We start from the raw sequence: 113,506 nt of genomic DNA on the forward strand, positions 1-113,506 counted from the left end.
GTGGACCGGCTCATTGGCGTGAACGGACGCGGCCGGATCAAGGGTGGCAATCAGGTAGATGGCGATAAACATGCCCACCACCTGCTTGATGGCACCGAATATCACCCAGCCGGGCCCGGCCAGGATCACAGCCCTCCACCAGGCGCCCTTGTTCTCGGCAGTTTTGGGCGGCATGAACCGCAGGTAGTCGATCTGCTCGGCAATCTGCGCCATCAGGGAGAGACAGACGCCGGCGGCCAGCATCACCGAGGCGAGGTTGGGACCCCCGGCACCGGACTCACCGGTGTAGGCAAAAAAGCCGTCGATGCTCTCTGGATGTGAAACCAGCAGGTATCCCACCGGCACCACCATGAGGAGCAGCCACAACGGAGTGGTCCACACCTGCAGCTTGGCGAGAGTGTTCATGCCGTAAATGACCAGCGGAATGATGATCAGCGTGGATGCGGCATACCCCAGCCACTGCGGAATGCCCAGGCCGAGCTCCAGGCCCTGGGCCATAATGGAGCCTTCCAGTGCGAAGAAGATGAACGTGAACGTCGCGAAGATGACGTTGGTGACCACTGATCCGTAGTAGCCAAACCCGGATCCGCGCGTAATCAGGTCCAGGTCTATGTTGTACCGCGCGGCGTAGTACGCAAGCGGGAAGCCCGTGGCGAAGATGATCACAGCCGCCACTACGATCCCGAAGATTGCATTGATAGTGCCGTAAGCGATGCCGATGTTTGCTCCGATGGAGAAATCGGCCAGGTACGCGATACCGCCCAGGGCACTCGTGGCCACTACGCCGGCGCTCCACTTCCGGTAAGAGCGCGGTGCGAACCTGAGGGTGTAATCCTCCAGGCTTTCCCTGGTTGCGCTCAGCGCTGCTGCGTTTCCCGCCCCCGCTTCCGCTGTGGCAGTGCCAGGCGGACCGGCAGTGCCAGTAGGACCGCTGACGACGGCGGCCCGGCCTTCCGCCGTCGGCTCAAGTAGTTGGGTACTCTCCAGGTCATTGCTCATGCTGGCCGTCACTTTCCTTGCTGAAACTGGATGTCGGAAGGTCTACTGCGACGCTAGCCAGCTGGAACGACAGATCTGTCACGGCCTTGTTTCAGTGGCGTTAAGTGTTGACAAGCGAGTGAAGCCCCTTTAACCAATTCGGGGCCGGGTGCGTTGTACCCATCCGACAAAAACTGCCGCTGACAGTCCAACTAGCGTCAAGGGGAGGTCCCACCCATCGCGACGAAGGACGATCATTGACGATTCAGGCAGAACCCCAAACGGGCTCGAACGACATCCTTGAGACAGCCCGGACCCAGGTGCTCGACCGCGGCATCGGACTCACCGAAAGCCAGGTCCTCGACATTCTCCGGCTCCCCGACCACGCGCTTCCTGCTGCCCTGCAGCTGGCACACGAGGTCCGTTTGAAGCACTGCGGCGAGGACGTAGAAGTTGAAGGAATCATCTCCATCAAGACCGGCGGCTGCCCCGAAGACTGCCACTTCTGCAGCCAGTCCGGGCTCTTCGACAGCCCGGTCCGCGGCGTCTGGCTGGACATTCCCGGGCTGGTCAAGGCCGCCAAGGAAACTGCGGCCACGGGCGCCACGGAGTTCTGCATCGTGGCCGCCGTCCGGGGACCCGACATCAAGCTGATGAACCAGATCAAGTTCGCGATCGACCGCATCAAGGAAGAAGTGGACATCAACATCGCCTGCTCGCTCGGCATGCTGACGCAGCGGCAGGTCAATCAGCTCGCCGAATGGGGAGTCCACCGCTACAACCACAACCTGGAAACTGCCCGCAGCTACTTTCCCAAGGTGGTCACAACGCACAGCTACGAGGAACGCCTTGAGACCTGCGCCATGGTGAAGGACGCCGGGATGGAACTGTGCTGTGGCGCCCTGATCGGCATGGGCGAGTCACTCGAACAGCGCGCCGAGCTGGCCGTCCAGCTCCAAGCCCTCGAACCCCATGAAGTCCCGCTGAACTTCCTCAACCCCAGGCCGGGCACGCCGTTGGAAAACCAGGGAATCATGGACGGCAAGGATGCCCTTCGAGCCATCGCTGCGTTCAGGCTGGCAATGCCCCATACTGTGCTGCGCTACGCCGGCGGCCGCGAGCTGACCCTTGGCGACCTGGGCACCCGCGAGGGGCTGCTCGGTGGCATCAATGCTGTCATCGTTGGCAACTACCTCACCACATTGGGCCGTCCGGCAACGGCCGATCTGCACCTGCTGGTGGAACTGAACATGCCAATCAGGGAACTCCAGAAGACGCTGTGAACCCGAGTGAGAGGACCACGGAACTGGACGGAACCCACTTTTGCGGGCACTGCGGAGGAAAGCCCGACGGCGCCGGAGGACCGCCGTCGGATGCTCACCAGGGCTGCGACGCCCGGCTCCAGCTCGAACCGCCGCGGTTCTGCCGGCTCTGTGGGCGGCGCCTGAAAGTCCAGGTATCACCCCTGGGCTGGTGGGCTGCCTGTTCACGGCACGGCGTTACCACTGGCTGAACCGCAGTTCCGGGGCCTAGCCTTTTTCTACGTAACGTAGAACAATGGGGGACATGATGTTCGAACACGCAGATGCAGATCCGGTACTTGAACTCGATGAGGAGCAGTCCTGGAAGCTCCTTGAGGCCACGAAGCATGGCCGTCTGGTGGTTTCCGTCGCGGGAGAGCCCGACATTTTCCCGGTCAATTACGTGACTTTGGGCCGAAAGGTCTATCTTCGGACCGCGCCCGGAAACAAATTGGCCCAACTGACCATCAACTCCACCGTGCTGTTCGAAACGGACGGCGTACTGTCCGACGAAGCGTGGTCCGTGGTGCTGCGCGGAACCGCACGCGTCCTTGACACCTCAGCCGAACTTGCGGCCGTGGAGGACCTGGGACTTAAGTCCTGGGTGCCAACGCTCAAAGACTTCTATGTGCAGATCGAACCGAACTCCGTTAGCGGCCGCCACTTCCAGCTGGGCGAACAGCCCGAGCGCTGACAGGCAGCTCCTAGACTGGAACTATGGCGGACAGGCTGACCCCCGAGCGGCGCAGCTGGAACATGTCCAGGATCAGGGGCAAGAACACCAAGCCCGAATTGCTGGTCCGCCGGCTGCTCCATGCCAAGGGATACCGGTACCGTCTGCACGGCAAAGCCGGCAAGGCCCGGCTGCCTGGCAATCCGGACCTTGTCTTTGCCGGCCGCCGCAAAGTCATCTTCGTCAACGGCTGCTTCTGGCATTTCCATGATTGCCGGGCAGGCCAGCATGCCCCGAAAGCAAACGCCACGTTCTGGGAGGCAAAGCGTACCCGGACCAGAATCCGCGACGCCGATCAGCGCCGTCGGCTGGAGGAGGCAGGCTGGGCAGTACTCACCCTCTGGGAATGCGAGTTGCGGGACGGATCCGCCCTGGAAAGCCAACTCGTGCAGTTCCTCGAAGCGGAAGGGACGGGCGCCGGAAATTGAGACAGGAAATTGAGGCAATCTTTCCCCTTTACGCCCGCCCTTATTGAGCAGTACGTCAGACGATGGAGTCCGGTGGCTACCACTTAGGTAACCACCACCCACACCCTCAAGGGAGAAGGATCTGCAGGCGGGCAGCCAATGCTTGCCGGCGGCGCCGATCCCTACTCGATGTAAAACCCGCAGCATCCCCAAAGAATGCCGCACTACTTCCCGGCAGCCGTTGCCGGGCAGGAGAACGGACCTAACCTGAAGTAGGACTAATGCCTCGACTTGCCGCTCCGTTGCCGGGGTGGAGAGCCCAGCGGAAAGGAGCATCATGACGCAGCCTGATGACTCTGTGCGGCCACTGGTGGACCAGTCCGTGCTCGACAGGCTGCTGGAGGAACTCGACCAGGATGAGGGATACTTCACGGTCTTCGTTGCCAAGTTCATGCAACTGCTCCCGCTCAGGATCGGAAAGCTGCGGCTCGCCCTCACCACCGGGGACCTGGACGGCGCCGTCGACGCAGTCCTCAGCCTGAAGACGTCCAGCCAGATGGTCGGAGCCGAGCGGCTTGCCGCCCTGGCAATGGACTTGGAAGGCGCCATTCGACACGAGTCCCAGCAGGGGGACCTAGCGGTGACATTGCCCCGGCTGGCGGCAACGTACTTGAAACAGATCGACCAGTGCAGCCGACAAACCCTGCATCGCCTCCAGGCTCAGCGCTCCTCCGGAGCCAGCCGGTAGCCCACACCGCGCACTGTCTGCAGCCAGCGGGGACGCTGGGGCGAATCCCCCAGCTTTTTGCGCAGATTTCCCATGTGGACTTCCACGGAACGTTCATCCGCTTCGCTGATGTAACTGCCGACGTCGTAATCCTCGTCGCGCAGGCGCCGCACCAGGTCCGATTTGGTCCGGACCGTTCGCCCTGCTTCCAGGAGGGCGTACAGCAGTTCAAACTCCGTCCGGGTCAGATTCAGTTCCTGGCCGTCCACCGCCACGGAACGCGACGCATAGCTAAGGGCTAGACCGTTATGGATGTAGTTTCCGCTCCCCTTGGTGGCCTTTCCGACCTCAGGAGCAGCCTCAGTGACTCCGGATTGCGGGGCGGGGTCCGGGACCAAGCGCGGCCGGCGCATCATGGCTGCCACCCGCGCCCTCAGTTCCCGGGGCCGGAAGGGCTTAGTGAGGTAATCATCAGCGCCCGATTCCAGGCCGATCAGCGTGTCCAGTTCGTCGGCCCGGGCGGTCAGCATCACGATGTAGGCATCAGAAAACTCGCGGATCTGCCGCGACACCTCGAAGCCGTCAATGTCCGGCAATCCCAGATCGAGGGTTATCACGTCGGGGTTCAGGTTCTTGGCCGCTAGAACCCCCTCGGCACCGCTGGCGGCGACAGTGACCTGAAAGCCCGCCTGGCTCAGCACGGTCCGTACCAATTCCCGGATATCCTGATCGTCCTCGATCACGAGCCCCACACGTGCTTCACTCATCGCAGCCCCCTCAGCCAGCCCTACCCGTCAGAAGTATAGCTCGCTGCCGATATCCTGCTGGTATGCCTCTCAACTATCCGGCCGCCCAGGCACCCCACCATGACTGAGCCCGCTGCCTGGGCCTCCGGCAGGCTGAGGTTCTTCCGCCGCCAGTTCCACGAATACCGGCTGACGGACAGGGTGGCGTTGAGCCAGATGCCCCTTTTCGTCACCACGGTGCTGACCGCCGTCCTCGTCGCGGCGTTCTTCCCCGAGAGCATGCGCAACCCGCTGTTTGTCGTTTTCCTTATCTCACAGCTTGCCATCATGGTGCTTTGCTATGCGGTGCCGTGGGAGCGCCTGCCGTACACCAGCTTCCTGGTGCTGCCGCTCCTGGATTTCATCTCGATCGCGCTCGGCAGGGAGGGCGGACAGGAAGGGCTGACAGGCATCAGCCTGCTCGCTGTTTTCCCGGTGATCTGGCTCTGCGCTTCCGGTTACTACCCGCGCACTGCCCTGTGGCTTTCCTTCCTTGCCCCGCTTGCAATCATTTGGGTACCACTGTTCATCCGGGGTGACGTGTCGGGGCCCAGCTTGTCGCGTTCCCTGCTGCTGCCCGTGATGATGCTGGGGATAGGCGTGTCCGTCAGTGTGCTGACCATGAGCATGACGCGGCAGCAACAAGCCCTGGAGGAAAAGGACCAGCAGCTTCTGGACAGCCTTCGCAGCAGCAAGAGGCACGAATCACTGCTGAATACGATCCTGGACACGGTCCACCTGGGCGTCCTTGCCATCGACAGCGACGGTCATGACATCCTGATGAACCGGAAGCAGCGCGCCAACCATGAACTCGCCACCCCCAAGGACGTCAACGATCCGAACGAGTCCCAGCTGCTGGTGTTCAAGGGCGATCGCACGACGCCGGTCCCGGTGGAAGAACGGCCCGTCCGCCGGGCGGTGCTGGGCGAGACCTTCACGGACTACCTCGTCTGGTTGGGTTCCGGGAATGAACAGCGAGCCATCACCACTACGGCGCGCGCCATGAAGGACCCCGACGGCGGGTTCGCCGGTTCAGTTGTCGTCTTCAGCGACGTGACGGATCTGGTGAACGCCCTCGCAGCCAAGGATGACTTCGTCTCCAACGTGTCACACGAATTCCGGACACCCCTAACCTCCATCCTGGGTTATGTGGAGATTCTGCTGGATGACGAACTCGACGGGCACCAGCGGCACGCCCTGGAGATCATCCGGCGCAACTCCGAGCGGCTGCTCACCCTGGTCTCTGATCTGCTCGCCAGCAGGAACGGGCAGCTGATCGTCACGCCCCAGGCCGTTGATGTGGCTGAACTGGTCCGCGCGAGCGTGTCGGCGGCACTGCCCAAGGCCGCGGCGTCGCGCGTGGCCCTGCAGGCTGCCACGCCTGAACGCCTGGATGCCCACGTGGACGCGGCACGCATCTCCCAGGTCCTGGACAACCTGGTCTCCAATGCCATCAAATACTCACCCGATGGCGGCAATGTGCTGGTATCCCTCGAGGAAGGGGACGGCCGCCTCACCTGCCGGGTCAGGGATACCGGTATGGGCATGAGCGCCGATGACCAGGCGGAAGTCTTCACCAAGTTCTTCCGCACCAGCAGCGTCCGCCAGACAAACATTCCCGGAGTGGGCCTGGGCCTGCCCATCAGCAAGGCCATTGTGGAGGCCCACGGCGGCACGATCGAAGTGGACAGTGCGTTAGGCCAAGGCTCCACATTTACCTTCCAGGTCCCGGTCTAGGCACAAACTCAATCTGAGCGTGCTTGGCGGAGCACGTCGCCCCAGGACTGCCCGGCGAGTTCCGCGACGGAAGCCAGGATCTCCGACGGCGGGCGGGACAGGTCCAGCGGAAACTCAACGATGTCAATGTCGGTATTAAGGATCCGCCTCAGCTTCACCTCGCCCGCGCCTGCGTAAATAAGCCAGGCGGTGGGCACCCGCAAGGCGGTACAGTGCGCCAATATCTGGTAATGGTCGGCAGTGAGGGACCCGCCCAGATCGGAAGCGGCCTTGTACTTCGTGTTGTAGACCACCACCGGGCGGCCGCCCAGCAGCTGCACGGCGTCCGGGTTCACTGAGAGACGGTCGGAATCCCGGACTGCCTCACTCAGGAGGGCGTTGTACCGCAAGCGGAGCTCACCGGGATACGCGGCCATGGCTTCCCCGAGGGCGATCCCCACAAAATCCTGGAACACCTTGGCCATGTCCACCACGAACGATGCCGTCTGCTGGCGGCCTTCCCCGGCTTCGGCGGAGGAATTGCGCAGGATCAGCTCCGCCAGGCGCAGCACGGCCTGATAGCGGACGTTCATCCGGCTGGGTGTCCACGGCGGCAGCGGAGCCCCGGCGGGAAGGCGGGTAACGGCGTCGAGCTTTCCCTTGAGCTGGCGGAGGCGGCTCAAGACCTCGGGCCGCACCCGCGGCACCTGGCCCATGCGTTCCAGCGCGGCACGAAGGATCCGGTTTTCGGCAATGTCCTCGGTGAATTCGTCATAGGACACTTCCAACGGCACCAGCATGCCGGGACGGCGGGAGATCTGGTCCGAGATGCGGATCCTCCCCTTGACGGTGCGGAGTGACTCGTCCACGTTGAGGTAGCCCTGCATTACGCCCCGGCCCAAGGCACGTTCGGCGAGTTGTGCCAACGACTCGGCCAGCGCGCTCCAGAGTTCCCGGTCTTCGACGGCCGCGACTGAATCTGGCCGGAAGCCTTGGTTGCCGGCATAGCTAAGGAGGAACAGGAGCCGGCTGAGCCCGAGCCGGTCCTTCGGCCTGACGTCCAGTTGCACGCTGGCCGTCCGGACCGAACCCACCTTGCCCACGGGCTCGATCCGGTACAGGCCCATGCCCATCGGGGACGCCTTGGCCAGGCCGCTCGTGTTCAGGAACGCGGCGCTGGCGGCGTCCAGCTTCTCCACGATTCCGCCGGACAGCTCGTCCAGGACCACATGCCGAATACCCGGCGCCGTGCTGGTCCCCTGTGGGCTACCCCGCCGCAACGCGTCCCAGCAACTGGTCCAGCCCGAAGCGCTCCTCAAGCTGTGCCCGGGTCAGCTGGCCGTGATAGTGCTCCTCCAGCAGCGGCATCAGCTCATACTTCCAGATCCGCCGCAGGCCGCCCGGTGTCTGCGCCGCCGGCTTCATGAAGTACGAGGGTCCGATCATCAGGTCCCTGTCCCATTCGTCAATGGCCGCGTTCAGCGCGTCGAGCAGCAGTGCCGGCGTCGTATCGAGTTGCCGGGCCTGCAGGAAACGCAGCAGCGAACCCTTCACCGGTTCTGTTTGCGGGTGCAGCTCGATGAAGGCGAAGCGCCGGCGGATGGCGGCATCCATCATGGCGATGGACCGGTCCGCGGTGTTCATGGTGCCGATGATGTAAAGGTTGTCCGGCAGCGTGAACGGCTCATTGGGGCTGTACTGCAGGTAGATCCGGTCATCGCGGTATTCCAGCAGGAAGTAGAGCTCGCCGAACACCTTGGCCAGGTTGGCACGGTTCATCTCGTCGATGATGAGGAAGTAGGGCTTATTTTCGTTGCCGGGCTTGGCGGCTTCCTCGGCCAGCCTGCGCAGCGGCCCGGCCACCAGCTTGAAGGACACCTGGCCTTCGTCCGTCTTGTCCGGCCGGTAACCCTCGAAGAAGTCCTCATAGGCGTACGACGGGTGGAACTGGACGAGTTTCACCCGCTCGTCGGTGCTGTCATTGGCGAGTTCGGCGGCGAGGTGCTTGGCCAGGTAGGTCTTGCCGGTTCCGGGCGGACCGTAGAGGACCAGCTGGCGGTTCTCCTCGAGCAGTTCGGCGATCTCCTGCAGCGGCTCAAGGTCCATGTGGAGGGAATCCGCGAATTCGCGGGTGAGCGTCCGGAAGCCCTCCTGGACAGGTGGGACGACGGCGGCAGAGTCGCCGGCGTCGTCGTCTTCCGGTTCCGCCTCGACCGGAAGGAGAGCCTGGAGGGCCTGGACTACCCGCGTGACGTCCACGACGATACCGGGGGTGGCAAGCTGGCGCTGGACGTGCCGCGGCAGGTCAGTAGTGGTGTGGCCTTCGTCGAACCAGCGCACCTTGCGCCGCATCCGCCGGTTGTCTTCGTTGTGTTCAGGTTCGCCCAGCACGACGCCGAGGCGGACACTGCCGGAGTGCTGGTAAAGCACAAGGTCGCCGGGCTTCATGACAGTCAGGAAGGCAAACACCGCCGTCTTGGTGTCCTCGCGCTCCACGTACCCCAGGTGTTTGTAGTCCTCATCCACGGCGTGCTGCACCAGCCCGGCAGTCACGCCGGGGTCGAGCAGGCGGAGGTGTTCGACGTCGAGGGTCACCATTTCCTCGCCCTGCCACGCCGTGAGCAGCTCGGTGTTGTCGCTGTGCGTCCGCAGCAGCCAGGCGCGACGGCCGGGATCGCCCACTTTGCGCCACTGGCTCACCAGCTGGCGCGAGTACCAGTCGATACGCTGCCCGGCCTGTTCATCGAGGTGCCGGCGGATGCGGTGGATGTCAGCCGTGATGTCCTCGTCGCTGTCACCCCTGGCCCCGCCCACCAGCGAGGCGAAGGCATCGCGGATTTCCTGGCGCTCGACGTCGGCCACCACTGGCTCGAAGTAGCTGGGCCAGGCAAGGTACTCGATGCTGCGGCGGATCGCGGGCTGGTCGCCGGGAGTGCCCGACGCGAGCTCGTGGAACTTCAGGGGGTCCTTCAGCGCGTTCGTGACGGCTGACGGGATCTGCTGGTCGACGTGCTGAACGAACCGGCACAGCCATTTGAGATGGTCCCAGATGGTCCAGTTGAATTCGGCCGTACGGTCCCGGATTACACCGTGGTCCGTCATGCCTTTGTAGAGTTCCTCGGGCAGTTCCAGCGGCGGCTCCAGCCAGGACGCTGCCTCCGCCACCCGGGCACGTTTGACCTTGAGTGACTTGACTTCGTGGGCCAGCGGCAATGACTGCAGGAAGAGCAGTTCGACGGCCAGCTGCTTAGCCGCTCGCGACGCATCCTGGAGGTTCTCCCGGAGGTTGGTCATCATCGGCGCTTTCGGGTCCGATACACCCCGATCCAGGTGCCCCAGCAGCTCGGCCGCTGCCTCTGCAGTCCATGTGAGGGTCCGGTCGTCCAACGCCGACGGTTTGCCCTGCAGCCCCGGCCCGAGCACAAACCAGGCCGCGTCTTCAATCTCCCGGGAGATACCGAGGGCGCGGGTCATGGAAGTTTTTGGGGCAAGGGTCATGGATCAAATTTACAGGCTCAAACTGGACGTCCGCTCCAAAACGGTGGATGGGCCCGGGCAGCTACCCGACTGCTTACCCTGCCTCGGCTGGCTTCTTGCGGCCAAAAACGAAGTAGCCCATTGGTCCAATGAAATTAATTAATGCAGCCAGCCGCCAGGCCGCCTTCGGCCCGTTGATGAGCTCCGCCGGACGCCGCGAAATGTCCCGCTGGGCGGCCAGCATGAGCGACACTTGCGCAATGCCGACAGCCACGACCCCCGCCCGTGCCGCCGGCGGCATTTCCTTCCAGGTCTTCTTCTTGGCCATGGTGAACGCTCCTTAGTCCAGGTTCTTAGTTTCGGGTCTGTGGCCTGCCGGTGCAAGGGCTCAACGAATGCCGGCTCACACCCGAGGCCGGCTCACACTGCGAACGGTGCGATCCGCTCCTTTTGCTCAGGGGTCAGGCGGCGCACCCTGCCGGTGGCCTCATCCACAAACGCCAGGTGGCTGCTGGCCCTGACGCAGTCCTCCCGTGTGACCGGGTCCTGTACGAGGTAATGGATGTCGAAGCTGGCGCCCTTGACGGCGCCGATCCATACCTGGACGACTGCCGGAACGTTCCGGTACTCCAGGGTCCTGACGTAGCGGATCTTGTGGTCCACCACCAGGGCGAGGGTGCCCTCCGGGACGTCGTTGAAGAGCGACACTTCGGGCTCGATGCCGGGCAGCCCGGCACCCCGGGGCGGTCCGAACGCTGCGATCCGTGCTTCTTCGAGCATGCGGACAATCTGCACGTTATTGATGTGCCCGTAGGCGTCCATGTCCCCCCAGCGCATCGGAACCAGGACCTCGATGCGCCGGTGATTTGCGCCGTCTCCCGTCCCGCCGGACGCCGAGCCCTGCCCGCTCAGCTGTGCACCGCCGTCGAATCATCCACAGTGGTTTCTTCGACGTTGGCACCGGAGAACTGGGACATGTAGAGGCGGTAGTAGGCCCCTCTAGCCGCGAGCAGCGTCTTGTGGTTGCCCTGTTCCACGATCTTGCCGTTCTCCATCACCAGGATGGTGTCGGCGTCACGGATGGTGGACAGGCGGTGGGCAATCACAAAGCTGGTGCGGTCCGTGCGAAGCGCGGCCATGGCCTTCTGCACCAGGAGTTCCGTCCGGGTGTCCACGGAACTGGTGGCCTCGTCCAGGATGAGCAGTGACGGACTGGCCACGAAGGCCCTCGCGATGGTGATGAGCTGTTTTTCACCGGCGCTGACGTTGTTGCCTTCCTCGTCGATCACGGTGTTGTAGCCGTCCGGCAGGCCGCGCACGAAGCGGTCCACAAAGGTGGCCTTGGCGGCTGCCATGACTTGTTCCTCCGTGGCGTCCAGCTTGCCGTAGCGGATGTTGTCGTAGATGGAACCGCCGAAGAGCCAGGCGTCCTGCAGTACCATGCCCACCTTGGCCCTGAGCTCGGCCCTGCTCAGGTGGGTGACGTCCACCCCGTCCACCGTGATGGATCCGGAGTTGAGCTCGTAGAAGCGCATCACCAGGTTGACCAGGGTGGTTTTGCCGGCGCCGGTGGGCCCGACGATGGCAACGGTGTGCCCGGGCTCCGCAGTGAAGGAGAGGTTCTCGATCAGGGGCTTGTCCTCGGTGTAGCTGAAGGTGACGTCCCTGAATTCCACGTGCCCGTCCGTCTTGGCCGGCAGGTGCTCCGTGGCGGTCTCGGGGTCCTGCTCATCGGCATCCAGGAACTCGAACACCCGCTCCGAGGAGGCCACACCGGACTGCAGCATGTTCGCCATGCCCGCCATCTGCCCCAACGGCTGCGTGAACTCGCGGGAGTACTGGATGAAGGCAGTGGCATCACCCAGGGACATGGAGCCCGAAGCCACGCGCAGGCCGCCGACCACGGCGATGCCCACGTAGCTGAGGTAGGAGACGAACTGCATCACCGGGAAGATGATGCCGGACACGAACTGGGCCCCGAAGCTGGCCTTGTACAGGGCTTCATTGCGCTCTTCGAACCGCTCCAGCATGTCGGCGTCACGGCCGAACACCCGGACCAGATCATGTCCCGAGAAGGATTCCTCGATCTGCCCGTTCAGCGCACCGGTGTTCTTCCACTGCGCGGCGAAAAGCTTCTGGCTGCGGGAGCCGATCATGCCTGCCGCGACACCTGACAGCGGAAGGGCTATCAGGGCGATCAGGGCGAGCTGCCACGAAACGATGAACATCATGATCACGATGCCGATGACCGACAGGACCGAACTGATCAGCTGCGCGAAGGCCTGCTGGAGGGCCTGCTGGACGTTGTCGACGTCGTTCGTCACCCGTGAGAGGACGTCGCCGCGCTGGCGGGTGTCGAAGTAGTTCAACGGCAGCCGGTTCAGTTTCTTTTCGGTGTCGTCCCGGAGCCGCCGGATCACCTTCATGACGATGCGGTTCAGGACATAGCCCTGGAGCCAGAGGAAGATGTTCGCCACGAAGTACATCAGCAGCACGATGGAGATCAGGACTGTGAGCTTCTGGAAATTGATCCCGGTGCCGGGCACCAGTTCCATCCGCGAGATCATGTCAGCAAGATTCTCCTGGCCCTGCTGACGCAGGCCGGCAACGAACTCGTCCTTGCTGGCGCCGGCCGGCAGCTGTTTGCCCACCACCCCGCCGAAGATGACATCCATTGCCTGGCCCAGGATCTTGGGGGCGATGACGTTCAGGACAACGGAGACCACCACCAGTGCCACCACGGCGTAGATGCCCAGTGCCTCGGGCTTCAGGAGACCCATCAGCCGCTTGGCAGAGGGCCAGAAGTGTTCTGCCTTTTTGGCCGGCATGCCGCCGAACATGTCGCCGTCCGCCTCCGAGGGTTTGTATTCCTCCTCGACGAAATCGTCGTCCTCCAGGATCTCGGTTGGCGTTGCTGCTGTTTCCTCAGCCGTGGTCGAGTCCTTTTTGTGGCCGCTCATGCCATTTCCTCCACGCTCAGCTGGGATTCAACAATTTCCTGGTAGGTGGGCGAGGTTTCCAGCAGCTCCTCATGGGTGCCGCGGTCCACGATCCGCCCGTTGTCCAGCACCAGGATCTGGTCCGCCTCGGTGATGGTGGAGATCCGCTGGGCCACGATGATCACTGTGGCGTCCGCGGTAATCGGCTTCAGCGCGGCCCGGAGCCGGGCATCGGTGGCCACATCCAAGGCTGAGAAGGAATCGTCGAACAGGTACACCCTGGGCTTGGTGACCAAGGCACGGGCGATGCACAGACGCTGCCGCTGGCCGCCCGAAACATTGGTTCCGCCCTGCGCAATTCGGGCGTTCAGGCCGTTCTTCTTGTCACGGACAAACTCATCGCCCTGGGCCACGTGCAGGGCATCCCACAGCTCCTGGTCCGTTGCTTCGGTCTTCCCGAAGCGCAGGTTGTGCTCAATGGTGCCGGAGAAGAGGTACGGGCGTTGCGGAACCAGGGCCACTCGCTTGGTAATTTCTGCCCGGTCCAGATTGCTGACAGGCACCCCGTCAAGGAGGACCTCGCCCTCGGCAATGTCATACAGGCGCGGCAGCAGGGAAAGCAGGGAGGTTTTGCCGGCACCCGTGGAGCCGATGATGGCCAGGGTCTCCCCCGGCCTGGCGGTGAAGCTGATGTTGCTCAGCACGGGCGATTCGGCGCCGGGGTAGGCAAAGGTCACGTTCCGGTACTCGACCACACCGGCAAGCCTGGCGGGAGCCTCAGGCTCTTCCGGATCATGGATGGAGGGTTCGACGTCGAGCACCTCACCGATCCGGTCCGCGCAGACCGAGGCACGCGGGATCATCATGGCCATGAACGTTCCCATCATGACGGCAATGAGGATCTGAAGCAGGTACTGCAGGAACGCCGTCAGGGACCCCACCTGCATGTCGCCGGAGTCAACGCGCTGCCCGCCGAACCAAAGTACGGCGGCCGTGGACAGGTGAAGGATCATCCCGATTGCCGGGAACATCAGGACGAACAGTGAGCCGATTTTCAGGGAAACGTCCGTGAGTTCCTTGTTTGCTTCGCCGAAGCGTTCGGTTTCGTAGGGCTCGCGGACAAAGGCGCGTACCACCCTGATCCCGATGATCTGCTCCCGCAGGACGGCGTTGATGCCGTCGATCTTCTTCTGCATGGAACGGAACAGCGGCATGAGCCGGACCACGATGTATCCGACCACCGCAATCAGGACCGGCACGGAGACCCACACCAGCCAGGACAGGCTGATGTCTTCCCGGAGGGCCATGATGATGCCGCCGACGCACATGATGGGCGTGGCCACCATAAAGTTCAGACCTACCAGCATCACCATCTGGACTTGCTGGACATCGTTCGTGCCGCGGGTGATCAACGTGGGCGCGCCGAAGGTGTTGACGTCCTTGGCCGAGAAACTGGTGACCTTGCGGAACACGCCCCTCCGCAGGTCCCGGCCCACAGCCATCGCTGTCTTGGAGCCGAAGTAGACGCCGGCGATGGCGGTCCCCACCTGGACGAAGGCGACCAGGAGCATCAGGATTCCGGTGCGCCAGATGAAGTCCGTGTCCCCGCGGGAGACGCCCTCATCAATGATCTGGGCGTTCAGGCTGGGTAGGTAGAGAGCAGCAATAGTGGATGCCAGTTGGAAAAGAATGACGGCCACGATGTACGGAATATACGGTTTGGAATACTGCCGTACGAGTGTGAGAAGCATGCCCACGGATCCTTAGGAAGAGAGCGCGAATTGGTGAGAATAAGTAGTAGCAGCGAGGGCTGACATTCTTAGCCTTACCACTCTACGAAATCCTTTGCCCTAGCGAAACGTCCGTGGGAAAAGATCATCCAATCGGAGTACTTTTCTCCCGCGAGTTATCCTCCCGGCGCTATCCGGGCTCCCGGGTCACCCCGTCCGCATTGCCGCCGGTAGCCAGGTAGTGGGCAGCCGCCTTCTGCAGCTTCCGCTCCTTGCCAAGTTCCTTGGCCACCGCCTTCAGCATGGATGCCACTCTGGCCTGTTCGGCTGCGATCTCCTGCTGAACCTCAGCCTGACGATGCACTGCATTCATTGCCGCGGTGAGTTGCAACTGCTGCTCAGCAAGCAGTTTCTGGGTCTCCACAATCAACGGCACCATCTGGGCGGACGCAAGTCGTGAGCCTCTGTCAGTGCTCGCCTGCCGCCTCAGCACCTCAACAAACTCCCGGTCAATATCGTCGACGTCAGCTGTCAGGCCGGGCTCCGCCGTCGGACGCCCTGCCGAAGGCGCAGCAGCACGCGCAGCAGCCTCCGATGCGTGCACTGGCTCCGACACGTCAGTTGCTCCCGCCATCACCTCCGCGTCATCGGCCCCCGGGCCATTGGCAGCCTCGGGCTGGATGTCAACGGTACGGCGGAGGGGCTTTTCCTTGATGAAGAGGACAGCAACCAGCGCGACGACGCCGATGATGGCGGAAATCAGGAAGATCTGCGCTGTGGCGTCGCCGTAGGCAGCGCGCATGATTTCACGTACGGGTTCGGGAAGGTCCACCAGGTCCAGGCTGGCCCCGGCCCCGTCGCCTTGCACCGGGATGTTGGCTGCAAGCAGGCCCTCTTTCGCCAACTGCGTGACACGTGAGCCGAGGATCGCGCCGAGGACAGACACGCCGATCGCGCCGCCTACCGAGCGGAAGAATGCGACTGATGCGCTGGCGGTGCCGATGTCCGAGGACTTGACGGTGTTCTGCACCGCCAGGACGAGGTTCTGCATGACCATCCCCAGGCCGAGCCCGAGGACTGCCGTGTAGATTCCCGTCCGCCAGAGCTCAGTCGTATGGTCAATAGTGCCGGTCAGGCCAAGTCCGGCGATCAGCAGGAACGAGCCGGAAACCAGGTACCGCTTCCATTTGCCGGTGCGGCTGATCAGCTGGCCCGAGACGACGGAACCAAGGAGGTTGCCTGCGATCATGGGCAGGGTCAGCAGTCCGGCTTCGGTGGGGCTGGCGCCCCTTGCCACCTGAAAGTACTGTCCCAGGAATGTTGACGAACCAAACATGGCGACGCCCACGGCCACCGATGCCAGGATAGCCAGGGCGGTGGTCCGTTCGGAGATGATCTTGAGCGGAATGATGGGCTGCTGCACCTTGGATTCCACCAGCACCAGGAGGGCGAGCAAAAGGACGCCACCGCCGACCATCGCGGCCGATTCCCAGGACAGCCAGTCGTAGTAGTCGGGGTTACCGGCGAAGGACACCCAGATCAGCAGGATGCTGACGCCTGATGTCAGCAGGATGGAACCAAGCCAGTCGATCCTGACCGGGCGCCTGACATGCGGAACCTTCAGGGTGATCTGGAGCAGGATGAGGGCAATGACGGCGAGCGGCACGCAGACAAAGAATGTCCAGCGCCAGCCCAACGGGCTGTCCACGATGAATCCGCCCAGCAGCGGGCCGCCGGCGGTGCCCACTGCCATCGTTGCGCCCATGTAGCCCGAGTATTTTCCGCGGTCCCGGGGCGGGATCATGGATCCGATGATGGCCTGGGCCAGGGCGGTAAGGCCGCCCATGGCTACGCCTTGGATCACCCGTGCCGCCAGCAGCAGGGGGATGGTCTCGGACAGGCCCGCCATGACGGAACCTGCCACGAACACGACGATACTGAGCTGGACCAGGAGCTTCTTGTTGAAAAGGTCCGCGAGCTTGCCCCAGATGGGAGTAGTGGCGGCGTTGGCCAGCAGAGCGGCCGTGATGACCCAGGCAAAGTCGGTCTGGGTGCCCTTGAGCTCAGACATGATGGTGGGCAGCGCGTTGGCCACGATGGTGCTGCTGAGGATAGCGGTGAAGAAGGCGGCCAGGAGCCCGGTCAGGGCTTCCATGATCTGCCGGTGGGACATCACCGGCTGCGGCTCTTCCAAGGACACCGTAGTAGGGGGCACTGGCGTGCGAGGTTCGGGTTGCGTCGGCGTTGCTTGCGTCGGCTTGGGCCGGGTGGCCGGTGGTGCGGCGTGGCTTGCCATTGATCTGCTCCTAGAAAATTTGGGTGCTCGTGGTGGATCCGGCCGCCTTTGCCCGGGCTGAAGACTTGAGTGATTCGGAGAGTTTTTCCAGGGTCCTCGCGGTGGCTTCGGCGTCTGCCTGGCTCCAGTCCTGGAGATACTCCTGCAATGTGGCGGCGCGCTGCTCTTCGATCTGCCGGAGTTTGTCTGCGCCGGGTGGCGTCAGGGCGACCAACTGGGCCCGGCCGTCGTCGGGATCCGGCCGTCTGATGACATATCCCTGGTCTTCGAGGTCCGCGATGTGGCGGCTGAGGACAGGCGCGCTCACACCAAGCCGTTCAGCCAGATGGGTTGCCCGCGACTCCCCCTCAGCCACGAACCTGAGCACGCCCTGCAGCGCAACGCCCGTGTCCTTGCCCCGCAGGTTCGCGGCGGCCACGCACTTCACCACCCGCTGCAGGTCGAAGATCCGGTGGACAAGGTCCGCTGCTGTGTCTGGCGCAACTGCCATAATTCCCTCCATTATTGCCTTAGGCAACTATACAGAAACATGGTTGCTTTGGGAAACTAACCACAGTCTCGCCGTCCGGCACTCGCCTTAAACGCGAAAGCGCGAACTGGCAGCTAATCCCCTCAAATTCGTTTTAGGAGGGTATTAACTGCCAGTTCGCGCGGGAGTAGTGGCTGCGGAAGGATTTCGCGCAGGAGTATGGTGCCCGGTTCAGGCTTCCAGGTGGGTGGGGCCGAACATCCTGAGTAGGGTTTCGACGACGACGACGTTCGGGCCGTCTGCGGCCAGACCCGCTTTCAGCGCGTCCCCGACGCCCTCGGGGCCAACTCTGGTGGCTGGGACACCAAAGGCTTCGGCGAGCTTGACGAAGTCGGGCCGTGCGAGTTCGGTGGCGGTGGCTTTGCCGAAAGCTCCAACCATGTATTCGCGCAGGATGCCGTAGCCGCCGTCGTCCACAATCAGCCAGGTGACGGGAACATTGTGCTGCTTAACCGTGGCCAGCTCGGAGATGGAGTACATGGCCGATCCGTCGCCGGAGACAGCCAGAACACGCCCGGGCCTGCCCACGGTCTCCAGCCCCACGGCGCCCCCGATGGCAGCGGGGAATCCAAAGCCCAGGCCGCCGGCGCCCTGGGCTGAATGGAACTGGCCCTCGCGGGCGTCCCAGCAGCTCCAGCCCCAGTAGGCCGCGATGGTCATGTCCCAGAAAGTCTGCATGTCCGCCGGAACAGCCTCGCGGATATCGGCCATGAATTTCAGTTCCTTGGCCAGGCCCTGGGATTCAAGCCGGGCGTGAACTTTGGCAAGGGATTCCTTCACGAGGTCCTCAGGGGAGGTGCCATGCCAGCTTGTGGCCGGCCGGCGTTCAGTGCGCAGTGCCTCGTCGAGCGCTTCATCCAGGGCGGCCAGGGCCTGACCGGCATCGGCGCGGATACCCAGGCCGGGCCTGTTTGATTCCAGCACGCGGGGCTCGGCATCGATCTGGATAATCCGGCCGCGGGGCTCGAACGTGAAGTAGTTGGAGGTGACCTCGCCCAGGGACGAGCCGATGACCACCAGGACGTCTGCGTCCTCCAATACGTCGGTCATGTACCGGTCCTCGATCCAGGACTGCAGGGACAGCTCGTGGTTCCAGGGGAACGCGCCGTTGCCTCCGGGCGTGCAGATCACCGGGGCACGGAGTTTTTCAGCGAGGGACAGCAGGGACTTTTCGGCCCTTCCCCGTCGCGTACCGCCGCCGGCGATGATCGCCGGACGTTCCGCCGTCGAGAGCCATTTCACTGCTTCACGGACGAGTTCCACTCGCGGCGGATTGTCCGCGGCCTCTGCGAGCGCGTCCTCTACAGGCGGCACCATGATGGGGTCGAGCAGGACGTTCTGCGGTATTTCCAGCCACACCGGCCCCTGCGGCGAAGAGATTGCTTCAGTCCAGGCGTCCTGGATTGCCGACGGGATGCCTGAAGCGTGCTGGATCAGCCGCTGGCTTTTGGTGACGTTTGCGGCCGAGGCTTTCTGGTCATCCAGCTGGTGCAGCATGCCCTTGCGTCGTGCACCCAGGCCCTCCAGCGGTATCTGGCTTGCCACCACCACCATGGGAACTCCGGTGGCGTAGGCTTCCTGCAGCCCGGCCAGGGAGGTCAGCGCCCCGGGACCGGTGGACAGGAACAGCACGCCCACCTCACCCGTGGCCCGCGAGTAGCCATCCGCGGCGAAGGCGCTGTTGTTCTCGATCCTGGAGGACACAAAATGCAGATTGCCGCGGCCCATGGCGTCAAAAAGCCCCAATGCGTGTTGGCCCGGGATACCGAAGACGGTTTTGGCGCCCAGCGCTTCGAGGGTCTCGACGACGAGATCCCCGCCATTCCGGAGACCGGTACCTTTTGTCGGAGCGGCCGTCCCCGGATCGAAATCAATCACTCTCAATACTCCTTGGCTCCGGTCGGGGCGGCGGCGGCGAAACCGGCCGGCCGGCGGAATTCCTGGCCAAGCGCCTGCGGGGCGTAGCCAGTGGCGGCGCCGAAGCGATCACCTTCCACGGCGCTGTCCGCCATCAACGTCACCAGTTCGTAGGCAACATGGCTCGCGGCCACGCCTGTGATTTCCGCATGGTCGTAGGCGGGGGCCACCTCGACAATATCCGCGCCGACCAGGTTCATTCCGCGGAAACCGCGGATGATCTCCAGCAGTTCCCGGCTGGTGATGCCACCGGCTTCGGGAGTGCCCGTGCCGGGGGCGTGCGCCGGGTCCAGCACATCGATGTCCACGGAAACGTACAGCGGGCGGTTGCCGATCCGGTCCCGGACCTTGGCCACCGTCTCGAGGACACCCTGGTAGTAGACGTCTGCGGAGGTGACGATGCCGAAGCCGAAGCGGTGGTCGTCGTCGAGGTCCTTCTTGCCATACAGCGGACCGCGGGTGCCGATGTGGCTGATGGCTTCCGTGTCGAGGATGCCTTCCTCCACGGCCCGGCGGAACGGGGTGCCGTGGGTGTACTCCGCTCCGAAGTAGGTGTCCCAGGTGTCCAGATGCGCATCAAAGTGCAGCATCGCGATGGGCCCGCCGGCACGCTCGGCGGCGGCACGGAGCAGAGGCAGGGCTATGGTGTGATCCCCGCCGAGAGTCACGAGCTTGCTCCCTCCGGAGGTCAGGTCCAAAGCATTCTGCTGGATGGTCTCGATGGCATCGTTGATATTGAAGGGATTGACTGCCATGTCCCCGGCGTCGGCCACCTGGACGTTTTCAAAGGGGCTGACGTCCCAGGCGGGGTTGTAGGGGCGGAGCAGTCGGCTGGCTTCGCGCACATGGTTGGCACCGAAACGGGCGCCGGGACGATATGAGACCCCGGAGTCAAAGGGGACGCCCACTACGGTGATGTCTGCCTTGGCCACCTGGTCCAGGCGCGGAAGGCGTGCATAGGTGGCGGCGCCGGCATAACGCGGGATACGGGATGAATCGATGGGGCCAAGGTTGCCGTTGGCTTCGATGCGCAGCTCTTCCAAAGGGAGGCCTCTCCTTCGAGGATGGATTCTCGGGTGTGACTGCCATCATACACCGGGTTGCCCTATGTGCATCAATTGTTTACAAGTTGTTCCTAAGAAGGCCGACTAGGAAGGCCGACGGCGGCGGGTCACCGAAAGTGGCCGCCGCCGTCGCGCTCCCGTGCTGTCCGTGCGGACCACGACTATCGCGCAGACGCTGGAATCAGGTGTAGGAAACGCTCATCAGAAGCGCCTTGAGCTGGGCGTATTCCGGAGATTGCGTCCAGGCGCTGGCAGCCTCGTCCGAGGGGAAGCCGGGAGAGTCCATGAAGACCCGGAAGATCGCCGCACCGTTGGGCAGGAGCACCTGGCCGTTGCCGCTTGCAGCGCTTCCGGTAACAAGCTCGGCGGCCGGCCGGACATCCATGGAGAAGTGGTCGTTCACGTCAACGAAACTGTCGCGGAAAAAGCCGAATGCCGGCTCCCCCTCAAAAGCTGCCAGCCCGAGAACGGGTGCGGAGTCAAAGACCGTGCGCTCCACCGGACTGGAAGCACCATCGCCGTAGAAGCCGCTGACCATAAAGGCCACATCCCTGCCGCGGTGATCGCTTAGCACCGCCTCGACGCAATCGGCGGAACTGCCGGGCAACGTCGGACCAGGCTGGGTGCGGATGGACCAATTGGCCGGGTAGGCGAAGGAAATGTGCCCGTCCGGGAAAGTGAACGTCTTCAGCGCGGGTGCCGGCGCTTTGTTCTTTTTTCCGGCGGTCTTCTCTCCGGCCGTCTTTTCTCCCCCGGCCTTTTCCGTACCCGCCCTGTCGGCACTGACCTGCGTCAACGAGGTCAAGGTGAGGGCCGGACCGGAGCCCTGGTCCGGCGTCGCGCCCGAGGTGGGGACCGGCGCGCAGGCGGCCATGGCAGAAATGAGCGCAAGCGTAAGTGCGCCCGCGGCTGCAGCTTTAGCGAATCTTTCAGGGTGCATTGTTTTCCCCAATCATGAATAAGGGTCCTCTTGGAGGGGCGGGGCGTTGTGCCCCGTCAACCTATTAGTGTCCGGAGGAGCCATATTTATTACATCGCTTGGATTAATTCTTTCCCGGCACTCTGACAGGCCTCTTGCCGGGAGGGAAGCGCGCTTACCGGCTGGCGGCAGGAACCAGAACCCAGAGAACTTCCACTGTCTTGTCCGTGGGGTTGACCCAGGTGTGGGGCTCGCGTCCGGGGAAGGTCACGGTATCGCCGCTGCTAAGGTCATACTCCTCGTTGGTGAGGATCAGCCGGATGCTGCCCTTGATCACGTGCAGTACATCCACATCGCAGTCGACTGCATATAGCTCGGATTCGCCCCGGCCATGAGGTTCAATCACCGCCTGGATGATCTGGATCCGGCGCTCGGAACGCGCCGTGAGGAGCCGCTCAACAATTCCTTCGCCGCCCAGCGAAATGCGCGGCCCGTCATCTCGCTTGGTGAGGTGGGTCTCCGGGGCGGCAAAGAGGTCCCCGATGGAAATCGACAGGACCTGGCACAGGGTAACCAGTGAGGCAACCGACGGCGAAGTCAGGTCCCGCTCAACCCGGCTCAGGAATCCCTTGGTGAGGCCGGTGGCGTCGGCAACCTGCTCGATGGTGAGTCGCTGGGACTGCCGTGCGGCACGGATCCGGGAACCGATGGCCACCGGGGCGTTGCTTGGCTCAACTGGCAGTGCCTTCATATGCGAACCTTTCATGGCCGGCAGTCCGGCCCCATCTCTGGAGCAATACTAATGGTCCGCAGCCCATGTGACCCCGCCGTGGCGAACCAGTCAATGCCGGGAGCCGGCAGGTAAGGGCACGCTTGACTGTTACCTCCGTCACAGCATACGCTCTAGGACAACAGATGTTGCCTATCAGGCAATATCTTGAGAAGCAGCAGTACCCAGCGCACTCAGGGACACTTCCCCACCCACCCCGTTAGAGCAGCGGAATACCGGTATCCCAGCAAAGCATTTCCGGATTCCAGCAAGGCTGCCGATCAGCTCCAGGAGCCCAATATGGACGCATCATTCGTCAACATCGCCATTGTGGTGGTGTACCTCCTCGCCATGCTCGCCTTTGGCTGGTGGGGCAAATCCCGTACCAAGAACAACAGTGATTTCCTGGTGGCCGGCCGGCGCCTGGGTCCATTCCTCTACACCGGCACCATGGCCGCCGTCGTCCTGGGCGGCGCCTCCACCGTGGGCGGCGTGGGCCTTGGCTACAAATTCGGCATCTCCGGTATGTGGCTGGTTGTGGCCATCGGCGCGGGGGTCCTGCTCCTGAGCCTCCTCTTCGCGGGAACCATCCAGAAACTCAAGATCTACACCGTCTCCCAGATGCTCACCCTCCGCTACGGCAGCAAGGCCACGCAGACCTCGGGCATCGTGATGCTGGCCTACACGCTGATGCTGTGCGCCACTTCCACCAGCGCCTATGCCACCATCTTTGTGGTGCTCTTCGGCTGGGACCGTTCACTGGCCATCGCCATCGGCGGCGCGATCGTCCTGGTGTACTCGACGATTGGGGGCATGTGGTCCATCACCCTGGCGGACCAGGTGCAGTTCGTCATCAAGACGGTAGGCATCTTCCTGCTGATGCTCCCGTTCACACTCAACGCGGCGGGCGGTCTGGATGGCATCCGCAGCCGCGTGGACGAAAGCTTTTTCCAGATCGGGGGCATCGGCGTCCAAACAATCATCACCTACTTCGTTGTCTATACCCTTGGCCTGCTGATCGGGCAGGATATCTGGCAGCGCGTCTTTACTGCCAAGACAGCCAAGGTCGCACGATGGGGCGGCGCCACCGCGGGCGTCTACTGCATCCTGTACGGGGTCGCCGGCGCCCTGATCGGCCTCGGCGCCAAGGTTGCCCTGCCGAACATTGACGTGGCAACTTCAGGCAAGGACGTTGTCTACGCAGAGGTCGCCCAGAACCTGCTTCCCATCGGCATCGGGGGCCTGGTCCTCGCCGCAGCGGTCGCAGCGATGATGTCCACGGCGTCCGGCGCGCTCATCGCGGCGGCCACCGTAGCCCGCGCCGACGTCCTGCCGTTTATTGCAAGCTGGTTCGGCAAGGACATCAGCACCGAAGACACCGAGAACCCCGAGCACGACGTCAAGGCCAACCGCATGTGGGTCCTTGGCCTGGGCATCGTTGCCATCGTCATCGCCATCATCACCAAGGACGTCGTGGCTGCCCTGACCATCGCCTACGACATCCTGGTGGGGGGACTCCTCGTGGCCATCCTGGGCGGCCTGGTCTGGAAACGAGGCACGGGACTGGCCGCCGCGGCCTCCATGGCTGTTGGTTCCGTCGTGACTCTGGGCACCATGATCGTGCTGGAGATCAACGCCAAGGCGCCCCTGGACGGCGTCTTCGCCAACGAGCCCATCTACCTCGGACTGGCCACCTCAGCCGTTGTCTACGTTGCAGTCTCCCTGCTCACCAGGCCTACGGATCCGCAGGTGATGCGGAATTGGCGCCGCCGCGTTGCGGGCCTGGAAAACGAGGAAGTTCCGGTTCCTGTCCCTGCTCCCTGACAGCACGAGACGCAACAGTATGGACCAGCTTTAAACCACGACGGCGGCACCTCCCTTTCGCTTCCTGCGAACCGGAGGCGCCGCCGTCGTCCGTTCTACTCGATATCGTCAGTTTCCGTCGTCTCGCGGTACTCCTCGGGGTCCAGCGGGACCACCCGTTCCTCCGCGTCGACGACTACCGGGGCTGGCGGGATGACCGGTTCTTCCGCATCCAGGAATTCATCCTCCGCATCCCATTCGTCATCAACAACCGGTGCATCTTCTGCATAGTCATATGCGGGATCTGATTCCACAGCTTCGAGGTGCGGCATGTCCGGGTGCTGTCCGGTGGTGCTCATGATTCAACCTCCGTTGTTCGCCTGACGTGCTCTTTCGGCTGTGCGCTGGAAGGCGCCACACCTTCATCACAGCACCGGGGGGACCTTGGGTCAAGGGCCGGGAGAGGCCAGGCCGAGGGTCCGGCGTTGCGGGTTTTTGAGGGAAACCGAAACTGCGGAGTAAGGTTTGCCAGCCGAAAATCCCCGGATTTGCGCGGTAAGCTTGCTGTGCAATGGGGCCGAACCATGCCCCGTCAAGTCCAGGAGCCTCCGTGTCTCAGCACGCCAAGTCCAGCCAGCAGCACCCCGTCCCCGAAGCGCAACCCGGCGCCCCTGTTTCTGACTCTGCTCCCGCCTCTCCTCCTGCCTCTGCCTCGGCTCCCGAGCCTGCCCCCGCCTCTGAGTCTGGCCCCGCCGTGGCCGGGACAACCGCCGCAGATAAGCAGTCCGGCCAGCAGCCCAGCGCCGCTGATATCCGCCGCTGGCGCCAATATCTCGCGGATGAACGTGCCGAGGCCGCCGTCTACCGCGACCTGGCACAAAGCAGGACCGGTGAAGAGCGCGAGATCCTCCTTGCCCTGGCGGAAGCGGAAGGACGCCATGAGGCGCATTGGCTCAAACTGCTGGGCGGGCACGCGGAAAAGAACCGCCCGGCGTCGCTACGAAGCCAGCTCCTGGGATTCCTCGCCCGGCATTTCGGTTCAGTCTTTGTGCTGGCCCTTGCCCAGCGCGCGGAAGGCCGCTCCCCCTATGCCAAGGACCCCTCGGCAACGCCAGCCATGGCCGCAGACGAACAGATCCACGAGGAAGTGGTGCGCGGTCTGGCAACCCGCGGCCGCAACCGGCTGGCCGGAACGTTCCGCGCCGCAGTTTTCGGCGCCAACGACGGTCTGGTCAGCAACCTTTCATTGGTAATGGGGATGGCCGCCTCAGGTGTTGCCAGCTCGGTGGTGCTGTTAAGCGGGGTGGCCGGTTTGCTGGCCGGCGCCCTTTCCATGGGGGCGGGCGAATTTGTTTCGGTGCGCTCCCAGCGCGAGCTCCTGGCGGCTACCCGGCCCACGCAGATCACCCTGGCGGCAGCGCCCAAGCTCGACATCCAGCACAACGAACTGCTGCTCGTGTATCTGGCCCGCGGCATGTCCCACGAGGCCGCTGAACACCGCGTGGCCGAACGCATGGGACTGCTGGCCTGCGACTGCGACCCCAGCCTGTCCCTCCGGCCTGAACTTCCGGAGGCCGCGGACCAGCACGAAGCCGTTGGCACGGCGTGGGGAGCTGCCCTCTCCAGCTTCTGCTTCTTTGCGTCCGGAGCCATCGTTCCCATCCTGCCCTTCCTGTTTGGACTGACCGGAGTTACTGCCCTCGCTGTTGCCACCGCCCTGGTGGGAATGGCCCTGCTGGTGACCGGCGGAATTGTGGGCCTACTTTCCGGCACCTCGCCCCTGAGTCGGGGGCTGCGCCAGCTGGCCATAGGCCTGGGGGCGGCCGCAGTGACTTACGTGCTTGGCCTGGCCTTCGGCACCGTGGTGGGTTAGTGGAGGGCCGGCCGCCCCGCCACACGCACCAAAGCGCTCCTAAACCTGGGGCCGGAAAGATCATCCGCGGCCTGTTCCTGGTGGCACTCATCGGCGCAGGAGCCTTGGTGGCCGGGCTGCTCTCCGCTGATCCCCGCTTCGTGCAGGTCCTCGATGTCAGGATTGGCCCGGGCGCCGTTCAGACTCCAGCCACCGGCGGCGCACAGCCGCCCGCCCAAGGACGCCGTCAGGCTCCGCCGCCCGGGTTTGAAGAGGCGGCCGCGCCGCTGGGAACCCCGGAACAGGCCCCCTATCCCAGCAATTCCTACCGGTTCCTGGCGGTGAACGGCGATGGGACACCGGTGGGCTATTCGCCGTGCCGGCCGCTCCACTATGTGGTGAACCAGCATCTGGCCCCGGCCGGCGCGGAGAACCTTATTCCCGAAGCCATCGACACTATCTCCCTGGCCACCGGGATCCGTTTCATCGACGATGGCGGCACCAGCGAACAGCCCACGGGGCAAAGGGCGCCCTATCAGCCGGATACTTACGGGGACCGCTGGGCGCCCCTGCTGATCGCCTGGACCACTCCCGACGTCGCCCCGCAGCTACAAGGCAAGGTCATCGGAACCGGTGGCAGCACCCATTACAGCTACGGGGACGGCATTAAGACATTTGTCACTGGCAGCCTGGAACTGGACGCACCGCAGATCACCGACGAGCTGCGCCAGGCTGACGGGAAGCTGTATGCCACGGCCGTCATACTGCACGAGCTGGGCCATGTCATGGGCCTGGAACATGTGGACGATCCCACCCAGCTGATGTACCCCGAGATCGGCACCCCGGACGGCCTCGCCGCCGGGGACCTCAACGGACTGCACGAGCTGGCCAAGGCACATTGCCGTAAGGACCCCTAGCTAGCCGCCCATAACCGCGACAGCTTCTTCAACGGTGTCCACCAGGAAGACCCGGTCTGCCATGGGCCGCCCTGCCGCCAGCCGGCTGAGCATGGGCCACGCCGGGTACTCGTGCTCCCAGTGCCTCCTGCCCACCAGCACCATGGGGGTCACGGCTTCCCGGGCGCTGTAGTAGTTCTCGCACGCATCCTGGAAGATTTCCTGGACGGTGCCGGCGGCCCCGGGGAGGAAAATAATGCCGCCGTTGCAGAGTTCCAGCAAGATCGCCTCGCGGATGGCGTTGGCGAAGTATTTGGCGATATGTGTTGCAAAGTAGTTGGGCGGCTCATGGCCGTAGAACCAGGTGGGGATACCCAGCGACGGTGTTCCGTCCGGAAAACGATCGACGACGGCGGCGGCCACACGCGCCCATGCGGACACTGATGGGCGGAAGCCGGGGACAGACCCCAGCTCCGCCAGTGCCTCCTTGAAGCCGTCGTCGGGAATATGGCTCAGGTAAGCGCCCAGGTTCGCCGCTTCCATCGCTCCTGGTCCGCCGCCTGTGGCCACGAGCCGGCCGCTCCGGGCCAGCAGCCTCCCCAGGGTCGCGGCCTGTGCGAACTCCACGCTGCCGCGCTGGGCGGCGTGCCCGCCCATCACGCCCACTATCGTGCGGCCGGAAGAAAACTCGGACCGGGTCAGATCATCCAGCGCGTCTCCAATGGCATGATCGTGCAGCGCGGATGCCAGGGTGGCGTCCACCCGTTGCCGCTGCCCCTGGCGGATGCTCCACTGGTACACGAGTGCGTCGGGAAGTTCCTCATAGGGGGCGTGGTCCAGTCCGTCGTAGAGCTCCTGCGGCGTGTAGAGGCTTGACCGGTAGGGATTGAAGGGGACGCCCTGAAGCCGGGGGAAGATCAGGGCACCGCGGCGCCGCAGCCGCTCCTCCACCCCTGGATCAAAAGTGCAGCCCAGGAAGATGGCCCCTTCCACCTTAAGATTCTCCAGGGCAGCAGTCCTGCCGCGAAGGTCCAGGGACTGCGCGTGCCAGCCATGCATCGCCACTGCGCCCTCGTCCACCAGCCGGTCGAAGCTCTCGATGCTCTCGACCTCGAGCGTTCTGGGGCTGGGGCCCAGGCTGCCGGAGAGATTCATCATGGAGCCTTAGACAACGTCCATTGAAACGGCGATAGGGAGATTGCTCTTCATCGGTCCAGCCTAGCCGCAGGCCTTGGATTGAGACCCGGAATTATGGGGGCTTTTCCAGTCTTCGACCTGGCCATTTCAACTCTCAACATCGTAAGTTTCTACGGCATCATGCCCTGTCAGTCATTTCTTGACCGGGCTCCTAGTGCTGATATCATCAAATGAAAGTATGTCCTATCAAGCGAACATATGCTGGAGATCCTGGGTCCGGACAACGGACACGGGTTGGGGACACACATAATGAGGGGACATTAAGTGGCCAATCAGCTGGGCGTCATCATCGACCGTTCCTCGCCGGTGCCTCTGTATCACCAGGTGGTCCAGGGCATTGAGGCGGCGATCCACACCGGAGTCCTGGAACCGGGCAGCAAACTGGATAACGAAATCGACCTGGCAGCCCAGCTCAACCTCTCCAGGCCCACCATGCGCAAGGCAATGGACGAACTCGTCCGTTCCGGGCTTCTGGTGCGCAAGCGCGGCGTCGGGACGCAGGTAGTGTCAAGCCAGGTCCGTCGGCCACTCGAGCTCTCCAGTCTGTACGACGACCTGACCAACAACGGCAAGAAGCCCACGACGACGGTCCTTAGTTTCTCGCACATGGAAGCCGACGCGGCCACGCTGACCGCCCTGCAGCTGCCTGCCGGTTCGAAGGTCTACCACTTCACCCGTCTTCGGAAAGTGGGCGGAAAGCCCCTCGCACTCATGGAGAACTGGGTCCGGGACGATATCGCCACGATGGACGAAGCCATGCTGGCCAACGAGGGCATGTACGCGATCCTGCGCCGCGGCGGCGTGAACTTCCGGCTTGCCACCCAGCGGATCGGCGCGGTGATCGCCAACGAATACCAGGCCGGACTCCTGGAGACTGAGGTCAATTCCGCCCTTGTCACCATGGAGCGGACGGCGACAGACGACACGGGACGCCGGGTGGAAACCGGTCACCACGTCTACCGGGCCGATTCCTACAGTTTTGAAATGACACTCGTACAGCGCTAACGCAAGGACTTAACTCCATGGCCAACTGGGTCTATCCGCTGGGAACAGCCAACGACGGCGACTGGGACGTCTCGCTCGGAACCTCCGATTCGGCCCTCGCCGTGCAAGGCTGGGCCCACACCGGGCTCAAGGTCGGCACGCTCGCCGCGGGCGCCGCCGTCGAACTTCCCGCCGCAGCGGAGGAACGGATCATCGTGCCGCTCAATGGCTCCTTCACGGTGACGGTTGACGACGTCGAGTATCCCCTTGCGGGCCGGGCCTCCGTTTTCCATGGCCCCAGTGACGTCCTGTACTGCGGTACCGATAAGGCCGTCACCATCGGTTCGGCGGGCGGTGGCCGTGTGGCTGTTGCCACCGCGCCGGCGAAGGCAACTTATCCGACCCGGTTGGTCACGGCAGGTGAAACCCCCGTGGAACTGCGTGGTGCCGGCAATTGCTCCCGCCAGGTTCACAACTTCGGCACGCCGGCGGCGTTGGAGGCAGATCGATTTATTGTCTGCGAGGTGATCACTCCGGCAGGTAACTGGTCCTCCTATCCTCCGCACAAGCACGATGAGGAAAAGGACGGCGAGACGCAGCTTGAAGAGATCTACTATTTCGAAACCCGGGTGGCCGATGGTTCCGGGGCCCCCGCCGAGAGCGACGCCATCGGCTACCAACGGGTCTACGCCTCGGATGAACGCGCGATCGACGTTGCCGCAGAAGTCCGTACCGGCGACGTTGTCCTGGTTCCCTACGGCTGGCACGGCCCCGCCATGGCCGCACCCGGCTACGACCTGTACTACCTCAACGTTATGGCCGGCCCCGGTCCCGTCCGTGATTGGCTGATCAGCGACGACCCGCACCACGGGTGGGTGCGCCAAAGCTGGGATGGGCAGGACATCGACCCGCGGCTACCGTTCGGCGCGTAGAGTCAGACACCCCGCAGACAGCCAGACAGTCAAACACCGCACGGACTGCCGGAACCCAGAAAAAACTCCCCTTCGGAGCATCATTCCGGAGGGGAGTTTTTTACGTTGAACTCGTGCCTGGCCCGCCTAGGCAGCCTTGGCCTTGGCGGTGGCCTTAGCCAGCCCCACGTTGACCGGGACGGCCGTTGCCAGCGATTCCTGGGCAGCGTCAGCCACTCGGGAAGCGGCCACGGCATCCTCCGGGGTGCAGGGATTCTCCCGCCTGCCCAGGATCAGCTCGACGAACGCGGCCATTTCGGACCGGTATGCCTGGTCGAAGCGCTCGGCGAAGGTCCGGTGGGATTCCCCGGCGGGAAATTCGATCCCGGCTTCGGCCGACGCCATGGCCGTTTTCTCGTCGAGCCCAACCATGAGCGAACGGCTGGAGCCTTGGATTTCCAGGCGGACGTCGTGGCCGGCACCGTTGTAGCGGCTGGCCGACACGGTACCGACTGTGCCGTCGTCGAACGTCACCAGCGCCAGCGCGGTGTCCACGTCGCCCACTGCACCGATGGCCGGATCGCCGTTGTTGGAGCCCTTCGCGTAGACCTCGACGATCTCGCGGCCGGTGAGCCAGCGCAGGATGTCGAAGTCGTGGACGGAGCAGTCGCGGAACAGTCCGCCGGAGCTTGCGAGGAACTCCACGGGAGGTGGCGCCATATCGCAGGTGACGGCGCGCAGGGAGTGGATCCAGCCCAGTTCGCCCGCGTGATAGGCACGCTTGGCCTCAAGGTAGCCGTGGTCAAAGCGGCGCTGGTGGCCGATCTGCACCACGCCGCTGTGCTCGCGTATGTAGTCCAGCACGGGCAGGGCGTCCGCCACGTTCATGGCCACGGGCTTTTCGCAGAAGACGGGGATTCCGGCGTTCACGCCCGCCTTGATCAGCTCGGGGTGGGTTCCGGTTCCGGTGGCGATGACCAGTCCGCCCACGCCGGAGGCGATGAGTTTCTCCACGGAGGGCAGGAACCCGGCACCGAGGCCGGCAGCGATCCCCCTGGCGTGGTCCTCGGCGACGTCGGTGAGCAGGAGCCTGACGTTGATGCCCTGCGGGTTGAGAACTCCGTTGAGCGCGGCGATGTTGTTCGCGTGCATCACGCCGATGCGGCCCACTCCGACCAGACCAAGGATGACATCCTTCACAGTTTCTCCGCCGCATAGACGGTGAATGCCGCGCGGAAGGCGGCCAGCGCTGCATCGCTGTCGCCCTTGGCCCACGCCTCCATGCCCACCGTCCCGTCATACCCGGCCTCCGCGAGCGCCCTGGCGACGGCCGCGTAGTTGATTTCCCCTGTTCCGGGTTCACACCGCCCCGGGACGTCGGCCACCTGGATCTCGCCGATGTAGGGCAGGGCCGTCCGCACCAACTCAATGAGGTTTCCCTCCCCCAGTTGCGCGTGGTAAAGATCCAACATCAGTTTGGCGTGGGGGTGGCCGGCGGCCTCCACCAGTGCCAGGGTGTCCTTCGCTCGTGCCAGCGGGATGCCGGGGTGGTCAAGGATGGTGTTGAGGTTCTCCAGGCAGAACGTCACACCGTACTTCTCTCCCAGCCTGCCAAGGCGCTCCAACGTCCGTGCGCCGGTGCTCCACATGCGGCCGGTGGAACGGTACATGGGGCGGGCGGCGTGGCCGTCGATGAGTTCTGCCGGGTGCACCACCATGCGGCTGACGCCAAGTTCCAGGGCAGTGGGGATCAGCGATTCCGCGGTCCGGACGACATCATCGGCAGTTTCAGGGTCCACCACGCTGCCTGAGGTGTAGCCCGTCATAGAGGAAAACACGGCGCCAGTGGCTTTGAGCGCCGGAATGTCCTTGCCCCGCGAATCCCACAGTTCGACGTCGAAACCGGACTCGTGGATCCGGCGCACGCGTTCCACAAACGGACGGTCCGTGAAGACCATCTCCGCGCAGACTGCCAGGCGCATCAGACGGCTGCCGACTCGTTGACCGCCACCGGTGCGCCTCGTTTCACCGATTCGATGCAGGCCAGTGCCATGGCCAGCGCACGGCGGGCATCCGCACCACCCGGGGTGACGTTGAAATCGGACGACAACGGCGGCATGCCGTCGCGCCGCGCACGCACGGCACCGGCGAAGTCGACGAGTTCGTCAGTATAGGCCTGCCGGAACAGTTCAACGTTGAGCCGCGGGGTGTCGGCGGACAGTCCCTCCGCCGTGTACCGGCGGGCCGCCGTTTCCGTGGCGCGGCCAGCCTGGACCATGCCTTTGGAACCGAAGACTTCGCCGCGGATGTCGTACCCGTACAGGGCGCTGAAGTTTGCCTCGGCCACGGCCACGGCACCGTTGCTGTAGCGGATGGTCACCACTGCGGTGTCCAGGAACCCCTGGTCGCGCAGGGAGGGCTCCACGAGCGCGTCCGCCACCGCGTAGACCTCCACGGGCTCGGCACCTTCGTTGAACCAGTTGAGGGTGTCAAAATCATGGATGAGGGTCTCCAGGAAGATGGTCCATGCCGGGACCCTGGCCGCGTTCGGGATACTTCCGGTCCCGGGATCGCGCGTCAGCGAGCGCAGGAGCTGCGGCGTTCCGGCGATGCCTGCGGCCAGGTCCTTCTTGGCGGCCAGGAAGTCATCGGCGTAGCGCCGGTTGAAGCCGATCTGGAAGTGCACGCCGGCCTCTTCCACCGCTGCGAGGGCAGCGTCGAGTTCGTCGAGCCCCTGACCCGCCGGCTTCTCGCAGAAAACGTGCTTGCCGGCGTTCGCGGCCTGTGCGATCAGTGAGGAGTGGAAGCGTGCGGGGCTGGCGATCACCACCGCATCGATCTCCGAATCGGCCAGGATGTCTTCTGCGTTGGCCGTCACCTTTGCCGTGCCCAGCGCCTGGGCAAGGGCCTGCGCGGATTCCACATTGGGATCGGCGATGGCTGCCAGGACTGCGCCCGGGACGCGGCGGGCGATGCTATCGGCATGGAACGCCCCCATCCAGCCGGAGCCGATGAGCCCGATCCGTACGGGCAGGACGACGTCGGACGGATTGCGGTTGAGATAAGCCAAGGGCTTGTCCTTTCAGGAAATGGGACGGCAGTTAGTGGCGGGAGTTGCCGGCGGTTTGTGCCACCCCGGCCACTTCGCCCTTAACTTCGGCAACGACGTCGTTGTGGCCGCCAAGCTGTTCGAGCTCGTGGGCGAGTTCGGCGAGTTCCGCGCCGCCGGCCATCTGGGCGGTGAGCTCGTCGAGGGTGATGTCCTTCTTGTCGTAGTAGCCGATCGACTTGCCGCGCTTGAGCAGCAGGAACCGGTCCCCCACGGGGAAGGCGTGGTGCGGGTTGTGGGTGATGAAGATGACCCCGAGGCCGCGGTCGCGGGCCTGCAGGATGTACCGCAGGACAACGCCGGACTGCTTCACGCCGAGGGCCGCCGTCGGCTCGTCCAGGATCAGCACCTTCGCGCCGAAGTACACGGCGCGGGCGATCGCCACACACTGGCGTTCACCGCCGGAGAGCTGGCCGATGGGCTGCTCCACATCGCGGAGGTCGATGCCCATCTCGGCGAGTTCCTTGAGCGTGATGGCTTTCATCTTCTCGACGTCCAGGCTCTTGAACGGACCGAAGCCGATGGTCAGCTCGGAGCCGAGAAAGAAGTTCCGCCAGATCGGCATCAGCGGCACAACAGCGAGGTCCTGGTAGACGGTGGCGATTCCGGCGTCGAGCGCGTCACGGGGCGAGGTGAATTTCCGTTCCTCGCCCATGATGTTCAGGGCCCCGGCGTCGTGCTGGTGCAGGCCGGCGATGATCTTGATCAGCGTGGACTTGCCCGCACCGTTATCACCCAGGACACAGGTGACGCGGCCGTTGTCCACGGCCATGGTGACATCGCTCAACGCGAGGATGTTGCCGTAGTTTTTCCCCACCTTGTTCAACGAGAGCAGGTGCACGGGGGTGTGGGTCAGCGGGTCCGTCTCGTTCCGGAGCAGGGTGGTTTGGTCGATTTCTTTGGCATTCATGTTCTCCGGCCCCTTTACTTGAGTTCCGCGCGGCGCTTGACGATGAGGTTGACGATGGTGGCCAGCAGCAGCATCAGGCCCAGGAAGAACTTGAACCAGTCCGGGTTCCACTGCGCGTAGACGATGCCCTTGTTGGCCATGCCGAAGATGAACGCGCCGATCGCCCCGCCCACGGCCGAGCCGTAGCCGCCGGTGAGAAGGCAGCCGCCGATGACCGCGGCGATGATGTAGAGGAACTCGTTGCCAACTCCCTCACCGGACTGCACGGTGTTGAAGGCGAAGACGTTGTGCATGCCCAGGATCCAGCCGCAGAAACCGACAGCCATGAACAGGCCGATCTTGGTCTTGTTGACGGGCACACCCACGGCGCGGGCCGCGTTGGCGTCGCCGCCGGCGGCGAAGATCCAGTTGCCCACCTTGGTGCGCAGCAGGACCCAGGAAGCCACGATCACCAGGGCGATCCAGATGAACACCGTGACGTTGACGTCGATGCCGCCGATCTTGATGGTCGAGGCGAACAGCACGCGGGCGGCGGCGAAACCGTCGAGGTCGGACACCGAGGGGGTTGCCACCGCCCCGCCGATCATGCGGGTCAGGCCGAGGTTGAGGCCGGCAAGCATCAGGAAGGATGCCAGCGTGACGATGAAGCTGGGGAGTTTTGTTTTGACGAGGATCCAGCCGTTGATGAACCCGATGCCCAGGGACACTACGAGCGCGAAGGCAACTCCGACCCAGATGTTTGTGCTGAAGTACCAGCTGAACATGGAGGCTGAGAGGGCTGAGGTGATGACTGCGACGCCGGTGGAGAGGTCAAATTCGCCACCGATCATCAGCAGGGCCACGCCCACGGCCATGATCCCGATGGTGGAGCTGCCGTACAGCACGGTTGCCAGGGAACTGGGCTGCAGGAAGACGGGGGCGATGGCGGCAAAGAATACGAAAAGTACCAGAGCGCCGACGAGGGCGCCTATTTCGGGGCGCAACAGCAATTTTTGGATGGTATTTCGGGTGCGGACGCGCTCATCTGAGGTGGCGGTTAGGACAGCATTAGCCATGATTACTAAACTCCTTTGTCTTGGGATGCCGGGCCGGTGCAGGCGCCCGGCATCCCGACAGTTTTGTTGAGGGTTAGCGGATGCCGGCCTGAGCGAACTTGGAGACATCGGCAGCATTGCTCTTGTCGACAACAGCCGGGCCCGTGTAGACCTGCTGCCCGCCGCCAACCTTGAAACCGCCCACTTTGTTCAGCCAAATGGTGTCCACAGCGCCGTAGCCCTGGAGATAGGGCTGCTGGTCCACGGTGAACATGACACTTCCGTCTTCAATGGCCTTGGCCAGGTCGCCGTTCAGGTCGAACGAAGCCACCTTGACCTTGCTGCCTGATTCCTTCACGGACTTCACAATGGTGAGCGTGAAGGGGGCGCCGAGACCGATGATCGCGTCGGCGTCCGGCGTGGACTGGAGCTTCGCCGTCACTGTAGAGGAAACGGAGGTCATGTCCGCGCCGTTGACGTTGAGGATCTCGGAGCCGGGAACCTGTTCCTTGACACCGGCACACCGGTTTTCGAGGCCGACGTGGCCCTGCTCCTGAATCACGCAGATCGGGTGCTTGATGCCCTCTGCGGCGAGTCGCTGTCCCACCGTGACACCGGCGAGCTTGTCGCTCTGCCCAAAGTGGGTGATAGCGCCCATAGCCTTCGACTGGTCTTCACCGGCGTTGAAGCTCACCACGGGAATCCCCGCGTCCACCGCCTTCTTGACGACGTCCTTCAGGGCCTCCGGCTTGGCCAGCGTGACGAGGATACCGTCCACCTTCTGGTCAATGGCCTGCTGCACCAACTGCGCCTGGCGGCCCCCCTCAGCGTCCCCGCTGTACAGCAGCTCGACGTTGTCCTTCTTCGCGGCGCTCTCGGCACCCTTCCGGACGATGTCCCAGAACGTGTCACCGGCGGCCGCGTGGGTGATCATCGCGACCTTCAATCGCGGCGTGTCCGCAACCGTGCCACCTCCCCCACCATTTACGGTTTCGGTCTTGCCGCCGGTGCTTGAACAGGCGCTCAGGGCCAGCATCGGAACGACGGCCGCTATCAGAGCTGCCTTCCGCCAAGAAATCTTCTTCACGATTTTCTCCTTCGATAGGGGCTGCGGCCCTGCCACTCTGCAGGAGCTCAAGGCCCTCCCCTAGATCATGGTGAGTCGCATCACGCTTTGTCAATACTTTGTCCTGACATTAGGATGTTTTTACGTGAAATTGATCGGGCCCGTGGCGAGCGAGGTGCTGTTACTCCCGAGCTTCCAGGCCTCCGCGGGTGGCGCCGTTGTCCTGCGGACGATCAAGCGAGGGTCATGGACTACGTGGACGGGACCGCCCCGGCCTTCCAATCGATCAACCGCACGGTCGACGGCAGCGACGGCCAGCAGCGGCGCCTCAGAACTGACGGACGAAAGCTGCACGAACCTGAGCTGCGCAAGCTGACTGTTGTCGAAGCCAAGGACAGATGCGTCCTCGGGGACACACAGCCCTGCAGCCCGCAAGCTTTCCATTACACCCAGAGCCGATCGGTCGTTGAACGCAATGACAGCAGAAGGGAGGCTCCCCTGAAGCGAATCCCCAGCCCTCAAACCGTCGTCTTCCGCGGGCCCGCCGGGAATGATGACCGGCTCAAGCTGGCGGCCCATCATCTCGAGCCGAAAAGCATCCCGGCGCCGCGCGGCCGAGACGGCCGATCCACCGTCGACATGGACAATATTCCAGTGCCCCAGGCCCGTCAGGTGTTCTACCGCTACGGACGCCGGCACGATCGTCGCTGCTGATCGAGTCAACGAAGGCGCCAACGTCGTCACGCAGGAGGCTCACGACAGGAACGCGACCGGAATAGCGCTCCAGTTCCCTGATGCCCAAGCTCGGCGCGATGACAATCAACGCTTCCGAGCCGAAGTCAAGAAGCCCGTCAATCGCCCGCGCTTCCGATCGGCTGCGGCCGACCGCACTGAGCACCACTTCGTAGCCCCGCTCTGCAGCCTGGGCGTAGACCGCGTCGACGATTTCCGCGTGGAATGGGGCACTGCCATGGAAGGTGACACCGAGCAGCCTCGTCCTGCTGCTCCGGAGCAACCGCGCCCGGCTGTCCGGCCGGTAGCCCAAGTCTCGCGCCACAGTGAGGACCCTCTCCCGGGTGGTTTCCGCGGCCCCCGGAGCGCCCCGCATCACAATCGAGACCAGCGCCCTGGAAACGCCCGCCGCTTGCGCGACATCCATCAGGGTTGGGCGGCGCTGCATTTCCGTCACACTTCTCCTTCGTTACGAGCAGGATTAGAACGTTCTAGACATGGTGGCGGTCACATGTAACAATAGTCCACTAGAACGATCTAAATTATTCCTGAAGAAACGCTCACGGGGCCAGTAGCTGTCAGAACCACAGTGGCCTCCCCTTCCCCCCCGTGAAAGAGCATTCGTGGCCTGATCCACCACCTCCACAAATTTCGCACCAAAGAAGGGATACCCATTGAAGATTGGTTTGATCACAGATTCAGTGAGCCGGCTTCCATTTGACCAGGCGCTGGACTTGGCCAGGGAACTTGCCTTGAGCTCGGTTGAGGTGGCCACCGGGAACTGGTCCGAGAGTCCACATGCCGACCTTCCGACGCTGAAGTCCTCCGCACTGGCCAGAAGCGAGTTCCAGGACCTGGTGGTCGGCCGCGGTCTGGAAATCAGCGCTCTGAACGCCAACGGCAACCAGCTCCACCCAGTCTCCGGAGCCAGGCACGATCAGGTGGTGCGCGACTCCATCACCGTCGCTGGAGAACTAGGTGTTCCCACGGTGGTGCTGATGTCTGGTTTGCCGGCAGCGGGCGGCGGCGACTCCACCCCAAACTGGATTACTAGCGCGTGGCCCCCGGAAAACCTCGACGTTCTTGACTACCAGTGGAAAGAGGTCGCCGTTCCCTACTGGCGCGAACTGGCAAAGTTCGCCGCCGACAACGGCGTGCGGCTTGCGGTGGAGCCATGCGGCAACCAGCTGGTCCACAATGTCGCAACAATGCAACGGCTGCTTAACGAAGTCGATAACGAAGCGGTCGGAACCAATCTGGACCCCTCACACCTGATGTGGATGGGAGCCGACATTCCTACTGTCGTCCAGGCGTTAGGCAGTTCCATCTACCACGTGCATGCCAAAGACATCCGTGTGGAACTCCCCCATGCCCGGCAAAATGGAATGCTGGACACCACCCCACTAGACCAGCCACGAGCGCGCGCCTGGAACTACGTCACCCTCGGTCTCGGACACGCCCAAGGGGCCACCTTCTGGGCAGACTTTGTTTACCAGCTCCGCGCGGTTGGTTACGACGGAACTCTCAACATCGAGCATGAAGACACCCTGGTGAGCTCATCGGAGGGCGTCCGCCGCGCCGCCAAACTTCTGGGCGACGTCGTCCTCACCGAGACCCCAGACTGGTCCCCGGCAAGAATCTGAACCGCTGGGACAGGCCACGGGCTCTTGGCCCGGTCCGCATCAAAATCATTGAACTTCCCCAAAAGGAAAAACTTGCCATGACAACGCCGTCAGAAGCACACGGGAAAAGACCGGGAAACCCTCCGCCCCCAAGCTCGGCTTGATCACTTTCATCGCCACCCTCGGCGGTTTGCTGTTTGGTTATGACACGGGTGTAATCAGCGGCGCCCTGCCGTTCATGAGCCTCTCTCCCGGGCAAGGAGGACTGGGACTTTCGGTGGCCGAAGAGGGCGTGGTGACCGCTTCACTGGTATTCGGAGCAGTATTCGGCTCAATACTCTCGGCGGCCGACTCCCCGACAGGCAGGGCCGCAAACGCACCATCATGCTGCTCGCAGTCATCTTCTTCATAGGCGCCGTGGGGTGTGCCATCGCCCCGAACACTGAATTCATCGTCGCCGCCCGCTTCGTCTTGGGGCTTGCCGTCGGCGGCGCCTCCGCCACAGTGAGTGTGTTCTTGTCGGAGCTGGCAGCCAGCCAGCAGCAGCGGAGCCCTTCGGTCAACGGTGTGAGGCCGAGGTCCCGCTTTCCTCGGATTGGCCGGCTCGATGGTGCCCGGGCGCTGGGCCTGGACCGCGGTGGGGTTCGATATGGTCTGCTTCGCGTCGGTCCCCACTACTTGACCTTATCGATGTACCGGCCCATCGTCTCCAGCTGGTAACGGGACACGTCCTCGGCGTTGTCGTCCTCGGCGAAGACACTGGATACCATCACTGTGTTGTCCTTGTCCAGGAAGCCGATTTCCTTGAGCCCGCCGAAGAACTGGTCCCAGTTGACGTCGCCGTCGCCGATCTTCAGGTGCTGGTGCACCCGTACGGCGTTTCCGGGCGGGTTGGTGATGTAACGCAGGCCGTGGGAGGCGTGGTGGTCCATGGTGTCCGAGACGTGGACGAGGCGCAGCTTGTCCCCGGCGGCCCTCATGATCTCCAGGGGCTTGTTGCCCATGTGGAACGAGTGTGAGGCCACGTAGACCATGCCGATGTTGGGCGAGTTTAGCCCGCGGATGACGCGTATGGCGGCCAGGCCATCTTCGACGAAGTCGTCCGGGTGCGGGTCGATCAGGACATCCAGGCCCTCCCGCTCGATGATCGGCAGCAGCTCTTCCATGGAGCGGTAGAAGGCGCGCTCCGATTCCTCGGCCTTCTCGGGGCGGCCGCTGAATTCGGTGTTCATGGTGCTGACGCCGAGGTCTAGGGCGATTTGGATGGCGCGCTTCCAGTAGCGGACGGCGGCTTCGCGGGCGTCCTCGTCCGGACCGGACCAGCGCAGGACCGGCAGGACTGACGCGATTTCGACGCCGGCATCCTTGCACGCCTTGTTCATCTGGGCCACCAGCTCATCGTCGGCTTTGGGGTGGTTGTAGAAGGGGATCATGTCCGCATGCGGAGTCAGCTGCAGGTACTTGTATCCGAGGTCGGCGGCCACGCGCGGAAATTCCAGCAGGCTGTGGCTGTGATGGAAAGGGGTGGGGTCCAGGGCGATTTTCATGGTCACTCCTTTGTGGTTTAGAAAACTTCGATGGTGCCTGCAAGAAGGCGGCCCGCCGGCTGCTGCCGACAGACCGCCTCGTGGTTTGCAGGAGCTGTTAGTTGTAGAGGTCCGGCTTGGCGTTGAGCTGGACCTTGACCTTTGCGCCCGACTTCTGGGCCTCGACGCCGGCCTCGCAGCAGGCAGCGGTGGCGTAGCCGTCCCAGGCGGTGGGGCCGCCGATTTCGCCACGGCGGGCAGCGTCCGCCCAGGCCTGGACCTCGACGTCATACGCCGCGCCGAAGCGCTCCTCGAAGCCGGGGCTGACCGAGCCGCCCCAGCGGCCGGCCGACTGGACGTACGGTCCGGCGTCGCCGCCGATGCTCACGATGCCGTTCTCGAAGGAGGCCTGCGTGGCCACCTGGTAGCCAAACTTGGCGTTAACGTAGATCTCGACGTCGGCCAGGACGCCGGATTCGGTTTCGAGCAGGACGTGCTGCGGATCGTGCTGGCCGTTCGGGGCATTGCGGGTGGCTTTGCCCAGCCGGACCTGCACGGAGGTGATTTCCTCTCCCGTGAAGAAGCGGATGGCGTCGAATTCGTGGACCACGGAGTCGTTGATGAGCATCTCATTGGTGAACCCCGGAGGTGTGGTGGGGTTGCGGTGCTGGTGGTGGAGCATCAGCAGCTCACCCAGTTCGCCGTCGCGGATGACGGAGACCAGGGCCGCGTACTCGGCGTCGAAGCGGCGCATAAAGCCCACCTGGATGCGCTTGTGGCCCAAGGCCGTTTCGGCCTGGACAACCTTCCACGCACTTTCGGCGTCAGGGGTGAGCGGCTTTTCGCAGAGGATCGGGAAGCCCTTCTCCAGCGCCTTATACAGGATTTCCTCATGGAGGAAGCCCGGCGTGGCGATCAGCAGGGCGTTGACGTCGCCGTTGTTGAGCGCCTCGTCGGCGCTGGCCAGGGCCACGGCGCCGTCGATCCCTTCGATGGCGGCCTGCGCCCGGGAGAGGTCGACGTCGACGACGGCGGCCACTTCAGTGCCGTGGATGCGGGTGCTGAGCCGCTTGATGTGGTCCGCACCCATGCGACCTGCGCCGATGACGGCAACGCGGAGAATGTCAGTCATTGTTCTGTCCTTAGGTATCGGGGGCTGGCGGAAGCTGGTGCCAGCTGACGGCGGTGCTTCTAGCTGACGGTGGTGCGGGAGCCGCAGGAGAGCAGGAAGTTGCGGGTTCGCTTGGCGATGGGCATCGGCACGTCGAACGCCACGGGGTACATGTCCTGTTCCACGATGCCGAAGATCGGGCGGTTGAGCCCTTCGACGGCATCAATCACGGCGCGGAGGTCCGGGAGGCCGTTCGGCGGTTCGGTCATGACGCCGGCCAGGTTGGCTGCGGCCCAGGTCAGGTTTTCCTCGTTGACCTGCTTGAGGATCTCCGGGTTGATCTGCTTCAGGTGCAGGTAGCCGATCCGGTCCGGGTAGTTTTTGATCAGTTCCAGGCTGGACGCGCCGCAGTACTCGGCGTGCCCGGTGTCCAGGCACAGGTTCAGGTACTGCGGATCCGTGGCGGCCAGCAGCGTCTCGATATCCTCCTGCGCGCCGACATGGGAGTCGGCATGCGAGTGGAACTGCTGCTTCAGGCCGAAGTCCTCAAGTAGGGTCTTTCCCAGGCGGTTGTGCCCGGCGAACAGATCGCTCCAGGCCTTCTCGGTGAGCTGGCCGCTTTCCACCGCCTCGCCGGTCACATCATCACGCCACATGGCCGGAATGACCACCATGTGCTCCCCGCCCATGGCTGCGGTGAGCTCGGCGACCTTGCGGGCGGGTTCCCAGGCAGACTCCCACTGGTCCAGCCCGCGGTGGAAGGCGGTGAAAACCGTACCGGCGGTGACCTTCAGGTCGCGCTGCTTCAGTTCCTCCGCGAGCCGGGCGGGGTCATTGGGCAGGTAGCCGTAGGGGCCCAGCTCGATCCACTTGTAGCCGGATTCGGCCACTTCATCGAGGAACCGTTCCCAGGGGGTCTGCTGGGGGTCGTCGGCGAACCACACTCCCCAGGAGTCAGGCGCGGTGCCGATGATGAGCTTGTTCTCAGTCATAGCTTAATCCTTCTCCTCGATTGCCCCGTAAGGGCCCTTTTGGAGGCTCAGAACGGCGGTTACGGAGCAATCGATGGGTGTGAGCGGGGTCAGTTGGAGGGGAAGTTGTAGGAGGCGCCGGAGGCGTGGGTGGGTTCGGGCCAGCGTGAGGTGACGACCTTGCCGCGGGTGTAGAAGGAGACGCCTTCGGGGCCGTAGATGTGCTTGTCGCCGAAGAGGGATGCTTTCCAGCCGCCGAAGGAGTGGTAGGCCACTGGAACGGGCAGGGGCACGTTGATGCCGATCATGCCTACGGTCACGGAGCGCTGGAACTTGCGGGCGTGGGCTCCGGAGGAGGTGAAGATGGCGGTGCCGTTGCCGTAGGGGTTGGAGTTGATCAGTTTGATGCCGGCGTCCAGGTCTTCAACGCGGACGACAACGAGGACCGGTCCGAAGATTTCCTCGGTGTAAGCGGTCATCTCGGTCTTGACGTGGTCCAGGACGGTGGGGCCCACCCAGAAGCCTTCCTCGTGGCCGGGAACGACGAGGTCGCGCCCGTCCACTACCATCGCCGCGCCGGCGGCCTCGGCTTCGGTCACGATCCGTACGATGCGGTCCTTGGACGCCGGGGTGATGACCGGGCCCATTTCGGCGTCGGGCGCTGTGCCGTTGTTGACCTTCACGGCCAGGGCCCGTTCTTCGACCTTGTTGACGAGCAGGTCGGCAGCTTCGCCCACGGCGACGGCGACGGAGATGGCCATACAGCGTTCCCCGGCGGAGCCGAACGCGGCGGCGGCGAGGTGGTCCGCGGCGTTGTCCAGGTCCGCGTCGGGCATGATGATGGCGTGGTTCTTCGCGCCGCCCAGGGCCTGGACGCGTTTGCCGTGTTTGGTGGCGGTCTCGTGGACGTACCTCGCGATCGGGGTGGAGCCGACGAAGGAGATGCCGTCCACGTCCGGGTGGGTCAGGAGACCGTCCACTGTTTCCTTGTCACCGTGCAGGACCTGGAACACGCCGTCGGGCAAGCCGGCCTGCTTCCACAGCTTGGCCAGCAGCATCGAGGCGGACGGGTCGCGCTCTGAGGGCTTAAGAATGAAGGCGTTGCCGGTGGCGATGGCCATCGGCGCCATCCACAGCGGCACCATGACAGGGAAGTTGAACGGCGTGATGCCGGCGACGACGCCCAGGGGCTCGCGGAAGGAGAACACGTCGATGCCGGTGGAGACCTGGTCCGAGTAGTCGCCCTTGAGCAGCGTCGGGATGCCGCACGCGAACTCCACAACTTCCAGGCCGCGGCCTATCTCGCCCTTGGCGTCCGAGAGGACTTTGCCGTGCTCTGCGGTGACCAGCTCGGCGAGGTCGTCCACGTGGGCAGCGACGAGTTCGCGGAACTTGAACAGCACGGCGGTCCGCTTGGCCAGGGAGATGTCACGCCAGGAATCGGCGGCTTTGCGGGCGGCGGCGACGGTGGCGTCCAGGTCCGCCCGGTTCGCCAGCCGCAGCTCACCGGACACGGTGCCGGTGGCGGGGTTGTAGACGGGCTGGGTGCGGGTGCCGTCGCCGGGCGTTTCCGTGCCGTTGATGAAGTGGTTGATGGTGGTGATCTCTATGGTGGTGGCAGTCATGGGACTCTTCCTTGAGTTGTCAGCGTGTGGGGGCGGGAGGGGAGGACTGTCAGCCCAGCAGCTTCCGCTGGCGGCTCTTGTGCTCCGTGTAGGTCTCGAAGGCCTGCTTGGTGGAGTCCAGTTCGGAGACCTGGGAGACGGGAACGTCCCACCAGGACTCGGAGGACGGGGCGTCCAGCAGCGGGTCGGATTCGACGTGGATCAGGATGGGCCCGCCCTTTTCGGGGGCGGCTTTCGCGTCGCGGATGGCCTGTTCGAGTTCGGCGATGACCTTCTGGCCCGGTTCGATCCGGATGACTTTCACGCCCAGGGACTCGGCGTTCAGGGCCAGGTCCACCGGCAGGGTTTCGCCCTCATCGAAGCTGTGCTGCTCCTCGTCCAGCGCCCGGTACTGGGTGCCGAACCGCTGCGAACCAAGCGATTCGGAGAGCGAGCCGATGGAGGCGTAGCCGTGGTTCTGGATCAGGACCACGATCAGCTTGATCCGTTCGGCGACCGCGGTGACCAGTTCGGTGTGCATCATCAGGTAGGACCCGTCCCCCACCATCACGACGACGTCACGCTGGGTCCCGCCGCGAGCGGCCTCCGCCAGGGCTGCCCGCTTGACGCCGAGCCCGCCGGGAATTTCGTAGCCCATGCAGGAGTACGCATATTCCACGTGGTAGCCGAACGGGTCACGGACCCGCCACATCTTGTGCAGATCCCCCGGCAGGGAACCGGCGGCGCAGACCACCACATCCTCCGCGTCCATCGCCCGGGACGTGGCCCCGATGATCTCGTTCTGCGCCGGCAACGGGGTGAACCGGGTGTCGAACGCCTCATCCACGGTCGCGTCCCAGCGCTGCTTCTCCGCCGCAACCGTCCGTTCCAGGTCCGCGCCAACACGGTAACCGCCCAGGGCTGCGTTGAGCTTAACCAGGGCCTTGCGTGCATCGGCTACGATCGGCAGCGAGGTGCCGTGCTTGTACGCATCGATCGGGGCGACGTTGATGTTGATGAACTTCACGTCCGGGTTCTGGAACGCCGTCCGGGATGCGGTGGTGAAGTCCTCATAGCGGGTGCCGATCCCGATAATCAGGTCCGCCTCGGCGGCAAGCGCGTTTGCCGCCGTCGTCCCGGTGGAACCGATGGCGCCGAGGGAGAACTTGTGGTCCCAGGGCAGGACGCCGACGCCGGCCTGGGTGTTGCCCACCGGGATCCCGGTCAGCTCGACGAACTTCCCCAGTTCCTCGTTCGCGAAGGCGTACAGGACGCCGCCGCCGGCGATGATCAGCGGGCGCTTCGCGGCGCGGATGGCTTCCGCGGCGCGGGCGATGTCGTCGTCGTCGGCGTCCGGGCGGCGGATCCGCCACTCACGCTCGGCCAGGAACTCCTCCGGAACGTCGAAGGCCTCGGCCTGGACGTCTTGCGGCAACGAAATGGTGACAGCACCGGTTTCGGCCGGGTCTGTCAGGACCCGCAGTCCGTGGTGGAACGCTGAGAACAGCTGCTCAGGACGGGAGACCCGGTCGAAGAACTTGGACAGCGGCCTGAAGGCGTCATTGACCGTGATGTCGTAGGCGTAGGGCTGCTCCAGCTGCTGAAGCACGGGGTCGGCGGCACGGGTGGCGAAAGTATCGCTGGGCAGCAGCAGCACGGGCAGGCGGTTGGTGGTGGCCAGCGCCGCACCGGTGAGCAGGTTCGAGGAACCCGGGCCAATGGAGGTGCTGATGGCGAAGGTCTGCCGGCGACGGGTGTGGCGGGCGTACCCGACGGCCTGGTGCGATTGGGCCTGCTCGTTGCGTCCCTGGTAGTAGGGCATGATCGTTGGATCGAGGTGCTGGTACTGCTTAAGGGCCTGGCCGACGCCGGCCACGTTGCCGTGCCCGAAGATGCCAAAGGTGCCGGGGATCAGCCGCTCACGGTAATCGGTGCCGCTGATCCGGTCAACGGTGTACTGCTTGGAAAGGTATTCGACGACGGCCTGGGCGACGGTCATTCTGCGGGTGCCCGATGCACTTTTCATGTCCATGGGAGGCTTCTACTCCAATCCTTCTGGGGCGTGGTTGAGGAGTGAGGCGGCCGCGGCGACGGCGCCGGCAACATCGCCGTCCTGTGGGTAGAGGAGGGTCCTGCCGACGGTAAGACCTTGCACACCTGGCAGTGCCAGCGCTGCTTCCCAGGTGGCGAACACCTGGTCCTGGGAATTATCCGGGTCACCGCCCAACAGGACCGTTGGCATGGTGGTAGCGGCCATGACGCGCTCCATGTCAGCTACAACTGGAAGCTTCATCCAGGTGTAGGCGCTGGTGGAGCCCAGGCCCTCGGCGATGGCCACTGACTTGATGACGGCGTCAGTGGAAAGGTCATTCCGGACCTTGCCTTTTTCGCGCACGGACAGGAATGGCTCCACCATCGCGATCAGCTTGCGTTCGGCCAGGGAGTCGATGGCCTTCGCCGTGGCCTCCAGCATGGCAACAGTGTCCGGGTCACCGAGGCAAATGCGGGTCAGCATCTTCCCGCCGTCGGCTCCCAGTGCCTGCAGGGCCGCCGCAGTATGCCCGGTGAAACGGTCATCGATTTCGTTCACCAGACCGGAAAGGCCGCCTCGGTTCATGGAACCGAAAACGAGTTTTCCTTCGAGGGCTCCGAGCAGGAGCAGATCATCCATGATGTCAGGCGAGGCGAGGATGCCGTCCACAGCCGGGTTGGCCAGCGCAATCTGCAGGCGGTCCAGAAGCTGGCGGCGGTCTGCCATCGCTACCGGGTCACTTCCCACGGCGAGTGCTCCACGGGCCGGATGGTCGGCAGCAACAATGAAGTTCTGCCGGCCTGCCTTGAGGCCGGGGTGGCGGCGGCGTGAGTGCGCTGCGCGGGCGATCGCTTCAGGATCTTCCAGGCGGATGGTACTCAGATGGGCGTAGCGGCGGGGGTCGTCATCAAGCGCCAGGGCCGCGGCGCCAAGATTAATAGTCACAGTGCTGCTCCTTCGGTGGCGAGGCTTTCATTGCCGGGCCGGCCCGGCAGCAAGCGGCCGCGTTCGCTAAGCAGCGCGGTGACCTCTTCCGGCGTCGGCATGGCGTCGGCGCAGGACAGGCGGGAGGCCACAATAGCTCCGGCCGCATTGGCGTAATCGAGGACCTGGGCAAGCGGCCAGCCCGAAAGCAGCCCGTGGCAGAATGCGCCGCCGAACGAATCACCGGCACCCAGCCCGTTGACAGTTTCGACGGGAACAGGGGCGGAGACTACGCGCTCGGTGCGGGTCTTGGCCATCACGCCTTCGGGACCCAGCTTGACGACGGCGATTTCCACGCCGGCCGCCAGAAGCCTGTCTGCCTGTTCGTCGGGGGTACCTTCCCCCACGGCTACCGCGCACTCCCTGTCATTGCCGATGGCGACAGTGACGTGGGGCAGAACCTTGGCCACCTCGGCCCTGGCTTCGGCCTCCGACGACCAGAACATGGGTCGGTAGTCCAGATCCAGGATGGTGTATTGTCCTTCAGCCAGTCCGGCACGGGGACGGGCTTCATGGGCCCGGATGTGGGCTTCACGGCTGGGCTCCTGGCAAAGCCCTGTCACAGTGGACCAGAAGATGCCAGCGTCCCTGACCGCGTCAAGGTCCAGTTCCCCGGCTTTGATCTGCAGGTCAGGGGCAGTGGGGAAGCGTCCGTAGAAATAAAGGGGGAAATCCTCCGGCGGCTTGATCGCACAGAAGGTGACCGCCGTCGGCCACTCCCTCACAGGGGTGACAAAGGAATCATCCACGTTGAATTTGCGGAGCTCGCGGTGAAGGTAGACACCGAATGCATCGTCGCCTGTGCGGGTGATGACGGCTGTGCGGCGTCCATGCCTGGCTGCGGCGACAGCCACGTTGGAGGGGGAACCGCCGAGATATTTTCCAAAGGACGTGACATCCTCCAGATCAACGCCGATGTCGTTCGGGTAGATATCAACGCTGATGCGCCCGATCGTAAGAAGTTCGTGGGCCACTGTGATCGCGTACCTTTCTGGATTCAACTCGGTACCTGTGACGGCTGGAGCTTTCGTATCTGGCGCCCCCCGTGAGCGGGAACACACCACCACTTTGCCCTAAAATCAATGTCCTGTCAAAGGTTTGTGCTGACATATTTACAACGAGACGGACGGCCTATTAACCGCCCTGCCCCGACTTACTTCCCGGGCACGGGGAGTTCGCCGGTGACGTACTGGGCGCGGCCGAAACCAAATGACCAGTCACCGGAACCGTTCTCCACATACCCAATGAAGACGTCCTCCCCGGCCACCCCGACAGCATGGAGCTTTTCCGCGATGGCTGCATAGAGTGACTGCTTCGCCTCTTGGGTCCGGCCAGCTTGGGTAAAGATCTGGATCATCATCACATCAGGCGTCCGCTCGAATCCCAGCCCTGCATCCTGGGCAACGATCTGGCCCTGCGTGTGTTCTGTCAGGACATGGAAGTAGTCACGCTCGGGTATCCCATATTCGGCCAGGATCGCATCATGGATCCCGCGACTGAGGCGGCCCAGGTCCTCCGGGCTGCGCCCCCGGTTTACATCAATACGAACAAGCGGCATCTCAGCTCCCTTGGAAATAGTTTGTCCTGACATACTAACAAGGAAAGGGTGATCGTGGAAAGTCACTCTTACTGGCCCTTCCAAAATCGAACTCTTCGGCGTAGGCTTAAACAACCAAAAGGTTGATAAATGAATTAGTTGATTACGTGAAGGGCCTGACCACTATGAGCTCGGACGATGCACCCCTGGACTCGGCCTTTATGGCCCTGGCCGATCCGGTGCGGCGCAGCATCATCGCCCGGCTGAGCAGGGGTCCGGCCACCGTGAACGAACTCGCGGAACCCTTTGCGATCACCAAGCAGGCGGTCTCAAAGCACATCCAGGTCCTCGAGCAGGCGCAGCTGGTCACGCGGACCCGCGACGCGCAGCGCCGGCCCGTTCACCTGAACCCCGCACGGTTGGAGGCGCTCACCGCATGGATCGACCAATACCGGTTGGTCCGCGAAGGGCAGTTCCGCGGCCTCGACTCCGTGCTCCAATCCAGAGCTGCAGCAAGCGGCAGGCAGGAAAAGGACCCATCATGAGCAATCCCTTGAAACTCAGCGTTCCGGAAGGTGTCCCCTTCATCGATTACGAGCGCGAGTTCGAATTTCCGGTTTCGGACGTCTTCCGTGCCCACAAGGAACCGGACCTGATCGTTCAGTGGCTTGGCCCGCGTGGCTACAAGATGGACATCGACCACTACGATTTCCGAACCGGCGGCAGCTACAGCTACCTGCACACCGGGCCCGAAGGACAGCCCTACGAGTTCAAGGGCATCTTCCACACCGTCCGCGAGAACGAGTTCGCCATCCAGACCTTCGAGTTCGGCGGCTACCCGGATGTCGTCAGCCTGGAGTTCATGACCTTTGAGGACCTCGGCAACGGACGCACCCGCCTAAAGGGCCACTCCGTGTACCCCAGCCTGGAGGCCCGCGAGGGCATGGCACAGTCCGGCATGGAGGGCGGCATGACCGAAGGCTACGAGCGGCTGGATGAGCTCCTGAGCGGCGCCAAAGTGTAGGACCTGAAAGTACGTCGTACCTTAAACAGCAACGCGGGGTCACTTACGGCCCATCCAATGGTATGGAATGGGCGGAAAGTGACCCCGCGTTGCTCTTGGTGCTTTGTAACCTAGAGGGCTGCGTAGACTTCGCGCAGCAGCTTGGCGGTCTCGGACGGCGTCTTGCCGACCTTGACGCCCGCAGCCTCGAGGGCTTCCTTCTTGGCCTGGGCGGTTCCGGCGGAACCGGAGACGATGGCGCCGGCGTGGCCCATGGTCTTGCCTTCAGGAGCGGTGAAGCCTGCAACGTAGCCGACAACCGGCTTGGTGACGTTGGCCTTGATGAAGTCAGCGGCGCGCTCTTCGGCGTCGCCACCGATTTCGCCGATCATCACGATCGCCTTGGTCTCGGGGTCAGCCTCGAATGCAGCCAGGGCATCGATGTGCGTGGTGCCGATGATGGGGTCGCCGCCGATGCCGATGGCGGTGGAGAAGCCGAGGTCGCGCAGTTCGTACATCATCTGGTAGGTCAGGGTGCCTGACTTCGAGACCAGGCCGATGGGGCCCTTGCCCGTGATGTTGGCCGGGGTGATGCCGACCAGGGCTTCACCCGGGGTGATGATGCCGGGGCAGTTCGGGCCGATGATGCGGGTGACCTGGTTGCCGTCGGCGTCAACCGTGGACTGGGCCAGCGCCCAGAATTCAGCAGAATCCTGGACCGGAACACCTTCGGTGATGACGACGACCAGGCCGATGCCTGCCTCGATGGCTTCCACCACGGCGTCCTTGGTGAATGCCGGCGGAACGAAGACGATGGAGACGTCTGCGCCGGTTTCAGCCATGGCTTCCTTGACGGTGCCGAAGACGGTGATTTCGTTGTCGCCGTGCAGGACGGTGGTGCCGGCCTTGCGCGCGTTGACGCCGCCAACAATGTTGGTGCCGGCCTTCAGCATCAGGGCGGTGTGCTTGGTGCCTTCGCCGCCGGTGATGCCCTGGACGATGACCTTGGAGTCCTTGTTCAGATAGATAGACATGGTGTGTCCCTTTACTTAGCTGCGTTGGCGAGCTCGGCAGCCTTGTCGGCGCCCTCGTCCATGGTGGCGGCCAGGGTAACCAGCGGGTGGTTGGCCTCGGCCAGGATGCGGCGGCCTTCCTCAACGTTGTTGCCGTCGAGGCGGACTACCAGCGGCTTGTTGGCGGAGTGGCCCAACTCGGCCAGAGCACCGACAATGCCCTTGGCGACGGCGTCACACGCCGTGATGCCACCGAAGACGTTCACGAACACGGACTTGACCTGCTCGTCGCCCAGGATGACGTCCAGTCCTGCAGCCATGACCTCGGCGGACGCTCCACCGCCGATGTCCAGGAAGTTGGCGGGCTTGACGTTGCCGTGGTTTTCACCGGCGTAGGCAACAACATCCAGCGTGGACATGACCAGGCCTGCACCGTTGCCGATGATGCCCACTTCACCGTCCAGCTTGACGTAGTTCAGGTCCTGCGCCTTGGCCTTGGCTTCGAGGGGGTCAGCAGCGTCCTTGTCTTCAAGGTGTGCGTGCTTGGGGTGGCGGAAGTCAGCGTTCTCGTCCAGGGAGACCTTGCCGTCCAGTGCCACGATCTCGCCCGCGCCGGTCTTGACCAGCGGGTTGACCTCAACCAGGGTGGCGTCTTCCTTCTTGAAGACGTCCCAGAGCTTGAGGATCACGGCGGCGACCTTGCCGCGCAGTTCCTCAGCGAAGCCTGCGGCGGCGACGATTTCGTCCGCCTTCGCCTGATCGATTCCAACGGCCGGGTCAATGGCGATCTTGGCCAGCGCTTCCGGGCGTTCGACGGCGAGCTGTTCGATTTCCATGCCGCCTTCAACCGAGCACATGGCCAGGTAGTTGCGGTTGGCCCGGTCCAGCAGGACGGAGAAGTAGTATTCCTCGGCGATGTCGGCGCCCTGGGCAATCATCACCTTGTTGACGGTGTGGCCCTTGATATCCATGCCCAGGATGTTGGTGGAGTGCGCAAGTGCCTCATCGGCAGTCTTGGCAACCTTCACGCCGCCGGCCTTACCGCGGCCACCGGCCTTAACCTGGGCCTTGACGACAGTTACGCCGCCGATCTTCTCGGCTGCTGCCTTTGCTTCTTCTGGGGTGTACGCCACGATGCCAGCAAGCACGGGTACACCGTGCGCCTCGAACATATCGCGCGCCTGGTATTCAAACAGGTCCACGGTTTAGTGTCCTTCTACGTCGAAGTAGTTTCTGTCCAGTCGGACACCATCGAAGACGATGACCGGGCTGCGGATTGCAAGCGCCTGCAACTGTTGGAAACGAGCCACACGGCGCAATGCTCCTTTCGGAACTCTAGTCCTTTCTGGGGACCGGCCCGTCCCAGAGTACAGCTTATGTGAGTAATGACACTATTCTATCTAGCGTAGAAAAGCCGCGGAATTACGGGGTTTTTGGTAGTGCGGCCGGTGCCGGTGAGGGCTTGTCCGTGGCCTTGGAAATAAGTTCGTAGCGGTCCCGTGCGACAAAAAACGCGACGCCGGCAGAGACGTTTCCGCATGCCACCCCGCCGTTATACGCCCCACAGCGCAGGCCGTTCCGTTCGATGTTCCGGCCTTCCGGCAGCACCAGCAACTGGGTGAGGGGTCCGCTTTTGGTTCCGTTCGGTCCGTAGGCGGCTTCCATCTGCGTGACACCGGAACGGCATTCCCCGTAGCTGGCCATGTCCGGGCTCAGCAGCGCTGTTCCACCCAAGTAACCAAGGCCGGTGCCTGCGCAGTCATCCTTGATATCGCCCGATGCAGGTTTGGCGTACGCGGCGAGTTCACAGTGCGCCACGGGAACGGTGGCGAGCTTGTTGTTGACCGGGTCGCTGAAGCTGTTCGCCTCGTACGGAAGGTTGATGTGCTCACCGCGTGCTGATGTCAGGGAGCAGACCACATTGTGGTCTGTCGTGATGAAGGACAAGACACCCTCGCCGGCGGAATAGCCCGCGGCATCCACCAGGGCGGCCTGTTCCAGCTGATCCAGCGGGGCCAATGGCGGCGGCGGCACGTAGCCGGGGTCCACTACTGTGATGCTGCAGGCCGTCCCAGCCAGCAGGAAGAGGGCGGCCAGGATCCCCAGTTCAGTCCGTCGCATGGGCTCCATTATGCGCCATTCGCGGTGGCGTCAGCCGCCGGCGGCGCTCCCTGCACTCTCGACGACGTCAGCGGCCGCCTCGACGGGATCCTGGGAATCGAACTGCTCACGCATCTGCCGGGCCCGGTTTTTCCAGCCGGGATCCGCCAGGACGTCTTTGACTGCGTTCGCGATGTCGGCCGGTTTGGGTGACTCTGTCCTGAGGTTGATGCCCACGCCGGCGTATTCCACCCTCGCGTTGACGTCGCTTTTGCCCTCATTGACGCCGGAGACCACCAGGGGAACGCCCTTGGACAGGCTGAGTTGTACGCCGCCAAAACCTCCGTTGCTGATGAATACGTCGGTGAACTCCAAGACCTTGGCGAAATCGACGTAGTCCCTCACGATGATGTTGGGCTGGGGGTAGCGAGCCTTGAGTTCTTCCGTGCCACGGCCGCCCGTTGCCACGATCACCAGCGCTTCCATATCCTTTACCGCCTCAAGTGCGGGGACGATGAGCTTGTTCTGGTCCTCGTTGTCCACCGTTCCCTGCGTCACCAGCAGGGTGGTGGGATAGGCCGGCCACCCGTCGTCGCCGTCTGCTTCCTGATCGGCTGGGTGAGGGGCGCGGTAGGGCAGCAGGGCCCCGACGTAATGCACCTTCGGGTTCACGTTCCGCCGGGGAAAGTCAAACGACTCGGGGCCTGTCTGAATGATGGCTTCGGAGCAGCGGTAGGGCTCGTCAGTCAGCCGACCTGCGCGGGGTACCTCCTGCCCGTATGTCGCGTGCTGGCGCCGGTAACTCTGGTTGGCGGGCCTGAGAATGACCTTGTCCGACAGCAGCCCCGCGGCAGCTTGCAGAACCTTTTCCGCAGGGTTCCGGGGTGGTTTGAATCCAAAAAACAGCGGCGGCACCAATGGATCACTTTCCATGTTCGGAATCGCCACGAAGTTCACCAGGGGTTTGCCCATCAGATGGGATACCAATCTGTGAATGAACATGGAACTGTCCGCCACCGCGACGTCGAAGGGAAAGTCCTGGTGCAATTCGCGGATGTCCTCAAAAAAGTTGCTGACGTTACTGGCAAAGACCTTTTCGCCGTCGAAGCCTATAGCCCGCGGGCCCTTGAGTTTGGCCCGTTCAGGGTAGAGCTCGTTCAGGTTGTCCGCCCGGTGCTCGATGGCCCGGCGGAAGGGAAAGTGCTGGATGCCGAGGTCCTGGAGCTTCCGGGTAAAGACGGGGCCCGTGTACCAGGCAACGTCATGGCCGCGTTCCCGGAGCCGTACCGCAACGGCGGTCATCGGGTTGAAGTGGCCGTCGACGGCCTGGCTGGCGAACAGGATCTTCATGGTTCCGCTCCGACGTGTCCCGCATGGTCCCCCGGCCTGCAGGGAAAGGGTCACTGAACCATAGTCCGGCGGGAACGTCACCGGCAAGGGTTATCGCCGACAAGGCGGCCACCCGCGGCACCCGGCCACGGCGGTGTTCGTGGATTCTGCCGTGTGTCGATTTTTTGGGCTGCTATGCGTCCAGTTTGGTCAGCGGAGCGTAGCGCAGCAGGAGCCGCTTCTCCCCGACGTCGAACTTCACCTTGGCGACGGTCTTGTCCCCGGCACCTTCCAAGGCGAGCACTGTGCCGTTGCCGAAGCTCGTGTGGTTGACTTTGTCCCCCACGCTGACGGCAAGCACTTCCTTCTGCGGCTGGACGCGGTTCTTCGCAATGGCGGCCGGGACATCGGCGTTGAAACCGGCACTGGAATCCGCACCCGCGCCCCTGGCTGTGCCTGCACCCCAGAAGGAACCGCCATACCTGCTTGAGCCGATGGACGCGCCGCTCCCCCAGCCTCCGGACTGCCGGCTGGTGCCTTCGCGTTTCCATTCCACCAGTTCGGAGGGAATCTCTTCGAGGAACTGGCTGGCAGGGTTGTACTGGCTCTGGCCCCACATGTTGCGGACCTCGGAGCGGGTAACGTAAAGCCGCTTGCGGGCACGGGTCAGGCCCACGTAGGCTAGCCGGCGTTCCTCAGCGAGTTCCTTCGGGTCCGTGGCGGAGCGCTGGTGCGGGAAGAGCCCGTGTTCCATGCCGGTCAGGAACACGACAGGGAATTCCAGTCCCTTGGCGGTGTGGAGGGTCATCAGCGTGACCACGCCCAGCCGCTTGGCCTCGGCGACTGCCGCATCGATATCAGCCCCGGGGGCATCTGGAATCTGGTCGGCGTCGGCCACGAGGGACACCTGCTCCAGGAACGCGCCAAGTGAGCCTTCGGGGTTCTCCTGTTCATATTCACGCACGACGGCGACCAGTTCAGCCAGGTTCTCCACGCGGGACTCGTCCTGTGGATCAGTGCTGGAACGCAGCCCTGCGAGGTACCCGGTCTGTTCCAGGACGGCTTCAAGGGCAGCGGCCGCGCCGGAGCCGGAGGCGACTTCGGCGAGGTCGTCGAGGAGTTTGACGAACCCCAGGACTGCATTGACGGAGCGGGTGGCCATGCCCGGTGCTTCTTCGGCGCGCCGGGCCGCGGCCATGAATGACATCCGCTCCCGCTGGGCCAGCGCCGCCACGGCGCCCTCGGCGCGGTCACCGATGCCGCGCTTAGGTTCGTTGAGCACGCGGCGGAGGTTGACGTCGTCGTCCGGATTGACCAGGACCCGCAGGTAGGCCAGCGCGTCCTTGATTTCCTTGCGTTCGTAGAAGCGGGTGCCGCCCACCACTTTGTACGGCAGGCCCACCCGGACCAGCACGTCCTCGATGGAGCGGGACTGGGCGTTGGTGCGGTAGAAGATGGCGACGTCCCCGGGGCGGAGGTTGTCCTCGTCCTGGAGCCGGTCGATTTCCTTGGCGATGAACTGGGCTTCGTCGTGCTCGTTTTCACCCACGTAGCCGATGATCTTGTGGCCCTCGCCTTCGGCGGTCCACAGCCGCTTCTCGGGACGGTTCGGGTTGCGGGAGATCACGGAGTTGGCTGCGGTGAGGATGTTTTGGGTGGAACGGTAATTCTGCTCCAGCTTGATGGTGCGGGCTTCCGGATAGTCGTTCTCGAATTCCACGATGTTGCGGATGTCCGCCCCGCGGAAGGCGTAGATGGATTGGTCCGAGTCGCCCACAACGGTGAGCTCGGACGCACCGGGGCCTTCGCCCACGATTTCGCGCACCAGCGCGTACTGGGCGTGGTTGGTGTCCTGATACTCGTCCACCAGGACGTGGCGGAACCGGCGGCGGTAGGAATCCGCGAGGGCCGGGAAGGCCCGGAACATGTAGACGGTCTCGGCGATGAGGTCGTCGAAGTCCATGGCGTTGGCCTGCCGCAACCGCTGGGTGTAGCCCTTGAAGACGTCCGCCACGGCGCTTTCGAAGGGGTCACTGAAGTTGGCGGCTGAGGCGAAGGAGTCAGCGTCAATGAGTTCGTTCTTGAGCGCGGAAATCTTGTGCTGGATGGCTTTGGGGGCGAACTTCTTGGGGTCCAGGTCCAGGCTCTTGGACACCTGTGTGACCAGCCGCAGCGAGTCTGCGGAGTCATAGATGGAGAAGTTCGATTTCAGGCCCACGTTGGCCGCTTCCTGGCGCAGGATGCGGACGCAGGAGGAGTGGAAAGTGGAGATCCACATGATCTTGGCGCGGCCGCCAACCAGCGCTTCGATGCGCTCGCGCATTTCCGCGGCGGCCTTGTTGGTGAACGTGATAGCCAGGATCTCGCCGTGATGCGCCCGGCGGGTGGCGATAAGGTAGGCGATCCTGTTGCTGAGCACTCTGGTTTTTCCTGAACCGGCGCCGGCAACGATCAGCAGTGCGCTGCCTGCATGCTTGACGGCTTCTTCCTGCTGCGGGTTGAGCCCCTGCAGCAGTTCAGCAGCATTCGGCCTGTGATGGCCTTCATGGCGGTTTACCTCGGCACGCTGGGCGTCCGGCTGATGATTGCCCGGCTGATGCTCGCCTGCCTGATGGTCGCTTGCCCAGCCGACGGCTTTTTCCGCGGCGCGCCCGGAGCCGCCGCCGCCATATCCGGCGTCAGCAGCAAGGCCCTCGCCACGTGACTTGGTGAGGGCTGAGGCCGCGGGAGTGGCCTTGAACGGTCCGTCAGAGTACGGGTCAAACAACATATCCATGGTGCCTACAAGTCTAGGCGGTGGGGCCGACACTCACTTCCAGCCTGTGGATTACGTGGTGACCGAGCCGGACTCAAGGGCGGCACGCAACTCCCGGACCGCCGTCGTGCCTCCTGCCATGAACCACTCCAGGCCGTTGACCCGGACGGTGTCCGTGGCGCCGCCGGCAGCGCGGACAATAGCCTTGCCGGGAAGCCAGTCCCACTCCGGGCAGCTGTGCTGGAACCAGCAGCCCAGCTGCCCGTCCGCAACACGGCCCAGGTCGCAGGAGCCGGAACCGAGCATCCTCAGCGCCGCCGCCGACGTTGCGGCCGCGTGCCAGGGCATGGCGCAGAGCGGGTCTGCCAGCCAGCTGGGGTGGATATAGGTGGCGGCCCCGAATTCCGCCACCGCGGTGCTGTTTCGTGCCCCGCCGTTGTCATGGAAGACGGCGAGTGCCTGCCCGTTCAGTGTCGCCGGCCGGGATCCGCCGCCCAGCCAGAGTTTGTCCTCCTCAGGCTGGAAGATCGCTCCCAGCAGCACATCGGAGGAATCCTTGAGCGCAATGGCCGAGCACCAATAAGTCGAGCCATGCAGGAAGTTGTACGTGCCGTCCACCGGATCGATGACCCAGGTCCTGCCGCTGCTCCCCTGGACCGAGGCGCCCTCTTCGCCGAGGATCCCGTCTTCAGGGCGGCAGCGCTGCAGCTGCTCCAGCACATACGCCTCCGCGGCGTGGTCCGCCGCCGTCACGATGTCCGAGACCGAGGTTTTCTGCTGCGACTGCAGGCCCGCCATCCGCATGAGCAGTGCCAGCTGGCCTGCCTCACGCACCAGCGCGGACGCCAGCTGGTAGTCGTCCAATGCGGGGTCGAGTTCAACAGCGCTGTGCCTGCCAATGGTCATGGCTTCAGTTTATGGGGCGCGATAATGGTGCCATGGCCAAAACCCCAGCGCAGCGGATCAAGAAGCATGGCGACAGGGCGGCTGTTCCGCAGCACCACCTTCCGCCGGTGATCAATCCCACCGCCACGCGCTCTCCGCAGAATGCCACCCGGAATGCGCAGAACAACGGCAACCTGATCCTCATCGCCGGAGTCGTGGCCAGCCTGTTCCTCTTCTGGTACGTCCACCTGCTGACGCTGAACCAGCTCACCCAGCTCACCGGCGGGCTGGCCATGCCCGACTCCCTGCCGGGCGGCTTCGACACCGCTTACATCGGCCAGCTGCACGGCGTCATGGACGACGCCGCCCGCGGCCAGCTCAATTACGTGCACAAGACGGCCGGCACCCTGTTCCCGCTCATCTTCGGATTCACGTGGCTGCTGCTGATCGGCACCAACGTCACCCGGAAGCAGCTCCGGTGGGGCCTCTGGGCGGTCCCGCTGCTGTTCGTGGTGGTCCGGTTGTGGGGCAATGTTGCCGTCGATTCAGTCCTGGCTTCTGAAACGCCCGACGCCGGCCAGGTCGCGTTGGCGTCCGGCCTCACCGTTGCGGGGTGGGCGCTGCTGGTTCTCAGCCTGCTGGCCGGGGCTGCGGTCTTCTTCCTGGGCGCCAAGACGCCCCTTCAGAGGCGGCCGCAGGGCGCGGACTCCGCTACGCAGCCAAAGTCGCCATAGCCCGCAAGTGCTTGCGGTGCCGGTGGACCCGCTGGGCGATAACCAGGCCTGACGTTGCCACGCCCAATGTGACCGGGTAGCCCATCAGCCGTTCGAGCGTGCCGGGCTCCGGGACGTGCATCTGTGTCAGGCCGCCGGTCACCAGTGCGGCGAGCGACGCCAGCCCGCACACCAGGATGAACCACCCCAGCGGGCTCTGGTTCAGCCACAGGATCCCGAGCAGCAGCACCGCCGCTGCGCCGGCAATGAAGTACATCAGAGCGCCGGTGTAGTGCCAGGTGGAGCCGGCATCTTCAGGCACCAGGCCCACCAGTATGGTGCCGGCTCCGGCGGTTCCGGTAAGCAGCCGGACCCAGAGTGCGGCAAGACGGTGTTTCCTGTGACGCCTTGGATGGATGACGGCACCCGGCCTCGCGGCGACACAGAGCAACCCGGAGCCCAGGAGCAGAGCGCCCAGGAGCATCCCCAGCCCCTGCACCACGAACGAGGCATTCATGAGCAAGTGCAGGGGAGAACAGACATCCCGGCCGTCATAGATCCCGCACTGAAGGGCGCCAAGATCGCTGATATAGCCCGTCCGGCGGTCGTACGGCCGGGGCCCGGCCCAGGCCCCTATCACTGCCGCTTCCGCGGCGAAATACTGCAGAACACTCAGGACTGACCACGCGCCGACGTATTGACGGGCGGAGGCGGTGTCCGGAATAAAGGCAACCGCGGGAGCGGAAGTCGGGGCTGTGCTCATGCCAAGAGCGTAGTACGGGCTCCCACCTTGTATGCTTGTATCCGTGTCCGGACGGACCGGCCCTGCCGGAACACCGGATGCGCGCCCTCGTAGCTCAGTGGATAGAGCACGGCTCTCCTAAAGCCGGTGTCGTTGGTTCGATTCCAATCGAGGGCACTTGAATCATCCTGACCCGGAGTTTGACCTCCGCGCCTACCTGCTCGGTATCGCCACCGCCCCGGCGGAAGCAGGGCGCTGGACAGTGCAGCGCCAGCTCCTGGACCGGGCGGCAGGCACCCAAGGAGCCTTTTCCGGCGTCGCGCGTTTCTCTGTAGCGGACGACGACGGCGGCCTGGCCTTCCGCGAGGAAGGCACCGTACGCTGGCCCTCCTTCGCCGGTCCCGCCTCCCGCGAATATCTGCTGAAGCCCGCCGGCCGCGCAGATGCCCTGGACGTGTTTTTTGCCGACGGACGGCCCTTCCACCGGATGAGCTTCAGCCCCGAGGCCAACCTGGACAGCCACTGGTGCGATCCGGACACGTACCGTGTCACCTACAGCTTTGATGGCCCGGACCGGTTCAGCTACGTATGGGACGTGCGCGGTCCCGGCAAAGATCTTTTACTGACGTCACGGCTTGAGCGGATAGGCTCGGAAGCGTGAACGCCCGAATCGTGGTCTCCGCCGTCTGTGTCTTCGATGCCGGCGGCCGGCTCCTGACCGTCCGCAAGCGCGGCACCGGAATGTTCATGCATCCGGGCGGAAAACCCGAGCCCGGGGAAACCGCCGTGCAGACGGCGGCACGGGAACTCGCCGAGGAAGTCGGCATTGTTGTTGAGCCGGGCGAACTCGAGCTGATGGGCGTCTGGATCGCCGCCGCCGCGAACGAGGCCGCCACGGACATCGAGGCTACAGTGTTCAGGGCGCCCGGGACCTGGACCGCACGTCCGTCAGCCGAGATCGCCGAGATCCGCTGGCTGGACCTCGCCGGCGAACTTCCGGCGGACCTTGCCCCGCTGCTCACGGAGCACATCCTCCCGGAGCTGGCGGCGGTTGAACGACCCTAGAACTCGGGTACGGCTTCCTCGACCACGGCTGTGGCCTCCGCAAACTGCGTGCGGTACAGCTCCGCATAGCGGCCGTCGGCTACCAGCAGTTCGGTGTGCGTTCCACGCTCCACGATCCGGCCGTCCTCCACCACCAGGATGACGTCTGCGGCACGGATGGTGGATAGCCGATGGGCAATCACGACGGCGGTGCGCCCCTCGAGCGCGGCACCCAGCGCCGCCTGCACGGCGGCTTCGTTCGTGGAGTCCAGCGCGGCCGTTGCCTCGTCCAGGATCACCACCCGGGGCTGCGAGATCAGCAGCCGGGCGATGGTGAGGCGCTGGCGTTCGCCACCCGAGAGCCGGTAGCCGCGCTCCCCCACCACTGTCTCCAGGCCGTCAGGCAGGGAGCGGATCATGGTCTCCAGCCTGGCCTGCCGAATGACGTCCCACATGTCATCCTCGGTGGCTTCGGGCCGGGCCAGGCGGAGGTTGGAGGCGATGGTTTCGTGGAAGAGATGGCCGTCCTGGGTGACCATGCCGAGCGTGTCACGCAGCGAGTCAAAGGTCACGTCCCGGACGTCCAAGCCGGTCCCCGGCATTGTTCCACTGAGCCGGACGGCGCCGGAATCGACGTCGTAGAGCCGGGAGAGCAGTTGCGCGATGGTGGACTTGCCTGCTCCCGAGGAGCCAACGAGCGCCACGGTCTGGCCCGGTTCGACCCTGAAGCTGATGCCGTGCAGGACTTCCTCGCCGCCGCGCGTGTCAAGGGTGGAAACTTCCTCCAGCGAGGCGAGTGACACTTTGTCCGCTGCAGGGTAGGCGAAGCGGACGTCGTCGAACTCCACGGATACCGGGCCTGGAGGCACGGCCACGGCGCCTGGCTTCTCCTTGATCAGCGGCTCGAGGTCCAGGATTTCAAAGACGCGCTCAAAACTGACCAGGGCGCTCATGATCTCCACCCGGGCGTTGGACAACGCGGTAAGCGGCGCATAGAGCCGGGTGAGCAGCAGTGCCAGCACCACGACGTCACCCGCTGCGAGCTGGCCGGCGATGGCGAGCCAGCCGCCGAGCCCGTAAACGAGTGCCAGTGCGAGCGCAGACACCAGGGTCAGGGCGGTCACGAACGTGAACTGCAGCATGGCCGTGCGGATGCCGATGTCCCGGACCCGGCCGGCCCGGAGGGCGAATTCCCGCGATTCCTCGTCCGGCCGGCCAAAGAGCTTGACCAGCGTGGCCCCGGGGGCGGAAAACCGCTCCGTCATCTGGGTGCCCATGGCGGCGTTGTTCTCCGCTGCTTCGCGCCGCAGGTCGGCCAGCTTGGACCCCATCCGCCGGGCAGGGATGAGGAAGACCGGCAGGAGGATCATCGCCAGGACGGTCACCTGCCAGGACGTGCCCATCATGACAATCAATGTCAGGATCAGGGCCACCACGTTGCTGACCACGCCGGACAGCGTGCCGGCGAAAGCCGACTGGGCACCGATGACATCGTTGTTCAGCCGGCTGACCAGGGCTCCGGTGCGGGTCCGGGTGAAGAACGCGATAGGCATTTTCTGCACGTGGTCAAAGACCCTGGTGCGGAGGTCAACGATGACGCCTTCACCGATGGTGGAGGACAGCCAACGGCTCACCAGCCCCAGCCCGGCCTCGGCGACAGCGACGACGGCAATGAGGGTGGCCAGCCTGATCACTTCATCGGCACCGGACTTGGCCACGATCGCGTTGACCACCTGCCCTGCCAGGACCGGTGTGGCCACAGCAAGGAAGGCCATAACAATGGACAGCGCCACAAAGGCAAGCAGTTTTCCCCGGTGCGGGCGGGCGAATCCGAGGACCCGCTTCAGGGTTTCCTTGGAGAACGGCTTGGAGCCGCTCTTGGCCCGGGTGATCTTGTACAGGGAGTTCCAGGCCACCCCTTCCATGCTCATCGGAGTTGCTCCCTAGTGCCTGTCATCAGTTCAGTAACCGTCCCGTCTTCCACATTCCACCGCACATCCAGCCGGACGTTCTCCAGCAGCCTGCGGTCATGGGTAACTAACAGCAAAGCGCCCTCATAACTTCCCAGGGCCTCTTCCAGCTGCTCAATGGCCTGCAGATCGAGGTGGTTGGTGGGCTCATCGAGGACCAGCAGGTTCACGCCGCGGGCCTGCAGCAGGGCCAGTGCTGCCCTTGTCCGCTCCCCCGGCGATAGGGAATCGACGGGCCTGGCTGTGTGGTCCGCCTTCAGCCCGAACTTCGCCAGCAGAGTCCTGACCTCCGCCGGGGTCAGGTCCGTGAGCACGGCTTCGACGGCGTCGGCCAGTTTCAGGTGCCCTGCCAGCAGTCCGCGCGCCTGGTCGATTTCGCCGACGGCCACCGATGCGCCCATGGCGGCGTTACCCGAGTCGGGGGTCTGGACGCCCAGCAGCAGGCGCAACAGTGTGGACTTGCCGGCGCCGTTGGGCCCGGTGATGCCGATCCGTTCCCCCGCATTCAGCTGGAGGTTGACGGGGCCCAGTGTAAAGTCGCCCTGATGAACGACGGCGTCCCGCAGCGTGGCCACAACAGCGCTGGACCGGGGTGCCTGGCCGATGGTGAACTGCAGCTGCCATTCCTTCCGTGGTTCCTCCACCACGTCCAGCCGGGCAATCCGGGATTCCATTTGCCGGACTTTTTGCGCCTGCTTCTCGGAGGACTCGGTGCTGGCGGCGCGGCGGATTTTGTCGTTGTCGGGGCTTTTCTTCATGGCGTTCCGGACACCCTGGGAGCTCCACTCTCGCTGCGTCCGTGCGCGGGAAACCAGGTCAGCCTTCGTGGAGGCAAACTCCTCGAACCGTTCCCGCGCATGCCGCCGGGCCACGGCGCGTTCCTCCAGGAACGCCTCGTAGCCGCCGTCGTACACTGCCACCGAATTCTGGGCCAGGTCCAGTTCCACGATGGTGGTGACGCAGCGGGCCAGGAACTCCCGGTCATGGGATACCAGCACGACGCCGCCACGAAGTCCCTGGACAAAGGCTTCAAGTTTGGCGAGTCCGGCCAGGTCCAGGTCATTCGTGGGCTCATCCAGCAGGACGACGTCGAAGCGGCTCAGCAGCAGCGCGGCCAGGGCCACGCGGGCGGCCTGGCCACCGGACAGCCCGGTCATGGGAGCGTCGGCCCCCGTGTCCAGGCCAAGGTCGGCGAGTACTGCCGGAATGCGCTCGTCGAGGTCCGCGGCTCCGGAGGCCATCCACCGGTCAAAGGCGTGGGAATAGGTGTCGTCAGCGCCGGGAGCGCCGGAACCCAGCGCCTCAGCCGTGGATTCCATCTCGGCCGTGGCCTGCAGGCAGCCGGTCCGGCGGGCAATGTACCCGGCCACCGTCTCGCCAGCCACGCGTTCGTGTTCCTGGGGAAGCCAGCCCACAAAGGCATCTGCCGGGGCAAGGCTGACGCTTCCTTCCTGCGGTTGGTCAACACCGGACAGAAGCCGCAGCAGCGTGGATTTGCCGGCACCGTTCGCACCCACCACGCCCACGACATCGCCGGGCGCAACCGTCAGCGAGAGCTTTGAGAAGAGCGTGCGATGGTCATGGCCACCGGAAAGGTCTTTGGCAACAAGGGTTGCAGTCATTGGTCCATTCTCCCGCCCCCGCACGGGAGGCATAAAAGAACCCGCTGGTCCGGACTTGGGGGGTGTGCGGACCAACGGGCTCGACCATCAAGCATAGTCGAGCGCCCGCCGGGCGCAAAATCACCCGCGGCACGGCAGGCTAAAATCAAGGCAGACATCCGTCCTGCAGAGAGCCCTCCATGCCCATCCCCGCCAAGGCGTTCCAGCGCTGGCTGCAAGGCATTGCGCCTGACACCAGCACTGCTGATGTCTGCCGGATTTCCGGGATCAAGCGGACCACCCTGGCCCAGCAAATGGTCCGCGGCAAGATCTCGGGGACCACCGTGGTGAGCATCAGCAGAGCCTTCAACATCAACCCCGTGGATGCGCTGGCGGTTTTCGATACTTTCCGGGCATTAGGCGACCCGCCACGTCCTCCCAGCAGAGCCGAACTCGTCAGCCAGGTCTCCACGCCCGATCTCCTGCGCGCAGTGCTGGCACGGCCCGCTCTGGATCCCGCGGGCCAGCCGTCCGCCGGACGGCCCACGCTGAGCCCGACGCCGCATGCCACCTCCGTAAAGAACTGGGTGGAGGCAATCGACGACGGCGAGCTGAGGCACCGCGTGTCGGCGGCCACGGGAATAGCGCCGCAGAACTATTCGGCGCAGCTGACAGCGAACCGGCTGGCCCCCGAATTGGCCGTCGCAACTTCCCTTGCGGCCGGCGTCGGGCCTGTGGGCGGCCTGGTGGCCAGCGGGCTGATTACGGAGGAGGAGGCCGGCTGGCCTCCGGATGCGCGGCAGGCCGCGCTGGACAGCCTGTCTGACGGCGAGCTGACGACGCTCGCGGGAGACAGGCTGCTGGCCCTGGGCAAAGCACTCCGGCGCCAGGAACAGGACCAAGAAAAGACAGACAAAATCTGGGAGAACCTGGGATGATCGAAATTCTTCAGTGGTCCACCCTGGCCACCTGCGCGGTGGTAGCCGGAGCCCGGGTTCCGAGCGCCCTGCGGGGAGAGAACAGAACGGTCTTCTACATTTTCGCGCTGCTGACTGTGGCCATCCTGCTGAGCATTGAGGCACCGTACGTTGCCATCGACAAGGCACTGGGCGGGATCAACCTGACCAACCTCATCCTCCGCTTTGTCATTTTCGCGGCGATCTATTTTGTCGGCATCCGGGTGACGAAGGGATTCGACGCCGAGGATGGCCATCGGCTGATTACAGGATGGGCGGGCAGGGCGGTCCTGGCCTTGATCTCCATGGCCGTGGTGGTGCTGTTCCTCATGATGGACACGGCCGGTTCCTCGTCGGGGCTGAACGGGGTGGCGCTGAAAGATGCCCGGAACGGGCTGCTGGTGGAGTTGTACGGTGCTGCCGGGCGCGCCTATCCCACCTTCGTGTCCCTTGTCCTGCTTCCCGCCATGGTGCGGGCAGTCCGAAGCGCCCTGCCGGCGCTCGTGCGGATGGCTGCCTTCCTGCTCGGTGCAGGTGCCGTGGCTATTGCCCTGACACTGCTGTTCCCGTTGTGGCCGCCACAGTGGGGTACGGCCAAGTTCATTGTCAACTACACAGCTGTGCTGTGCTTTGTGATCGGACTGGCGTTGATCTGGGCGGCCAGGATCAGGTACGGCCGTAATGTTCCCAGGAAAATCACCTATGCTACCGCCGAGTAACCACTTACTGATTCACAAAATCATTAGAATATGAAACAATCATGAATGTGTGAAGGCGGCAGGCGCAGGGCGTTTACGAACGGGGTAAATTCTTGGACGTTGCGCTTCATGGTTCTTTGCACATTTTGGGGGGATGAGTGGTGGCGGCCGTTGGGGACCGCCCCCACTCAGCCCCTTTAAAGGGGTTTTTCCATTCGTCAGGCATTCCTCTTTTTGCTTGCGAGGAATCCCTACCGGCGGAACCTCAGGGTCACCAGCTGGAAAGGACGCAGGGAAAGTTCCACAGTGCCGTCTTCTCCCGCCGCCACACCGGGAGCCTCGCCGGGACGTTCCAACAGATCCGTGGCCTGGATGCCCTTGACCGGGAAGTTAGCTGAGAGCACCCCGGCAGACCGCTGGCCCCAGGACTCGTAAAGCCTGACAATGGCATCGCCCGAACCGTCCTCTGCCAGCTTGACCGCTTCGATGACCAGCGCCGGATTGTCCACGCTGAACAGCGGCGCCACGGGCGCGGCGCCCCGGACGACGCGGGGGGCCAGGTTAGTGCGGTAGCCCTCCTCGACGGCCTCGGCAATGCCGGCACCGGGGCGTATGGTCACGGTCAGCTCGTGGTGCCCGCGGTCGGCGGCGGGGTCGGGAAATTTGGGTGCGCGCAAGAGCGAAAGCCGCACGGTAGTGGTGGTCCCGCCGTCGTCCTCCCGGATGCTCCGGGTGACGTCATGTCCGTAGGTGGACGAATTCGAAACAGCGACACCGTAACCGGGCTCGGCCACATGGATCCAGCGGTGCGCGCAGATCTCGAACTTCGCGGCCTCCCACGACGTGTTGACATGGGTGGGACGGAAAACATGGCCGAACTGCGTCTCGGAGGCGGACCGGTCCGCCCGGACATCCAGGGCGAAGCCCAGTTTGAGGAGCTTCTCGCGTTCCTGCCAGTCGACGGCGGTGGTGATCGTCAGGGAGCTTCCACCGGCTTCGAGAGCAATCCGCTGGGTGATGTTCGAGGATCCTGCCAGCCGCTCCACGACCACAACGGCAGTCCCGGAGTCGCGTACGAGCCGGATGGACCGGGCCTCACTGAGAGGCGTGACATTGCGGCGGTAGAACTCGTCGATGTCCCAGGCGTCCCACTCGTTCGGAGTATCCCGGTACAGCTCCAGCAGGTTGCCGCGCTGGCCCGGTGCGATGGCTTCCCGCCCGCTGGCGTAGTCCGTCAGGGATGTGATGAGTCCGTCGGCGTCCAGGACGGCCCTGATGATGCCGTTGTCCAGCACATATCCGCCGGCCGCTTCCGTTGCCTCGACGGGTTGGATTGCGACGACCGGTTCGCCGGCGGCGAGGGCGGGAACGCCATGACGTGCATGCGGAGCGGCGTTGAGCAGGAACTCGCGCTGGCCTGCACCAAGGATCGAGGCAGCAGCCTGGCTGATGATGCCTTCGAGGCCGCCGCCGATGGCGGCATAGTTCCGTTCGGCATCCTGGTGGACCCACGCGATGGAACTGCCCGGCAGGATGTCGTGGAACTGCTGCATCAGGACCAGCCGCCAGAGGCGTTTGAGCTCGGCGGCCGGGTAGGTAAAGGATCCGCCGCTGCGGATAGCCGCCGTTGCGCACCACAATTCGGCTTCCCGGAGGAGGTGTTCGCTGCGTCGGTTGCCGCGCTTTGTCTGGGCCTGGCTGGTGTAGGTGCCGCGGTGGAGTTCCAGGTACATCTCCCCCACCCAGACCGGGGGTGCCTTGTACTCTTCCTCGGCTTGGGTGAAGAAGCTTTCCGCGGAGCCGATCCGAACCCTCGGAGAGCCTTCCAGGTCAGCGGCGCGGCGGGCGGCTGCCAGCATTTCACGGGTGGGGCCGCCGCCGCCGTCGCCATAGCCGAACGGCACCAGTGAGGTGTTGCCGCGCCCGTGGTCACGGTAATTGCGTTCTGCATGCGCCAGGTCGCGCGCGCTCAGCTCGGAATTGTAACTGTCCACGGGCGGGAAGTGCGTGAACAGCCGGGTGCCGTCGATGCCTTCCCAGATGAAGGTGTGGTGCGGCATCCTGTTGATCTGGTTCCAGGAGATCTTCTGGGTGAGGAACCAGCGGCTGCCGGCGGACTTGACGATCTGGGGCAGGGCCGCGGAGTAGCCGAACGAGTCCGGAAGCCAGGCCTCGCGGCACTCCACGCCGAACTCCTCAAGGAAGAAACTCTTGCCTTCCAGGAACTGGCGGGCCATTGCTTCGCCACCGGGCATGTTGGTGTCGGATTCGACCCACATGCCGCCGACGGGGATAAACTGGCCGGCCTTGACCTTTTCCCGGATGCGGGCGAAAAGCTCGGGGTAGTACTCCTTCACCCAGGCAAGCTGCTGGGCGGACGAACAGGAGAAGACAAAGCCGGGGTTCTCGTCCATCAGCGCCACCACATTGGAGAACGTCCTGGCACATTTACGGATAGTTTCGCGCACCGGCCAGAGCCATGCAGAATCGATGTGCGCATGGCCCGTGGCCACCAGCTGGTGTGCCGAGGCATACGCGGGCCTGGACAGCACTTCAGCCAGCACTTCACGTCCGGCGGCAGCGGTCCCGGCGATGTTGTCCGGATCCATGACGTCCATCATGCGTTCCAGTGCGCGGAGGATCTCATGGCGCCGCGGCTGCTCGGTGGGGAGTTCGTGCATCAGCCCTGCGAGGGACCAGATGTCCTGCTGGAGTTCCCACACAGACTGGTTCAGTTCTGCGATGGCGATGGCGCCGAGCCTGTACTGCGGTGCCGTTCCCGCCGTGGCCTTGTCCCCGTATGGCATCGCGGCGAAAGTCCAGCCCTGCGCAACGTCAGGGTTCGCCGCCGCTTCGACATAGAAATCCACAGACATTCCGCTGCCCAGGAGCTTGAGCGGGATGTACTGGTTCCGTGGCGATATGGCCTTGATAATGGTCCCGTCCGGACGCCAGGCAATGCCCTCGCACTGAAAGCCCGGTACCTCGGTAGTGAACCCAAGGTCAACCACGATTTCCACAGCCGTATCCGGTTCCGTGCCCCAGGTTTCCGGAACGTCGCCCCGCAGCCGCAGCCATTTGGTGCCCCAAGGCTTTCCCCAGGCAGCCCCGTGCTCCTGCTGCACGAAATCGTGCCGCAGTGCCTCGAGGACGGTCACGGGTTCATCCGGCGCATCCCAGCTGCTCAGGCTGAGCGGAACGCTGCGTGAGTACACGGCGGGAGTGATCCGCTCGCGCACGAAGCGGTCCAGGCGGACTTCCGTGATCCGGCGGTCGTCATGCAAAATAAGCCCTCTTTAATGCTTGAAACGGAAGTACCTGAAAGTGGATCATCGTTTCCATTCGATGGATAAAATCTACCGTTCCCTAGACCAATAACCAAGCATCGCGACAACGTGCCGGGCCCCGGTGCATGGTTCTAGCCCTGAAGCCTGACGGGAACGGAGGCTGCGGAGGGGAGAGTGATCCTGCGCTGCCCGGCGTAGATGTTCAGGCTGGTGCCCCGGCTGAATCCGGCCAGTGTTATCCCGCTGGCTTCGGCCAGTTCCACGGCAAGGCTGGAGGGTGCGCTGACAGCCGCCAGGACCGGGATGCCGGCAAGGGCTGCCTTCTGTACCAGCTCGAATGACGCACGGCCCGATACTTGCAGCACCAGTCCGGAGAGCGGAAGGAGCCGTTCACGCAGAGCCCAGCCCACCACTTTGTCCACGGCATTATGGCGTCCAACGTCCTCGCGGAGGCACAAAAGCTCCACGCCGCCGTCGTCACTAATCCTGAACAGGCCGGCGGCGTGCACTCCCCCGGTGACGTCGAAAACTGCCTGCGCAGCACGGAGGCGTTCCGGCAACGATGCCAGTACGTCGGCGCGCACGGTGACGGGGTCCGCAGCGGGACTGTAGTGGGATGACTTACGGACGGCGTCGATGGAATCCGTGCCGCAGATGCCGCAGGAACTGGAGGTGTAAACATTCCGGCCGGTTTCCGGGAGCCGGACATCCGGACGCAGCTGGGCCTCCACCACGTTGAACGTCTGGACGCCGTTTTCGTCCTCCCCGGCGCAGAACCGCAGTGATACCAGCTGCTCCGGTTCCCAGACGATCCCCTCGGACACCAGGAAGCCGGCCACGAGGTCAAAATCGTCGCCGGGAGTGCGCATGGTCACGGAAAAAGAGAGGGTGCCGAGCCGGATTTCCAGCGGTTCCTCAACAGCCAGTACGTCCTCACGGTGCCGCACCGGGAACTCCAATGCGTTAGGAGAACCGTCAAGGACGTACTTGTGCACCTTGCGGCGCTGGGTTACGCGGCCCATACGGTATCCGCCACCCTGGGCGCTAAGGCTGCAGGAGCACTCCGGGACGTGCAGGCCTGGCCGGTATTCCTGTTCATCTCTCCATCATTGCAAGCCTCAGGCGGGTATGCCAGCGGCGCCGGCTCAGCCCAGCAGGGCGCTCCAGTCGACCGGGCCGGCCGGGGCCGCGGGCTTTCCCGCCGACTTGGCGTCCGTGCGTGCCGCGGTTCTGGATGCGGCCTTGGCTTTGGCCCTCGCGCCGGCCGCCTCCGGGACCGGGACGGGCGGGCCCCAGGGCAGCGCGAACGCCGGCACGGGCTCACCCAGCTGCACGCCGTGGGGCGGAACAATCATCACGCCGTCGGCGGATGCCAGCCCCCGCATCATGCCCGGTCCAGTGTGCTGGGCCGGTGACGCCATGCCGTAGAGCAGGCGGAAGGGCATCAGCCGTGTCCGGCCGGGATCGGGCTCGATGGTGGTTCCGGACGGGACCTCCTGCACAGGAGGCATCTTTCCGTGTCCCAAAGCCGCCAGCAAGGGCTCGCCGACCGTGGAAAGCGCCATCATGGCAGCCAACGGGTTTCCCGGCAGTCCCAGGACAAATCGTCCGTCCGGAAGTTCGGCCAGGACAACGGGGTGGCCTGGCCGCATGGCTACCCCGTCGATGATGAGCCGCCCGCCCAGTTCGGCCACTGCCTGGCGCAGGTGGTCTGTTCCGGAGCGGCCAGTGCCGCCTGTGGTGATGACGACGTCGGCAGGCAGGACAGCTGGCACCGGGACTCCCGCGCCTTCCGGCTCCGGCGCGCCGGAAGCCAGGGCGACGTCTTCCAGGCCGTTCAGCCACTCCTCATAGGAGTCGCCAATCTTTTCCTGTCCGCCCATAATGCCGCCAAGCATCTCCACCACCGCCGGCAGCTGGTGACTGAAAGTGTCCCGCACCTTTCCCGGCTCCGGCAGTCCCTTGGAAACCACCTCGGAACCCGTGAGAAGGAGTTTCACCAGGGGCTTTCCCTGCACCAGCAGCGCATCGTGGCCTGCCAGCGCCGCAAGTGCCAGGTGCGCCGGATTAAGGCGTATCCCGACCTTCACCAGCACTTCCCCTTGGCTGGCCTCCTCAGCCGCCTTGCGGATGTGCTGGCCGTTCCGCGGCTCACCCGGCCTGGCGGTGCCGCCGGTCATGAGCACCGGCAGTCCGTCGTCGTCGGTGCCCAGCACGGCATTTTCGCTGCGGAGCACTGCCTTGGCCCCGGGCGGGATCAGGCCGCCCGTCACAATGGGGCTTGCCTCATGGGGCGCCAGCCGGTGTCCTGCCTCCGCCAGGATCCAGGGGCCGCTGCCGTTGACCGCCCAGCCGTCCATCGCCGAGGACGCGTAGTGCGGCATATCCTGCAGGGCAGTGATGTCTTCAGCCAGGATCCTCCCCAACGCATGCTGCAAAGGAACCCTCCCGGCCGGGATGGGAGTGGCGGCCTCAAAGGCGACGGTCCGGGCTTCCTCCCAGGTGTGGGCCAAATGCCTTGCCGGAGTTTGCTCGGTTTCCGGATGATCCGGTGCGTCGCCGGGGTCTGCTGTCATTCGCCGGGAGCCCCGGCGGCTTCAGCATCGTACTCGGAGGCAAGGGCGCGCGCCACGTCCATCGCGGCGGCCATGGAGGCGGCATCTGTGGCCTGCCCCGATCCGGAGGCCAGTCCGGCTGCGAAACCTGCGATGAATGTCGTCAAGGGCGCGGCCGGCCGGACTACGGCGTGGGCAGCCACGCCGGCGAGTGCGAGGATCGCGTTGACGTCCAGCTGGACGTCTTCGAGCTCATAAGCCTGAAGTAACGACCTGCACCATTCCTCCAGCGTCTCATCCTGGCTTTTCACGCTCTGCCTCCCAAATCAACTGCGGCCGCGCTGGTCAGGAACCGGGGCGTGGTTCCTGGCTGGCCACTCCAAGTGCGGCGGCATCATCCCAGGTGTCCACGTCTTCGGTGGAGCCGGCCGGGACGGTGACCAGCTGCACGTCCAGACTAGCAAGGAGTGTCCTCACAGAACCGTTGGTTAACGCCCCCCTGGACGCAAGGTCCTGCACGGAGCGTTGTAGCGCGGCTGTGCTATAAAAGCCCACCAAGGGCTGGAGGCGGCCGTCTGGGGAGACTGCCATGACGCCGTCCGAACCTGCCATGCCTGTTTCCTGGGGCTGGATCGCCTTGGCCAAGGCCTGCACGGCGGCAGCGACATTGGGCATGTCGCAGGCGAGAACCAGCGTAAAGGGGCGTGCGTGGCCCGTCTGCGCCAGCGCCGCCAGCCCGGCTCCGACGGCGGCGGCCGGCCCGGCGAACGGCGGATCCTCCCGGCAGCTGAGCACACCGGTCGGAAGGACCCCCGATTCCGGGCCCACGACGACAAGTCCGGCGGCACCGCCCGCAGCGTCGAGGGCGCGCTGTAGCAGGCTGGTGCCGTCGTAGACCAAACTCTGCTTGGGGATCCCGCCCAGCCGCGAGGAACGGCCACCCGCGAGAATCACTGCATCAAATTCCAAGGTGTCACGCTCCACGGTCCAAGCCTAGCGGGGCTGGCGCAACGCGACGTGCCAGCTCAGGTCCGCAAGTGCAAGCTCCGCAAAGTCAGCCCTCAGCCCGGACCCCGCAGCTCAGGGATCAGGCTGCCCGTTCAGGCAGCAGGAAAGGATCCCAGGCAGGAGTCGGCTTCTCCAGCTCCTTGATCTGCCAGATGGTCCCATGCGGGGGCTCGGGGACGAACCGCAGCTTCCAGCCCATCTCACCAGGGGTATGGTCGCCTTTGGCGTTATTGCAGCGCAGGCAGGCAGCGACCAGGTTTTCCCAAGAATCAGCACCTCCCCGTGACTTGGGGTGCACATGGTCAATGGTGTGGGCAGCCTTGCCGCAGTAGGCGCAGCGGTGGCCGTCCCTGCGAAGCACACCCCGCCGGCTGACCGCAGTGCTCTGGTTGTATCTCGGACGAATGTAGCGGTTCAGGAGAATCACGGACGGGCGGCCCAGTATCTCCTGAGGTCCCACCACAGGGTCCTCGCCTTCGGCCACCACGCTTGCCTTGCCGGTCAGCACAAGCACCAGCGCCCGGCGGAAGGTGATAACCGCCAGCGGTTCATATCCAGCATTCAGAACGAGAGTGCGCATGCACATACCTCTTCACGGCCGCACCCGTCAGGGGCACGAGGGCCGGCTGCCCCCGGCATGTCCGGGCTATGGATCGACACCACAAGAGTAAACAAAGAAACGCAGGATCGGGTAATCGACGGTCACCGGGCACCCGTGTCGGTTGCCCTCCCCCGACGGACTCCGGTCGGACTACGACCGAATGAGGGCAAAAGCAAAGGACTCCCGCCGCGAGGCAGGAGTCCTTTGAAGCGCTGGCTTGGTGTCTTAGCTGACGCGGATGAAGACGGGGCCGGAACCGACGTATGCGCTGAAAACAACAGTCTGGTTACCGTTGTAGCCGCCGTGCACTGCCATGCCGTTACCCGCATAGACAGCGATGTGGGCCATGCCTGCTCCGCCGTCGGCGTAGTAGATCAGGTCGCCCGGCTGAGCCTCGGCGGCGCTTACGGTGCGGCCCAGGGACAGGTAGCCTGCAGGCCAGTCGTGGAAGTGGATACCCACGGCGGCAAGTGCGTTGGTCACCAGCATCGTGCAGTCCTGGTGGACGCCAAGCTGTGCGTAGGCCGCGGCCAGGATGGCCTGGCCCTTGCTGCTGGCAGCGACAGCGCCGGTGGTCTCTGCAGCTGCCACCTTGATGGCTGCCACAGGCTTTGCGGCTTCGGCAACGGGCGCGGGGGCCTCGACGACCGGAGCCGGCGTGGTGGTGACTGCGGGCTTCTCGTAGGAGATGGCAATGGTGGAAGCAGCGGAAATGGTGGCCGGTGCGGCCTCTACTTCTACGTTGGAGGTGGGGGCGGATTCACGCTGAACGTTGGTGTCTGCGGCGTTGGCAGCGATACCGCTGGTCAGGACGAGACCGGACGCGGCCGCGATCACCGCGGCCTGGCGGCCCATGCCACCGGCGTTGTCGCCGACTGCCTTGGCAATGACAGCAAGCGAGTTGGTCCTGGTGACCTCGGCGCGGTGCCGTGCAACAGTTGCACGAGTAGTCATTATTTCTCTCTTTCGATTTCCTTAGGACCGCGTGAGCAGCCGCAGGGCTTTGGACGTGCCGGCATCTTGGGGGTACGCCGGCACGCCCCGAACGGGGATTTAGCGGAAGGTATTTCTAGCGAAGAAGTGGTTCTTGTGGAGCCAGCATGGAGCTCCGGGAGAGCTACTGCAGGGTGAAGAACGAGGAGGTACCGGTGGCAGTCACCTGCGTCAACAGGGTGCCCTGTGACGGGTTGAGCGCGCTGATCATCATGCCGTTGCCGACGTAGATGCCGACATGGGCGCCGCCATTCTGCATGACCAGGTCACCGGGAGCGGGTGTTGAGGTCGGCTTCATGGCCGTCCAGGCGTTGGTACGGGGAATGCTGATGCCCGCTTGGGCGTAGACCCACTGGGCGAAGCCCGAGCAGTCCCAGCCGTTGGGAGTGGTGCCGCCCCAGAGGTAGGGGTGGCCGATGCCTGTGTACGCGATTGCTGCCAGGCCCGATGCCGCAGCCGACGACACAGCGCCTGTAAGCTTGCCCGCGGCTGTCGCCTCAGAGGTGCTGGCTGCGCCGGTCTCCGAGGCCGCGGACTGAGCCCGGACGGCTTGGACCTTTGGCGCGGGCGCGGTCTTCACCACTGGCCGCTCGAAGGAGACAAGGGCCGTGGGTGCAGCAGTTACCGCAAGTGCAGCCTGGGCTGAACCGGACTCAGCGGACGCGGATACGCCAGCGGCGCCGTCCGTTGCGTTGGCCGGAAGCCCCATGCTCAGGATCAGACCTGAGGCAGCTGCAATAACTGCAGCCTGGCGACCGACGGTCCCGGCATTTGCACTAACTGCGCTGGACACATGGCCCAAAGGGTTGGTACGAACCGTTTGCGCGCGGTGGCGCGCAGCATTGTGGCGTGAAGACACGAAGGTAGCCTCTCCCAATGCCTGCGAGGTGAGCTGTCGGATTCGGATGGGAGTTCACCCGGCCGCGCCGCTTCCTGGGAAGCTTTGCGACTTAACCCCAAGGCCTTCTTATCGAAGACCAAAATTGGTTCCCCCGCCCCTGCCAGACGATGTCATGCGAACGGACCTTGAGCGGTGGCAGAGCTAGGCAATCCACTCAAGAACGTCAACTTCGGAAAAGTTGACGCGCTTTAGACGGTACAGCAGTTTGGATCGAATGTCACATTCAGGTCACGGCATGTCACAAGGATTCGATAGTTGTCCATCATTTACTCAGAGCCAGCCCATGGGATCGACAACTTCGCCATTGACCTGGACCTCGAAATGCAGGTGGCAGCCGGTGGAGGCGCCGGTGGTGCCGCTGAGTGCCACAACCTCGCCGCGGCTGACCGTCTGGCCAACCTTCACATTGAAGGACGAGAGGTGGTTATACGTAGTTTCGAGGCCGTTTCCGTGATCCACAACGATGCGGTTGCCGCCGCCGAACTGGTGCCAGCCGGCAAAAGTCACCGTGCCGCTGGCCGCCGCCAGGACTGATGTGCCGCACTGGGCCACAAAGTCCTGGCCCCGGTGAAAGTCACCGCTGCCGCCGGTAATCGGGCTGACCCGGTAGCCGAAGGGGGAGGCCGTGACCAGGTGGGCGAGCGGAGCGCCCAAGGTGCCTGCGGAGGCGGCGCGGGTGATGGAACCCACCGACTGGGCACTCAGCAACTGCTTGAGTTTTCCGTCGGGATCACCGAGCGTCACCACTGAGGAACGGCTGAAATCGATCTTTGCTGCTGCCTCGGCGGAGATTTCCGGCTGGGCAACAGAGGCTGCCAGCGCGGTCTGGCCGGGCAGGGGGGTCGCCATGACGCTTCCGGTGGCCGGAACGGTAACGGTGAGGACCAGGCCAGCGGCCGCGAGGGCCACCCCGGCTTTCTGGCCAATGCCGCTGGCAGCGGCAAAATCTGTGATTTGCCTGAAAGGACCCCGGCGTCTTCGCGCATCCCGTTGCGGATCGCGGGGCCTGTCCGCGGCAACGACTTCGGCGACCGGTGGCGCCGAAGGGGGGCCCACCGCACGACGGCGGCCCCTGGAATTTTGCATGGTCAAGTAGGGTTCCTCTCTGGATAGCCTGCGAAGTTAGCTGTCGGATTCGGGTCAGAGAGTACAAAGACCCGGTCCGCCGTAAGCAAGCTTCGGCGCAGAAATATCCCGTGAGGATCTTCCCTGGAAGAGGCTTGCTGCTGACGGACTTCACCCCAAGGCGGCCCGAAGACTGCCGGTTGTGGTTCCCCCGCCTCTGCCAGTTGATGATTCGTACACCTGATCTGCTGGCAGAGTTCGGCTCCAGATCAAGTAACGCTTTAGTATCGACGCTTGGTGGTCAACTATAGGCGATTTAGGCGCACAGTAACAATTCCGTTATCTTTGACACAATCCCCAACAGCTCCGTTATTTTGTCCGCCGAATGGGCTTTTTCAGCCGACGGAAACGAAGACGTGAGCGGCCACTTCCGGAGGGAGTTCCAACGCCCCTTCAATCCCCGGCACGCGGACCGAGATGTACTCCCCGACACGCTCCAGCGACACCGAGGCGCCCGGACGTATCCCGCCTTCATCAAGCTGGACCAGCAACTCCGGTTCCACCTGGATTGGCTCAGCGAGCCGACTGACGGTCACGGTGGAACCGGGCCCGTAGCCCTTCATGGCTTCAAGGAGATTAATCACACCATCGGCAATTGGCGTGGACGTTCTGCCCCCCAGGGCCGCAAGGCCTGGTATGGGGTTGCCGTACGGGGACTCGGTGGGGTGGTCCAGCATTTCGAAGATTCGCCGCTCGACCCGTTCACTCATGACATGTTCCCAACGACAGGCCTCATCGTGGACATAAGCCCATTCCAGCCCGATGACGTCGGCCAGGAGCCGCTCCGCCAGCCTGTGCTTCCGCATGACCTCGATGGCACGCTTCCGGCCGATGTCGGTGAACTCCAGATGGCGGTCGCCCGATACTACGACCAGGCCGTCGCGTTCCATCCGTCCGATGGTCTGTGACACCGTAGGCCCGGAGTGGCGGAGCCGTTCGGCAATGCGGGCCCGAAGAGCCACAATGTTCTCTTCCTCAAGCTCCAAAATGGTCCGAAGATACATCTCCGTAGTATCGATCAGATCCGTCATCCTGCTCAGCTCCTCGAGCGCAAGTACCCAGCGTTTATCCCCACCGTACTTCGTAGCCACAGCGACGTAGTCCGGTAAAAGCTTAGCCTATTTTGAGTTTGTCCGAATAATTCGAAGACGCCTTGCTGACCGTCTCAATGACTGGACTATGACGGTCACGGTTCCCGCGGTGTCGGCGATTCAGGCAGAATACAAGAGGTCCCTGACGCAGTCGACGCTGACTGCCCGCCACCCCACCGTCCCGGACATGAACCACGTCCACGCCGAAATTGGAGTCCCTGTGAGCGAACCCAGCATCACTATTCCCGCCAACCTCCTGCCGCAGGACGGACGGTTCGGCGCCGGGCCGTCCAAGGTCAGGCCGGAACAGATCGAGGCTCTCTCAGCCGCTTCCAAGCACATCCTGGGCACGTCTCACCGGCAGGCCCCGGTCAAGAACCTCGTAGGTTCGGTCCGCGAGGGACTCAGCGAGTTCTTCCGTGCCCCCGAAGGATATGAGGTGGTACTGGGTGTGGGCGGCTCCACCGCGTTCTGGGATATCGCCAGCTTTGGCCTTGTCGAGAAGAAAGCCCAGCACCTGTCCTTCGGCGAGTTTGGCTCCAAGTTTGCGTCGGCCACCAACAAGGCGCCGTTCCTGGATAGTTCTTCCATCATCAAGTCCGAGCCCGGGACCCGTCCGCTCGCCCGGGCCGAGGCAGGCGTCGACGTCTACGCCTGGCCGCAGAACGAGACCTCTACAGGCGTGTCCGCGCCCGTGAAGCGCGTGTCCGGCGCGGATGACGGCGCCCTCGTCCTGGTGGACGCAACGTCCGCCGCGGGCGGCCTGGACGTTGACGTTGCGGAGGCTGATGTCTACTACTTCGCACCGCAGAAAAACTTCGCTTCCGACGGCGGCCTCTGGTTGGGCCTCTTCTCCCCCGGCGCGATCGACCGGGCAGCCCGCATCAAGGCGAGCGACCGCTGGATCCCTGACTTCCTGGACCTGCAGACGGCGATCGACAACTCCCGACTCAACCAGACATACAACACGCCGTCGCTGTCCACCCTGGTGACTCTCGACGCGCAGGTGCAGTGGCTGAATGCCAACGGCGGCCTGGACTTCGCGAGCAAGCGGACCGCCGACTCCGCCAGCCGCATCTACTCGTGGGCTGAGGCCTCAGAGTTTGCCACGCCCTTTGTGGCCAACCCGGAGGAACGTTCCAACGTCATCGCCACCATCGACTTCGACGACTCCATTGACGCGGCGGCCATTGCCAAGGTGCTCCGCGCCAACGGCATCGTGGACACCGAGCCCTACCGGAAGCTGGGCCGGAACCAGCTGCGGATCGCCACCTTTGTTGCGATTGAGCCTGCAGACGTTTCCGCGCTGCTGGCCAGCATCGACTTTGTAGTGGGCGAACTGCGTAAGTAACTCCTCCTGCGTCGCCTTCAAGAGGTGCCAGCATTCAGGAGGTGGCCAGCGTCCAGGAGGCTTCCGCGTCCAGGAGGCTTCCGCGTCCAGGAGGCTTCCGCGTCCAGGAGGCTTCCGCGTCCAGGAGGCTTCAGCGTCCGACGGCGCCGTCCGGGTTCTGTTTCCGGCCGGCGCCGTTAGCTGTGTCCCCCGGGTTCGAGATCGTCCGCTGGGTTGGAGAACGCAGCGCAGAACAAGAGGAGGCTCGCCCCGCCTCTGGACCAGCTCCCGGGCCGCGCGGCACGGTGATTCCGCTTGCGCCCTGTCAGGGCAGCGTTAATTCGTCGTCCTCGTCGGCGGGCGACTCTTCCTCGTCGAAAGCATCCTTGGAGTCCTGCATTCCTGCAGGTGCCCCGACGGCGTCGTCCAGGGTTCCGCCGTCGTCCGCCAAGGACCCCTTCCCTGCGGACTCCCGGTCGCGGGCGTCCTGGTCGTGGACATCCTGGTCCTGCACATCCTGGTCCTGGGCATCCTCCGGACGGACGCGCTCTGCCCAGGGAACCCATTCGGGGGCCAGGATAGAGTCCTCCGACGGCAGCAGGCCCAGCTCACTCACGGTAACCACCTTGGAACGGGAATTGCGGGTCAGCACCGCATACCAGTGCCAACCAAGGTAACCGGGCAGCTTGGATTCGAACAGGTGGGTGACCAGACGGTCCCCTTCGCTCTTCGCAGCCACGTGCGGGCCGATGTCCGAGGCCGAGGTGATGCCCTCGATTGCCTTGCGGGCCACGTCCACGGCAGCGGCGAGGAAAGCGTCGGGTTTGCCCGTCCGCCACACCGGCACGCCTGCGCGCCGTTTCGTCCCAGGGTTGGGCGCCGGCTGTTCAGCTTCCGGATTCATCAGCAGGCCTAAACGTCCAGCTCGTCGGCAACCTTACGCAAGGCAGCGGCGATGGCCTTGCCCTTGTTGCCTTCCGGGTACTTGCCGGCAGACAGGGTGCCTGAGAGGTTGTCCAGCACACTGACGAGGTCCTGGACCAGGGGTGCAAGGTCCTTGGCGCTCGGCCTCTTGGCCTTGGCAATGGACGGAGTCTTGTCCAGGACGCGCAGGCCCAGTGCTTGGGCGCCCTTGCGGCCATCGGCAACGCCGAACTCTACGCGCGTACCGGCTTTCAGCTCGGTGATGCCCTCTGGCAGCGACGACTTGGGCAGGAACACTTCCTGCCCGTCCTCGCCCGCGAGGAATCCGAAACCTTTTTCCTTGTCATACCACTTGACCTTGCCGGTAGGCACGTAATCAACCTTCTTCGTTCTGACGTCGTGAGACACGGCCGGCCGTCACCGCATCCGCACTGATATGCAGGTTCAGGGTATGACAGCCCGGACCGTGTTGGCCTGTATCAATCAAGGTTATCCTGCCCGGTGCCTGAATCCTGCTTTCAAGGACCCCTGCGGACCGACTTCACCCCGGTTGCCACTTCTGCTGCCACTCCGGTTGTCACTTCGCCTGTCACTTCGTGGGTGGCGGGAGGGCTGTTAGCGTTACGCCATGACTCCCACGCGTTACCGGCGGCCTCTGATGATCTGTGCAGCGTTTGTTGCGCTGCTTTCCCTGCTGGCGGTAGGAGCAGTTATGGCTTTGGCTTTCGCCGGCTCCGTCGCTCCCGTCTGGGTTACGTCGACGGCACTGTACGGCCTTCCCATAGCCTTCCTGTTGATGGTCTTCCTGGTCCTGGACAGTGTGGCCGGAAGGCGCCGGGCAGGAAAGTCCGGCGGGCGGTAACGTTGAACTGATGTCCCTCATTCGCGCGCTGAGCAAGGATCTGGAGGCACGCAGCGATGAATCGCTGCGTGCCCTGTTCGCCGCACGGCCGGACCTCATCTCCCCCGCAGTTCCGGACTTCGCCGCGCTTGCCGCCCGTGCCAGCGCCCGCGTGAGCGTCCAGCGCGCCCTGGAACGGCTCAACAAGCCCCAGATGCAGGTCCTGGAAACCCTGCACCTGTGCACCAATACGGACACCGAACACAGTGCCTCCGCCGCAGGGCTCCGAAAGTTCATTGCCGGCTCCACGCTTGTGGCCGTGGAGCGCATTCTGGCCTCTCTCCAGGAGCTGGCCCTGGTCCACCGGGCCGAGCCCCCGCATGGAACAGCGGCGTCGGCCCAGCGCCAGCGTTTCTACCTTCCGGTCGGATGCCTGAAGGACGTGGTGGGGATCTACCCGGCCGGGCTGGGCCGCAGTTACACCGAGCTGGTGCGGCTCCAGCCGGCCTTCGCGCAACGGGTGGTCCAGCTCGTTGCCGACCTGCGCCGGAGCGGTGTGGCCATCCAGGGAGCAACCACCCCCATGGAAGCCGCGCTTGCCCTGCAGCATTGGACGTCATCCCCGGAGGCCCTGCACCAGGTACTGGCCGGCGCTCCGGAACGCACGACGGCGCTGCTCGCCCGGTTCGGCAACTGGGCCATGGGCGCCGTCCCCCAGGCCCAAAGGAAGGCTTCGGTGGTGAATGAGGGCGCCGAGGTCGGGCCCGTTGACTGGCTGCTGGCCCGGGGCCTGCTGGTACCGCTGGACGCGGCGCACGTGGAACTGCCGCACAGCGTGGGCCTGTCTCTGAGAGGCGGAGCCATCATCAACGATTTCACACTCTCGCCGCCGGTTCCGGAACTTGGCCACACAACCGCAGTCCTGAGGCGGAATGCGGCCCTGGGCGCCATCGCGGAAACGCTCCGGCTGGTGGGTGAACTCCTCTATGCCGTGAAGGAGCAGCCGCTCGTTACCCTGCGCAGTGGCGGCGTAGGGGTCAGGGAGATGAAGCGCCTTGCCGAAGCCTTGCGCGTCGATATGCAACGGGCCGGGCTGCTGCTGGAGCTGTGCGGGCTTGCCGGGCTGCTCCGCCTCGATGTTGACTCGTCCGCCTGGGTTCAGCCCCCGCAACTCGAATGGCTGGTCCTGCCGCGGCAGGAACAGTGGCTGTGGCTGGTCAATGCGTGGCTGGCGAGTGAGAGGGTCCCTTCCCTCGTAGGTCAGCCGGCCCTGGGATCGGGAGGCATGTCCCCCGCACATCGCTCGGCGGCCGGGAGCACCATCAATGCGTTGTCGGCGGAGGCGCAGCGGCCTGACGCCCCGGTGGTCAGGAAGCGGATCCTGGAAATCCTGAACGAACTCACGCGGGAGGCGGCAGCGCCGGACGGGAAGGCCCCGGTATTGGATGCCGCTGCGGTCCTGCAGCGGGCCGAATGGGCGCAGCCACGGATGGCCCGCCGTTTCAGCTCCCTGATCCGGGGAGTGCTGGCCGAGGCGGAGATGCTTGGCCTGATCGGATCAGGTGCTCTCAGCCAGCTGGGAATCGCCGTAGCAGAGGACAACCCGGACGAGGCGCTCGGCGTCCTGGGTGAGCATCTCCCCGCCGAGCTGAACCACGTGCTGCTGCAGGCAGACCTCACCGCCGTGGCCCCCGGATACCTGTCCCCTGAGCTGAGCGAGAAACTCTTGCTGATGGCAGACCCGGAGGGCCAGGGACCCGCCACGATCTACCGGTTCTCCCCGTACTCGGTCAGGCGTGCCCTGGACGCCGGATTTGACGCACCTGGCATGCTGGGCTTCCTTCGTGAACATTCCGCCACAGCCGTACCGCAACCCCTGGAATACCTCGTGCAGGACACGGCCTCCCGGCACGGCCGGCTGCGGGTAGGCGCGGCCGCCAGCTTCATCCAAAGCGACGACGAAACCACGGTGCTGGAACTGGCGTCCGAATCCAAGGCAGCGGGCCTTGGATTGGCAAGGATTGCGCCGACCGTCCTGATCTCGTCCGCGCCGCCGCGGGAAACAGCTCAGGTCCTCCGGAGCCTGGGCCTCTCACCCTCCATGGAAGAATCCGAACCGTCTGTGCTCCGTCTGCGACGGAGCACCAGCCCGTCGGGCAGCCCCCGCCCCGTCTACACCGCTCCGCGGACGGCGCCCGCCGAAGCCGACGTGGAAGCCCAGCTTGCGGTACTGCGGCACGTTGGTCCTGCTGCCGTTGCCAGCCCCAACGGCGGAGGCGCGGCCGGATCCGGCGAGGTGGCCACGCAGCTTGGTCTTGAGACACTCCAACGGGCCATCCGGCTCAAGCAGCGGATCAGCATGAACGTGGTGGACAGCCTGGGCAACGCCAACCTGGAAACCGTCGTTCCGCTGTCGGTCAGTGGCGGCCGCGTCAGGGTCTTTGATCCGGCGAAGGATACGGAACGCGTGGTCTCCATCCACCGCATCATCGATATAGAGGCCGCGGAGGAACTGCGGCAGTGAAGGATTCCCCCGCGTGAACGACGGCCCGCTGATTGTCCAAAGCGATAAAACCATACTGCTCGAAGTGGACCATGAGCTGGCCACCGAGGCCCGCCATGCCATCGCCCCGTTTGCCGAACTGGAACGGGCTCCCGAGCATATGCACAGTTACCGGCTCACGCCGCTGGGCCTATGGAACGCCCGCGCCGCCGGTCTGGACGCCGAGAAGGTCCTGGACACCCTGCTGAAGTATTCCCGGTTCCCTGTCCCGCATTCGCTGCTGATCGACGTCGAGGAAACGATGTCACGGTACGGGCGGCTCCGGTTGGAGAAGGACCCCCAACACGGCCTGGTGATGCGGACCGACGACTATCCGGTGCTGGAAGAGGTCATCCGGGCGAAGAAGATCCAGCCGTTGCTGGGGCCCCGGATCGATGGCGAGACGATAGTGGTCCATTCCTCCCAGCGGGGTCAGCTCAAGCAGCTGCTCCTGAAGATCGGCTGGCCCGCCGAGGACCTCGCCGGCTATGTGGACGGAACTCCGCATGTGATCGCCCTGAACGAGGACGGCTGGAAGCTGCGGCCCTACCAGCAACTGGCCACGGAGAACTTCTGGGCCGGGGGCAGCGGTGTTGTCGTTCTGCCGTGCGGCGCGGGAAAAACCCTGGTGGGTGCGGCCGCCATGGCCACCAGCTCAACTACAACCCTGATCCTGGTGACCAATACCGTGGCCGCCCGCCAGTGGAAGGACGAGCTGCTTAAACGGACCTCCCTCACCGCGGACGAAATCGGCGAGTATTCCGGAGCGGTCAAGGAGGTCCGGCCCGTGACCATCGCCACGTACCAGGTCCTCACCACCAAACGTGGGGGGCTCTACCCGCACCTCGAGCTCGTCGACGGCCACGACTGGGGCCTCATCATCTATGACGAAGTCCATCTCCTGCCTGCCCCGATCTTTCGCATGACCGCGGATCTGCAGGCCCGCCGTCGGCTGGGCCTCACTGCCACACTGGTCCGCGAGGACGGCCGGGAAGGTGAAGTCTTCAGCCTTATCGGGCCCAAGCGGTATGACGCGCCCTGGAAGGACATCGAATCGCAGGGCTACATCGCTCCGGCGGACTGCGTCGAGGTCCGCATTGACCTGCCACGCGAAGAGCGCGTTGCCTACGCCATGGCCGAGGACGCAGACAAGTACCGGCTATGCTCCACCTCGGAGTCAAAGACCCTGATCGTGGAACAGCTCGTTGCCCGGCACGAGGGCGAACAGCTGCTGGTGATCGGGCAGTACATCGACCAGCTGGATGAAATCGGCGAGCGGTTGCAGGCCCCGGTCATTAAAGGTGATACCTCCGTGAAGGAACGCCAGAAGCTCTTTGATGCCTTCCGGGCCGGAGAGGTCCACACCTTGGTGGTGTCCAAGGTGGCAAACTTCTCGATTGACCTGCCTGAGGCCTCGGTGGCCATCCAGGTTTCCGGGTCCTTCGGCTCCCGGCAGGAGGAGGCGCAGCGGCTGGGCCGGCTGCTGCGCCCTAAAAAGGACGGCCGGGCGGCCCGCTTCTATTCACTGGTTGCCCGGGACACCCTGGACCAGGACTTCGCTGCCAAGCGCCAACGGTTCCTGGCCGAGCAGGGCTACGCTTACCGGATCATGGACGCTAAGGACGTTGGCCTGCCCGGGTAGCAGACGCTACAGCCACGGGACATCAACGGAAGGATCATCAAACTCACACCTTCCATCCAGAAAACTTACAGACTCTGGGAGCATGATGGGAGTATGAACAAGACCAGCCCAGAAGCCAAGCTGCTAGTTGTTGATGACGAGCCCAACATCCGCGAGCTGCTGTCCACCTCGCTGCGGTTCGCGGGGTTCGAGGTAGTCTCGGCAGGGAACGGGCGTGATGCGCTGGCCGCTGCAGAGCTGCATGCTCCGGACCTGGCCGTCCTTGACGTCATGCTGCCCGATATGGACGGCTTTACCGTTACCCGCAAGCTCCGCGCTTCCGGCAAGCACTTCCCCGTTCTCTTCCTCACGGCGAAGGACGATACCGAGGACAAGGTCACCGGCCTCACCGTGGGTGGGGACGATTACGTCACCAAGCCCTTCAGCCTTGACGAGGTCGTGGCCAGGATCCGGGCGGTCCTCCGGCGCACCCAGCCCCTGCTGGACGATGACGCCGTCATCCGGGTGGATGACCTGGAGCTCGACGACGACGCCCACGAGGTCCGCCGTGGCGGAGCAGTTATTGAGTTGTCCCCCACGGAGTTCAAGCTGCTCAGGTACCTCATGCTGAACCCCAACCGGGTGCTCTCCAAATCCCAGATCCTGGACCATGTCTGGGAGTACAACTTCAACGGGGACGCCTCCATCGTGGAGTCGTACATCTCGTACCTGCGGCGCAAGGTGGACATTGATCCCGACGCACCGGCCCTGATCCAGACCAAACGCGGCGTCGGTTACGTACTCCGGACGGCAGAGAAGCGCTGACATTGCTGCAGCGGTGGAAGTCGGCCTCCCTGAGGTCGCAGCTTGTAGCCATCATCATGGGGCTGCTGATTGTTGCGCTGACGGTGACCGGCGCGGGCACCCTGACGCTGCTGCACAGCTATCTGCAGGGCCAGGTGGACGACAAACTCCAAGCCGCCATCGAACTTGCCCACAAGCAGCGTTCATTCACCCAGCTGCAGGCCCCCACCAATCCCATGGTGCCCACGGACTATTCGCTGATTCTCTTCACGCCTGGTGAGGAGCCGTACCCCTTCGGCGGCGACCCGAAAAACCGCCCTGACATCAGCCAGATCAGCGTTTCCGAGGCCCAGGCGTTGGGCAACCGTCCTTACCAGGTAGGCGGCACGGACGGACAGAACTGGCGGGTAGTCGCGGTCACCGTTTTGGACAACGGGGTCAGCGCTGTGGTGGTCATCGGCCTGCCGTTGCAAAGCGTGGACGATGTCCTGAAGCATGCCACCCTGGTGGTGTGCGGCGTCGGGCTCCTGACCCTCCTGCTGGCTTCCCTGCTTGCCAGCTGGACAGTGTCGCGGGCATTCCGGCCGCTTGCCCGGGTGGAGCGGACAGCGGCCGCCATCGCCGCAGGCGATCTTTCCCGCCGTGTCGACGTGGAAGGTCCCGGCACCGAACTGGGAAGGCTGGGCAGCTCCCTGAACGCCATGCTGGCGCATATTGAAACAGCTTTTGCCGCCCGCACCGCCTCGGAGGGCCGGATGCGCCGGTTCGCCGCCGACGCGTCGCACGAGCTGCGTACCCCGCTTGTCACCATCAGGGGTTTTTCCGAGCTCTACCGGCACGGCGCCCTGGCTAGCGAGGAGGACGTGGCCATGGCCATGGGGAGGATCGAAAGCGAGGCCAAGCGGATGGGCTCCATGGTGGAGGACCTCCTGCTCCTGGCCCGCCTCGACGAACAGCGCCCGCTCCAGCAGAAACCCGTCGACCTCCAACTTGTCGCCCATGATGCCGTAGTGGATACCCAGGCAAGCGACCGTTCCCGCACCATCTCCCTCACCGGGCTCGACGGCGGACCTGCGGCGCCCGCCCCCGTCCTTGGCGACGAAGCGAAACTGCGGCAAGTAGTGGGCAACCTGGTCGGCAACGCCCTGCGTTACACGCCGGAAGGCACGCCGATCGAGCTTGCGGTGGGCGTCCGGGCAGCCGACGGCGGGCAGCCGTATTCCGTGATCGAGGTGCGGGACCATGGTCCCGGCATTTCCGAGGAGGATGCCTCCAAGGTCTTTGAGCGCTTCTACCGGGCTGATACGTCCCGGACCCGTGAAACCGGCGGCAGCGGACTGGGCCTCGCGATCGTGGCGGCCATCGTAGGATCACACGGGGGCTCCGTGCGGGTTGAAGGGACCGACGGCGGCGGCGCCACCTTGGTGGTCAGCCTGCCGATGCGGGACCAGGACGCCAACAGTCTGATGGATGACGGGCAGGATTCCGCAGAGCAGGACTCCCCAGGGCAGGACTCCTCCGGAGGGCAGGACGCGGGTGACCCGGGCACGGACCAGCAGAGCCCGCGTATCCAGGAAACGCGCGTCCAGGGCAGGGATGAGCACAACAGGGGCGACGGCGGCGGCCACGATGATGGAAGGGTTATCCACATATAGCAGCCCGCCGTGGCACCTCGCCCCAGCCTCTCCGTAGGGTCGATGTAGAGGTCCGGAGCAGCCGGGCCGGGCAGCTGACGCTGTCCATCAGATCGAGAGGCAACAGCAGCCATGACCATCATTTCCGTCGACACCGAACTCCTCCAGCTCAAGTCAGCCAACGTCAAAGCCACGGTGGACCGGATCAGCGCCGACGTCCAAAACATGAAGCGCGGCCTGGACGAGCTCCAGGCCACCTGGCGGGGTTCGGCGGCAAACAACTTCCAGGCGCTGGTCACCGAATGGACCCTGACGCAGGGCAAGGTCGAAGCGTCGCTGGCATCCATCAACGTCGCCCTGGCATCGGCAGCGTCCAGCTACGCGCAGACCGAACAAGGCAACACGCAGCGCTTCAGTTGAGATTCAGCTGCTATTCAGTTGAGAGTCAGTGACCGGGGATATCAGGCCTGAGACGTATCAGGCCTCGGGGGTGCCCTGGTGGAACCGCAGTCTCCAGCGTCCGTCGTCGAGGACCCACAGCGAGCTTCGGAGTGTCGTGCCTGAACGCGAGTAGCTTCGGTACGTCAGCAGGACCGCGCTGGTGCCGATGCGGTCCGCCCCCAGCACTTCAAGCTCCGTCCGCTCCCCGGGGTCCTCTTCCAGGGCCATCATCATCGCGTCGCGGGTCCAGACCCTTCCAGAGCTCCCGATCTCCATGAAATCAGGGTGCAGCAGGACTCCGGTGCGGCCAATGTCGCCGCGGACATCCGGGCCGAGCAGTTCACGCTCAAGGGCCTCCACGATTACTTCCGGCTCAAGCGCCGCAGGAGCGGTTACAGGCTCAGCAAACGGATCGCCTTCCAGTTCACTGAAGAGGTCCGGTTCGTCGAACCGGCCCAGGCCTCCGCCGATGGATTCTCCGGCTGTGGCCTTGGCTTCTTCAACCACCCTGGTAGCAGCGGCCGCGTGGACGGCGCTGGCGGCACGCGGAGTGATTGCTGCCGCTACCGGGGCTCCTGCAAAGCCCGGGCCGGAGCGGGCGGCGACTCCCTGCTGGTAGGCCGTGGCGGCCGCCCTCGCCCGCTCATCGGCTGCCTCGTTAAGATCGTGGCCGGCGTGCCCCTTGACCCATTCAAAGGTGTATCTGCGGCCCGCGAGTTCCCGGTCAAGTTCCTTCAGCAACTCAACGTTCAGGACCGGCTTGCCGTCAGCTTTCCGCCAGCCTTTCCGCTTCCAACCGGGCATCCATTTGGTGATCGAATTGATGACGTACTGGCTGTCACACAGAATCCGCAGGTCTTCTTCGGGGACGTGCGCCGTGGCACGGAAGAGGTCAAGGACGGCCATCAGTTCGCCCTGGTTGTTAGTGCCGTGCGGCCACCCGCCTGCCCTCCAGCAATCGTCATTCACATACCAGGCCCATCCGGCCGGACCGGGATTTCCTAAGGCCGAACCATCGGCCGCTGCAGTAATCGTCACGGCTCCATCCTGCCAGACACTGGTGATCGGGGTGTTCGTACCATTCCGGGAGCCGGTGCGGGAGTTCCGAATATCGTAATCCATTGTGAAAGGCTGCATCCATGGAACCTTTGGAGTCAGAACGCCGGGTCATCGAGGCGGCCGAAAACCTGGCCAGAACTCTCGGTAGCGATACAAACCATTCTGTCGCGGCCGCCGCAATGGACACGCACGGACGAATACATCAGGCGGTGAATGTCCACCATTTCACCGGTGGTCCCTGCGCCGAGCTCGTCACCCTGGGCGTTGCCGCCACCGTTCAGGCAGGGCCGTTGGTCACGATGGCAGCCGCCGGCGATGGAGGGCGTGGATTGATTCCGCCGTGTGGGCGCTGTCGTCAGGTGATGCTGGATTTGCATCCCGACTTGCTCGTCGCTGTTCCATCCCTGACCGGGCCCAAAATGCGTCCAATCGCCAAACTCCTTGCGGATTCATTCTTCTTTCCTGACGGCGATGCCCAGCGGGTTCTCCGTTTCAACAAGCGCTACTACGGCGGAATTGTTAGCGGCCGGAAGACTTCCTCAGTCCGCTGGGACGAGCAGATATCTGTCGGTCCCGCCCTCTTCTACTTTGAGGATGATGAAGTGCACCCGCCGCTGCATGGGGAGATCGTTGAGGTCCGGCGGTACCGCCTTGGTGACCTGACCCCCGAAAGACTCCGACTCTCCGAAGGCGGCAGCGTCGACGGTTACATCGAAGGTCTTCGACAGCACTACCCGCTCATGCCGGCGGATGCGTTTGTCGATGTCGTGGACTTCAAGGTGGATCCGTCAGCCCTGCATGACATGGGGGAAGCACCGAACACCGCTGCCCTGTGAAGAACTGTTCGAAGACACCAAAAAAGTGCGGCCCCCTCGTGAGGGGACCGCACTTTTTGTGAACGGACCAGGGTCCGGCCGGTGTGGGCTAGAAGCCGCCCATGCCGCCCATGTCGTCGCCGCCGCCGCCCATGGCCGGAGCGTTCTTCTCCGGCTTGTCGGCCACTACAGCCTCGGTGGTGAGGAACAGGCCGGCAATGGAAGCCGCGTTCTGCAGTGCAGAGCGGGTCACCTTGACGGGGTCGTTGATGCCGGCAGCCAGCAGGTCGACGTACTCGCCGGTAGCTGCGTTCAGGCCGTGGCCTGCGGGCAGGCCGCGTACCTTGTCAACCACAACGCCGGGCTCAAGGCCTGCGTTGAAGGCGATCTGCTTCAGCGGGGCGTCGATGGCAACGCGGACGATGTTCGCACCGGTTGCCTCGTCGCCTTCAAGCTGCAGGTTGGCGAACGCCTTCAGGCCGGCCTGGATCAGCGCAACGCCACCACCGGCGACGATGCCTTCTTCAACAGCAGCCTTGGCGTTGCGGACTGCGTCCTCAATGCGGTGCTTGCGTTCCTTGAGCTCAACCTCGGTTGCGGCACCGGCCTTGATGACTGCAACGCCACCGGCCAGCTTGGCCAGGCGCTCCTGCAGCTTCTCGCGGTCGTAGTCGGAATCGGAGTTTTCGATTTCGGCACGGATCTGGGACACACGGCCAGCGATCTGGTCGGCGTCGCCGGCACCTTCAACGATGGTGGTCTCGTCCTTGGTGACAACAACCTTGCGGGCGCGTCCCAGGAGTTCCAGGCCGGCGGTCTCCAACTTGAGTCCGACTTCCTCGGCGATGACCTGGCCACCGGTGAGAACAGCGATGTCGGCCAGCTGGGCCTTGCGGCGGTCGCCGAAGCCCGGAGCCTTGACGGCGACGGACTTGAACGTGCCACGGATCTTGTTGACGATCAGGGTGGCCAGTGCCTCGCCCTCGATGTCTTCGGCAATGATCAGCAGCGGCTTGTTGGACTGCATGACCTTTTCAAGGACGGCAACCAGTTCCTTGACGTTGGAGATCTTGGAGTTGACGATCAGGATGTACGGGTCCTCAAGGACAGTTTCCTGACGCTCTGCGTCGGTGACGAAGTAAGCGGAGATGTAGCCCTTGTCGAAGCGCATGCCTTCGGTGAGCTCGAGCTCCAGGCCGAAGGTGTTGGACTCCTCGACCGTGATGACGCCTTCCTTGCCCACCTTGTCCAGTGCTTCGGCAATCAGGGCACCGATCTCGTCGTCACCGGCGGAGATCGAGGCGGTGGCCGCGATCTCTTCCTTGGTTTCGATTTCCTTGGCATTGTCCAGCAGCTCGCGGGTTACCGCTTCCACTGCCTTCTCGATGCCGCGCTTGAGGGACAGCGGGTCGGCTCCGGCAGCGACGTTGCGCAGGCCTTCCTTGACCAGTGCCTGTGCCAGAACGGTGGCCGTGGTGGTTCCGTCACCTGCGACGTCGTCCGTCTTCTTGGCAACTTCCTTGACCAGCTCGGCGCCGATCTTCTCGTAAGGGTCGTCCAGCTCGATCTCCTTGGCGATGGAAACACCATCGTTGGTGATCGTGGGGGCGCCCCACTTCTTTTCGAGGACGACGTTGCGTCCACGCGGGCCGAGGGTGACCTTGACGGCGTCGGCGAGGATGTTCAGGCCCCGCTCAAGACCGCGGCGTGCCTCTTCATCAAATGCAATGATCTTGGCCATAACGGCAGTAGTCCTTTCGGGACAGTCGTTAAGAATGAACCTGCACTGCGGTGCCCGCGACGGACGATCTTTCTCCGCCGGCCTCTGTATGCCGCCGGATCCGGATCTCACCCCAGCAAGGTGTTTCTTTGGCTCCACGCACCGGTGCCGCGCTCCGCCGCCGGCCGGAACCGGACGTAGGTTTAGCAGTCGGTACGTAAGAGTGCTAATCAATAATTAGCACTCCATAGGTGAGAGTGCAAGCGAACGGCCGCAAAAATCCCCGTCCGGGGAGCCACTTCGCTGCAGGCGATCACCCCGCCGCCCGGCCAGCCGCCTCACGCCCTGTGACGTGGGCCTTGTTGTCCGGGCCGTAGGTGAAAACCATGAAGTTCGCTGCGGTGATGTCCCCGTTGGAGTCGAAGCCAATCGGACCGGATTCGCCGTCGTAGTTTATTCCGGAACCTGACTTCAAAACAGCCTGGCAGTCCTTGAAGGACGTACACGGTTTTCCGGTCTGCTCCCCGCCCGGGCCCGTGCCCGCCCCGGCGATTTGGCCGCCGGATACCGCGATCAGGTTCGCCGCTATGCTTTGCCCCGCATCGTCGTCCGCTCTTGAGGCAGCCAGCACCGCCAGGTTCACGGCGTCGAAAGTCTCGGCCGCGAAGAACAGGTCCTTCAACGCGGGATCCACCGCGATGAGGCGGGCCTGGAAGTCGGCAGAGGGGAAAACTCCCGGAACAACTGCCCTGGCGCCATCGAGTGCCTTGGAACCGAGCCCGGAACCGTACTGGCCAAACGCTCCGTCGCTAAGGATGATCCTGCTGCCGGACAGACCGGCGTTGTCCAGTTCAGCAATGGCTCCCTGTGCCCCGTCCCGCGCGATCAGCACCACAGCGTCCGGTGCCGCTTTCCGGGCCGCATCGGCAGCCTGCCGGGCATCCCCTGGCTTGAATTCCGTGGTGGAGAGGTTAGCCAGGCCAGCATTCCTGGCGGCGCCCGCGACGGCCGCGGAAACTTCCTGGCCGTAGGCGCCGTCCTGGTACAGCACGGCGAGGCTCTTTGCACCGCCATCCTTGGCAAGCTTAACCAGTACCGATGCCTGGGCGACGTCAGCCGCAGCCGTCCGGAAGTAATAGCCGCCGCTCTTGTATGTGCTCAGGCCGGCAGCTGAGTTGGCCGGTGAAATCAGCGGGACCCTTGCCCGGGACAGGACGTCAATCGCTGCCGGCGCGTGGCTGGAATCGGTCGGCCCGATGACCACATCAGCCTTGGCGGCGAGCAGTTTCTTGGCCTGCGCCTCGGAGTCATCAGCGGAAGACTGGGGAAGCAGCTCGACGGGTTTTCCCTTGACTCCGCCAGCGGCGTTGATTTCCTGCACGGCGAGTTTGGCCGCGGCGAGCTCTGAATCGTTGAGGAAGGCCTGCTTCCCGGCATTGTCCAAAATAAGGCCCACACGAAGCGTCCCGTCGCCGGACGCTTCCACGGAATCAAGCCGGGCGTTCCCTGTCGCGGCGGCGCAGCCCGCCAGCGCCAGCACTGCGGCTGTCCCCATGGCGGCGCGGATTGTTGTCCGGAAAATGCCGGACCCGGGAATGAAAGACTTCACTCGACGGGCCGGACGCTTTCCGCCTGCGGGCCCTTCTCGCCTTCGCCGATTTCCAGCTCCACGCGTTGTCCCTCGTCCAGGGCCCGGTAGCCCTCGCCCTGGATGGCCGACCAGTGTACAAACACGTCGTCACCTGAACCGTCAACGGTGATGAAGCCATAGCCCTTTTCCGCGTTGAACCATTTGACGGTTCCCTGTGCCATGATTTCCACTCTCTCAGTAGCGTCCGCAAGGCCCACGCCACTGTGTGCCGCTTTTTACGAACCGAAGTCTGAAATTACTCTAGCCAATGGCCGGGGGCAGGCCGAGTCACCGGCAGCGTCGGCACCCAAAAGTTATTCAGGCGTGATCGGGACGCCTACTTGAATCCAGGGCCAAGCACCACAACCACGGGCACCTGGAATTCGGCGCTGTCCAGCACCGTCGGGATGTCCAGCAGCTTCGAGAGCGCCTCGGCGTTGGCCTTTTGCGCGATACCGGCGTAGAAGATCACCGATGTCTTCTGCGGCGCGCCGCCCCAGTTGCCGACCTGGCCCAGCGTCCAGCCGTCTGACTGGACAATCGAACTAACGCGGGCAGCGAGCCCGGAAGTCCCGGATCCGTTGTATATGGCGATGCCTTGGGTTTTGTTCACAGCGGACGACGGCGTCGGACTGGGCGTGGCACTCGGCTCCGATTTAGCACTCGCGGATGGTTCCGGACTGGCTGAGGGCTGCGCCGACGCCGTGGTTCCGGCGCTGGCCTCAGGCGATGCGGCAGACTGCAAGCTTGAGGAGACCTGGCTACCCGCCGGCGCGAAGCCCAGCTTCGGGAGGATCAGGAAGGAGACCAGGCCGATGGCCAGCGCGGCGATGCCTACCGCGAGGATTGGCCAGAGTTTGCGTCGTGACGGCGCACCTGCAGCCCGGTGGACACCCTGGCGCGCGGCGGTCTCAGGGACCCTGTCGAATTCATCCCGGGCATATCTGGTCATGGTGGCGAGACATCCTTGTTGATTGCCGCTGATGGCTCAGCGCGGTCCTAATGAGCGTCGGAACCCAGGCGGCGTGCTGTACGTGCCCGCTGACGCGACGTACGTAGTCTACGCAATCTCTTGACCAGCATGGGATCGTGAGCCAGCGCATCCTCGGTGTCGATGAGTGCATTCAGTAACTGGTAGTAGTGCGTCGCAGACAGGTCAAAGAGCTCCCTGATGGCCTGTTCCTTGGCCCCGGCGTATTTCCACCATTGCCGTTCCAGCGCCAGCATCTGCTGGTCACGCTCACTCAACGGCGAGTTGCGAAGCGTGAAATCCGCCAGCAGCGAGCTAGGTTCTTCCGGCTCCGGCAGGTGTTCCCGAGCTGCTTCAGCCACGACATTCCTTCGCTGTTGAGGGTAAAAGTCCCACCCCAATGCTACGGAGGAATAACAAGGTTGTCATTTACGCCGCGTTACGGGAGTAGCTATCCCTGCGAGAATGGAAGCGTGTTTGAATCTGACGCGCTGTTCGAGCTGGAACCGGCCGCGCTGGAGAGCGTCGCGTTCGCCGAGATGGCACGGCTGCCGCTCAGGGAGCTGATGGCTGCCGACTGGGCCAAGGCGCTGGGCGGGGTGGAGGCGGAGATCCGCGCGGTCCTGGACTTTCTTGCCGCCGAAACCGCGGCGGGGCACCAGGTGCTGCCCTCGCCGTCGAACGTCCTGCGCGCTTTCCGCCAGCCGCTGGCGGATGTCAAGGTCCTCATTGTTGGCCAGGACCCTTACCCGACGCCCGGTCACGCCGTCGGCCTGTCCTTCTCTGTGGATCGGCGCACCCGGCCCATCCCGCGGAGCCTGGCGAACATCTACCGGGAGCTGGAAGCGGACCTGGGCATTCCGGCCCGCGTGCACGGAGATTTGTCCGGATGGGCGGGCCAGGGCGTCCTGCTCCTCAACCGGGTGATGAGCGTGCGGGCCGGCGCTGCGGGCTCGCACCGGGGAAAAGGCTGGGAGAAGATCACGACGACGGCTGTCACCGCAGTCGCCACCCGGAGAGCAGTCGACGGCGGCAGGCCCCCGCTGGTGGCCGTGCTCTGGGGAAAAGATGCAGACAGCGTCCGGCACCTCCTTTCCGGTGCTGCGGTAGTGTCAAGCGCCCATCCCAGTCCGTTGTCGGCGTCGCGTGGATTTTTCGGTTCGCGGCCATTCAGCCGTGTCAATGAGCTGCTGCAGGAGCAGGGTTGCGCGGGCGTAACCTGGGAGCTCCCCCAGGCTCCTTAGCTTAGGGTTACCTTATGAGCACAGTCCCCGCTGCCACCAGCGCCACCAAGAAGAGCCGTCCCCAGATCGACCTGACGGTGCTCCGCCGCGAGGAACTCTCGCCGCACATGGTCAGGATTGTTGCCGGCGGAGAGGGCTTTGACGGCTACGTCAACAACAGCTTCGTGGACCGCTACGTCAAGATCGTCTTTCCGCAGCCGGGTGTGGAATACGCCCGGCCGCTGGATTTATGGACCATCCGGGAAACCATGCCCCGCGAGCAGTGGCCGTTTACGCGCACTTACACCGTCCGATGGGTAGACCTCGAAGCCAGGGAGCTCGCCATCGATTTCGTCATCCACGGCGATGAAGGACTGGCAGGACCCTGGGCCGCCTCGGCGCAGCCGGGCGACCCTCTCACGTTCACCGGCCCCGGCGGCGCCTACAACCCGGCGCCTGACGCTGACTGGTACCTCTTTGCCGGTGACGAAGCGGCCCTGCCGGCTATCGCGGCGTCCCTTGAATCCTTGCCCCCGGAAGCGCGCGGCCTTGCATTCCTCGAAGTGGACAGCGACGCCGACATCCAGGCAATCTCGGCCCCCGCCGGAGTGGACATCACCTGGCTCCGACGGAACGGAGCACCGGCCGGCACCAGCGGGCTACTGGTGGAAGCAGTTGCCGGTGCCGAATGGCCCGCCGGCAAGGTTGACGTCTTTGCCCATGGCGAGCGTGGCTATATGAAGGGTCTGCGGGACGTGTTCTTTGTCCAGCGCGGCCTCGAACGCAAGCAGGTTTCCTTGTCCGGCTACTGGGCGACGGGCCGGGTGGAGGACGATTTCCAGGCCGAAAAGAAGCTCCCCGTAGGGCAAATCTGACCAGGCAGACCTGATCGGGCACCCGGAGCCGATCCGGTCCCGCCCTTCCGTGCGGCGGAGCGGCCGGTGTGCGTTGACTTACTTTTCGAGCCGGATTTCCTCGGGGTGCCGCGCCACCAGGCTCCCGAGCAGGCGGAGAGCGTGGTCGGAGGCGGCCATCGGCGCCGAGATCGGCGCGACCCCGCACAGACCGCCCTCGCCTGGCTGCTCACGCGTGGAAACGACATCGCCCCCATCCCGGCACACGACGCGTCTCCAGGGTGGAGGAGAATACCGCGGCGGACGGCGTCAAACTCACCGACGGCCAACTGCACCGCCTGAACGCGCTCCAACCCGCCGCCGGCGAACGCCACAACGAAGCCAACATGGACTCCATCGACCGCTGATCCGAGGAGAGAGACAGGCCCCTGAACCGCCGTCGTCGTCCTCTCCAAAGCTTGTTCAGGACGTCCGCCGGCGCTACCTCCGGCGGGCCCGCCGCCGCTCATTACTTGCGAGGCTCCGCGTCAGCGGCCGGGCCAGGGTGTCCCCCAGCACAATTCCGCCGGCCGCGCCCAGGACAATCGCACCGGCATTGAGCATGCCTCCTGCACCGAGCAGAATTTGCGATTCCTCAACGGTCAGCACGTACATTGAGCGGAAGATGGTCAGTCCGGGCAGCAGGATCAACGCCGCCGGCACGGCGACCACCAGCTGGGGAGCACCCATTTTCAGGGCAACCACCCGGGCAAGCAGTCCGATCGCAACGGCGGAGAGCGCCGGCGAGAACCTCTCACCAAGGCCCAGCGCGTCCCCGCCCAGCAGCACGAGGTAGCCTGCCACGCCAACGGCTGCCGTGGGCAGCAGCAGCTTCCACGTAGTCTGCTCGGTGACGCCGATGGCCATTACCGCGACGGCGATGAAGGTGACCAGGACCCACAGGTCATAGGCCGGCGGAAAGGTCTTGGTGACATCGATCTCCGGCATCCCCGTCATTGACCCCAGCACAAAGGCCACGGCAATCCCCGCCACCAGCGCCCCGAAAGTCAGGACAGTTGACAGGAACCGGCCGGCGGCTGTCACGGGGAAGCCGTTGATGGCGTCCTGGACCGAGGACACCAGGCGCCCTGTGGGCAGGAGCAGCAGGATGCCGCCCACCACCACAATCTCGGGTGAGTTGGTGAGCCCGAACTTCCCCAGCAGGATCGCCACAATCGTCACCAGGAAGGAGCACGAAGCGGTGATAAAAAAATCAGGCATCCGCCAACGCCCCAGCTTGCGGGCCAGGAGGCTCACTCCGATGTTGGAAAGAAAGGCGATGAGCGAGGCCGCGGGGCCGCCGCCGAGCACTCCGACAAACACGGCGGCGAAGACGCCGAAGGCGATGGTGACCATCCAGCGCGGGAAGGGCTTGGGGCTCGTGATCGCTTCATCCAGCCGGCGGATGGCCTCGTCCCGGCCCACTCCCCCGGCCACAATGTCGGTCACGAGCTGGTGCACCTTTGCCAGCCCCGCATAGTTGTTGGTCCAGGAGCGGACCACCCGGAGCAACGAAATCGGCGTCTGCTCCTTGGGCGCGTAGTTGATGGCCACAGACTGGTTGGTAATGTCCACCTCGATGTTCTTCAGGCCAAGCGCTGCCGTGACGGCAATGATGCTGGTCTCCACCTCGAGCGCGCCTGCACCGTACCGGAACATTGTCTCGGCCAGATGCAGCGCAAAGTCCAGGGTCTTGCGAGCCGAGGTGTCCACTCCGCCCACCTGGATCATCGGGTTGGCGTAGGGGCTCCCGGCGAGCCTGTCCACGATGCTCAGTGGCGCGGTCGGCGGGCTCTCACCCTGGACGAGTCGCCTCAGCATCCTCTTGGCCGCTGCGTTCTGGTGGAGCTGGGACGGCGAAAGCGGCTCGGTCTTTGGGAGGCCGTCGGTATGCGGCCTGGTCCGGCGGTCTCCTGGTCGGTCTTTCACGCTGGTCCTCCTCCCGCTCGAGTGGATATGTGCTGCTGCAGGTGTGTCAGGCGCTGCGCCTGAGGGGCAGCTTGGCCAGCAGGGTTCGTCCGGCCGCGACTGCCGCCCGCGCCACGCGGTTGGCCTGGAACACGAACGGACGCACTGGCATCACAAAGTCGCCCAGCAGCTGGACCACCTCTCCGCCGAAGCCCTTCTTGAAGGCGTAGCCGCCGTGTCCTTCTTCGTCCTGGCCCTCGATGCCGAAGGTGCCGTAAAAGTTGTATCTGGAGTAGCCCTTTTCCAGCGCGTGCAGCATCATCCCCCAGTACAGGGAGGTTGCGCCGTTGAAGTAAATGTAGTCCTGCTTGGTGCCGCCGATGACGCAGACCACCTCGTCGCCGAAGCAGACAAAGTGGATGGCAGCCACTGTTGCCACGCCTACGGAATCCGGGAACCTCTCGATGTCCTTGAGGCTCCGTTCGTAGCTGTCCACGAGGTCCTGGACAACTTTGAGCCTGTTGGCCTTCTTCTTGCTGCCGGTCTCTTCAACCTCCCGCCGCAGCTCGGCGGCAGCAGCGGACTCGGCGTCGAGGCGTTCGGTGATGGATTTCCGGTACGCAGGAATATCGATTTTGGCCATCATGAGCTTGGTGAACTCGGGCGACGTGGTCCGCAGGAGCTGCTCGTAATATTCGCGTTCCCGGTAGGTGAAGCCCTTTTCATCCCCGGCGGTGCTCAGCGCATCATAGAACTCGTCCAGGGTGTCAAGGGTCGCCTGCTCCAGGAAGACGCCGTTCTTTTCGGCCTTCCGGATGGCTTTGCGGGTCCGATAGCTGGTGCTCATGATGAGCTCCTCGGCATCCTGGATGCCGTCAAGGGTCTTAATAAACATCCAGTTGACGTTCGCGAAATTCATCTCCGAACCCTGGTGCTCAAACCCCATCCCGGCCAGTTCTGCCACCAGGGGCCGGTTGTCCAGGATTTCCGGATGCTCGGCGCCGTCTTCGTCCCGGGCAACGTACGCCAGGTTAGGCGAAATCCTCAACTCCGCGGCCTTTCGGTCTGCCGCCCGCTTTTTGAGAAGTTCGACGACGGCGCGCACGAGCTCGGTGTCCCCGTAGTCCAGGAGCGGGCCCTTGGCGCACTCGCACACGGTGTAGCCGAGGCGGTTCGTGGTGAAGTTCAGCTTTCCCGCTGCGACAAGCTCGCCGTCGCGCCTGACTCCGAAAAGCTCCACGGCCTGGCCGCGGGAACGCTGGAAGCGGGCGAAGTCCGCGGATTGGATGAAGTTGTTTTGTGCATGGTTCAGGGAGAATGACCCGAATTCGGCGTCGCTGAGGACGGCCAACTCGAACTTGGTCCCGGCCTTGATTGGATTCACAGAAATTACCTCACCTTTGGATGTGCTGCCGGCTTGTGCCATGCGCTGACCTTGGTTGAATGGATGGGAGGGCAGGCGTGCAGATCAGTAGAACTGGCCGCCGGTGCGCATAGTTTCGAGCCGCCGGAAAATACGTTCGGCACCCTTGACCCACAGACGGTGCCTGACCGGCGCCAGGACGTAGTCGTAGCAACCCACAAAATCAGTGACCGTCTTGGTGAAGCTGGTCTTGAACATGCCCATGCCGTACAGAGGGTGGGACGTGTCCTTGATCCTGGCTGCCGGCGGAGTGCCGCAAAAGTCATACTCGGTGCAGCCGAGTTCTTTCATCCGGCGGATGGCGGCCCACTGGACCAGGTGGGAATCTCCGTACTGCTTCCGGTTCTGGCTGGACCCGCCGTCCTTGTATGTTGCCTTGGCCCCGTAGTTGATGACGAAGGCACCGACGCTCGGTTTCCCGTCCTCGTAGACGAAGAAGAAGTTGCCCTGGCCCCGGTTGCAGAACTCGTCCCAGAACCGCGAGTAGTACTCGAAGCTGCGGAGCGGCATGGAGCCCTTGGCTTTGACGGTGTCCGCCATCAGGTCATAGAGGGCGCGGTACGTTTCCGGGCCCTGGTCCTGCCGGATCACTTCGCAGCCTTCGCGTTCGGCGCGGCGGATCGCGTTGCGCGCACGGGACGTGATGGACCTCAGCACCTCGTTCTCCTGCGGCGCGATATCCAGCAACGCGGTGGAGTCGTTGGACTGGATGTTGGGTGCCTTCACCAGACCTGAGGCCGTGAAGAATTCGTGAGCTTCACCGGTCGCTTCGATGTCCGGCTCAATTTTGATAGCGAAGACGTTGAATTTCCGGCTCCGGGCGAAGTCCGCGCACGCCTGCAGCGCCGGCGTGAGGTCATCCACGGCGGGCAGGTCTGGTCCTTTGATCAGGTACCAGAGGCGGCCCAGGATAGGGAATTTCTTCTCCAGGACCAGGTTGTAGCTGGCCGTTCCCGCGGTTTCCAGGACCAGGAAGCGGACCCTCCAGCCATGGCCGTTCTTCACCGAAGCGTAGGCCGCCGACTGCAGCATGTTGCCGCCATGAGGGTTGGCCGTGACGTGCTTGTCCCAGTTCTCAATTTCTTCGGCTGTGGCAAAGCGGGCGGTGAATTCTCGCAAGGGGGGCCGGGTCCAATCTCAGGGTTTCGTGCGCGGTCTGTGTGTGAGGCGGCGGGCGGGCATACAGCCACAAGTCTAAAGCCTCATCCGGCCGCGGCCTTCCAGCCAGTGCCCCGTCCAGCTTTCGGGGGTTGAGCCTTGGCCCGCCTTGACTAGGGGTCCGCGCTTGGCGAGGGTTGAGGCATGGAGCCCAGCACTGAGCAGCCCGGCGCCCGGTCCGGGCCTTCCGCCGCTCACCGTGAAACCGGGGCGCAGGTGGCGGGGCTCGCCGCTTTCCTGGCCGCATCCGCGCTGGTGGCCTGGCTGGGCACCCTGGCCACCGTGAACAACGTGAACGGTTGGTATGTCAGCGCTGATAAGGCCCCCTGGACACCTCCGAATTGGGTGTTCGGCCCGGTCTGGACAGCGCTTTACATTGCCATGGCCGTTGCAGCCTGGCTGGTTTGGCGCCGCGGCACGGGCATCACGGGCAGACCGCTGAAACTGTATTGGGCCCAGCTCGCCCTGAATCTCGCCTGGACCCCGCTGTTCTTCGGCCTGTACCCGGTCCTGGGGTCTTTGGCCCTGTGGCTGGCGCTCGCGGTCATCGTGGCACTGGCCATTGCGCTGGCCTTCACCGTGATGAATTTCGGACCCATCAGTCCGGCCGCCGGGATCCTGCTGCTTCCCTACCTGTCCTGGGTGATTTTCGCCGGAACACTCAACATCTGGGCTGCTATCAACAACTGACCCGGTTCAGCACTGCGCCACTCAGCACTCCACCACGTTGACGGCCAGCCCGCCCATGGCCGTCTCCTTGTATTTTGAACTCATGTCCCGGCCGGTTTCCCGCATGGTGACGATCACTTCGTCCAGCGAGACCCGGTGTGTACCGTCGCCCCAGAGAGCCATTTTCGCCGCGTTGATGGCCTTGGCAGCGGCGATGGCGTTGCGCTCAATGCAGGGAACCTGGACCAGGCCGCCAATAGGATCGCAGGTCAGGCCAAGGTTGTGTTCCATCGCGATCTCGGCGGCATTCTCGACCTGGGAGGGCGTTCCGCCCATTACTTCGGCGAGGCCGGCGGCGGCCATGGATGACGCGGACCCCACCTCACCCTGGCAGCCCACCTCGGCCCCGGAGATGGAGGCCTGTTCCTTGTAGAGCACCCCGACGGCTCCGGCCGTCAGCAGGAACCTGACCACGACGTCGTCGCGGTCCTCCCGGGTGGCGTTCTCCATGCCGGGGGCAAAGTGCAGGGCGTAGTGCAGGACGGCCGGGATGATGCCGGCGGCCCCGTTGGTTGGCGCGGTGACAACCCTGCCCCCTGAGGCGTTCTCCTCGTTGACAGCCAGGGCGACAAGGTTCACCCATTCCTGCCAGTATTTGGGGTCCCGGTCCTTGTCCTCCTTCAGGAGGCGGTCGTGCCAGTCAGGCGCGCGACGGCGGACCTTCAGCCCGCCGGGCAGCAGGCCCTCGCGCTTGAGGCTGGTTTCCACGCAGCTTTCCATCACTGAGTGGATGTGCAGCAGCCCCTCGCGGATCTCCTGCTCGGATCTGGAGGCGCACTCGTTGACCAGCATGACCTCACCGAAGCTCAGTCCCGCGGATCTGCAGTGCTCCAGCAGTTCCGCCGCTGTCCTAAACGGCAGCGGAAGCTCCTTCTTGGACTCGTCCAGCTCTTTAAGCGCCGCGTCCTCCTCGCCTTCGCGGACAATGAAGCCCCCGCCCACGGAGAAGAACGTGGCCTCGTGCAGGACTTCGCCGTCGGCGTCACTGACGGCGAACTTCAGTCCGTTGGTGTGCCTTGGCAGGATGGTCAGCGGATGCAGGATGATGTCCTTGACCGCGTAAGGCAAGGACACGCCATCCGACTGCCCTGTTCCTTCGGCGGCGCCGGCCAGGTGGAGAGTTCCGCTGTCCGCGATTGCGGCCAGCCGCTCCTCCACCTCGTCGGGCAGGATCAGCTCGGGGTGGAATCCTTCCAGGCCCAGCAGGACGGCAGTCATGGTGCCGTGCCCGTGGCCCGTGGCGGCCAGCGAGCCGTACAGGTCAACCCGAAGCCCTGCCACTCGCTCCAGCACACCGGTTGACTTCAGCTCAGCGGCGAACACCGCGGCGGCCCGCATCGGGCCTACAGTGTGCGAACTTGAAGGTCCTATTCCGATGGAAAAAAGGTCGAAGACTCCAACGGCCATTGTGGTTCCTTACGTGGTCATTCCTGGTCCGGCAGATGATCCTGCCGGGTAGGCCCCCAGGCTGAGGTGACAGCCAGGAAACCGGAAGCCCGACGCCGGGCGGCGGCTTGTGGCGGCCGCCCGCCGTCGTTCTTGTTGTCGCTTTTAGTGCAGCAAGCGACGCAGGCTTACAGGTCGCCGCCGTTCTTGGATGCGTAGTCCTGCGCGGATAACAGCGGTCCCTCTGACTCCGCGGCCACTTTGAACAGCCAGCCGGCACCGTAGGGATCGGTGTTGATCAGCGCCGGATCGTCGACGACGGCCGGGTTGATCTCGGTGACTTCACCTGTGACCGGGGCGTACAGGTCGGAGACTGACTTGGTGGATTCCACCTCGCCGCAGGTCTCCCCCGCAGTCACGGCAGAACCGACCTCGGGCAGGTCCACGTACACGATGTCGCCGAGGGCATCGGTGGCCACGGCGGAAATCCCGATGGACACCAGGTTGCCGCCCTCGCGGGCCACCCACTCGTGCTCGTCGGAGTACTGGAGTTCAGGTGCGACTTTTGCCATGTGTTTTTCCTTAATTAGTGTGAAAAGTGAGGGAGCGTCCGGTCAAACCCTGCGAAAAGTGAGAGAGCGTTGGGGCTGGGATCCGGCAGCGTGCGTCAGAGCGACGAAGTGGGCCCACGCCGGCAGGGTTCCCTGGCCGAGCTTGCGAGGCTAGGGTGCCGGTGGGGCGCAGCACGCAGAGGATCTCAGCCCCAACGCAACCCGAAAGCTACTTTTGGCGCTTGTAGAACGGCAGGGCCACGACTTCGAAGGGCTCTGCCTTGCCGCGCAGGTCGATGTCCAAGGCCGTCCCTGGCTCGGTCAGCTCGACATCCACGTAGGCCATGGCCACGGGGTAGCCGAGCGTGGGGCTGGGCTGCCCGGAGGTGACTTCGCCAACAACGGCGCCGTCCTTGAGGACCGGGTAGTGGGCGCGCCCGGCGCGGCGTCCCAGGCCTTTGAGTCCCACGAGCCGGCGGCCGGCGGTGGTGCCGGCCCCTGCCTCCTTCTTGGCCGCAAGCGCGGCTTTACCGACAAAGTCACCTTGCTTGGAGAGGGCGACGACGGGTCCCAGGCCGGCGGAGAACGGGTCGCCGTCGAGGGACAGTTCGTTCCCGTAGAGGGGCATGCCGGCTTCGAGGCGGAGCGAGTCGCGGGAGGCGAGGCCTGCCGGCGTCAGCTCCCCTTCGTCAGCGATGGCGACGATTGCCTGCCAGAGGGCGGCGGCGTCGCTGTTGTCAATGAAGATCTCGAAGCCGTCCTCGCCGGTGTAGCCAGTGCGTGCCAGCAGGAGGTCCTGGCCGGCGCCGCTGACGAGGAAGGGCACCTCGACGGCGGCGTAGTACTTGAGCTCCGTGACGAGGCTGTGCTGGGCGGCGGGGATCAGGCGGAGCAGGAGCTCTTCCGCTTTGGGACCCTGGACGGCGATCAGTGACGTCTCGGCCGAAACGTCCTTGACTACGACATCGAAGCCGGCCGCACGCCGGGCGAGTTCTGCTGCCACCTTTGTGGCGTTGCCGGCGTTGGGGACCACCAGGAAAACGTCGGTGCCGTCTTCAGCAGCCGGACGGCGGTAGGTGATGAGGTCATCAATGATGCCGCCGTCTTCGTTGCAGATCAGCGAATACTTGGCTTTACCCACCGCCATGGCCGAGATCTTGCCCACCAGTGCGTAGTCAAGATACGCCGCCGCGTCGGGGCCGGTGACCCAGACTTCGCCCATGTGAGACAGGTCAAAGATGCCCGCTGCCTTCCGGACGGCGTGGTGCTCGGCCAGCTCGGAGCTGTACTTGAGCGGCATCTGCCAGCCACCGAAGTCGGTGAAGGAGGCGCCGAGTTTCTTGTGTTCTTCGTAGAGCGCCGTGTAGTTCTCAGTCATTCTGGAATCCTTAGTTTTCGAACTCGGAAAGCGGCGGGCAGGAGCAGATCAGGTTCCGGTCCCCGGCGGCGCCGTCGATACGGCCCACGGGCGGGAAGTACTTGTCCTGCCTGAGTGAGTGAACCGGGAAGACTGCCTGTTCGCGCGGGTAGGCGCGGTTCCAGTCAGTGCTGATAGCGGCAGCTGCCGTGTGGGGAGCGTTGCGCAGTGGGCTGTCCGCCACGGCGAAGTCACCGTTCGCCACCTGGTCGATCTCGGCGCGGATGGCGATCATCGCGTTGATGAAGCGGTCCATCTCGCCCAGGTCCTCGGACTCGGTGGGCTCCACCATCAGCGTGCCGGCCACCGGGAACGCCAGCGTCGGGGCGTGGAAACCGTAGTCGATGAGGCGCTTGGCCACGTCCTCGGCCGTGACACCGGTCCTGGCAGTCAGTTCCCGGAGGTCCAGGATGCATTCGTGCGCCACGAGACCGCCTTCGCCGGTGTAGAGCACGGGGAAGAAGTCGTTGAGGCGGGCAGCGATGTAGTTGGCGGCAAGGAGCGCGGACCTGGTGGCTTCGGTCAGGCCCTGTCCCCCCATCAGCTTGACGTACGCCCAGGAGATGGGCAGCACGCCAGCCGATCCGTACTTGGACGCCGAGATGGGGACGTCGTTGCCTTCGGTCCAGGTTGCCGCATTTCCCGGCATGAACGGGGCCAGGTGGGCCTTGGCAGCCACCGGCCCGACGCCGGGTCCGCCGCCGCCGTGCGGGATGCAGAACGTCTTGTGCAGGTTCAGGTGCGAGACGTCGCCGCCGAACTTGCCGGGCTGGGCCAGACCCACCAGTGCATTGAGGTTGGCGCCGTCGATGTAGACCTGGCCGCCAGCGGCGTGGATGGCATCGCACACCTCCCGGACGTCGGCGTCGTACACGCCGTGCGTGGACGGGTAGGTGATCATGATGCAGGCCAGCGCGTCCTTGTTGGCGTCGATCTTGGCGTACAGGTCGGAGTGGTCGATCGTGCCGTCCGCAGCGGTGGCCACCACAACAACCTTCATGCCCGCCAGGACGGCGGAGGCTGCGTTCGTACCATGCGCCGAGGCCGGGATCAGGCAGACGTTGCGCTGCTGGTCACCACGTGAGTGGTGGTAGCCGCGGATCGCCAGCAGCCCCGCCAGTTCGCCCTGCGAGCCGGCGTTGGGCTGGATGGAGACCTGGTCATAGCCGGTGATCTCGGTCAGCTGCGCTTCCAGGTCAGCAATCAGTTCCCGCCACCCTTCGGTCTGGGAATCCGGGGCGAAGGGGTGGATGGAGGCGAACTCCGGCCAGGAAATGGCTTCCATCTCCGCGGTGGCGTTCAGCTTCATGGTGCATGAGCCCAACGGGATCATGGTGCGGTCCAGGGCAAGGTCGCGGTCGGAGAGCTTGCGGATGTAGCGCAGCAGCTGCGTTTCGGACCGGTGGGTGCTGAAGACGGGGTGCTGGAGGAAGTCCGAAGAGCGTTCGACAGCGGGGTCCAGTGCGAAGCCAGTGTCACTGCCGGCGGCCGCGTCGCCCTGAGCGGCACCAGACGCAGCAACTCCAAAAGCGTCAAGGACGCCGACGACAATTGCCGCCGTCGTGGTCTCGTCAGTGGAGAAGCCCACGGTGTCCGCGTCAATGCTGCGCAGGTTGATGCCCTTGGCCTCGGCTGCGGCAATGATCCCCGCAGCCTTGCCCGGCACGGAGACCGTGACGGTGTCGAAGAAGCTCGTGTGCAGTACGTCCAGGCCTGCGGCCTTCAGCGACGAGGCGAGGGTCTTCGCGTGGGCGTGGGCGGTCCGGGCGATCGCCTTCAGGCCGTCCGGGCCGTGGTAGACCGCATACATGGAAGCCACGATGGCCAGCAGGGCCTGGGCGGTGCAGATGTTTGAGGTGGCCTTCTCGCGGCGGATGTGCTGCTCGCGGGTCTGCAGGGCCAGGCGGTAGGCGGGGACCCCGGCGTTGTCCCTGGAGACGCCTACCAGGCGGCCCGGCATCGAGCGCTCCAGGCCCTTCTGCACTGCCATGTAGGCTGCGTGGGGTCCGCCGTAGAACAGCGGGACGCCGAAGCGCTGGGCGGAGCCGACGGCGATGTCGGCGCCCTGTTCGCCCGGAGGGGTGATGAGGGTGAGGGCCAGCAGGTCGGCAGCCACGGTCACCAGGGCACCGCGTTCCTTGGCGTCGGCAATCACCGCAGTATGGTCAAAGACGCGACCGGAAACACCCGGCTGCTGCAGGACCACACCGTTGATGACGCCGTCGGGAAGACCCTTGGACAGGTCCGCCACCTCGACCTCGAAGCCCAGCGCCTCGGCGCGGCCCTTCACGATGGCGATGGTCTGCGGCAGGCAGTCGGCATCCAGGACGGTCTTGCCGTCGTGCGCAGCTTTATTCTTGTTGGCCCGCCGCATCATCAGCACGGCCTCGGCAACAGCCGTGGCTTCGTCCAACAGGGATGCGTTGGCGATGGGCAGGCCCACCAGGTCCTGCACCATCGTCTGGAAGTTCAGCAACGCCTCGAGCCGGCCCTGGGAAATTTCCGGCTGGTACGGCGTGTAGGCGGTGTACCAGGCAGGGCCCTCAAGGATGTTGCGGCGGATCACCGGCGGCGTCACGGTGTCGTAGTAGCCCTGGCCGATCATCTGGACTGCGGTCTTGTTCTTTGCCGCGAGCTTGCGCAGTTCGGCGAGGGCTTCCACTTCGCTCAGGGCCGTGGTGAGCTCCAGTGCTGAGTCCTGCCGGATATCCTTGGGGACCGCCGTATCCACCAGCGCGTCCACGGTGTCGTAGCCGACGGCCTTGAGCATGGTGTCGACGTCGGCCTCGCGGCGTGAGCCGATGTGCCGGTCAACGAAGGACGTAACTGTTGGGGTGGCGGTGGCCGGGGCGGCGGAGGCCGGGATGATACTCACAAGGAACTCCATAACTAAGGCGGCGAAGGGTACGCCGCATTGATCGGGTTCCTCCCCGCTCTGTATTGGACCTGAGAGTTTCCGCCTGGCCTGCTTGCGCAGGGCACGCTTGCACCGTCGGTGAGCACAGCGGTCCTGATGTTCCGGAATTGATCCGGTACAGGCGGACTGCCTGCTACTTTCCAGAGTTGCCTTGCCGCGGCGGTACATGGGCCTGTGAGATTCCTGGGGAGGATTTGCTCCTACGGCGCCTGCTGTACTGCTGGCAGGACTCTCCCGCCGCAGATCAAAGGCTTATTCATTTTGTTTCAAACCAAGTGCGGCCGGTGACAGCCACCACAGAGTCCAATTGTCCTATGCCGCGGGCTTTCGGGCAAATGGCGGCACCGGCAGTTTGGGGCAAGGGCGGCTCCACAAGGGCTCAGCCGCGAAGCCTGTCGACGGCGGCCAGCAGCCCGGCAACATCGGCCGCAGTCTCGTTCGCCGGGACCGGTCCCACCGAGAGCATGGCATTGAAGTACAAACCGTCACCCATGTACAGCACCGGTTTGGCCATGGCCTGTCCAACGTCGGCGGCGATCTCCTGGAGCCAGCGTTGCTGGATGGCGGCGAAACGTTGGCGGGTCTCCTCGTGGGCCACCTCGGCAAGCCTGGTGGCGGCAACGATAGCCCGGTCAAGCGGTGTATCAGCCCAGACCGAGGACTTGATGAAGTATGCAGCAGCCCCCTCATCGGCGGCGGCCATCGCGTCGGCATCCGCGGTGGCAAGATCGTCCAGCCTGTCCAGCAGCACCTCGATCAGTGCTTCCTTGTTCGGGAAGTGGTAGAGCAGCCCGCCTTTGGAGACTCCGGCCCGTTTGGCCACGGCATCGAGGGTCGCGGCGCGCTCCCCCACCTCAATCAGTAAGGACTCGAAGGCGTCAAGGACAGCCTCGCGGGCTACGGGTTTTCTGGCCATGGTTCCAATCATGCATGCTTCAGCACTGCGAATTCTTAACTATACCGTCTGGACGGTATAGTTATCGCTATGAACACGTCCAGGAACACGCTTCGCGACCCCCGCACGCAGAGCAACAGCACGGCAGCCGAGATGAGTCCTGTCATCGCGCACACGCCTGCCGGAGCTTCTGCAGCTCCCAACGCCCCCTGGCGCGACTGGCTTGCGCTTGGCCTGCTCATGTTCCCCGTGCTTCTTATCGCCGTGGACAACACGGCCCTCACGTTTGCCCTCCCCGCGATTGCACTCAGCCTGGAGACCACAGGTGTCCAGCTCCTGTGGATCGTGGACGCCTACCCGCTGGTCCTTGCCGGACTGTTGGTGGCGATGGGCAGCCTGGGGGACAGGATCGGACGCCGCCGGCTGCTCATTATCGGCAGCATCGGCTTCGCCGTGGTTTCAGCTGCTACCGCCTTCTCTCCCGGACCGGAATGGCTCATCGCCGGCCGGGGCGCGCTGGGTTTCTTTGGCGCCATGCTGATGCCGTCGACGCTTTCGCTGATCCGCAATATTTTTCCTGATCCCAACCGGCGCCGGCTGGCGGTGGCCATCTGGGCCGCCGGCTTCTCAGGCGGCGCGGCCCTGGGCCCCATCTTCGGAGGCTGGCTGGTTGAGCACTTCTGGTGGGGAGCGGTGCTCCTGGTTGCTGTGCCCATCATGGTGCCACTGCTGGCGTTCGGCCCCGCCTTCATTCCCGAATCCCGGGATCCGGCTCCAGGCCGCGTGGACGTGCCCAGCATCGTGCTCTCGCTGCTGGTCATGGTGCCAGTGGTCTACGGCATTAAGGAGATCGCCACCCAGGGCATCGACGCTGTCCCGCTTGGCATCATCGCCTTCGGCGTGGCCATGGGCATGGCCTTCATCCGGCGCCAGCAGCGGCTGGCAAGCCCGCTGCTGGACGTTTCCCTGTTCAGGAACCGGGTGTTCAGCACCGCAATCACGGCGAACGTGCTCGCCCTCTTTTCCTTCAACGGCTTCATCCTGTTCCTGGCCCAGCACCTCCAGCTGCTGGAAGGAATGTCGCCGTCGGCCGCCGGAGTAGCCATGATCCCCGCTCTGGTCGCCACCATGGCGTCCGGACTGGTGGTGGTCCCGCTAGTCCGGAAGATCCGGCCAGGCTTCGTGGTGGCCGGCGGGCTCGCCATGAGCGCCAGCGGCTACTGCGTGGTGGCTTTCGGGAACCACAGCTCGGGACCCGCCCTGCTGCTGGGTGCCCTGATCATCCTTGCCCTCGGCGTGGGAACGGCGGAAACCATCTCCAATGACCTCATCCTAGGCTCGGTTCCGGCCGAGAAATCCGGCGCGGCTGCGGCCATCTCGGAAACAGGCTATGAGGTGGGGTCACTGCTGGGGACAGCGGTCCTGGGCTCCATCCTCACCGCCTCATACCAGCACAACCTGCGGCTTCCCGCCGGACTGGCCGACGTTACCTCCGGCACGGCTGTCCACTCGGCGGCAGAAACCCTCGCCGCGGCAATGGAACTGGCGGGCACGCTGCCGGCGCCATTGGCCGATGCCGTCCGGGCAGCGGCCAAGACGGCCTTCGATTCCGGCGTCCACATCACTGCCGCCATAGCGCTGGTCCTGATGGCAGCGGCGGCAGTCCTGGCCGCCGTCGTGCTCCGCAAGGTCCCGACGGCGGAGTAGGCCCGCAGCATGGCAACCCCCGCAGCACAACCGGCCCCTGCCCGCATAACCGTTGCTGCCCGGCACCGGTTATGCGGGCCCGGGCCGCTGGTGTCAGGGCTTCGGTCAGCTACCTTCGAGGTAGGCCTGCAGGGCGTCGAGCAGACCCTCGGTGCCTTCCTTGCGCCCGTCTACCTGATCCTCCTCCGTGAAGTAGGCACCCTGTTCGGTCAGGGTCAGCAGGGTGCCTTCGCCGTCCGCTTCGAGTTCCACGGTGCTCAGCGAAACGGACGAGCGTTCGCCGTTCAGCAGCATTTCGTAGGTGTAGACGATCCGCTGATCCTGGACGATGTCGTGGTAGATGGCGTGCATCGTGGAAACGAAGCCGCCTTCGGGTCCCCCGACGTCCGTTTCCCGCCCGCCGACGCGGAAATCCAGGCTGGATTCACCCTGGGTCCACTCCGACGGTCCGCCGAACCACTTCTTCTTGCTCTCGTAATCGGAAAACGCCTGGAAAACGCGCGACGGCGGGACGCTGAGTTTGCGCTCCAGGGTGAAGCTGGCGTGGGTTATGGGGTTGCTCATGGGGTGCTCCTGGGTGTGATGGCAGGTGGCGGTTCGTGGGGTTGCGGCTGTTGCTCAGGTTGCGTGGCAAGGAACTCCTCAAGGCGGTCCAGGCGGCGCTCCCCTGCTGTCCGGCGGGCCCCGAGCCAGCCTTCGGCGAGGCGTACGGTTGCCGAAACAACACTGCACGTACGCACGCGGCCGATTTTTTCGCTGCTCACCAGGCCGCTGGTTTCCAGGACCTGGAGGTGCTGCACAATCGCCGGCAGGCTCATGGCGAAAGGTTTGGCGAGTTCCGACACGGAGGACGGTCCGTCGCAAAGCCGGGTCACGATCGCCCGCCGGGTGGGGTCTGCGAGCGCCTGGAAGACAAGGTCCAGGTCCGCTTCGGAGCGATTGTTAAGCACATACTTAAGTATTATCCCAAGCGGTGGAAAGTCAACCCTTAAACGAAAGAAGCCCGCCGCCGGAAGGGATTCCGGCAGCGGGCACCCGCTCGCGCGTGGAGACCGGCGGTGCGGCCTTCCCTAGTCCGCGCCGGGAGCGGTCACGGCTGCCGACGCCTTCAGCGTCTCGGCATTCACCATCCAGGCATACTGTTCCAGCTTGGCGATGAACTCGTGCAGGAGGTCTGCGGTAGTGGGATCCTCTTCATCCACCTCGTCATGGACTTTCCGCATGGTACCCACAGCAGCCTCCAGCGCCGCGACGATCCGCTCGATGGCGTCCCTGGTGTTGATCAGGCCTTCCGGGAACGGGGCAAGGCTCGTGGATTCGGCCACTGTGGAACTGCGGCCGTCAGGAAGTGAGTGCAGGGCGCGCATGCGTTCGGCCAGGTCATCCGCGAACTGGCGGGCGGCATCCACGATTTCATCCAGCTGCAGGTGCAGGTCCCGGAAATTCGTTCCCACGATGTTCCAGTGGGCCTGCTTGCCCTGGATGTGCAGTTCGATCAAGTCTGCGAGCACGGCCTGCAGGTTGTTGGTCAGGGTCGGTGACGCTTTCATGAGTCCTCCTCGATAGGTCCGGTGGTCCGACGCTACCAGCCGGCAGGGCGGCCGAGGGAGGGGTGCACAAAATTTCTCAGTGGGCTTACTAAATCCCCTCGAAGCGTCGCAAAAGAACGGTATTCATTAAGGGCCTTGCGTGAATCCCTTACACCCTCCATACTAAATGAACGTCATTCATTTAGTGACGGTCGTCTCACTGGAGTAGCCACATGATTGAAATTTCCTGCCTCGACGCACCTGCCTCACCGGCACGGACAACGCCGTCCGCACGCCCCACCCTTCGGGTGGGCGTGGTGCAGCACCAATGGCACGCGGACAACGCGGCTTTATTGGCCGAACTCGACGAGGGCATTGAACGTGCGGCACGGCTTGGCGCCACCGCAGTTTTCCTTCCCGAACTGACTCTCTCGCGTTATCCCGCGGACACCTTGCCGGTCAGTGACAGATCCCGGCCGGGCGCAGTACGGCCGCGGCCGTCGGACACGGCTGAGGATCTGCTGACAGGACCCACCTTCCGCTTTGCAGCAGACTCGGCCCGCCGCCACGGAGTGAGCGTCCATGCCTCCCTCTACCAGCGCAACCCTGATGGTTCCGATGACGGCCTTGGCCTCAACACGGCCATTCTGGTCTCGCCCGGAGGTGAGCTCCTGGCGCGCACCCACAAGCTGCACATCCCTGTGACTGCCGGCTACTACGAAGACAAGTTCTTCCGGCCTGGTCCGGCTGCTTCCGATGCCTATGAAGTCCACGCCCCGGCCGAACTCGCGGGGGCCCGGCTGGGCATGCCCACCTGCTGGGATGAGTGGTTCCCGGAGGTGGCCAGGCTGTACTCGCTGGGCGGGGCGGAGATCATCGTCTACCCGACGGCCATCGGTTCCGAGCCTGATCACCCGGACTTCGACACGCAGCCGCTGTGGCAGCAGGTGATCGTGGGAAACGGCATCGCCAACGGCCTCTTTATGGTGGCACCCAACCGCTGGGGCAATGAAGGAACCTTGAACTTCTACGGCTCCTCGTTCATCTCCGATCCGTACGGACGGATCCTGGTCCAGGCGCCACGCGACGAATCCGCTGTACTTGTGGCGGACCTTGACCTTGACCAGCGCCGGGACTGGCTGAGGCTCTTCCCCTTCCTCGCCACGCGACGCCCTGACACGTACGGCCGGCTGACTGAGCCTGTCCGCCACGGCGAGCCGCTCGGCGGAGACGCACTCCAATATCACGAGGTGACAGCATGAGCGGCTGGCGCATGCCCGCTGAAACCGCACCGCAGGAACGCCTCTGGATGGCCTTCCCCACCGGCGGGTACACCCTCGGCGACACCCGGGAAGCCGCCCACGCAGCGCGTGCCACGTGGGCAGCGGTAGCCAACGCCGCCGTCGAATTTGAACCTGTCACCATGGTGGTGGACCCCGACGACGTCGATATCGCCGCCCGGTATCTCCATCCTGACGTCGAGGTGCTCCCCGCCCCGCTCAACGATGCGTGGATGCGGGACATCGGCCCCACCTTTGTGCTGGACGGGCAGGGGAAGCTTGGCGCGGTGGACTGGGTGTTCAACGGCTGGGGCGCGCAGGACTGGGCGCGCTGGGACAAGGACGCCCTGATCGCCGCCGAGCTCTCCGCACGTTCGGGTGCCCATCACATCGTCTCCGCCCTCGTGAACGAGGGTGGCGGGATCCAGGTGGACGGCGAGGGAACGGTGCTGGTCACCGAGACTGTCCAGCTCGATCCTGGGCGAAACCCCGGGATCAGCAAGCAGGACGTAGAAAAGGAGCTGGCACGGACGATCGGGGCCAGGCACGTGGTGTGGCTCCCCCGCGGCCTGACCCGGGATTCGGAACGATTCGGTACTCGCGGACACGTAGATATCGTGGCAGCCATCCCGTCGCCCGGGACGCTTCTGGTCCATTCGCAGCAGAACCCGGAACACCCGGACTTCGAGGTCTGCCGCGACATCATCAGCTTCCTGCGCACCACGCAGGATGCCGCAGGCAGGTCCTGGAACATCATCGAGGTTCCTGCCCCGGCTGCTCTCAAGGACGACGAAGGTTACGTTGACTACAGTTACATCAACCATGTGGTCCTCAACGGAGCCGTCCTGGCCTGCGGCTTCGCGGACCCCAACGATGACAAGGCCCTCCAAATCCTGGCCGAGGCCTATCCCGGCCGCCGCGTCTTCAGCATCGACGCCCGGGAGCTCTTCGCCCGTGGCGGCGGAATCCATTGCATCACCCAACAGCAGCCTGCTGCCTCCTAGAAAGTACGGACATGACCCAAACCATCCGTAATGCCCCCAGCACGGCGCACGGCATCACGCCCAAAGGCCTGAAAGGCGGGCAACTGGGCCTCCTCGCCGTGGTCGTCCTTGGCATCTCCACAATTGCCCCGGCTTACACCCTGACAAGCGCCCTGGGGCCCACGGTCAACGAGGCCGGGCTGCAGCTGCCCGTCATCTTCCTCATCGGCTTCATCCCCATGATCCTGGTGTCCCTCGCGTACCGGGAACTCAACGCCGATTCACCGGACAGCGGCACCACGTTCACCTGGGTCACGAAGGCCTTCGGTCCATGGGTGGGCTGGATGGGCGGCTGGGGGCTCCTCGCAGCCAATATCATCGTCCTGTCCAACCTGGCCGGAGTGGCCGTGGATTTCTTCTACCTCTTCCTCTCCCAGTTGACGGGCTCACCCGAGCTCGCCGACCTCGCCGCCAACAAGCCACTGAACGTGCTGACCTGCTTCGTCTTCGTCGCATTGGCCGTGTGGGTCAGTTACCGCGGCCTCCACACCACCAAACTGGTCCAGTACGGCCTGGTGGGATTCCAGTTGCTGGTCCTTGGACTGTTTGTGGCAATGGCCTTCGCCAACTGGTCCACC

108 protein-coding genes, 1 tRNA gene and 4 riboswitches (2 of these 113 cut by a window edge) are annotated in these 113,506 nt (G+C 64.3%); of the genes, 38 read left to right on the forward strand and 71 right to left on the reverse strand.

The genetic code is table 11. From position 1 onward, the window contains the following. Positions 1-999 carry the 5' portion of a purine-cytosine permease family protein gene (locus QFZ40_RS15725; RefSeq protein WP_306905559.1) on the reverse strand. It extends 759 nt beyond the left edge of the window, so 999 of the gene's 1,758 nt are visible here — the first part of the coding sequence; the start codon lies at positions 997-999; its stop codon lies beyond the left edge, outside the window. 236 nt (positions 1,000-1,235) lie between these two features. Between QFZ40_RS15725 and bioB the strand changes: the two genes are divergently transcribed. The 5 genes from bioB (at position 1,236) to QFZ40_RS15745 (ending at position 4,167) form a co-directional block, all read left to right on the forward strand. Further along, positions 1,236-2,261: a biotin synthase BioB gene (gene bioB / locus QFZ40_RS15730; RefSeq protein ID WP_306905560.1), complete on the forward strand. Its 1,026-nt coding sequence runs from the start codon at positions 1,236-1,238 to the stop codon at positions 2,259-2,261. After that, positions 2,258-2,491 carry a biotin synthase auxiliary protein BsaP gene (gene bsaP / locus QFZ40_RS21760; protein ID WP_444861239.1) on the forward strand — a complete coding sequence of 78 codons (234 nt, stop codon included), beginning with the start codon at positions 2,258-2,260 and terminating at the stop codon, positions 2,489-2,491. Before bioB ends, bsaP begins: the two co-directional genes overlap by 4 nt. Before the next feature lie 53 nt (positions 2,492-2,544). Continuing rightward, complete coding sequence (locus QFZ40_RS15735; RefSeq protein ID WP_306905561.1) at positions 2,545-2,973, forward strand: pyridoxamine 5'-phosphate oxidase family protein; 429 nt, start codon at positions 2,545-2,547, stop codon at positions 2,971-2,973. Positions 2,974-2,996: 23 nt separating this feature from the next. Next, entirely contained in the window at positions 2,997-3,440 is a 444-nt protein-coding gene (locus QFZ40_RS15740; protein WP_306905562.1) for a very short patch repair endonuclease, read from the forward strand. Between the two features lie 316 nt (positions 3,441-3,756). Next, positions 3,757-4,167, forward strand: a complete 411-nt coding sequence (locus QFZ40_RS15745) for an Hpt domain-containing protein (protein WP_306905563.1) — start codon at positions 3,757-3,759, stop codon at positions 4,165-4,167. Here QFZ40_RS15745 and QFZ40_RS15750 read toward each other — a convergent pair. Continuing rightward, positions 4,140-4,913, reverse strand: a complete 774-nt coding sequence (locus QFZ40_RS15750; protein ID WP_306905564.1) for a response regulator transcription factor — start codon at positions 4,911-4,913, stop codon at positions 4,140-4,142. The genes QFZ40_RS15745 and QFZ40_RS15750 overlap by 28 nt on opposite strands. A 99-nt stretch (positions 4,914-5,012) precedes the next feature. Between QFZ40_RS15750 and QFZ40_RS15755 the strand changes: the two genes are divergently transcribed. Beyond that, positions 5,013-6,668, forward strand: coding sequence for a sensor histidine kinase (locus QFZ40_RS15755; protein ID WP_306905565.1), 1,656 nt, complete (start codon positions 5,013-5,015; stop codon positions 6,666-6,668). A gap of 8 nt (positions 6,669-6,676) precedes the next feature. On the opposite strand, the gene QFZ40_RS15760 is transcribed toward QFZ40_RS15755, so the two are convergent. The 12 genes from QFZ40_RS15760 to QFZ40_RS15815 form a co-directional block, all read right to left on the reverse strand. Continuing rightward, entirely contained in the window at positions 6,677-7,870 is a 1,194-nt protein-coding gene (locus QFZ40_RS15760) for a 5-methylcytosine restriction system specificity protein McrC (RefSeq protein ID WP_306906941.1), read from the reverse strand. Between the two features lie 43 nt (positions 7,871-7,913). Beyond that, a complete protein-coding gene (locus QFZ40_RS15765) occupies positions 7,914-10,145 on the reverse strand; it encodes an McrB family protein (protein WP_306905566.1) in 2,232 nt (743 codons plus the stop codon). Between the two features lie 73 nt (positions 10,146-10,218). Then, positions 10,219-10,452, reverse strand: a complete 234-nt coding sequence (locus QFZ40_RS15770) for a PLDc N-terminal domain-containing protein (protein ID WP_306905567.1) — start codon at positions 10,450-10,452, stop codon at positions 10,219-10,221. Between the two features lie 92 nt (positions 10,453-10,544). Beyond that, complete coding sequence (locus QFZ40_RS15775; RefSeq protein WP_306905568.1) at positions 10,545-10,961, reverse strand: acyl-CoA thioesterase; 417 nt, start codon at positions 10,959-10,961, stop codon at positions 10,545-10,547. 71 nt (positions 10,962-11,032) lie between these two features. Continuing rightward, positions 11,033-13,084: an ABC transporter ATP-binding protein gene (locus QFZ40_RS15780; RefSeq protein ID WP_306905569.1), complete on the reverse strand. Its 2,052-nt coding sequence runs from the start codon at positions 13,082-13,084 to the stop codon at positions 11,033-11,035. Further along, entirely contained in the window at positions 13,081-14,814 is a 1,734-nt protein-coding gene (locus tag QFZ40_RS15785) for an ABC transporter ATP-binding protein (RefSeq protein ID WP_306905570.1), read from the reverse strand. Before QFZ40_RS15785 ends, QFZ40_RS15780 begins: the two co-directional genes overlap by 4 nt. A 169-nt stretch (positions 14,815-14,983) precedes the next feature. After that, positions 14,984-16,966 carry an MDR family MFS transporter gene (locus tag QFZ40_RS15790; protein ID WP_306906942.1) on the reverse strand — a complete coding sequence of 661 codons (1,983 nt, stop codon included), beginning with the start codon at positions 16,964-16,966 and terminating at the stop codon, positions 14,984-14,986. Between the two features lie 133 nt (positions 16,967-17,099). Continuing rightward, a complete protein-coding gene (locus QFZ40_RS15795; protein ID WP_306905571.1) occupies positions 17,100-17,579 on the reverse strand; it encodes a MarR family winged helix-turn-helix transcriptional regulator in 480 nt (159 codons plus the stop codon). A gap of 210 nt (positions 17,580-17,789) precedes the next feature. Further along, positions 17,790-19,496: a thiamine pyrophosphate-binding protein gene (locus QFZ40_RS15800; protein ID WP_306905572.1), complete on the reverse strand. Its 1,707-nt coding sequence runs from the start codon at positions 19,494-19,496 to the stop codon at positions 17,790-17,792. Positions 19,497-19,498: 2 nt separating this feature from the next. After that, a complete protein-coding gene (speB, locus tag QFZ40_RS15805; RefSeq protein ID WP_306905574.1) occupies positions 19,499-20,578 on the reverse strand; it encodes an agmatinase in 1,080 nt (359 codons plus the stop codon). Positions 20,579-20,780: 202 nt separating this feature from the next. After that, positions 20,781-21,539 (reverse strand): hypothetical protein, encoded by a 759-nt coding sequence (locus tag QFZ40_RS15810; protein WP_306905577.1) that lies wholly within the window; start codon positions 21,537-21,539, stop codon positions 20,781-20,783. A 154-nt stretch (positions 21,540-21,693) separates the two neighbouring features. Beyond that, positions 21,694-22,269 (reverse strand): helix-turn-helix domain-containing protein, encoded by a 576-nt coding sequence (locus QFZ40_RS15815; protein ID WP_306905578.1) that lies wholly within the window; start codon positions 22,267-22,269, stop codon positions 21,694-21,696. Positions 22,270-22,587: 318 nt separating this feature from the next. On the opposite strand from QFZ40_RS15815, the gene QFZ40_RS15820 reads away from it, so the two are divergent. Then, positions 22,588-24,111, forward strand: coding sequence for a sodium:solute symporter (locus QFZ40_RS15820; protein WP_306905579.1), 1,524 nt, complete (start codon positions 22,588-22,590; stop codon positions 24,109-24,111). Between the two features lie 95 nt (positions 24,112-24,206). On the opposite strand, the gene QFZ40_RS15825 is transcribed toward QFZ40_RS15820, so the two are convergent. Further along, positions 24,207-24,449 carry a hypothetical protein gene (locus QFZ40_RS15825; RefSeq protein ID WP_306905580.1) on the reverse strand — a complete coding sequence of 81 codons (243 nt, stop codon included), beginning with the start codon at positions 24,447-24,449 and terminating at the stop codon, positions 24,207-24,209. A gap of 251 nt (positions 24,450-24,700) precedes the next feature. On the opposite strand from QFZ40_RS15825, the gene QFZ40_RS15830 reads away from it, so the two are divergent. Together QFZ40_RS15830 and QFZ40_RS15835 are read left to right on the forward strand one after the other, a co-directional pair. Further along, entirely contained in the window at positions 24,701-25,963 is a 1,263-nt protein-coding gene (locus QFZ40_RS15830; protein WP_373427439.1) for a VIT1/CCC1 transporter family protein, read from the forward strand. Next, positions 25,963-26,859, forward strand: coding sequence for a matrixin family metalloprotease (locus tag QFZ40_RS15835; protein ID WP_306905581.1), 897 nt, complete (start codon positions 25,963-25,965; stop codon positions 26,857-26,859). Before QFZ40_RS15830 ends, QFZ40_RS15835 begins: the two co-directional genes overlap by 1 nt. On the opposite strand, the gene QFZ40_RS15840 is transcribed toward QFZ40_RS15835, so the two are convergent. Beyond that, positions 26,860-27,993 (reverse strand): LOG family protein, encoded by a 1,134-nt coding sequence (locus QFZ40_RS15840; RefSeq protein WP_306906944.1) that lies wholly within the window; start codon positions 27,991-27,993, stop codon positions 26,860-26,862. Positions 27,994-28,299: 306 nt separating this feature from the next. Between QFZ40_RS15840 and QFZ40_RS15845 the strand changes: the two genes are divergently transcribed. Both QFZ40_RS15845 and iolB read left to right on the forward strand, forming a co-directional pair. After that, entirely contained in the window at positions 28,300-29,040 is a 741-nt protein-coding gene (locus QFZ40_RS15845; protein ID WP_306905582.1) for a GntR family transcriptional regulator, read from the forward strand. A gap of 17 nt (positions 29,041-29,057) precedes the next feature. Further along, entirely contained in the window at positions 29,058-29,951 is an 894-nt protein-coding gene (gene iolB / locus QFZ40_RS15850; RefSeq protein WP_306905583.1) for a 5-deoxy-glucuronate isomerase, read from the forward strand. A gap of 126 nt (positions 29,952-30,077) precedes the next feature. Here the strand turns inward: iolB and QFZ40_RS15855 are convergent, their stop codons facing one another. From QFZ40_RS15855 to QFZ40_RS15890, 8 genes are all read right to left on the reverse strand, one after another. Next, positions 30,078-31,130 (reverse strand): Gfo/Idh/MocA family protein, encoded by a 1,053-nt coding sequence (locus QFZ40_RS15855; RefSeq protein WP_306905584.1) that lies wholly within the window; start codon positions 31,128-31,130, stop codon positions 30,078-30,080. Then, entirely contained in the window at positions 31,127-31,912 is a 786-nt protein-coding gene (locus QFZ40_RS15860) for a TIM barrel protein (protein WP_306905585.1), read from the reverse strand. The genes QFZ40_RS15855 and QFZ40_RS15860 overlap by 4 nt, the downstream gene beginning before the upstream one ends. Beyond that, the gene (locus QFZ40_RS15865; protein WP_306905586.1) at positions 31,912-33,000 is read right to left on the reverse strand and encodes a Gfo/Idh/MocA family oxidoreductase; all 1,089 of its coding nucleotides are present in this window, start codon (positions 32,998-33,000) and stop codon (positions 31,912-31,914) included. The genes QFZ40_RS15860 and QFZ40_RS15865 overlap by 1 nt, the downstream gene beginning before the upstream one ends. Before the next feature lie 31 nt (positions 33,001-33,031). Beyond that, positions 33,032-33,949, reverse strand: a complete 918-nt coding sequence (locus QFZ40_RS15870; protein WP_306905587.1) for an ATP-binding cassette domain-containing protein — start codon at positions 33,947-33,949, stop codon at positions 33,032-33,034. A gap of 14 nt (positions 33,950-33,963) precedes the next feature. Beyond that, positions 33,964-35,004: an ABC transporter permease gene (locus QFZ40_RS15875; protein WP_306905589.1), complete on the reverse strand. Its 1,041-nt coding sequence runs from the start codon at positions 35,002-35,004 to the stop codon at positions 33,964-33,966. Between the two features lie 73 nt (positions 35,005-35,077). Further along, on the reverse strand, positions 35,078-36,070 hold the full coding sequence (locus QFZ40_RS15880) for a substrate-binding domain-containing protein (RefSeq protein ID WP_306905590.1): 993 nt from the start codon (positions 36,068-36,070) through the stop codon (positions 35,078-35,080). A 120-nt stretch (positions 36,071-36,190) separates the two neighbouring features. Continuing rightward, positions 36,191-36,721 (reverse strand): substrate-binding domain-containing protein, encoded by a 531-nt coding sequence (locus QFZ40_RS15885; RefSeq protein ID WP_306906945.1) that lies wholly within the window; start codon positions 36,719-36,721, stop codon positions 36,191-36,193. Beyond that, entirely contained in the window at positions 36,612-37,229 is a 618-nt protein-coding gene (locus QFZ40_RS15890) for a LacI family DNA-binding transcriptional regulator (RefSeq protein WP_306906946.1), read from the reverse strand. The genes QFZ40_RS15885 and QFZ40_RS15890 overlap by 110 nt, the downstream gene beginning before the upstream one ends. Before the next feature lie 226 nt (positions 37,230-37,455). On the opposite strand from QFZ40_RS15890, the gene QFZ40_RS15895 reads away from it, so the two are divergent. The 3 genes from QFZ40_RS15895 to QFZ40_RS15905 all read left to right on the forward strand — a co-directional run bounded on the left by QFZ40_RS15895 (position 37,456) and on the right by QFZ40_RS15905 (position 39,123). After that, a complete protein-coding gene (locus QFZ40_RS15895) occupies positions 37,456-38,424 on the forward strand; it encodes a sugar phosphate isomerase/epimerase family protein (RefSeq protein WP_306905591.1) in 969 nt (322 codons plus the stop codon). 169 nt (positions 38,425-38,593) lie between these two features. Beyond that, positions 38,594-38,815: a hypothetical protein gene (locus QFZ40_RS15900; RefSeq protein ID WP_306906947.1), complete on the forward strand. Its 222-nt coding sequence runs from the start codon at positions 38,594-38,596 to the stop codon at positions 38,813-38,815. Next, positions 38,788-39,123: an MFS transporter gene (locus tag QFZ40_RS15905; RefSeq protein WP_306905593.1), complete on the forward strand. Its 336-nt coding sequence runs from the start codon at positions 38,788-38,790 to the stop codon at positions 39,121-39,123. Before QFZ40_RS15900 ends, QFZ40_RS15905 begins: the two co-directional genes overlap by 28 nt. On the opposite strand, the gene QFZ40_RS15910 is transcribed toward QFZ40_RS15905, so the two are convergent. The 8 genes from QFZ40_RS15910 to QFZ40_RS15945 all read right to left on the reverse strand — a co-directional run bounded on the left by QFZ40_RS15910 (position 39,078) and on the right by QFZ40_RS15945 (position 48,189). After that, entirely contained in the window at positions 39,078-39,950 is an 873-nt protein-coding gene (locus QFZ40_RS15910) for a sugar phosphate isomerase/epimerase family protein (protein WP_306905594.1), read from the reverse strand. The genes QFZ40_RS15905 and QFZ40_RS15910 overlap by 46 nt on opposite strands. A gap of 97 nt (positions 39,951-40,047) precedes the next feature. Beyond that, entirely contained in the window at positions 40,048-41,061 is a 1,014-nt protein-coding gene (locus QFZ40_RS15915) for a Gfo/Idh/MocA family protein (protein WP_306905595.1), read from the reverse strand. Between the two features lie 59 nt (positions 41,062-41,120). Next, positions 41,121-42,032 carry a sugar phosphate isomerase/epimerase family protein gene (locus QFZ40_RS15920; RefSeq protein WP_306905597.1) on the reverse strand — a complete coding sequence of 304 codons (912 nt, stop codon included), beginning with the start codon at positions 42,030-42,032 and terminating at the stop codon, positions 41,121-41,123. 89 nt (positions 42,033-42,121) lie between these two features. Continuing rightward, a complete protein-coding gene (locus QFZ40_RS15925; protein WP_306905598.1) occupies positions 42,122-43,636 on the reverse strand; it encodes a CoA-acylating methylmalonate-semialdehyde dehydrogenase in 1,515 nt (504 codons plus the stop codon). A gap of 49 nt (positions 43,637-43,685) precedes the next feature. Then, a complete protein-coding gene (gene iolD / locus QFZ40_RS15930) occupies positions 43,686-45,614 on the reverse strand; it encodes a 3D-(3,5/4)-trihydroxycyclohexane-1,2-dione acylhydrolase (decyclizing) (RefSeq protein WP_306906948.1) in 1,929 nt (642 codons plus the stop codon). 42 nt (positions 45,615-45,656) lie between these two features. Further along, positions 45,657-46,565, reverse strand: a complete 909-nt coding sequence (locus QFZ40_RS15935) for a Cgl0159 family (beta/alpha)8-fold protein (RefSeq protein ID WP_373427478.1) — start codon at positions 46,563-46,565, stop codon at positions 45,657-45,659. A 23-nt stretch (positions 46,566-46,588) separates the two neighbouring features. Continuing rightward, the gene (iolC, locus tag QFZ40_RS15940) at positions 46,589-47,605 is read right to left on the reverse strand and encodes a 5-dehydro-2-deoxygluconokinase (RefSeq protein ID WP_306905600.1); all 1,017 of its coding nucleotides are present in this window, start codon (positions 47,603-47,605) and stop codon (positions 46,589-46,591) included. 179 nt (positions 47,606-47,784) lie between these two features. Continuing rightward, complete coding sequence (locus QFZ40_RS15945) at positions 47,785-48,189, reverse strand: tautomerase family protein (protein ID WP_306905602.1); 405 nt, start codon at positions 48,187-48,189, stop codon at positions 47,785-47,787. Between the two features lie 164 nt (positions 48,190-48,353). Between QFZ40_RS15945 and QFZ40_RS15950 the strand changes: the two genes are divergently transcribed. Together QFZ40_RS15950 and QFZ40_RS15955 are read left to right on the forward strand one after the other, a co-directional pair. Further along, entirely contained in the window at positions 48,354-48,713 is a 360-nt protein-coding gene (locus QFZ40_RS15950; protein WP_306905603.1) for an ArsR/SmtB family transcription factor, read from the forward strand. Further along, a complete protein-coding gene (locus QFZ40_RS15955; RefSeq protein WP_306905604.1) occupies positions 48,710-49,192 on the forward strand; it encodes an SRPBCC family protein in 483 nt (160 codons plus the stop codon). Before QFZ40_RS15950 ends, QFZ40_RS15955 begins: the two co-directional genes overlap by 4 nt. A 110-nt stretch (positions 49,193-49,302) precedes the next feature. On the opposite strand, the gene sucD is transcribed toward QFZ40_RS15955, so the two are convergent. The 6 genes from sucD to QFZ40_RS15985 form a co-directional block, all read right to left on the reverse strand. After that, on the reverse strand, positions 49,303-50,205 hold the full coding sequence (gene sucD / locus QFZ40_RS15960; RefSeq protein WP_306905605.1) for a succinate--CoA ligase subunit alpha: 903 nt from the start codon (positions 50,203-50,205) through the stop codon (positions 49,303-49,305). Positions 50,206-50,216: 11 nt separating this feature from the next. Beyond that, entirely contained in the window at positions 50,217-51,386 is a 1,170-nt protein-coding gene (sucC, locus tag QFZ40_RS15965) for an ADP-forming succinate--CoA ligase subunit beta (protein WP_306905606.1), read from the reverse strand. A gap of 220 nt (positions 51,387-51,606) precedes the next feature. Further along, positions 51,607-52,314 carry a hypothetical protein gene (locus QFZ40_RS15970; protein WP_306905607.1) on the reverse strand — a complete coding sequence of 236 codons (708 nt, stop codon included), beginning with the start codon at positions 52,312-52,314 and terminating at the stop codon, positions 51,607-51,609. Between the two features lie 21 nt (positions 52,315-52,335). Continuing rightward, positions 52,336-53,634: a glycosyltransferase gene (locus QFZ40_RS15975; RefSeq protein ID WP_306905608.1), complete on the reverse strand. Its 1,299-nt coding sequence runs from the start codon at positions 53,632-53,634 to the stop codon at positions 52,336-52,338. A gap of 172 nt (positions 53,635-53,806) precedes the next feature. Then, positions 53,807-56,383: a DNA helicase PcrA gene (pcrA, locus tag QFZ40_RS15980; protein ID WP_373427479.1), complete on the reverse strand. Its 2,577-nt coding sequence runs from the start codon at positions 56,381-56,383 to the stop codon at positions 53,807-53,809. A 57-nt stretch (positions 56,384-56,440) separates the two neighbouring features. Further along, entirely contained in the window at positions 56,441-57,274 is an 834-nt protein-coding gene (locus QFZ40_RS15985) for an inositol monophosphatase family protein (protein ID WP_306905610.1), read from the reverse strand. A 32-nt stretch (positions 57,275-57,306) separates the two neighbouring features. Here QFZ40_RS15985 and QFZ40_RS15990 point away from each other — a divergent pair, with 32 nt between their 5' ends. Next, entirely contained in the window at positions 57,307-57,987 is a 681-nt protein-coding gene (locus tag QFZ40_RS15990) for a hypothetical protein (RefSeq protein ID WP_306905611.1), read from the forward strand. Here the strand turns inward: QFZ40_RS15990 and QFZ40_RS15995 are convergent. Beyond that, positions 57,965-58,729 (reverse strand): DUF998 domain-containing protein, encoded by a 765-nt coding sequence (locus tag QFZ40_RS15995; protein ID WP_306905612.1) that lies wholly within the window; start codon positions 58,727-58,729, stop codon positions 57,965-57,967. The two genes, QFZ40_RS15990 and QFZ40_RS15995, sit on opposite strands and share 23 nt — an antisense overlap. An 83-nt stretch (positions 58,730-58,812) precedes the next feature. Here QFZ40_RS15995 and QFZ40_RS16000 point away from each other — a divergent pair. From QFZ40_RS16000 to QFZ40_RS16010, 3 genes are all read left to right on the forward strand, one after another. Further along, positions 58,813-58,885: transfer RNA gene (locus tag QFZ40_RS16000), tRNA-Arg, on the forward strand. 1 nt (position 58,886) lies between these two features. Continuing rightward, complete coding sequence (locus QFZ40_RS16005; protein ID WP_306905613.1) at positions 58,887-59,369, forward strand: DUF6314 family protein; 483 nt, start codon at positions 58,887-58,889, stop codon at positions 59,367-59,369. Beyond that, complete coding sequence (locus QFZ40_RS16010; protein ID WP_306905614.1) at positions 59,366-59,773, forward strand: NUDIX hydrolase; 408 nt, start codon at positions 59,366-59,368, stop codon at positions 59,771-59,773. The genes QFZ40_RS16005 and QFZ40_RS16010 overlap by 4 nt, the downstream gene beginning before the upstream one ends. Here QFZ40_RS16010 and QFZ40_RS16015 read toward each other — a convergent pair. Further along, a complete protein-coding gene (locus QFZ40_RS16015) occupies positions 59,770-61,683 on the reverse strand; it encodes an ABC transporter ATP-binding protein (RefSeq protein WP_306905615.1) in 1,914 nt (637 codons plus the stop codon). The genes QFZ40_RS16010 and QFZ40_RS16015 overlap by 4 nt on opposite strands. Continuing rightward, positions 61,680-63,344 carry an ABC-F family ATP-binding cassette domain-containing protein gene (locus tag QFZ40_RS16020; protein ID WP_306905616.1) on the reverse strand — a complete coding sequence of 555 codons (1,665 nt, stop codon included), beginning with the start codon at positions 63,342-63,344 and terminating at the stop codon, positions 61,680-61,682. The genes QFZ40_RS16015 and QFZ40_RS16020 overlap by 4 nt, the downstream gene beginning before the upstream one ends. Before the next feature lie 179 nt (positions 63,345-63,523). On the opposite strand from QFZ40_RS16020, the gene QFZ40_RS16025 reads away from it, so the two are divergent. Beyond that, positions 63,524-64,261, forward strand: a complete 738-nt coding sequence (locus QFZ40_RS16025; RefSeq protein ID WP_306905617.1) for a hypothetical protein — start codon at positions 63,524-63,526, stop codon at positions 64,259-64,261. After that, positions 64,258-64,998, forward strand: a complete 741-nt coding sequence (locus QFZ40_RS16030) for a hypothetical protein (protein WP_306905618.1) — start codon at positions 64,258-64,260, stop codon at positions 64,996-64,998. Before QFZ40_RS16025 ends, QFZ40_RS16030 begins: the two co-directional genes overlap by 4 nt. Before the next feature lie 230 nt (positions 64,999-65,228). On the opposite strand, the gene QFZ40_RS16035 is transcribed toward QFZ40_RS16030, so the two are convergent. The 10 genes from QFZ40_RS16035 to QFZ40_RS16080 form a co-directional block, all read right to left on the reverse strand. Then, positions 65,229-68,261: an alpha-mannosidase gene (locus QFZ40_RS16035; RefSeq protein ID WP_306905619.1), complete on the reverse strand. Its 3,033-nt coding sequence runs from the start codon at positions 68,259-68,261 to the stop codon at positions 65,229-65,231. Between the two features lie 134 nt (positions 68,262-68,395). Continuing rightward, complete coding sequence (gene fdhD / locus QFZ40_RS16040; RefSeq protein ID WP_306905620.1) at positions 68,396-69,286, reverse strand: formate dehydrogenase accessory sulfurtransferase FdhD; 891 nt, start codon at positions 69,284-69,286, stop codon at positions 68,396-68,398. A gap of 123 nt (positions 69,287-69,409) precedes the next feature. Next, entirely contained in the window at positions 69,410-70,840 is a 1,431-nt protein-coding gene (locus QFZ40_RS16045; RefSeq protein ID WP_306905621.1) for a molybdopterin molybdotransferase MoeA, read from the reverse strand. Further along, positions 70,837-71,130: a DUF6457 domain-containing protein gene (locus QFZ40_RS16050; RefSeq protein ID WP_306905623.1), complete on the reverse strand. Its 294-nt coding sequence runs from the start codon at positions 71,128-71,130 to the stop codon at positions 70,837-70,839. Before QFZ40_RS16050 ends, QFZ40_RS16045 begins: the two co-directional genes overlap by 4 nt. A 34-nt stretch (positions 71,131-71,164) precedes the next feature. Then, positions 71,165-71,803 carry a molybdenum cofactor guanylyltransferase gene (gene mobA / locus QFZ40_RS16055; RefSeq protein WP_306905624.1) on the reverse strand — a complete coding sequence of 213 codons (639 nt, stop codon included), beginning with the start codon at positions 71,801-71,803 and terminating at the stop codon, positions 71,165-71,167. 103 nt (positions 71,804-71,906) lie between these two features. After that, a complete protein-coding gene (locus QFZ40_RS16060; protein WP_306905625.1) occupies positions 71,907-72,407 on the reverse strand; it encodes an HNH endonuclease in 501 nt (166 codons plus the stop codon). Between the two features lie 246 nt (positions 72,408-72,653). Beyond that, positions 72,654-73,382 (reverse strand): NlpC/P60 family protein, encoded by a 729-nt coding sequence (locus QFZ40_RS16065; protein WP_306905627.1) that lies wholly within the window; start codon positions 73,380-73,382, stop codon positions 72,654-72,656. A 163-nt stretch (positions 73,383-73,545) separates the two neighbouring features. Further along, positions 73,546-74,214 carry a C40 family peptidase gene (locus QFZ40_RS16070; RefSeq protein WP_306906949.1) on the reverse strand — a complete coding sequence of 223 codons (669 nt, stop codon included), beginning with the start codon at positions 74,212-74,214 and terminating at the stop codon, positions 73,546-73,548. A gap of 70 nt (positions 74,215-74,284) precedes the next feature. Continuing rightward, positions 74,285-74,445: riboswitch (cyclic di-AMP (ydaO/yuaA leader) on the reverse strand. 147 nt (positions 74,446-74,592) lie between these two features. Next, positions 74,593-75,408, reverse strand: a complete 816-nt coding sequence (locus QFZ40_RS16075) for a M23 family metallopeptidase (protein WP_306906950.1) — start codon at positions 75,406-75,408, stop codon at positions 74,593-74,595. A 10-nt stretch (positions 75,409-75,418) separates the two neighbouring features. Next, positions 75,419-75,661, reverse strand: a riboswitch (cyclic di-AMP (ydaO/yuaA leader). 121 nt (positions 75,662-75,782) lie between these two features. After that, a complete protein-coding gene (locus tag QFZ40_RS16080; RefSeq protein WP_306905628.1) occupies positions 75,783-76,478 on the reverse strand; it encodes a metal-dependent transcriptional regulator in 696 nt (231 codons plus the stop codon). 280 nt (positions 76,479-76,758) lie between these two features. Between QFZ40_RS16080 and serC the strand changes: the two genes are divergently transcribed. Continuing rightward, on the forward strand, positions 76,759-77,889 hold the full coding sequence (gene serC / locus QFZ40_RS16085; RefSeq protein ID WP_306906952.1) for a phosphoserine transaminase: 1,131 nt from the start codon (positions 76,759-76,761) through the stop codon (positions 77,887-77,889). Between the two features lie 304 nt (positions 77,890-78,193). Here serC and QFZ40_RS16090 read toward each other — a convergent pair whose 3' ends face one another. Continuing rightward, a complete protein-coding gene (locus tag QFZ40_RS16090) occupies positions 78,194-78,772 on the reverse strand; it encodes a DUF3027 domain-containing protein (RefSeq protein WP_306905629.1) in 579 nt (192 codons plus the stop codon). An 8-nt stretch (positions 78,773-78,780) separates the two neighbouring features. Then, the gene (locus QFZ40_RS16095) at positions 78,781-79,164 is read right to left on the reverse strand and encodes a cold-shock protein (RefSeq protein WP_214962901.1); all 384 of its coding nucleotides are present in this window, start codon (positions 79,162-79,164) and stop codon (positions 78,781-78,783) included. A gap of 256 nt (positions 79,165-79,420) precedes the next feature. Between QFZ40_RS16095 and QFZ40_RS16100 the strand changes: the two genes are divergently transcribed. The 6 genes from QFZ40_RS16100 to QFZ40_RS16125 all read left to right on the forward strand — a co-directional run bounded on the left by QFZ40_RS16100 (position 79,421) and on the right by QFZ40_RS16125 (position 86,654). Beyond that, positions 79,421-79,654 (forward strand): hypothetical protein, encoded by a 234-nt coding sequence (locus QFZ40_RS16100; RefSeq protein ID WP_306905630.1) that lies wholly within the window; start codon positions 79,421-79,423, stop codon positions 79,652-79,654. A 10-nt stretch (positions 79,655-79,664) separates the two neighbouring features. Beyond that, entirely contained in the window at positions 79,665-82,157 is a 2,493-nt protein-coding gene (locus QFZ40_RS16105; RefSeq protein ID WP_306905631.1) for a helicase-associated domain-containing protein, read from the forward strand. 13 nt (positions 82,158-82,170) lie between these two features. After that, complete coding sequence (locus QFZ40_RS16110; protein ID WP_306905632.1) at positions 82,171-83,817, forward strand: DNA repair helicase XPB; 1,647 nt, start codon at positions 82,171-82,173, stop codon at positions 83,815-83,817. A 93-nt stretch (positions 83,818-83,910) separates the two neighbouring features. Next, complete coding sequence (locus QFZ40_RS16115) at positions 83,911-84,621, forward strand: response regulator transcription factor (protein ID WP_306905633.1); 711 nt, start codon at positions 83,911-83,913, stop codon at positions 84,619-84,621. A 2-nt stretch (positions 84,622-84,623) separates the two neighbouring features. After that, positions 84,624-86,255, forward strand: a complete 1,632-nt coding sequence (locus tag QFZ40_RS16120; RefSeq protein WP_306905634.1) for a sensor histidine kinase — start codon at positions 84,624-84,626, stop codon at positions 86,253-86,255. A gap of 111 nt (positions 86,256-86,366) precedes the next feature. Further along, on the forward strand, positions 86,367-86,654 hold the full coding sequence (locus QFZ40_RS16125) for a WXG100 family type VII secretion target (protein ID WP_306905635.1): 288 nt from the start codon (positions 86,367-86,369) through the stop codon (positions 86,652-86,654). Between the two features lie 57 nt (positions 86,655-86,711). Here the strand turns inward: QFZ40_RS16125 and QFZ40_RS16130 are convergent, their stop codons facing one another. Then, a complete protein-coding gene (locus QFZ40_RS16130) occupies positions 86,712-87,713 on the reverse strand; it encodes a ribonuclease HI family protein (protein WP_306905636.1) in 1,002 nt (333 codons plus the stop codon). Between the two features lie 101 nt (positions 87,714-87,814). Between QFZ40_RS16130 and QFZ40_RS16135 the strand changes: the two genes are divergently transcribed. Next, complete coding sequence (locus tag QFZ40_RS16135; RefSeq protein WP_306905637.1) at positions 87,815-88,570, forward strand: hypothetical protein; 756 nt, start codon at positions 87,815-87,817, stop codon at positions 88,568-88,570. 88 nt (positions 88,571-88,658) lie between these two features. Here the strand turns inward: QFZ40_RS16135 and groL are convergent, their stop codons facing one another. The 5 genes from groL to QFZ40_RS16160 form a co-directional block, all read right to left on the reverse strand. Continuing rightward, entirely contained in the window at positions 88,659-90,290 is a 1,632-nt protein-coding gene (gene groL, locus QFZ40_RS16140; protein ID WP_306905638.1) for a chaperonin GroEL, read from the reverse strand. 292 nt (positions 90,291-90,582) lie between these two features. Then, complete coding sequence (locus tag QFZ40_RS16145; protein WP_306906954.1) at positions 90,583-91,824, reverse strand: ABC transporter substrate-binding protein; 1,242 nt, start codon at positions 91,822-91,824, stop codon at positions 90,583-90,585. A 50-nt stretch (positions 91,825-91,874) separates the two neighbouring features. Next, positions 91,875-92,081 carry a cold-shock protein gene (locus QFZ40_RS16150; RefSeq protein WP_306905639.1) on the reverse strand — a complete coding sequence of 69 codons (207 nt, stop codon included), beginning with the start codon at positions 92,079-92,081 and terminating at the stop codon, positions 91,875-91,877. Between the two features lie 155 nt (positions 92,082-92,236). Next, entirely contained in the window at positions 92,237-92,851 is a 615-nt protein-coding gene (locus tag QFZ40_RS16155; protein WP_306905640.1) for a LytR C-terminal domain-containing protein, read from the reverse strand. A 47-nt stretch (positions 92,852-92,898) separates the two neighbouring features. After that, the gene (locus QFZ40_RS16160; RefSeq protein WP_373427440.1) at positions 92,899-93,231 is read right to left on the reverse strand and encodes a DUF3263 domain-containing protein; all 333 of its coding nucleotides are present in this window, start codon (positions 93,229-93,231) and stop codon (positions 92,899-92,901) included. A gap of 111 nt (positions 93,232-93,342) precedes the next feature. Here QFZ40_RS16160 and QFZ40_RS16165 point away from each other — a divergent pair, with 111 nt between their 5' ends. Both QFZ40_RS16165 and QFZ40_RS16170 read left to right on the forward strand, forming a co-directional pair. Continuing rightward, positions 93,343-94,113, forward strand: a complete 771-nt coding sequence (locus QFZ40_RS16165) for a uracil-DNA glycosylase (protein WP_306905641.1) — start codon at positions 93,343-93,345, stop codon at positions 94,111-94,113. Positions 94,114-94,127: 14 nt separating this feature from the next. After that, complete coding sequence (locus QFZ40_RS16170) at positions 94,128-94,967, forward strand: siderophore-interacting protein (protein WP_306905642.1); 840 nt, start codon at positions 94,128-94,130, stop codon at positions 94,965-94,967. A 78-nt stretch (positions 94,968-95,045) separates the two neighbouring features. On the opposite strand, the gene QFZ40_RS16175 is transcribed toward QFZ40_RS16170, so the two are convergent. After that, entirely contained in the window at positions 95,046-95,213 is a 168-nt protein-coding gene (locus QFZ40_RS16175) for a hypothetical protein (RefSeq protein WP_306905643.1), read from the reverse strand. Positions 95,214-95,227: 14 nt separating this feature from the next. On the opposite strand from QFZ40_RS16175, the gene QFZ40_RS16180 reads away from it, so the two are divergent. After that, positions 95,228-95,353 carry a hypothetical protein gene (locus QFZ40_RS16180; RefSeq protein ID WP_306905644.1) on the forward strand — a complete coding sequence of 42 codons (126 nt, stop codon included), beginning with the start codon at positions 95,228-95,230 and terminating at the stop codon, positions 95,351-95,353. A 73-nt stretch (positions 95,354-95,426) separates the two neighbouring features. Here the strand turns inward: QFZ40_RS16180 and QFZ40_RS16185 are convergent, their stop codons facing one another. From QFZ40_RS16185 to QFZ40_RS16195, 3 genes are all read right to left on the reverse strand, one after another. Next, positions 95,427-96,806, reverse strand: a complete 1,380-nt coding sequence (locus tag QFZ40_RS16185) for a threonine/serine ThrE exporter family protein (protein ID WP_373427480.1) — start codon at positions 96,804-96,806, stop codon at positions 95,427-95,429. A gap of 154 nt (positions 96,807-96,960) precedes the next feature. Beyond that, positions 96,961-98,277: a peptidoglycan bridge formation glycyltransferase FemA/FemB family protein gene (locus QFZ40_RS16190; protein WP_306905646.1), complete on the reverse strand. Its 1,317-nt coding sequence runs from the start codon at positions 98,275-98,277 to the stop codon at positions 96,961-96,963. An 84-nt stretch (positions 98,278-98,361) separates the two neighbouring features. Next, positions 98,362-99,435, reverse strand: coding sequence for a lipid II:glycine glycyltransferase FemX (locus QFZ40_RS16195; RefSeq protein WP_306905647.1), 1,074 nt, complete (start codon positions 99,433-99,435; stop codon positions 98,362-98,364). Between the two features lie 183 nt (positions 99,436-99,618). On the opposite strand from QFZ40_RS16195, the gene QFZ40_RS16200 reads away from it, so the two are divergent. Continuing rightward, complete coding sequence (locus QFZ40_RS16200; protein ID WP_306905648.1) at positions 99,619-100,164, forward strand: TspO/MBR family protein; 546 nt, start codon at positions 99,619-99,621, stop codon at positions 100,162-100,164. Positions 100,165-100,185: 21 nt separating this feature from the next. On the opposite strand, the gene QFZ40_RS16205 is transcribed toward QFZ40_RS16200, so the two are convergent. The 5 genes from QFZ40_RS16205 to QFZ40_RS16225 all read right to left on the reverse strand — a co-directional run bounded on the left by QFZ40_RS16205 (position 100,186) and on the right by QFZ40_RS16225 (position 107,390). After that, positions 100,186-101,610 (reverse strand): L-serine ammonia-lyase, encoded by a 1,425-nt coding sequence (locus QFZ40_RS16205; RefSeq protein WP_306905649.1) that lies wholly within the window; start codon positions 101,608-101,610, stop codon positions 100,186-100,188. A 167-nt stretch (positions 101,611-101,777) separates the two neighbouring features. Continuing rightward, on the reverse strand, positions 101,778-102,161 hold the full coding sequence (gene gcvH / locus QFZ40_RS16210) for a glycine cleavage system protein GcvH (protein WP_306905650.1): 384 nt from the start codon (positions 102,159-102,161) through the stop codon (positions 101,778-101,780). A gap of 208 nt (positions 102,162-102,369) precedes the next feature. Further along, complete coding sequence (gene gcvT, locus QFZ40_RS16215) at positions 102,370-103,518, reverse strand: glycine cleavage system aminomethyltransferase GcvT (protein WP_306905651.1); 1,149 nt, start codon at positions 103,516-103,518, stop codon at positions 102,370-102,372. Between the two features lie 10 nt (positions 103,519-103,528). Next, complete coding sequence (gene gcvP / locus QFZ40_RS16220; RefSeq protein ID WP_306905652.1) at positions 103,529-106,444, reverse strand: aminomethyl-transferring glycine dehydrogenase; 2,916 nt, start codon at positions 106,442-106,444, stop codon at positions 103,529-103,531. 38 nt (positions 106,445-106,482) lie between these two features. Beyond that, positions 106,483-106,623: riboswitch (glycine riboswitch) on the reverse strand. A 1-nt stretch (position 106,624) separates the two neighbouring features. Continuing rightward, positions 106,625-106,721, reverse strand: a riboswitch (glycine riboswitch). Between the two features lie 132 nt (positions 106,722-106,853). Beyond that, a complete protein-coding gene (locus QFZ40_RS16225; protein ID WP_306905653.1) occupies positions 106,854-107,390 on the reverse strand; it encodes a TetR/AcrR family transcriptional regulator in 537 nt (178 codons plus the stop codon). Between the two features lie 132 nt (positions 107,391-107,522). Here QFZ40_RS16225 and QFZ40_RS16230 point away from each other — a divergent pair, with 132 nt between their 5' ends. Beyond that, a complete protein-coding gene (locus tag QFZ40_RS16230) occupies positions 107,523-109,076 on the forward strand; it encodes an MFS transporter (RefSeq protein WP_306906958.1) in 1,554 nt (517 codons plus the stop codon). Between the two features lie 105 nt (positions 109,077-109,181). Here QFZ40_RS16230 and QFZ40_RS16235 read toward each other — a convergent pair whose 3' ends face one another. The 3 genes from QFZ40_RS16235 to QFZ40_RS16245 form a co-directional block, all read right to left on the reverse strand. Next, on the reverse strand, positions 109,182-109,640 hold the full coding sequence (locus QFZ40_RS16235; protein ID WP_306905654.1) for an SRPBCC family protein: 459 nt from the start codon (positions 109,638-109,640) through the stop codon (positions 109,182-109,184). Continuing rightward, positions 109,637-110,026: an ArsR/SmtB family transcription factor gene (locus QFZ40_RS16240; protein ID WP_306905655.1), complete on the reverse strand. Its 390-nt coding sequence runs from the start codon at positions 110,024-110,026 to the stop codon at positions 109,637-109,639. The genes QFZ40_RS16235 and QFZ40_RS16240 overlap by 4 nt, the downstream gene beginning before the upstream one ends. 120 nt (positions 110,027-110,146) lie before the next feature. Beyond that, positions 110,147-110,626: a Dps family protein gene (locus QFZ40_RS16245; RefSeq protein WP_306905656.1), complete on the reverse strand. Its 480-nt coding sequence runs from the start codon at positions 110,624-110,626 to the stop codon at positions 110,147-110,149. 212 nt (positions 110,627-110,838) lie between these two features. Here QFZ40_RS16245 and QFZ40_RS16250 point away from each other — a divergent pair, with 212 nt between their 5' ends. The 3 genes in view from QFZ40_RS16250 to QFZ40_RS16260 are tightly spaced (at most 11 nt apart) and all read left to right on the forward strand, a layout consistent with a single transcriptional unit that may run on beyond the window. Further along, positions 110,839-111,867, forward strand: a complete 1,029-nt coding sequence (locus QFZ40_RS16250) for a nitrilase-related carbon-nitrogen hydrolase (RefSeq protein ID WP_306905657.1) — start codon at positions 110,839-110,841, stop codon at positions 111,865-111,867. Then, a complete protein-coding gene (locus QFZ40_RS16255; RefSeq protein ID WP_306905658.1) occupies positions 111,864-112,889 on the forward strand; it encodes an agmatine deiminase family protein in 1,026 nt (341 codons plus the stop codon). The genes QFZ40_RS16250 and QFZ40_RS16255 overlap by 4 nt, the downstream gene beginning before the upstream one ends. An 11-nt stretch (positions 112,890-112,900) precedes the next feature. Next, a protein-coding gene (locus tag QFZ40_RS16260; protein WP_306905659.1) for an APC family permease crosses the window boundary here: on the forward strand, positions 112,901-113,506 show its 5' portion. Its footprint extends 924 nt past the window's final position; the window shows 606 of its 1,530 coding nt (coding positions 1-606); its start codon is at positions 112,901-112,903; the stop codon falls past the right edge of the window.

Origin of the sequence: Arthrobacter pascens (assembly GCF_030816475.1) — a bacterium.
Lineage (GTDB): Bacteria > Actinomycetota > Actinomycetes > Actinomycetales > Micrococcaceae > Arthrobacter > Arthrobacter pascens_B.

Coding starts and splice junctions, on each gene's coding strand:
- QFZ40_RS15975 (WP_306905608.1), bottom strand. CDS start 53,634: ATGAAGATCCTGTTCGCCAGCCAGGCCGTCGACGGCCACTTCAACCCG.
- QFZ40_RS15925 (WP_306905598.1), bottom strand. CDS start 43,636: ATGACTGCCACCACCATAGAGATCACCACCATCAACCACTTCATCAAC.
- QFZ40_RS16250 (WP_306905657.1), top strand. CDS start 110,839: ATGATTGAAATTTCCTGCCTCGACGCACCTGCCTCACCGGCACGGACA.
- QFZ40_RS15755 (WP_306905565.1), top strand. CDS start 5,013: ATGACTGAGCCCGCTGCCTGGGCCTCCGGCAGGCTGAGGTTCTTCCGC.
- QFZ40_RS16235 (WP_306905654.1), bottom strand. CDS start 109,640: ATGAGCAACCCCATAACCCACGCCAGCTTCACCCTGGAGCGCAAACTC.
- QFZ40_RS15910 (WP_306905594.1), bottom strand. CDS start 39,950: ATGAAAATCGCCCTGGACCCCACCCCTTTCCATCACAGCCACAGCCTG.
- QFZ40_RS15995 (WP_306905612.1), bottom strand. CDS start 58,729: ATGAGCACAGCCCCGACTTCCGCTCCCGCGGTTGCCTTTATTCCGGAC.
- QFZ40_RS15795 (WP_306905571.1), bottom strand. CDS start 17,579: ATGGCAGTTGCGCCAGACACAGCAGCGGACCTTGTCCACCGGATCTTC.
- QFZ40_RS15870 (WP_306905587.1), bottom strand. CDS start 33,949: ATGAATGCCAAAGAAATCGACCAAACCACCCTGCTCCGGAACGAGACG.
- fdhD (WP_306905620.1), bottom strand. CDS start 69,286: ATGGGCCGCGTAACCCAGCGCCGCAAGGTGCACAAGTACGTCCTTGAC.
- QFZ40_RS16090 (WP_306905629.1), bottom strand. CDS start 78,772: ATGAATCCGGAAGCTGAACAGCCGGCGCCCAACCCTGGGACGAAACGG.
- gcvP (WP_306905652.1), bottom strand. CDS start 106,444: ATGGAGTTCCTTGTGAGTATCATCCCGGCCTCCGCCGCCCCGGCCACC.
- QFZ40_RS16245 (WP_306905656.1), bottom strand. CDS start 110,626: ATGAAAGCGTCACCGACCCTGACCAACAACCTGCAGGCCGTGCTCGCA.
- QFZ40_RS16100 (WP_306905630.1), top strand. CDS start 79,421: ATGACTCCCACGCGTTACCGGCGGCCTCTGATGATCTGTGCAGCGTTT.
- QFZ40_RS15810 (WP_306905577.1), bottom strand. CDS start 21,539: ATGCACCCTGAAAGATTCGCTAAAGCTGCAGCCGCGGGCGCACTTACG.
- QFZ40_RS15790 (WP_306906942.1), bottom strand. CDS start 16,966: ATGTCCCACCGGCAGATCATGGAAGCCCTGACCGGGCTCCTGGCCGCC.
- QFZ40_RS16145 (WP_306906954.1), bottom strand. CDS start 91,824: ATGGGGACAGCCGCAGTGCTGGCGCTGGCGGGCTGCGCCGCCGCGACA.
- QFZ40_RS16065 (WP_306905627.1), bottom strand. CDS start 73,382: ATGACTACTCGTGCAACTGTTGCACGGCACCGCGCCGAGGTCACCAGG.
- QFZ40_RS16115 (WP_306905633.1), top strand. CDS start 83,911: ATGAACAAGACCAGCCCAGAAGCCAAGCTGCTAGTTGTTGATGACGAG.
- QFZ40_RS16170 (WP_306905642.1), top strand. CDS start 94,128: ATGAGCACAGTCCCCGCTGCCACCAGCGCCACCAAGAAGAGCCGTCCC.
- QFZ40_RS16225 (WP_306905653.1), bottom strand. CDS start 107,390: ATGGCCAGAAAACCCGTAGCCCGCGAGGCTGTCCTTGACGCCTTCGAG.
- QFZ40_RS16080 (WP_306905628.1), bottom strand. CDS start 76,478: ATGACGGATCTGATCGATACTACGGAGATGTATCTTCGGACCATTTTG.
- QFZ40_RS15950 (WP_306905603.1), top strand. CDS start 48,354: ATGAGCTCGGACGATGCACCCCTGGACTCGGCCTTTATGGCCCTGGCC.
- QFZ40_RS15775 (WP_306905568.1), bottom strand. CDS start 10,961: ATGCGCTGGGGGGACATGGACGCCTACGGGCACATCAATAACGTGCAG.
- QFZ40_RS15970 (WP_306905607.1), bottom strand. CDS start 52,314: ATGGAGCCCATGCGACGGACTGAACTGGGGATCCTGGCCGCCCTCTTC.
- QFZ40_RS16200 (WP_306905648.1), top strand. CDS start 99,619: ATGGAGCCCAGCACTGAGCAGCCCGGCGCCCGGTCCGGGCCTTCCGCC.
- QFZ40_RS16025 (WP_306905617.1), top strand. CDS start 63,524: ATGCCCATCCCCGCCAAGGCGTTCCAGCGCTGGCTGCAAGGCATTGCG.
- QFZ40_RS15860 (WP_306905585.1), bottom strand. CDS start 31,912: ATGCGCCTGGCAGTCTGCGCGGAGATGGTCTTCACGGACCGTCCGTTT.
- QFZ40_RS16075 (WP_306906950.1), bottom strand. CDS start 75,408: ATGCAAAATTCCAGGGGCCGCCGTCGTGCGGTGGGCCCCCCTTCGGCG.
- iolB (WP_306905583.1), top strand. CDS start 29,058: ATGGCCAACTGGGTCTATCCGCTGGGAACAGCCAACGACGGCGACTGG.
- QFZ40_RS16015 (WP_306905615.1), bottom strand. CDS start 61,683: ATGAGCATGGAAGGGGTGGCCTGGAACTCCCTGTACAAGATCACCCGG.
- QFZ40_RS16125 (WP_306905635.1), top strand. CDS start 86,367: ATGACCATCATTTCCGTCGACACCGAACTCCTCCAGCTCAAGTCAGCC.
- QFZ40_RS16060 (WP_306905625.1), bottom strand. CDS start 72,407: ATGCGCACTCTCGTTCTGAATGCTGGATATGAACCGCTGGCGGTTATC.
- QFZ40_RS15985 (WP_306905610.1), bottom strand. CDS start 57,274: ATGACCATTGGCAGGCACAGCGCTGTTGAACTCGACCCCGCATTGGAC.
- QFZ40_RS15905 (WP_306905593.1), top strand. CDS start 38,788: ATGCTGCTCGCAGTCATCTTCTTCATAGGCGCCGTGGGGTGTGCCATC.
- QFZ40_RS16135 (WP_306905637.1), top strand. CDS start 87,815: ATGGAACCTTTGGAGTCAGAACGCCGGGTCATCGAGGCGGCCGAAAAC.
- QFZ40_RS15765 (WP_306905566.1), bottom strand. CDS start 10,145: ATGACCCTTGCCCCAAAAACTTCCATGACCCGCGCCCTCGGTATCTCC.
- QFZ40_RS15740 (WP_306905562.1), top strand. CDS start 2,997: ATGGCGGACAGGCTGACCCCCGAGCGGCGCAGCTGGAACATGTCCAGG.
- QFZ40_RS15745 (WP_306905563.1), top strand. CDS start 3,757: ATGACGCAGCCTGATGACTCTGTGCGGCCACTGGTGGACCAGTCCGTG.
- QFZ40_RS15945 (WP_306905602.1), bottom strand. CDS start 48,189: ATGCCGCTTGTTCGTATTGATGTAAACCGGGGGCGCAGCCCGGAGGAC.
- QFZ40_RS15735 (WP_306905561.1), top strand. CDS start 2,545: ATGATGTTCGAACACGCAGATGCAGATCCGGTACTTGAACTCGATGAG.
- QFZ40_RS15750 (WP_306905564.1), bottom strand. CDS start 4,913: ATGAGTGAAGCACGTGTGGGGCTCGTGATCGAGGACGATCAGGATATC.
- groL (WP_306905638.1), bottom strand. CDS start 90,290: ATGGCCAAGATCATTGCATTTGATGAAGAGGCACGCCGCGGTCTTGAG.
- QFZ40_RS16230 (WP_306906958.1), top strand. CDS start 107,523: ATGAGTCCTGTCATCGCGCACACGCCTGCCGGAGCTTCTGCAGCTCCC.
- QFZ40_RS15780 (WP_306905569.1), bottom strand. CDS start 13,084: ATGAGCGGCCACAAAAAGGACTCGACCACGGCTGAGGAAACAGCAGCA.
- QFZ40_RS16045 (WP_306905621.1), bottom strand. CDS start 70,840: ATGACAGCAGACCCCGGCGACGCACCGGATCATCCGGAAACCGAGCAA.
- QFZ40_RS15825 (WP_306905580.1), bottom strand. CDS start 24,449: ATGAGCACCACCGGACAGCACCCGGACATGCCGCACCTCGAAGCTGTG.
- QFZ40_RS15990 (WP_306905611.1), top strand. CDS start 57,307: ATGGCCAAAACCCCAGCGCAGCGGATCAAGAAGCATGGCGACAGGGCG.
- QFZ40_RS15875 (WP_306905589.1), bottom strand. CDS start 35,004: ATGGCTAATGCTGTCCTAACCGCCACCTCAGATGAGCGCGTCCGCACC.
- QFZ40_RS15770 (WP_306905567.1), bottom strand. CDS start 10,452: ATGGCCAAGAAGAAGACCTGGAAGGAAATGCCGCCGGCGGCACGGGCG.
- pcrA (WP_373427479.1), bottom strand. CDS start 56,383: ATGTTGTTTGACCCGTACTCTGACGGACCGTTCAAGGCCACTCCCGCG.
- sucD (WP_306905605.1), bottom strand. CDS start 50,205: ATGTCTATCTATCTGAACAAGGACTCCAAGGTCATCGTCCAGGGCATC.
- QFZ40_RS16255 (WP_306905658.1), top strand. CDS start 111,864: ATGAGCGGCTGGCGCATGCCCGCTGAAACCGCACCGCAGGAACGCCTC.
- QFZ40_RS16205 (WP_306905649.1), bottom strand. CDS start 101,610: ATGGCCGTTGGAGTCTTCGACCTTTTTTCCATCGGAATAGGACCTTCA.
- gcvT (WP_306905651.1), bottom strand. CDS start 103,518: ATGACTGAGAACTACACGGCGCTCTACGAAGAACACAAGAAACTCGGC.
- QFZ40_RS15785 (WP_306905570.1), bottom strand. CDS start 14,814: ATGCTTCTCACACTCGTACGGCAGTATTCCAAACCGTATATTCCGTAC.
- QFZ40_RS16155 (WP_306905640.1), bottom strand. CDS start 92,851: ATGACCAGATATGCCCGGGATGAATTCGACAGGGTCCCTGAGACCGCC.
- QFZ40_RS15955 (WP_306905604.1), top strand. CDS start 48,710: ATGAGCAATCCCTTGAAACTCAGCGTTCCGGAAGGTGTCCCCTTCATC.
- QFZ40_RS16150 (WP_306905639.1), bottom strand. CDS start 92,081: ATGGCACAGGGAACCGTCAAATGGTTCAACGCGGAAAAGGGCTATGGC.
- QFZ40_RS15915 (WP_306905595.1), bottom strand. CDS start 41,061: ATGACTGACATTCTCCGCGTTGCCGTCATCGGCGCAGGTCGCATGGGT.
- QFZ40_RS15815 (WP_306905578.1), bottom strand. CDS start 22,269: ATGAAGGCACTGCCAGTTGAGCCAAGCAACGCCCCGGTGGCCATCGGT.
- QFZ40_RS16105 (WP_306905631.1), top strand. CDS start 79,665: ATGTCCCTCATTCGCGCGCTGAGCAAGGATCTGGAGGCACGCAGCGAT.
- QFZ40_RS15820 (WP_306905579.1), top strand. CDS start 22,588: ATGGACGCATCATTCGTCAACATCGCCATTGTGGTGGTGTACCTCCTC.
- QFZ40_RS16020 (WP_306905616.1), bottom strand. CDS start 63,344: ATGACTGCAACCCTTGTTGCCAAAGACCTTTCCGGTGGCCATGACCAT.
- gcvH (WP_306905650.1), bottom strand. CDS start 102,161: ATGGCAAAAGTCGCACCTGAACTCCAGTACTCCGACGAGCACGAGTGG.
- iolD (WP_306906948.1), bottom strand. CDS start 45,614: ATGACCGTCGCCCAGGCCGTCGTCGAATACCTTTCCAAGCAGTACACC.
- QFZ40_RS15840 (WP_306906944.1), bottom strand. CDS start 27,993: ATGAATCTCTCCGGCAGCCTGGGCCCCAGCCCCAGAACGCTCGAGGTC.
- QFZ40_RS16185 (WP_373427480.1), bottom strand. CDS start 96,806: ATGCTGAGGCGACTCGTCCAGGGTGAGAGCCCGCCGACCGCGCCACTG.
- QFZ40_RS15890 (WP_306906946.1), bottom strand. CDS start 37,229: ATGCAGCGCCGCCCAACCCTGATGGATGTCGCGCAAGCGGCGGGCGTT.
- QFZ40_RS16030 (WP_306905618.1), top strand. CDS start 64,258: ATGATCGAAATTCTTCAGTGGTCCACCCTGGCCACCTGCGCGGTGGTA.
- QFZ40_RS15920 (WP_306905597.1), bottom strand. CDS start 42,032: ATGACTGAGAACAAGCTCATCATCGGCACCGCGCCTGACTCCTGGGGA.